The organism is Stenotrophomonas sp. RIT309 (assembly GCF_000632045.1).
In the GTDB taxonomy this organism is placed as follows: Bacteria; Pseudomonadota; Gammaproteobacteria; order Xanthomonadales; family Xanthomonadaceae; genus Stenotrophomonas; species Stenotrophomonas indicatrix.
This window is the reverse complement of the sequence record NZ_JFYS01000015.1, coordinates 1-96,451: the sequence shown is the minus strand read 5'-3', so window position 1 is coordinate 96,451 and position 96,451 is coordinate 1. Positions and strand designations below refer to the sequence as shown.

83 protein-coding genes, 1 pseudogene and 1 riboswitch are annotated in these 96,451 nt (G+C 65.6%); of the genes and pseudogenes, 51 read left to right on the top strand and 33 right to left on the bottom strand.

Features of this window, described 5'->3' with window-relative positions; all coding sequences use genetic code 11:
• The first annotated feature begins 434 nt into the window (after positions 1–434).
• Positions 435–587, top strand: coding sequence for a hypothetical protein (locus BW38_RS10155; protein WP_025878408.1), 153 nt, complete (start codon positions 435–437; stop codon positions 585–587).
• 58 nt (positions 588–645) lie between these two features.
• Here BW38_RS10155 and BW38_RS10160 read toward each other — a convergent pair whose 3' ends face one another.
• Positions 646–1,125, bottom strand: a complete 480-nt coding sequence (locus BW38_RS10160; RefSeq protein ID WP_025878409.1) for an AsnC family transcriptional regulator — start codon at positions 1,123–1,125, stop codon at positions 646–648.
• Between the two features lie 149 nt (positions 1,126–1,274).
• Here BW38_RS10160 and BW38_RS10165 point away from each other — a divergent pair, with 149 nt between their 5' ends.
• A complete protein-coding gene (locus BW38_RS10165; RefSeq protein WP_032976409.1) occupies positions 1,275–2,579 on the top strand; it encodes a D-amino acid dehydrogenase in 1,305 nt (434 codons plus the stop codon).
• On the top strand, positions 2,558–3,628 hold the full coding sequence (alr, locus tag BW38_RS10170) for an alanine racemase (RefSeq protein ID WP_032976408.1): 1,071 nt from the start codon (positions 2,558–2,560) through the stop codon (positions 3,626–3,628). Before BW38_RS10165 ends, alr begins: the two co-directional genes overlap by 22 nt.
• A gap of 383 nt (positions 3,629–4,011) precedes the next feature.
• Here alr and BW38_RS10175 read toward each other — a convergent pair whose 3' ends face one another.
• Entirely contained in the window at positions 4,012–4,578 is a 567-nt protein-coding gene (locus BW38_RS10175) for a DUF3016 domain-containing protein (RefSeq protein WP_032976406.1), read from the bottom strand.
• A gap of 249 nt (positions 4,579–4,827) precedes the next feature.
• Between BW38_RS10175 and BW38_RS10180 the strand changes: the two genes are divergently transcribed.
• Both BW38_RS10180 and BW38_RS10185 read left to right on the top strand, forming a co-directional pair.
• Positions 4,828–6,813: an ATP-binding protein gene (locus BW38_RS10180; protein WP_235189957.1), complete on the top strand. Its 1,986-nt coding sequence runs from the start codon at positions 4,828–4,830 to the stop codon at positions 6,811–6,813.
• A gap of 44 nt (positions 6,814–6,857) precedes the next feature.
• Complete coding sequence (locus BW38_RS10185; RefSeq protein ID WP_032976403.1) at positions 6,858–7,148, top strand: DUF3247 family protein; 291 nt, start codon at positions 6,858–6,860, stop codon at positions 7,146–7,148.
• A 156-nt stretch (positions 7,149–7,304) separates the two neighbouring features.
• On the opposite strand, the gene BW38_RS10190 is transcribed toward BW38_RS10185, so the two are convergent.
• Complete coding sequence (locus BW38_RS10190; protein WP_025878415.1) at positions 7,305–7,568, bottom strand: hypothetical protein; 264 nt, start codon at positions 7,566–7,568, stop codon at positions 7,305–7,307.
• Positions 7,569–7,729: 161 nt separating this feature from the next.
• Between BW38_RS10190 and BW38_RS10195 the strand changes: the two genes are divergently transcribed.
• Genes BW38_RS10195 through BW38_RS10205 form a run of 3 tightly spaced genes read left to right on the top strand, consistent with a single transcriptional unit; the run spans position 7,730 to position 10,178 of the window.
• A complete protein-coding gene (locus BW38_RS10195) occupies positions 7,730–8,800 on the top strand; it encodes a class I SAM-dependent methyltransferase (RefSeq protein ID WP_025878416.1) in 1,071 nt (356 codons plus the stop codon).
• Positions 8,797–9,498 (top strand): 16S rRNA pseudouridine(516) synthase, encoded by a 702-nt coding sequence (locus BW38_RS10200; RefSeq protein WP_032976402.1) that lies wholly within the window; start codon positions 8,797–8,799, stop codon positions 9,496–9,498. Before BW38_RS10195 ends, BW38_RS10200 begins: the two co-directional genes overlap by 4 nt.
• Positions 9,495–10,178, top strand: a complete 684-nt coding sequence (locus tag BW38_RS10205; protein WP_032976401.1) for an HAD family phosphatase — start codon at positions 9,495–9,497, stop codon at positions 10,176–10,178. Before BW38_RS10200 ends, BW38_RS10205 begins: the two co-directional genes overlap by 4 nt.
• A gap of 202 nt (positions 10,179–10,380) precedes the next feature.
• Here the strand turns inward: BW38_RS10205 and fabB are convergent, their stop codons facing one another.
• On the bottom strand, positions 10,381–11,589 hold the full coding sequence (gene fabB, locus BW38_RS10210) for a beta-ketoacyl-ACP synthase I (RefSeq protein ID WP_032976400.1): 1,209 nt from the start codon (positions 11,587–11,589) through the stop codon (positions 10,381–10,383).
• Positions 11,589–12,104, bottom strand: coding sequence for a 3-hydroxyacyl-[acyl-carrier-protein] dehydratase FabA (fabA, locus tag BW38_RS10215; RefSeq protein WP_025878420.1), 516 nt, complete (start codon positions 12,102–12,104; stop codon positions 11,589–11,591). The genes fabB and fabA overlap by 1 nt, the downstream gene beginning before the upstream one ends.
• Before the next feature lie 191 nt (positions 12,105–12,295).
• On the opposite strand from fabA, the gene dinB reads away from it, so the two are divergent.
• On the top strand, positions 12,296–13,390 hold the full coding sequence (gene dinB / locus BW38_RS10220; protein ID WP_025878421.1) for a DNA polymerase IV: 1,095 nt from the start codon (positions 12,296–12,298) through the stop codon (positions 13,388–13,390).
• Between the two features lie 441 nt (positions 13,391–13,831).
• Here the strand turns inward: dinB and BW38_RS10225 are convergent, their stop codons facing one another.
• Both BW38_RS10225 and BW38_RS10230 read right to left on the bottom strand, forming a co-directional pair.
• On the bottom strand, positions 13,832–14,743 hold the full coding sequence (locus BW38_RS10225; RefSeq protein ID WP_032976399.1) for an MBL fold metallo-hydrolase: 912 nt from the start codon (positions 14,741–14,743) through the stop codon (positions 13,832–13,834).
• 173 nt (positions 14,744–14,916) lie between these two features.
• Complete coding sequence (locus BW38_RS10230; protein WP_032976398.1) at positions 14,917–15,555, bottom strand: NAD(P)H-binding protein; 639 nt, start codon at positions 15,553–15,555, stop codon at positions 14,917–14,919.
• Between the two features lie 106 nt (positions 15,556–15,661).
• Between BW38_RS10230 and BW38_RS10235 the strand changes: the two genes are divergently transcribed.
• From BW38_RS10235 to gph, 3 genes are read left to right on the top strand one after another with little or no spacing between them, the layout of a single operon-like run.
• Entirely contained in the window at positions 15,662–16,591 is a 930-nt protein-coding gene (locus tag BW38_RS10235) for a LysR family transcriptional regulator (RefSeq protein ID WP_032976396.1), read from the top strand.
• Positions 16,588–17,379, top strand: coding sequence for a class I SAM-dependent methyltransferase (locus BW38_RS10240; RefSeq protein WP_032976395.1), 792 nt, complete (start codon positions 16,588–16,590; stop codon positions 17,377–17,379). Before BW38_RS10235 ends, BW38_RS10240 begins: the two co-directional genes overlap by 4 nt.
• Before the next feature lie 50 nt (positions 17,380–17,429).
• Entirely contained in the window at positions 17,430–18,098 is a 669-nt protein-coding gene (gph, locus tag BW38_RS10245; RefSeq protein ID WP_025878426.1) for a phosphoglycolate phosphatase, read from the top strand.
• 78 nt (positions 18,099–18,176) lie between these two features.
• Here the strand turns inward: gph and btuB are convergent, their stop codons facing one another.
• Complete coding sequence (gene btuB, locus BW38_RS10250) at positions 18,177–20,018, bottom strand: TonB-dependent vitamin B12 receptor (protein ID WP_032976394.1); 1,842 nt, start codon at positions 20,016–20,018, stop codon at positions 18,177–18,179.
• A gap of 116 nt (positions 20,019–20,134) precedes the next feature.
• Positions 20,135–20,356, bottom strand: a riboswitch (cobalamin riboswitch).
• A gap of 176 nt (positions 20,357–20,532) precedes the next feature.
• On the opposite strand from btuB, the gene BW38_RS10255 reads away from it, so the two are divergent.
• Positions 20,533–21,111, top strand: a complete 579-nt coding sequence (locus BW38_RS10255; RefSeq protein ID WP_025878428.1) for a histidine phosphatase family protein — start codon at positions 20,533–20,535, stop codon at positions 21,109–21,111.
• Between the two features lie 142 nt (positions 21,112–21,253).
• Here BW38_RS10255 and BW38_RS10260 read toward each other — a convergent pair whose 3' ends face one another.
• On the bottom strand, positions 21,254–21,616 hold the full coding sequence (locus tag BW38_RS10260; RefSeq protein ID WP_025878429.1) for a TfoX/Sxy family protein: 363 nt from the start codon (positions 21,614–21,616) through the stop codon (positions 21,254–21,256).
• Positions 21,613–22,095, bottom strand: a complete 483-nt coding sequence (locus BW38_RS10265; protein ID WP_025878430.1) for a GAF domain-containing protein — start codon at positions 22,093–22,095, stop codon at positions 21,613–21,615. Before BW38_RS10265 ends, BW38_RS10260 begins: the two co-directional genes overlap by 4 nt.
• 66 nt (positions 22,096–22,161) lie before the next feature.
• Here BW38_RS10265 and bioD point away from each other — a divergent pair, with 66 nt between their 5' ends.
• A complete protein-coding gene (gene bioD / locus BW38_RS10270) occupies positions 22,162–22,854 on the top strand; it encodes a dethiobiotin synthase (protein WP_032976392.1) in 693 nt (230 codons plus the stop codon).
• A 65-nt stretch (positions 22,855–22,919) separates the two neighbouring features.
• On the opposite strand, the gene BW38_RS10275 is transcribed toward bioD, so the two are convergent.
• From BW38_RS10275 to msrB, 4 genes are all read right to left on the bottom strand, one after another.
• Positions 22,920–24,368 carry a PLP-dependent aminotransferase family protein gene (locus BW38_RS10275; protein ID WP_025878432.1) on the bottom strand — a complete coding sequence of 483 codons (1,449 nt, stop codon included), beginning with the start codon at positions 24,366–24,368 and terminating at the stop codon, positions 22,920–22,922.
• Between the two features lie 169 nt (positions 24,369–24,537).
• A complete protein-coding gene (gene msrA, locus BW38_RS10280) occupies positions 24,538–25,275 on the bottom strand; it encodes a peptide-methionine (S)-S-oxide reductase MsrA (RefSeq protein WP_032976391.1) in 738 nt (245 codons plus the stop codon).
• A 14-nt stretch (positions 25,276–25,289) separates the two neighbouring features.
• Positions 25,290–27,053, bottom strand: a complete 1,764-nt coding sequence (locus BW38_RS10285) for a cytochrome c biogenesis protein DipZ (RefSeq protein ID WP_025878434.1) — start codon at positions 27,051–27,053, stop codon at positions 25,290–25,292.
• 2 nt (positions 27,054–27,055) lie between these two features.
• Positions 27,056–27,631 (bottom strand): peptide-methionine (R)-S-oxide reductase MsrB, encoded by a 576-nt coding sequence (gene msrB / locus BW38_RS10290; RefSeq protein WP_025878435.1) that lies wholly within the window; start codon positions 27,629–27,631, stop codon positions 27,056–27,058.
• Positions 27,632–27,775: 144 nt separating this feature from the next.
• Here msrB and BW38_RS10295 point away from each other — a divergent pair, with 144 nt between their 5' ends.
• A complete protein-coding gene (locus BW38_RS10295; protein ID WP_032976390.1) occupies positions 27,776–28,495 on the top strand; it encodes a response regulator transcription factor in 720 nt (239 codons plus the stop codon).
• Positions 28,492–29,964, top strand: a complete 1,473-nt coding sequence (locus BW38_RS10300) for a HAMP domain-containing sensor histidine kinase (protein ID WP_032976389.1) — start codon at positions 28,492–28,494, stop codon at positions 29,962–29,964. The genes BW38_RS10295 and BW38_RS10300 overlap by 4 nt, the downstream gene beginning before the upstream one ends.
• On the opposite strand, the gene BW38_RS10305 is transcribed toward BW38_RS10300, so the two are convergent.
• Positions 29,961–31,310: an ATP-binding protein gene (locus BW38_RS10305; protein WP_152543306.1), complete on the bottom strand. Its 1,350-nt coding sequence runs from the start codon at positions 31,308–31,310 to the stop codon at positions 29,961–29,963. The genes BW38_RS10300 and BW38_RS10305 overlap by 4 nt on opposite strands.
• Entirely contained in the window at positions 31,301–31,990 is a 690-nt protein-coding gene (locus tag BW38_RS10310; protein WP_025878439.1) for a winged helix-turn-helix domain-containing protein, read from the bottom strand. Before BW38_RS10310 ends, BW38_RS10305 begins: the two co-directional genes overlap by 10 nt.
• A gap of 345 nt (positions 31,991–32,335) precedes the next feature.
• On the opposite strand from BW38_RS10310, the gene asnB reads away from it, so the two are divergent.
• Entirely contained in the window at positions 32,336–34,237 is a 1,902-nt protein-coding gene (gene asnB / locus BW38_RS10315; protein ID WP_032976387.1) for an asparagine synthase (glutamine-hydrolyzing), read from the top strand.
• 595 nt (positions 34,238–34,832) lie between these two features.
• Here the strand turns inward: asnB and queD are convergent.
• The gene (gene queD, locus BW38_RS10320) at positions 34,833–35,195 is read right to left on the bottom strand and encodes a 6-carboxytetrahydropterin synthase QueD (RefSeq protein ID WP_025878441.1); all 363 of its coding nucleotides are present in this window, start codon (positions 35,193–35,195) and stop codon (positions 34,833–34,835) included.
• A gap of 195 nt (positions 35,196–35,390) precedes the next feature.
• Here queD and BW38_RS10325 point away from each other — a divergent pair, with 195 nt between their 5' ends.
• Complete coding sequence (locus BW38_RS10325) at positions 35,391–38,030, top strand: TonB-dependent receptor (protein WP_032976385.1); 2,640 nt, start codon at positions 35,391–35,393, stop codon at positions 38,028–38,030.
• A 64-nt stretch (positions 38,031–38,094) separates the two neighbouring features.
• Positions 38,095–40,689 carry a M14 family zinc carboxypeptidase gene (locus BW38_RS10330; protein WP_032976383.1) on the top strand — a complete coding sequence of 865 codons (2,595 nt, stop codon included), beginning with the start codon at positions 38,095–38,097 and terminating at the stop codon, positions 40,687–40,689.
• 533 nt (positions 40,690–41,222) lie between these two features.
• Here BW38_RS10330 and BW38_RS10335 read toward each other — a convergent pair.
• On the bottom strand, positions 41,223–42,644 hold the full coding sequence (locus tag BW38_RS10335) for a DEAD/DEAH box helicase (protein ID WP_032976382.1): 1,422 nt from the start codon (positions 42,642–42,644) through the stop codon (positions 41,223–41,225).
• 974 nt (positions 42,645–43,618) lie between these two features.
• Here BW38_RS10335 and BW38_RS10340 point away from each other — a divergent pair.
• Both BW38_RS10340 and maiA read left to right on the top strand, forming a co-directional pair.
• On the top strand, positions 43,619–44,608 hold the full coding sequence (locus tag BW38_RS10340; protein WP_025878446.1) for a fumarylacetoacetate hydrolase family protein: 990 nt from the start codon (positions 43,619–43,621) through the stop codon (positions 44,606–44,608).
• Between the two features lie 14 nt (positions 44,609–44,622).
• Entirely contained in the window at positions 44,623–45,291 is a 669-nt protein-coding gene (maiA, locus tag BW38_RS10345) for a maleylacetoacetate isomerase (protein ID WP_032976415.1), read from the top strand.
• A gap of 33 nt (positions 45,292–45,324) precedes the next feature.
• Here the strand turns inward: maiA and BW38_RS10350 are convergent, their stop codons facing one another.
• The 3 genes from BW38_RS10350 to BW38_RS10360 all read right to left on the bottom strand — a co-directional run bounded on the left by BW38_RS10350 (position 45,325) and on the right by BW38_RS10360 (position 49,346).
• A complete protein-coding gene (locus BW38_RS10350; RefSeq protein WP_032976381.1) occupies positions 45,325–46,824 on the bottom strand; it encodes a UdgX family uracil-DNA binding protein in 1,500 nt (499 codons plus the stop codon).
• A complete protein-coding gene (locus BW38_RS10355) occupies positions 46,805–48,088 on the bottom strand; it encodes a putative DNA modification/repair radical SAM protein (protein WP_032976380.1) in 1,284 nt (427 codons plus the stop codon). Before BW38_RS10355 ends, BW38_RS10350 begins: the two co-directional genes overlap by 20 nt.
• A 130-nt stretch (positions 48,089–48,218) precedes the next feature.
• On the bottom strand, positions 48,219–49,346 hold the full coding sequence (locus tag BW38_RS10360; RefSeq protein WP_025878450.1) for a PilT/PilU family type 4a pilus ATPase: 1,128 nt from the start codon (positions 49,344–49,346) through the stop codon (positions 48,219–48,221).
• A gap of 121 nt (positions 49,347–49,467) precedes the next feature.
• Between BW38_RS10360 and BW38_RS10365 the strand changes: the two genes are divergently transcribed.
• The 16 genes from BW38_RS10365 to BW38_RS21230 all read left to right on the top strand — a co-directional run bounded on the left by BW38_RS10365 (position 49,468) and on the right by BW38_RS21230 (position 69,459).
• Positions 49,468–49,833: a DUF4398 domain-containing protein gene (locus BW38_RS10365; RefSeq protein WP_025878451.1), complete on the top strand. Its 366-nt coding sequence runs from the start codon at positions 49,468–49,470 to the stop codon at positions 49,831–49,833.
• Positions 49,830–50,714 carry an OmpA family protein gene (locus BW38_RS10370; protein ID WP_032976378.1) on the top strand — a complete coding sequence of 295 codons (885 nt, stop codon included), beginning with the start codon at positions 49,830–49,832 and terminating at the stop codon, positions 50,712–50,714. Before BW38_RS10365 ends, BW38_RS10370 begins: the two co-directional genes overlap by 4 nt.
• Before the next feature lie 323 nt (positions 50,715–51,037).
• Positions 51,038–51,274: a YdcH family protein gene (locus BW38_RS10375; RefSeq protein ID WP_025878453.1), complete on the top strand. Its 237-nt coding sequence runs from the start codon at positions 51,038–51,040 to the stop codon at positions 51,272–51,274.
• Positions 51,275–51,626: 352 nt separating this feature from the next.
• Positions 51,627–52,997 (top strand): pyridoxal-phosphate dependent enzyme, encoded by a 1,371-nt coding sequence (locus BW38_RS10380; RefSeq protein WP_025878454.1) that lies wholly within the window; start codon positions 51,627–51,629, stop codon positions 52,995–52,997.
• 123 nt (positions 52,998–53,120) lie between these two features.
• Entirely contained in the window at positions 53,121–54,293 is a 1,173-nt protein-coding gene (locus BW38_RS10385) for a cystathionine gamma-synthase (RefSeq protein WP_032976377.1), read from the top strand.
• A 62-nt stretch (positions 54,294–54,355) separates the two neighbouring features.
• Positions 54,356–55,708, top strand: a complete 1,353-nt coding sequence (locus tag BW38_RS10390) for a glycosyltransferase family 4 protein (RefSeq protein ID WP_223484575.1) — start codon at positions 54,356–54,358, stop codon at positions 55,706–55,708.
• Positions 55,701–56,495 carry an ABC transporter permease gene (locus tag BW38_RS10395; protein ID WP_099841855.1) on the top strand — a complete coding sequence of 265 codons (795 nt, stop codon included), beginning with the start codon at positions 55,701–55,703 and terminating at the stop codon, positions 56,493–56,495. Before BW38_RS10390 ends, BW38_RS10395 begins: the two co-directional genes overlap by 8 nt.
• Positions 56,492–57,784, top strand: coding sequence for an ABC transporter ATP-binding protein (locus tag BW38_RS10400; RefSeq protein ID WP_032976375.1), 1,293 nt, complete (start codon positions 56,492–56,494; stop codon positions 57,782–57,784). Before BW38_RS10395 ends, BW38_RS10400 begins: the two co-directional genes overlap by 4 nt.
• Before the next feature lie 45 nt (positions 57,785–57,829).
• The gene (locus BW38_RS0120700; protein WP_051585011.1) at positions 57,830–59,965 is read left to right on the top strand and encodes a methyltransferase domain-containing protein; all 2,136 of its coding nucleotides are present in this window, start codon (positions 57,830–57,832) and stop codon (positions 59,963–59,965) included.
• Positions 59,965–62,481: a glycosyltransferase family 1 protein gene (locus BW38_RS10405; protein ID WP_032976374.1), complete on the top strand. Its 2,517-nt coding sequence runs from the start codon at positions 59,965–59,967 to the stop codon at positions 62,479–62,481. The genes BW38_RS0120700 and BW38_RS10405 overlap by 1 nt, the downstream gene beginning before the upstream one ends.
• Positions 62,482–62,585: 104 nt before the next feature.
• A complete protein-coding gene (gene gmd / locus BW38_RS10410; protein WP_032976373.1) occupies positions 62,586–63,626 on the top strand; it encodes a GDP-mannose 4,6-dehydratase in 1,041 nt (346 codons plus the stop codon).
• Positions 63,610–64,551: a GDP-mannose 4,6-dehydratase gene (locus BW38_RS0120695; RefSeq protein ID WP_032976371.1), complete on the top strand. Its 942-nt coding sequence runs from the start codon at positions 63,610–63,612 to the stop codon at positions 64,549–64,551. The genes gmd and BW38_RS0120695 overlap by 17 nt, the downstream gene beginning before the upstream one ends.
• Positions 64,552–64,746: 195 nt before the next feature.
• Positions 64,747–66,981, top strand: a complete 2,235-nt coding sequence (locus BW38_RS10415; RefSeq protein ID WP_152543304.1) for a hypothetical protein — start codon at positions 64,747–64,749, stop codon at positions 66,979–66,981.
• 114 nt (positions 66,982–67,095) lie between these two features.
• Positions 67,096–67,446: an EamA family transporter gene (locus BW38_RS0120690; protein ID WP_051585010.1), complete on the top strand. Its 351-nt coding sequence runs from the start codon at positions 67,096–67,098 to the stop codon at positions 67,444–67,446.
• A gap of 3 nt (positions 67,447–67,449) precedes the next feature.
• Entirely contained in the window at positions 67,450–68,586 is a 1,137-nt protein-coding gene (locus tag BW38_RS10420) for a glycosyltransferase family 4 protein (RefSeq protein WP_032976368.1), read from the top strand.
• Between the two features lie 180 nt (positions 68,587–68,766).
• On the top strand, positions 68,767–69,459 hold the full coding sequence (locus BW38_RS21230) for a class I SAM-dependent methyltransferase (RefSeq protein WP_157804313.1): 693 nt from the start codon (positions 68,767–68,769) through the stop codon (positions 69,457–69,459).
• A 20-nt stretch (positions 69,460–69,479) separates the two neighbouring features.
• On the opposite strand, the gene BW38_RS10425 is transcribed toward BW38_RS21230, so the two are convergent.
• The 5 genes from BW38_RS10425 to BW38_RS10445 all read right to left on the bottom strand — a co-directional run bounded on the left by BW38_RS10425 (position 69,480) and on the right by BW38_RS10445 (position 75,527).
• Positions 69,480–70,910: a UbiA family prenyltransferase gene (locus tag BW38_RS10425; RefSeq protein WP_268844464.1), complete on the bottom strand. Its 1,431-nt coding sequence runs from the start codon at positions 70,908–70,910 to the stop codon at positions 69,480–69,482.
• 3 nt (positions 70,911–70,913) lie between these two features.
• Positions 70,914–72,323 carry a mannose-1-phosphate guanylyltransferase/mannose-6-phosphate isomerase gene (locus tag BW38_RS10430; protein WP_032976366.1) on the bottom strand — a complete coding sequence of 470 codons (1,410 nt, stop codon included), beginning with the start codon at positions 72,321–72,323 and terminating at the stop codon, positions 70,914–70,916.
• Between the two features lie 14 nt (positions 72,324–72,337).
• Positions 72,338–73,696 (bottom strand): phosphomannomutase/phosphoglucomutase, encoded by a 1,359-nt coding sequence (locus tag BW38_RS10435; protein WP_032976365.1) that lies wholly within the window; start codon positions 73,694–73,696, stop codon positions 72,338–72,340.
• Positions 73,697–73,839: 143 nt separating this feature from the next.
• Complete coding sequence (locus tag BW38_RS10440) at positions 73,840–74,781, bottom strand: electron transfer flavoprotein subunit alpha/FixB family protein (RefSeq protein ID WP_032976363.1); 942 nt, start codon at positions 74,779–74,781, stop codon at positions 73,840–73,842.
• Positions 74,781–75,527 carry an electron transfer flavoprotein subunit beta/FixA family protein gene (locus BW38_RS10445; RefSeq protein ID WP_032976362.1) on the bottom strand — a complete coding sequence of 249 codons (747 nt, stop codon included), beginning with the start codon at positions 75,525–75,527 and terminating at the stop codon, positions 74,781–74,783. Before BW38_RS10445 ends, BW38_RS10440 begins: the two co-directional genes overlap by 1 nt.
• 282 nt (positions 75,528–75,809) lie before the next feature.
• On the opposite strand from BW38_RS10445, the gene rfbB reads away from it, so the two are divergent.
• The 10 genes from rfbB to BW38_RS10495 all read left to right on the top strand — a co-directional run bounded on the left by rfbB (position 75,810) and on the right by BW38_RS10495 (position 83,930).
• Positions 75,810–76,865, top strand: a complete 1,056-nt coding sequence (gene rfbB, locus BW38_RS10450) for a dTDP-glucose 4,6-dehydratase (protein ID WP_032976361.1) — start codon at positions 75,810–75,812, stop codon at positions 76,863–76,865.
• Positions 76,866–76,879: 14 nt separating this feature from the next.
• Positions 76,880–77,767: a glucose-1-phosphate thymidylyltransferase RfbA gene (gene rfbA, locus BW38_RS10455; RefSeq protein WP_032976360.1), complete on the top strand. Its 888-nt coding sequence runs from the start codon at positions 76,880–76,882 to the stop codon at positions 77,765–77,767.
• Positions 77,764–78,321, top strand: a complete 558-nt coding sequence (gene rfbC, locus BW38_RS10460; RefSeq protein WP_032976359.1) for a dTDP-4-dehydrorhamnose 3,5-epimerase — start codon at positions 77,764–77,766, stop codon at positions 78,319–78,321. The genes rfbA and rfbC overlap by 4 nt, the downstream gene beginning before the upstream one ends.
• Positions 78,318–79,217, top strand: a complete 900-nt coding sequence (gene rfbD, locus BW38_RS10465; RefSeq protein ID WP_032976358.1) for a dTDP-4-dehydrorhamnose reductase — start codon at positions 78,318–78,320, stop codon at positions 79,215–79,217. Before rfbC ends, rfbD begins: the two co-directional genes overlap by 4 nt.
• 163 nt (positions 79,218–79,380) lie before the next feature.
• Positions 79,381–80,337: a UDP-glucuronic acid decarboxylase family protein gene (locus tag BW38_RS10470; RefSeq protein ID WP_032976357.1), complete on the top strand. Its 957-nt coding sequence runs from the start codon at positions 79,381–79,383 to the stop codon at positions 80,335–80,337.
• Positions 80,338–80,347: 10 nt separating this feature from the next.
• The gene (locus BW38_RS10475) at positions 80,348–81,292 is read left to right on the top strand and encodes a glycosyltransferase (protein ID WP_032976356.1); all 945 of its coding nucleotides are present in this window, start codon (positions 80,348–80,350) and stop codon (positions 81,290–81,292) included.
• Positions 81,270–81,671, top strand: coding sequence for a GtrA family protein (locus BW38_RS10480; protein ID WP_032976355.1), 402 nt, complete (start codon positions 81,270–81,272; stop codon positions 81,669–81,671). The genes BW38_RS10475 and BW38_RS10480 overlap by 23 nt, the downstream gene beginning before the upstream one ends.
• Positions 81,668–82,267: a hypothetical protein gene (locus BW38_RS10485; RefSeq protein ID WP_032976354.1), complete on the top strand. Its 600-nt coding sequence runs from the start codon at positions 81,668–81,670 to the stop codon at positions 82,265–82,267. The genes BW38_RS10480 and BW38_RS10485 overlap by 4 nt, the downstream gene beginning before the upstream one ends.
• A 177-nt stretch (positions 82,268–82,444) precedes the next feature.
• Positions 82,445–82,744, top strand: a complete 300-nt coding sequence (locus tag BW38_RS10490) for a hypothetical protein (RefSeq protein ID WP_235189955.1) — start codon at positions 82,445–82,447, stop codon at positions 82,742–82,744.
• Entirely contained in the window at positions 82,719–83,930 is a 1,212-nt protein-coding gene (locus BW38_RS10495; protein WP_032976352.1) for a hypothetical protein, read from the top strand. The genes BW38_RS10490 and BW38_RS10495 overlap by 26 nt, the downstream gene beginning before the upstream one ends.
• 201 nt (positions 83,931–84,131) lie before the next feature.
• Here BW38_RS10495 and BW38_RS10500 read toward each other — a convergent pair whose 3' ends face one another.
• Complete coding sequence (locus BW38_RS10500) at positions 84,132–86,750, bottom strand: DEAD/DEAH box helicase (protein WP_032976350.1); 2,619 nt, start codon at positions 86,748–86,750, stop codon at positions 84,132–84,134.
• Between the two features lie 173 nt (positions 86,751–86,923).
• Here BW38_RS10500 and BW38_RS10505 point away from each other — a divergent pair, with 173 nt between their 5' ends.
• The 3 genes from BW38_RS10505 to BW38_RS10515 are packed head-to-tail and all read left to right on the top strand — an operon-like array spanning position 86,924 to position 88,922.
• Entirely contained in the window at positions 86,924–87,655 is a 732-nt protein-coding gene (locus tag BW38_RS10505; protein WP_025878484.1) for a CoA transferase subunit A, read from the top strand.
• A gap of 1 nt (position 87,656) precedes the next feature.
• Complete coding sequence (locus BW38_RS10510; protein ID WP_032976348.1) at positions 87,657–88,289, top strand: CoA transferase subunit B; 633 nt, start codon at positions 87,657–87,659, stop codon at positions 88,287–88,289.
• Between the two features lie 45 nt (positions 88,290–88,334).
• The gene (locus BW38_RS10515; protein WP_032976347.1) at positions 88,335–88,922 is read left to right on the top strand and encodes an alpha-ketoglutarate-dependent dioxygenase AlkB; all 588 of its coding nucleotides are present in this window, start codon (positions 88,335–88,337) and stop codon (positions 88,920–88,922) included.
• Between the two features lie 85 nt (positions 88,923–89,007).
• Here BW38_RS10515 and BW38_RS10520 read toward each other — a convergent pair whose 3' ends face one another.
• Genes BW38_RS10520 through BW38_RS10535 form a run of 4 tightly spaced genes read right to left on the bottom strand, consistent with a single transcriptional unit; the run spans position 89,008 to position 92,526 of the window.
• Positions 89,008–89,649 (bottom strand): ABC-type transport auxiliary lipoprotein family protein, encoded by a 642-nt coding sequence (locus BW38_RS10520; RefSeq protein WP_032976346.1) that lies wholly within the window; start codon positions 89,647–89,649, stop codon positions 89,008–89,010.
• Positions 89,646–90,572 (bottom strand): MlaD family protein, encoded by a 927-nt coding sequence (locus BW38_RS10525; RefSeq protein WP_025878489.1) that lies wholly within the window; start codon positions 90,570–90,572, stop codon positions 89,646–89,648. Before BW38_RS10525 ends, BW38_RS10520 begins: the two co-directional genes overlap by 4 nt.
• 3 nt (positions 90,573–90,575) lie before the next feature.
• A complete protein-coding gene (locus tag BW38_RS10530) occupies positions 90,576–91,403 on the bottom strand; it encodes an ABC transporter ATP-binding protein (RefSeq protein WP_032976345.1) in 828 nt (275 codons plus the stop codon).
• A gap of 1 nt (position 91,404) precedes the next feature.
• Positions 91,405–92,526, bottom strand: a complete 1,122-nt coding sequence (locus BW38_RS10535; protein WP_200867506.1) for an ABC transporter permease — start codon at positions 92,524–92,526, stop codon at positions 91,405–91,407.
• Positions 92,527–92,618: 92 nt separating this feature from the next.
• Here BW38_RS10535 and BW38_RS10540 point away from each other — a divergent pair, with 92 nt between their 5' ends.
• Positions 92,619–93,878: a threonine/serine exporter family protein gene (locus tag BW38_RS10540; RefSeq protein WP_025878492.1), complete on the top strand. Its 1,260-nt coding sequence runs from the start codon at positions 92,619–92,621 to the stop codon at positions 93,876–93,878.
• A gap of 138 nt (positions 93,879–94,016) precedes the next feature.
• On the opposite strand, the pseudogene BW38_RS10545 reads toward BW38_RS10540, so the two are convergent.
• Positions 94,017–94,394: pseudogene (locus tag BW38_RS10545) on the bottom strand (H-NS histone family protein); the annotation flags it as partial.
• Positions 94,395–94,615: 221 nt separating this feature from the next.
• Positions 94,616–96,319, bottom strand: coding sequence for a proline--tRNA ligase (locus tag BW38_RS10550; RefSeq protein WP_032976342.1), 1,704 nt, complete (start codon positions 96,317–96,319; stop codon positions 94,616–94,618).
• Positions 96,320–96,451 lie beyond the last annotated feature (132 nt).

The following is a 96,451-nucleotide window of genomic DNA, read 5'->3' as shown; positions in this document are numbered from 1 at the left end:
AGCGCCATGGGCCCGAGGCATGCCTCGGGCGGATTGGGCAGGACGCCCAACCCCGGTCTTGCCGTGTGCGCAGGACAGCGCACACGAGCAAGGCGCGCCGAGCCTACAGGGGTGAGGGCGCTTTGCTTGCGAAGCACTGCTTCGCAAGCGCCCGAACGCACAGCCGCTAGCGGCTGGGCCGGTCTGGGGATTCACGGCGTCCCCTGCACAGCCCACCCACCCGGCCTCACCCGCAATGCTGGAAGCATGCGCAGCCACGAGGGGCTCAGCCGTTGGCAGGAAACCCGCCACCTACATGACCGCCGGAAAACAGCCCCCGCCCTGTACACCCCGCATCACCCGTTTTTCGCCTGCGATTAACCGCACCAGGACCACGGTGGACCTGCGCCGGCATCCCTGTCGTCGCGCTTCCCTCGTCCCCTTGGAATACGATCATGGCCAACCAGCAGAACCGTCATCCCGGCAAGGAACAGCAGGGCAAAACACCGCAGGAACAGCAACGCCAGCAGCAACAGCAACAGCAGCCGAACGAGCAGCAGAAGAAGAATCCGCAACAAGGTTCCATGAAGAACCCGCAGCAGCGCTGATGCAGCCAGGGGACCAGAGCCCGCGTTGCGGGGTCTGGTCCCGCTGCCGCCGGTCGGTTCAATCCGGAATCGGCAGCGCCCAGGTCTCCTTGACCTCTTCCATCACGATGTAGCTCTTCGACTCACGCACATGTGGCAGGGTCAGCAGGGTGCTGCCGAGCAGCTTGCGATAGGACGCCATCTCGCTGATCCGTGCCTTCAGCAGGTAATCGAAATCGCCCGACACCAGATGGCATTCCAGCACGTTGGGCAGCTTCAGCGCCGAACGCCGGAATTCCTCGAAGATGTCGCCGGATTTGTAGGCCAGGCTGATCTCCACGAACACCAGCAGGCTCGCTTTCAGCGCGCTGGGGTCCAGGTGCGCGTGGTAGCCGGTGATCACCGCTTCGCGCTCCAGCCGGCGCACACGCTCGGTGCACGGGGTGGTCGACAGGCCGACCCGTTCGCCCAGCTCGGTGAAGGAAATGCGGCCTTCGGCCTGCAGGATGCGCAGGATCTTGCGGTCGATCTTGTCCAGCTCGCGGGGACGGGTGGCCATGGGCGTCAAGCTCGGGGAATGAATCACAGGGAAATATCCTGACTGCATTGCTGAAATCAGGCAAATCATCTGGATACGGAAGAATATACTTCCCCGATTATGGCCCCTGCGCACGCAAATGCAGGGAATGATCGGGTTGGAGAATTCCCATGCGAGTCCTAGTCCTCGGCAGCGGCGTGATCGGCACCACCAGTGCCTGGTACCTGCGACAGGCCGGGTTTGAAGTCACGGTCGTCGACCGCCAGCCCGGTCCCGCGCTGGAAACCAGCTTCGCCAATGCCGGCCAGCTGTCATTCGGCTACACCTCGCCGTGGGCTGCCCCGGGCGTGCCGAAGAAGGCCATCGGCTGGTTGTTCGAAAAGCACGCACCGCTGGCGATCAAGCCGGGCATGGACCTGGCCCAGTACCGCTGGCTGTGGCAGATGCTGCGCAACTGCACCCACGAGCGCTACGCGATCAACAAGGCGCGCATGGTGCGCATGTCCGAGTACAGCCGCGACTGCCTGAACGAGCTGCGTGCGCAGATCGGCATCGATTTCGAAGGGCGCGACCTGGGCACCACCCAGCTGTTCCGCACCCAGCAGCAGCTGGATGCATCGGCGCAGGACATCGAGATCCTGGCCCAGTACGGTGTGCCGTACGAAGTGCTGGATCGCGCCGGCATCATCAAGGCCGAGCCAGCGCTGGCCCACGTCGATGGCCTGGTGGGTGCGCTGCGCCTGCCGCGCGACCAGACCGGCGATTGCCAGCTGTTCACCCGCCGCTTGGCGCAGATGGCGGCCGAAGCGGGGGTCGAGTTCCGTTACGACCAGGACATCACCGGCGTGGAATCCGACGGCGACCGCATCACCGGCGTGCGCATCGGCGGCAAGCTGGAAACCGCGGACCGCTTCGTGGTCGCACTGGGCAGCTATTCGCCGGGACTGGTCGCGCCGCTGGGCATGCGCCTGCCGGTGTATCCGCTGAAGGGCTACTCGCTGACCCTGCCGATCACCGACCCGGCGATGGCACCCACTTCGACCATCCTCGATGAGAGCTACAAGGTGGCGGTGACCCGCTTCGACAACCGCATCCGCGTCGGCGGCATGGCCGAGGTGGCCGGTTTCGACCTGTCGCTGTCGCCGCGCCGCCGCGAGACGCTGGAGCTGGTGGTGCGCGACCTGTACCCGAAGGGCGGTGACCTGGCCAAGGCCGAGTTCTGGACCGGCCTGCGCCCGGCCACGCCGGACGGCACGCCGGTGATCGGCGCCACGCCGTTCCGCAACCTGTTCCTCAACACCGGCCACGGCACGCTGGGTTGGACCATGGCCTGCGGCTCGGGCCGCTACCTGGCCGACCTGATGAGCGCGCGCCAGCCGCAGATCAGCACCGAAGGCCTGGATATCTTCCGCTACGGCCAGTACCGCCACGCCCCGCAACATGAGAACCGCACATGCGTCCTGCCCGCGCGCTGATCGACCTGGGCGCACTGCGCAGCAACTATCGCCTGGCCCGTGAACTGGGCGGTGGCAAGGCGCTGGCGATCCTCAAGGCCGATGCCTATGGCCACGGTGCGGTGCGCTGTGCGCAGGCACTGGAAGGCGAGGCCGACGGCTTTGGCGTGGCCACCATCGAAGAAGCGCTGGAACTGCGCCAGGCCGGCATCCGTGCGCCGATCCTGCTGCTGGAAGGCATCTTCGAGCCCAGCGAAATGGCGCTGGTGGCCGAGCATGACCTGTGGTTCTCGGTCGGTTCGCCGTGGCAGCTGGAAGCGCTGGTCGCGTTCGACAGCCCGCGGCCGCTGACGGTGTGGCTGAAGCTGGACAGCGGCATGCACCGGCTGGGCCTGGACGTTCCCGGATTCCGCGCCGCGCACGCGCGTTTGTCTGCACTGCCGCAGGTGGCGCGCATCGTGATGATGACCCACCTGGCACGCGCCGATGAACTGGACAGCGAGCGTACCCGTGAGCAGGCCGCGACCTTCGTCGAGGCCATCGATGGTCTTGAAGGCGAGACCAGCATCTGCAACTCGCCGGCGCTGCTGGGCTGGCCGGACGTGCGCAGTGACTGGGTGCGCCCGGGCCTGATGCTGTACGGCGCCAATCCGCTGCCGGACAACAGTGAACTCACCGCGCGCCTGCGCCCGGTGATGACGATGCAGTCCAAGGTGTTCGCCGAGCGCTGGATCGAAGCCGGCGAGCCGGTCGGCTACGGTGCGCGCTTCGTGGCCAAGGCGCGCACACGCGTGGGCGTGGTCGCACTGGGCTATGCCGATGGTTATCCGCAGTTCGCCCCCAATGGCACGCCGGTGCTGATCGATGGCCAACCCGGTGGACTGATCGGCCGCGTGTCGATGGACATGCTGACCGTGGACCTGACCGCGCATGCGCAGGCCGGTGTTGGCAGCGTGGTGGAACTGTGGGGTACGGCGCCGACCCTGTCCGATCTGGCGCCGCGTTGCGGTGTCAGTGCCTACCAGCTGCCGTGCGGCGTCAAGCGCGTGGCACGCATCTACCAGGACTGACCGGCTCTGGTAGCTGCCGACCTTGGTCGGCGCTGCGAATGCGTGTCGACCAAGGTCGACACCTACCGGATCGGATCAGCGCTGCACACGGCTCTGGTAGCTGCCGACCTTGGTCGGCGCTGTGAATGCGTGTCGACCAAGGTCGACACCTACCGGATCGGATCAGCGCTGCACACGGCTCTGGTAGCTGCCGACCTTGGTCGGCGCTGTGAATGCGTGTCGACCAAGGTCGACACCTACCGGATCGGATCAGCGCTGCGCACGGCTCTGGTAGCTGCCGACCTTGGTCGGCGCTGTGAATGCGTGTCGACCAAGGTCAACACCTACCGGATCGGATCAAACCCTGGTCGGCGCTGTGGCTGCGTGTCGACCAAGGTCGACACCTACCGGGCAGCGGTAACGCGTGAGGTCAGCTGGCGCTTCACCCAGTCATCGATCAGGCGCTTTTCATAGCGCAGCGGATCGGTATCGCTCTTCAGGCCGATGTTGTGCAGGTAGCCGCTGTCGCTCAGGCGGGCGTCGCCTTCATCGATGATGCGCCCGCTGGCGTCCTTCAGCGTGTACTGCAGGGTGATCCGCGGTGGGTAGATGTCGCGCATGATCCGGATGTCGCGGCCACGCGGGCCGTGCCAGGGCTCGTAGTCGCCTGCGCGCTTGACGTCCACCAGGGTCACCTCCAGCGTCTGCCCGGCCTGCAGGGGCTTGGCGGCGCTGGTCTGCACGTAGCGTGCCAGCTGCTGCACCCAGTCCCCGCGTTCGGCCTCGAAGCGGTTGGTGCTCTGGCGGATCTCGGTGAATTGCGCCGGATCATTCCACTGCACGCTGACCGGGCCATTGGCCTGTAGTGCGCGCGGCGCATCGGGCGCGGTTACCGTCCGCGGCGCGGCGGCCACGCTGCCCACGGCAAGCATGCCGGCCAGCAGCAGGGCGGTTGAAAGCGAACCTTTCATGGCGGTCTCCTGCGTCCCCGAAGCGGGGAGGATGATGATCTCGGATCGAGTGTGATCCCGCCGCCGGGCCGCAGCAATGGCCAGTAGCGTCAAATGCGTCAACAGTTGCCGCCAATTCATGGTCGTCAACCCTGACTGACGGCGCTTGACGCTGTGAATACGCACTCTGGAAGATGCTGTACCTCCATCCGGTCTTTTCCTCCCACGCCCTTGTCCACACTGCCGCCCCTCGTGGAGCGCTCACCCTTGATGGTGCCGACGCCCGAAACCGACCTGCACCATGGCGTGCTTGAGCGCATCCACGCAGGTTTCTGTGTGATCCAGGTGCTGTTCGATGGCGACGAGGCGATCGACTACCGCTTCCTCGAGGTCAACGATGCCTTCGAGCGCCACACCGGCCTGAAGGATGCCTGTGGCAAGCGCATGAGCACGCTGGAGCCCCATCACGAAGGTGACTGGTTCCGGATCTACGGCGAAGTGGCGCGGACCGGGCGACCGGCCCAGTTCGAAATGGATGCCCGTGCTCTGGGGCGCACGTTCGCCGTGGATGCCGTTCGGGTTGGCCAGCCGGGCGAGGACAAGGTCGGCATCCTGTTCTTCGACGTGACCGCGCGCAAGCAGATGGAAGTGGAACTGGGCGAGAGCGAGGCCCGTTTCAGTGCGTTGGCCGATGGCCTGCCGATGCCGGTGTGGGTGCTGGACGAGCGCGGCCACGCCCGCTTCGTCAACAGTGCCTTCAGCGAGTTCTTCGGCGGCGACGAGAACCGGGTGCCCGAAGATGTCTGGCGCGGCCTGGTGCATCCCGACGATGCGTCGGTGTTCGAATACGAACTGCAGGAAGCGCTTAAGGCACAGCGTTCGATGCATGCGTTGGTGCGTGCACGTCGTGCCGATGGGCAGTGGCGCTGGCTGGAAATGAACGCACGTCCGCGCTTCTCGCGGATGGGCCGTTTCATCGGCCTGGCCGGCAGCAGCCCGGATGTCACCGAGCGCCGCGAGATCGAACTGGCGCGCGAGGAACTGCTGCAGTCCGAGCGTGCCGCGCGCAGTGCGGCCGAAAACATGGCGCGGCTGAAGGATGAGTTCCTGGCCACGCTGTCGCACGAGCTGCGCACGCCGCTGACCACGATCCTGGGCTGGAGTGAACTGCTGCTGCAGCGCGTCGATTCCACCAGCCCGCTGTACAAGGGCCTGGGCGTGATCGCCAACAGCGCGACCGCGCAGAAGCGGTTGATCTCGGACATGCTCGACCTCAGCAGCATGCTGCTGGGCAAGGTGCAGCTGGAAGTGGAAGTGCTGGACCTGCGCGACCAGTTGAACGAAGCGATGGGCGCACAGGAGCTGGTGGCCGAGGGCAAGGCGCTGGACGTCACCCTGCAGCTGCCGGCACAGCCCTGCCAGGTGCTGGGCGATGCCACCCGGCTGCAGCAGGTGTTCTGGAACCTGTTGTCCAACGCGATCAAGTTCACCCCGGCCGAAGGCCGCATCGACGTGCAGCTGCAGGCCGATGGCAACTATTGGACGATCACCGTGCGCGATACCGGCGACGGCATCGCGCCGGAGTTCCTGAACCATCTGTTCAGCCGCTTCCGCCAGGCCGACGGCACCACCACCCGCCGCCATGGCGGTCTGGGCCTGGGCCTGGCCATCGTGCAGCAGCTGGTCGAGTTGCACGGCGGTTCGGTCAGCGCGGCCAGCGATGGCCACGGTCACGGCTCCACCTTCACCGTGCGCCTGCCGCAGCATCTGCCGGATGCCGAACGGCGTCCGCTGCGTGAGGTCGTCAGCGGTCCTATCCTGGAACCGATGGTGGTCGAGCCGTACCCGCTGCGCGGCCTGCATGTGCTGGCGGTGGAAGACCAGCCTGAAGTGCTGGAGTACCTGCGGCGCATGCTGGAAGAGCAGGGCGCGAGCGTGTCCGCCGCCAGTTCGGCGGGCGAAGCGCTGGCGCTGCTGGCCGACAATGGCCACCTGCAGTACCAGGTGCTGCTGACCGACATCGGCATGCCGGGCATGGATGGCTATGGCCTGGTAAGCACGTTGCGGCAGGACTTGGGCGTGGATGCGGCAGCGCTGCCTGCGGTAGCGGTGACTGCGCTGGCGCGTGCCGATGACCGTCGCCGTGCGTTGGCCTCGGGCTTCCAGGAGCATGTGGCCAAGCCGTATTCGGTGGCCCAGCTGGTGGGTGTGGTGCGGCGCGTGCAGGCCACGCGCGGGGACAACCTGCTGCACTGAGCATTCACGGACGATCGGCGACCCTGCAGTTCAGGAGGTCGCCGATGTCCCGTATTGCTCCCCGTATCCATACTGATTCCGCGCAGATCGCGCGCCTGGAAGCCCTGTTGCCGCAGTTGCAGGGGGAAACCGAGGTGCAGCTGACCCTGCACGATGGCCGACGCCTGCTGGGCACGGTGGCGGTGCAGCCGACGCTGCAACAGTACCGCAACGACGCCGGCGACGAAGGCAGCAATGGCCAGCTGCGGCTGGACGATCTTGATGCGCCGGTGCAGCAGCATTACGTGTGGCTGGATGAAATCGCCAGCATCCGCAGGTTGCCGCCGAGGCTCTGACGGCAACTGCAGATGGCTGCATCCACGCATGGCGTGGATCTACTGTAGAGCCACGCCACGCGTAGCTGCGATGATCATTCGAACAGTAGAGCCACGCCATGCGTGGCTGCGATGGTCATTCGAACAGTAGAGCCACGCCATGCGTGGCTGCGGTGGTCAATGTTCGAACAGCGTTGCCGTCGCTTCGAACCTGCGCGCATACGCGCGCTCCTCGGCTACCCGGGTCACTTCATCGTCTGCCAGATCCGGCGCGCCATAGACGGCGTAGGCCACGCTGCCATCGGCGCCGTGGCCAACCTGGTGCAGGCGGTAGCGGGAATGGCCGCCGCCGGTGTCCTCCGGGTAATGCACGGGGGGATGGCTGCCTTCCAGGTCCATTTCACTGTTGTCGACGACACCTCCGACGAACAAGGCACGCATGCAGGATCTCCAAGGGTTGCGGGGGAGCTTCTACCCTGAACGCTGGCATGTTGCTGCGGCATCAAGGCAACGTTGAAGTTTCGCAAAGCGGTGGCCGGGGCCGGGCCGGGGCGGACAAGCCGGTACAATGGACGGCCCTCACGCTTCCAGTACCCGCGCCGATGGCATCCAGCGACGACGCCCCCCTGCAGACCCTGTTCCTGCCGTTCTCCAGCGGCGCCCTGCGCTGGCCGGAGGGCCCGGTGGCCTTCCTGCGCGCCCGTGACGGCTGGCCACTGCGCGAGCAGGCCGGCGGCCGCGAAGTCGACTGCGAACAGAGCTTCGCCCCGTTCGCGCAGCCGCTGCAGCAGGCCGCTGGCTGGACCGTCAGCGGGCAGCTGGATGATGTTGCCGGCCGCGGCCGTTACCCGCTGGTGCTGGTGCTGCCGCCGCGCCAGCGCGAGGAAGCCCGCGCGCTGTTCGCCCGCGCCCTGGCGCTGGTCGCCGAGGGTGGCCGCATCGTGGCCTGCCAGCACAACAACGAAGGTGCCCGCTCCGGCGAAGGCGACCTCAAGCAGCTGGCTGGCCTCGGCGGCAGCCTGACCAAGAACCACTGCCGCGTGTTCTGGACCGCTCCGCTGCAGGGCCAGCACGATGTGGACGTAGCCAAGCGCTGGGGCGCGCTGGACGCAGTGCGGCCGATCGTCGGCGGCCGTTTCCTCAGCCGTCCGGGCGTGTTCGCCTGGGACCGCATCGACCCGGCGTCGGCCCTGCTGGCCGAGCATCTGCCGGCCGACCTGGCCGGGCGTGCAGCTGACCTCGGTGCCGGTTACGGCTACCTGTCGCGTGAACTGCTGGAGCGCTGCCCGAAGATCACCGCGCTGGACCTGTACGAGGCCGAGAAGCGCGCGCTGGACCTGGCCGAACTCAATCTGGCACCGCCACCGCGCCCCGTGCCGCTGCGCTTCCTGTGGCGCGACGTCACCGCCGGTATCGAGCCGGACTACGACGTCATCATCAGCAACCCGCCGTTCCACACGCCCTCGCGTGCGGATCGCCCGGACATCGGCCAGCGCTTCATCGCCGTGGCCGCGCAGGCGCTGCGCCCGGGTGGGCGCCTGTACGTGGTGGCCAACCGCCACCTGCCCTACGAGTACACGCTCAACGAGAGCTTCGGCGCGGTGCGCGTGGTTGCCGAGCGCGATGGCTTCAAGCTGGTCGAAGCGGTGAAGGGCAAGGGGAAGGGCCGGTGAAGCTGGTCAAGCACATCGCCAACCTCGGCTACGGCAGCCGCAAGCAGGTGCAGTGGATGTTCCGCGAAGGCCGCGTCACCGACGCCGACGGCGAGGTGCTGTACGCCGACGACCAGGTGCCGCATGAAGCGGTGCGGGTCGACGGCGAGCCACTGGACCCGCCGGTGGGCCTGTCGCTGGCGATGTACAAGCCGGCTGGCTACACCTGTTCGACCAAGGACAAGGGCCGCCTGATCTACGACCTGCTGCCGCCGCGCTTCCGCGACCGCGACCCGGTGCTGTCCACTGTCGGCCGTCTGGACCGTGAGACCAGCGGCCTGTTGCTGCTGACCGACGACGGCAACCTGCTGCATCGGATCATTTCGCCGAAGTCGAAGCTGCCCAAGGTCTACGAAGTGGAGCTGGCCGAAGACCTGCGTGGTGACGAGGTGGCGCTGTTTGCCAGCGGCACGCTGATGCTGGAAGCGGAGAAGACGCCCCTGCTGCCGGCTGAACTGCAGGTGCTCGGGCCGCGCAAGGCGCGCCTGGTACTGCACGAAGGCCGCTACCATCAGGTACGCCGCATGTTCGCTGCCGCAGGCAACCATGTGCAGGCACTGCATCGCAGCCGTGTTGGTGGCCTGGACCTGCAGGGACTGGCCGAAGGGCAATGGCGGCTGCTGACCTCCACCGATCTGGATACGTTGTTCGCTCCATGACCTCCATCGCTGCGCTGCCGTTCCTGCCCGACGCCGTCATCTTCGACATGGACGGCTTGATGATCGACAGCGAGCGTGTGTCGCTTGCATGCTGGAGCGAGGCGGCGGAGGAATTCGGCCTGCCCCTGGATGCCAGCTTCTTCGTGCGCATGGTCGGCCTTGGCGACCGCGACAGCCAGGCGCTGCTGCGCCAGCAGGGCATCGAAGACAGCATGATCGAGGCCATGGCCGCGCGTTGCCATGATCTGTACGAGGAGCGCACGCAGACCGGGCTGCCGCTGCGGCCGGGCATCCTGGAACTGCTGGAGCTGCTGAAGGCGCATGCGGTGCCGCGCGCGGTGGCGACCACTACGCGGCAGCCGCGGGCCAACCGCAAGCTGGCTGCAGCCGGGCTGCTGCCATACTTCGATGCGGTGATCACCAGTGGCGATGTGGCGCGGCCGAAGCCGGCGCCGGACATCTACCTGCTGGCCGCGCAGCGGCTGGGACAGGCGCCGGAACGTTGCCTGGCGCTGGAGGATTCGCCGGCGGGAACCCGTGCCGCGCTGGCCGCCGGCATGACCGTGATCCAGGTACCGGATCTGGTGCATCCCGATGAAGAACTGCGCGCGCTCGGCCACCGCATCGTCGGCTCGCTGGTGGACGCGCACGCCTTGCTGCTGCCGCTGCTGCCGAGGTAACGGTGGGGGATGGTGGGTGTCGACCGTTGGCCGGCACGCTTCACCGCTCTCGCCGGGCATGGCCCGGCGCTACCGCTCTGGTGGGTGTCACCTTGAAGCTGGTGGGTGCCGACCGTTGGTCGGCACGCTTCACCGTTCTCGCCGGGCATGGCCCGGCGCTACCGCCCTGGTAGGTGCCAACCTTGGTTGGCACGCTTTCAGATCACACCCTGCCGAACACCAGCGCCGCGTTGGTGCCACCGAAGCCGAAGCTGTTGGACATCACCGTATCCAGCCTCTGCTCGCGGCTTTCGCGCAGGATCGGGAAGCCTTCCACCCTCGGGTCCAGCTCGCCGATGTTGGCCGAGCCGGTCACGAAGCCATCGCGCATCATCAGCAGGCAGTAGATCGCTTCATGCACGCTGGCGGCGCCCAGCGAATGGCCCGACAGCGCCTTGGTCGAGGACAGCGGCGGAATCGCATCGCCGAACACTTCGCGGATCGCACCCAGCTCGGTCACATCGCCCAGCGGGGTCGAGGTGCCGTGGGTGTTGAGGTAATCCAGCGGACGGTCGACGTTCTGCAGCGCCATCTTCATGCAGCGCACGGCGCCTTCGCCGGACGGCGCGACCATGTCGGCGCCATCGGAGGTCACGCCATAGCCGATCAGCTCGGCATGGATGTGCGCGCCACGTGCCACCGCGTGGTCGTAGTCCTCCAGCACCAGCATGCCGCCACCGCCGGCGATGACGAAGCCATCGCGGTCCTTGTCATACGGGCGCGAGGCGCTGGCGGGGGTGTCGTTGAAGCTGGTGGACAGCGCGCCCATCGCATCGAACATCACGCTCATCGACCAGTGCAGGTCTTCACCGCCGCCAGCGAACATGATGTCCTGCGCGCCGTGGCGGATGAGGTCGGCAGCCGCACCGATGCAGTGCGCCGAGGTCGCGCAGGCGGCCGACAGCGAGTAGCTGACGCCCTTGATCTGGAATGCGGTGGCCAGGCAGGCCGACACGGTCGAGCACATCGTGCGCGGCACCATGTACGGACCCACTTTGCGCACGCCACGGCTGCGCAGCAGATCCACCGCACCGACTTGCCATTCGCTGGAGCCACCGCCGGAACCGGCGATCAGGCCGGTGCGCAGGCCGCTGACCTGTTCCGGGGTCAGGCCCGCATCGGTGATGGCATCGGCCATCGCCAGGTAGGCGAAGGCAGCGGCATCGCTCATGAAGCGCTTCTGCTTGCGGTCGATCAGCGCATCCAGGTCGAGGTCGACGCGACCGCCGACCTGGCTGCGCAGGCCGGCTTCGGCGTGGTCGGCCAGCGCGGTGATGCCGGCGCGGCTTTCACGCAGGGCGGCCGAAACGGTATCCAGATCATTGCCGAGGCAGGACGTGATGCCCATGCCGGTGATGACGACGCGACGCATCAGAAGCTCCCGGTTTCGGTGAACAGGCCCACGCGCAGGTCGCGGGCGTTGTAGATCTCGCGGTCGTCCACGTACATGCGTGCGTCGGACTGGGCCATCACCAGCTTGCGGTTGATGACGCGGCTGATGTCGATCTCGTAGCGCACCAGCTTGGCATCAGGCAGCACCTGGCCGGTGAACTTCACTTCGCCGCAGCCCAGGGCGCGGCCCTTGCCGGGGGCACCCAGCCAGGTCAGGAAGAAGCCGGTCAGCTGCCACATGGCATCCAGGCCCAGGCAGCCGGGCATCACCGGGTCGCCGATGAAGTGGCAGCCGAAGAACCACAGGTCCGGGCGGATATCCAGTTCGGCGCGTACCATGCCCTTGCCATGCGGTCCGCCGTCCTCGCGGATTTCGGTGATGCGGTCGAACATCAGCATCGGGTCGTTGGGCAACCGGCCGGCGGCAGCGCCGAACAGTTCACCGCGTGCGCTGGCCAGCAGCTGGTCGCGGTTGAACGCGTGGAGACGAGTCATGGAAAGCGCAATCCTGGAAGCGAAAACAAGGCAACGAGTTCCCGAGGATGCACGACGGATCAGGCGGATATCAAACCGCGTCTCCGTACGCGTGCGTAGTGTTTTCAGCTGAAACCACGCATCCCGTTGATGCACAACGACCATACTTCGGCGTCTGGACCGGTACGGTGCGGGTATCATGTGGGCCAACCATGAACGCACTGCGCAAGATCATCCACGTCGACATGGACGCCTTCTACGCGTCGGTGGAGCAGCGTGACGATCCGTCACTGCGCGGCAAGCCGGTGGTGGTGGCATGGCGCGGTGCGCGTTCAGTGGTGTGTGCCGCTTCGTACGAGGCGCGCGTGTTCGGCGTGCGTTCGGCGATGCCGGCACTGCGCGCCGAGCGCCTGTGCCCGGACGCGGTCTTCGTGCCACCGGACTTCGCGCGTTACAAAGCGGTGTCGCGCCACGTGCGCGAGATCTTCCTGCGCCATACCGACCTGGTCGAGCCGCTGTCCTTGGACGAGGCCTACCTGGACGTAACCGAGCCGAAGAGTGGCATCGAACTGGCCACCGACATCGCCCGCACCATCCGCGCGCAGATCCGCGAGGAAACCAACCTGACCGCTTCGGCCGGGATCGCGCCGAACAAGTTCCTGGCCAAGATCGCCTCGGACTGGCGCAAGCCCGACGGCCAGTTCGTGATTCCGCCGCAGCGGGTGGACGCATTCCTGCTGCCGCTGCCGGTGAACCGCGTGCCCGGCGTGGGCAAGGTGATGGAAGGCAAGCTGGCGGCGCGCGGCATCGTCACCTGCGGCGACCTGCGGCAATGGACGCTGCCGGACCTGGAAGACGCCTTCGGCAGCTTCGGCCGCAGCCTGTACAACCGCGCACGCGGTGTCGACGAGCGGCCGGTCGAACCGGACCAGCAGGTGCAGTCGATCTCTTCGGAGGACACCTTCGCCGAGGACCTGCTGCTGGAAGACCTGAGCGAGGCGATCGTGCAGCTGGCCGGGAAGACCTGGCAGGCCACGCGCAAGACCGAACGCATCGGCCACACCGTGGTGCTGAAACTGAAGACCGCGCAGTTCCGCATCCTCACCCGCAGCTTCACCCCCGAACGCCCGCCCGAGTCGATGGAAGAACTGCGCGACATCGCACTTTCATTGCGCGCCCGCGTCGACCTGCCCGCCGACACCCGCTATCGGCTGGTCGGCGTCGGCCTCGGCGGTTTCCGCGAAAAGGAAGCCGTGGTGCAGGGCGAATTGTTCGAGCACGCAACGAACGATTCCCCACGGACCTGATACATGTGTCGACCAAGGTCGACACCTACCAACAGCCGCGTGCCGACCAACGGTCAGCACCTACCAACAGCCGCGTGCCGACCAACGGTCAGCACCTACCAACAGCCGCGTGCCGACCAACGGTCAGCACCCACCAACAGCAGCGGGAACCTGTCGAAGGCGGGGCGGGTCCGGTTGCGGGGGTGTCCGCGGCATGGATGCCGCGGCCAAGCCCCCAAGGGTGAGGGCGCTTTGCTTGCGAAGCACTGCTTCGCAAGCGCCCGAACGCACAGCCGCCAGCGGCTGGGCCGGTCTGGGGGTTTACGGCGTCCCCCGCAACCGGACCCACCCCGCCTACCCACGGAATGCCTGCTGTTGCTTTGGCTTTGAGGTTGCCGGCCAGCGGCCGGCACTACCGTTTCGGCGGGTGCAGGGCGCAGCCCTGCAAAAGAACCCCCTACCTTACGGCCACTGCATCTCGCCCTTGGCCACCTTCGCACTCAACTCCAGCGACGCCACACCCGCCAGCTGCGGATAGCGCGCCTGCATCGCCTTCACCAACGCAGCGCTGTCCTTGGCCTTGGCGGTTTCAACATCGAAGGCACGGATGTAATCCGCGGTGAAGCGCAACGCACTGGCATCCAGTACCGCACCCTCCGCGTAATGGCCGGGCACCACCACCTTCGGCTTCAGCGCCTGCAGCTGCTGCAGCGTGCGCAGCCAATCGGCATGCGACTGCGGCGTCTGCGTATCGGCCATCCACACGTGCTCGCCGGCCACTACCGGAATGCCACCGACGATCGCGCGCAGCGACGGCACCCACAGCACGCTGCGGTCCGGCGTCGGGCCATCCAGGCCGATCAACGGCAGGCGCTGGCCTTCCAGCTGCAGTGCATCGCCTTCCAGCACCGCGGGCACCACGATGCGTGCGGGAGCGTCGGCGCCCATCTTCGGCCCCCAGTACGCCAGCTTGCCGGCCTGGGATTCACGGATGTGCGCCACGGTCTGCGCGGTCGCGACGATGCGCGCCTGCGGGAACGCATCCTGCACGGTGGCCAGGCCGAAGTAATAGTCCGGATCGCCATGGCTGATGTAGATGGTGGTCAGCCGCTTGCCGCTGGCACGGATCTGCTCGACCAGCCGGCGTGCATCGCCGGCAGCAAACTGCGCGTTGACCAGGATCGCGTCGTTGCGCCCTTCGATCAGCACCGAGGACACCGAGAACATTGCCTGCGGGCCGGGATGGAAGGTCTGCAGGCGCAGCTGGGATTTGGCAGCGCTGGCGGGTGCAGGCGTGGCCGGTGCGGCCAGCAGCGGGGCGCTGGTGAAGCTGGCAGCCAGCGCGAGAGGAAGCAGCAGGGCAGCAGTACGCATGGGAGGTGTCCTTGGAGTGTCGAGCCGAGCGTTGGCTATGCCGGGCGTCCTTGCCCGGCCCCCTACGGGCCGTCGCAAGCGACGTTGGCAACGGCTCCTGCCGTTGCCTTCGGCTTTACAGGTGGGTAGCGCCGGGCCATGCCCGGCAGGCGGTCAGGCCGGCGAGTGCGCGATCAGTACGCCGCCGTGATGATCTGCCTGGGGTGCTTGTGCGCTTCCAGTTCGGCGACGAACGCGGCGCCGTAGTCGGCGTAGCTGATGCGGCTGTGGCCGCTGGCATCGGCGAGGAAGGCCTTGGGCTGCACGCGGTACTGCCCACGCTCTTCACCTGGGCCGATTTCGGCGGCCGGCGAGAAGAAGGTCCAGTCCAGGTCATCCACCGCCTGCAAGCGGTTGAACGCTTCACGGTGGGCCAGCGCGTAGGGCTTGTAGGCCTCCGGGAAGGTGGGGGTGTCGACCAGCTGCACGCCGGGGGCGACTTCCAGGCTGCCGGCGCCGCCGACCACGACCAGGCGCGGCACGTTGGCCTTGCGGGCGGCATTGGCCAGCTGTGCGGCAACCTCGCCGACGCGACCGATGTCGTCGCCCGGGCGCGGGCCGTAGGCGCTGGCCAGCACATCGTGGCCGGCGATGGCGGCGACCAGGGCGTCCTGGTCATCCAGCGAGGCGATGACCGGATGGGCCCCGGCCAGCTCGGCCGGCAGGTCCTGCGCGCTGCGCACGATGACGGTCAGTTGATGGCCGTTGGCCAGCGCGTGGCGGGCGATCTGGCGGCCGATGTTGCCGGTGGCACCGACGAGGGCGATCTTCATGGCAGGACTCCGTGGGGGTGGTGGTTGGGAATGGGGCCACTGTAGGCCGCTGCAGTCGATCGAAAAACAGCGTATAACGCGCTTGTTTGTTGCATGGATCGAGCAGATGGACCGATTGACCGCCATGACCGTATTCGTCGAAGTTGCCGAGCGCGGCAGCCTGACCGCCGCCGCCGAGGTGCTGGACATGTCGCGGGCGATGGTCAGCCGCTACCTGGCCGAGGTGGAGGGCTGGCTGGGCGCGCGGCTGCTGCACCGGACCACGCGGCGGGTCAGCCTGACCGGGGCCGGTGAAGCCGCGCTGGCGCGTTTCCGGCAGATGCTGGCGATCGGCGAAGAACTGCAGGGTGAGCTGGCCAGCGACGATCCCGAGCCACACGGCACGCTGCGCATCACCGCCAGCGTGTCGTTCGGGCAGAGCCATCTGGCGCGTGCGGTGGCCGCCTTCGTGCAGCGCCATCCGGCCGCACGCATCGAACTGCTGCTGGTCGACCGCATGGTCAACCTGGTGGAGGAGCGCGTCGACCTGGCCGTGCGCATCGCGCGGCAGATCGATCCCAGCCTGATCGCGCGTCGTTTGGCGATCTGCCGTTCGGTGCTGTGCGCGACGCCGGCCTACCTGCAGGCGCGTGGCACGCCGACCGCGCCCGAACACCTCGCCGTGCACAACTGCCTGACCCATCACTACGTCGGCAAAAGCCTGTGGCAGCTGCATCGCGAAGGGCGCTCGTTGTCGGTGGCGGTGGGCGGCAACATCAGTGCCAATGAAGCATCGCTGTTGCTGGAGGCGGTGCGCGCCAATGCAGGTATTGCCATGTTGCCGACCTACCAGGTCGCACCGTTGCTGCGCAGTGGTGAGCTGATCGAACTGCTGCCCGAGTACAGCCTGGACGAGCTGGGCATTCATGCCGTGTACGCCTCGCGCCGGCAACAGCCCGTTATCATGCGGCGATTCCTGGATTTCCTCGCCGAGTGCTTCGCCAGCCCGGCCTTCCAGGATCTGGACTGGCGCCCTTCGCGCAAGGAGAACACATGAACCATGGACAGGCGTTGATCGACCACAACCGTGCTGCCTGGGACCGCCAGGCCAGCGAGGTGCGCGAGTGGTCGCGACCGGTGGATGCCGAAACGATTGCCGCCGCACGCGAGGGACGCTGGCAGGTACACCTGACGCCGCGTGCGTTGCCGCTGGATTGGCTGGGCGATGTGCGTGGCAGGCGCATCCTGTGCCTGGCCTCGGCCGGTGGCCAACAGGCACCCGTGCTTGCCGCGGCAGGCGCTGAGGTGACCGTGTTCGATCTTTCCGACGGGCAGCTGGCGCAGGACCGCGCCGTCGCCGACCGCGACGGTCTGTCGCTGCGCACCGTGCAGGGTGACATGCGTGATCTGCAGGCCTTTGCCAGCGACAGCTTCGACGTGGTGTTCCATCCCATATCGAACCTGTACGTGCCCGACGTGCGTCCGGTGTGGGCCGAGTGCCGCCGGGTGCTGGCACGCGATGGCCTGCTGATGGCCAGCTTCTACAATCCGGTGGTGTTCGTTGCCGCGCCTGATGCACAGCTGAGCGAGCAGGGCCTGATCCGCCCGCAGTACGCGATTCCCTATTCCGACCTGGAAGACCTGGAGCCCGCCGCGCGCGAGGCCAAGCTGGCCCGTGGCGAAGCGCTGACATTCGGTCACAGCCTGGGGGATCTGATCGCCGGGCAGCTGGATGCCGGGTTCGTCATCGACCGCTTCATGGAAGACTGGCAGCCGCAGCCGCGCTTCCTGATCGACCGTTACCTGCCGACCTTCCTGGCCACCCGCGCACGCCGGATCGGCTGAAGACGCGGGCGTACAATGGACGGCCCCACGTTGCACGAGTGAGCCGTCCCTTGTCGTATCCCTATCCGCTGGTCGTGTTCGACCTCGATGGCACGCTGGTCGACAGCGCCGCCGATATCGCCGAAGCACTGAACCGCACGCTGGAAGACATCGGCCTGGCGCGCGTACCCGAAGCCACCGTGCTGGGCTGGATCGGCGACGGCGTGCGCCGGCTGGTCGAACAGGCCGTGCAGGCCGCCGGGCGTCAGATCGATCTGGCAGCGGTGATGCCGACCTTCATGGTCCATTACCGCGAATGCCTGCTGCGCAGCCCGCAGCTGTTCGCTGGCGTAGTGGACGCGCTGGCGCAGTTGCGGGCGTTGAACGTGCCGCTGGCCATCTGCACCAACAAGCCGGCCGCGCTGGTGCCGCCGTTGCTGCAGCACTTGGGCATCGCCGATGCCTTTGCGCTGGTGCTGGGTGGTGATTCGCTGCCGCAGCGCAAGCCCAGTGGTGAGCCGCTGCGGCATATCGCCGCGCACTTCGAACTGCCCGTCGATGCGTGCCTGATGGTTGGCGATTCGCTCACCGACTATCGTGCTGCCGAGGACGCCGGCATGCCGATCGCGCTGGTGCGCTACGGCTATCCGCGAGGACTGGACCTGGAAAACGCGCAGGCCGTCGCGGTAATCGACGACCTGCGTGAACTGCCGGGATTGGCTGCGGTATCGGCGATCTGACCTGCCGGTAGCGCCGGGCCATGCCCGGCGGCCCTTCGATCTGGCGCCCCGACGCCGGGCATGGCCCGGCGCTACCACTTACCTGGGCTGGTAACGCACGCTCAGCTGATACTCGCGGCCTGGCTGGTTGAACCACGCCACGGTTTCGTACTCGCGGTCGAACACATTGGCCACCCGCGCCAGCACCGACCATGCCGGGGTAAGCGCGTATTCGGCGCGCAGGTCCAGCGTGCCGTAGCCGCCGACCTTCACCGCGTTGGCGGCATCGTCGTAGCGCTTGCCCGCGCCCTGTACGGTCAGGCCGGTGCGGAAGTCGCCGAAGCGGCGGTCGATGTCCAGGCGCGCGGTCTGCTGCGCACGGCGTGCCAGCCAGTTGTCGAACTGCGCGCTGCCGTTGGTGCGGTTGCGCGGGTCGGTGAAACTCAGCTGCGCGTTGATGTCGAAGCCGGCCACGGTGGCGCCGCCGGTCAGTTCGGCACCGCGGATGCATGCCTTTTCGACCTGCTGCATGCGGAAGGTGGCCGCGTCGTAGGTGATCAGGTCATCGATGCGGGTTTCGTACACGTCCAGGCCCCAGCGCCAGCCCTGGCCCTGCTGCGAGATGCCGAGGTTGGCACTCTTGGACTTCTCCGGGTCCAGCGTCGGCACGCCGCTCCACGGGTCGTACAGGTCGCTGAAGGTCGGTGCCTTGAACGCGGTGCCGTAGCTGGCGTTGACGCGCAGGCCGTGGCCCAGCTCCATCGCCCAGCCGAGGCTGCCGGTGGCATGGTTGCCGAACTGCTGGTTGTCATCATTGCGTGCGCTGGCCTGCAGCTGGTGACGGCCGAAGCGCGCCTGGTACTGCAGGAACACGCCGGTGTTGCGACGGCTGTCGACCAGGTAACCGGCGCTGCTGCCATCCAGGTTGTCCTCGCTCCAGTCCACGCCGGCGCTGAGCAGCTGGCCTTCGGCAATACCGATGTCGGCCTGCAGCGAAGCGCTGTCGCGGTGCGTCTGTGCGCTGCCGCGTGCACCGAAATCACCGAAGTTGTCGGACTCGTTGTCGCTGCGGCCGACGTTGGCGGTCAGCGTCAACTGCTCCGACGGGGTGTAGCGCACCTTGCCGGCCAGTACCTGCTGGCGGGTCTCGGAGTAGTTGTAGTATCCGTCGTAGTGGTTCTTGCCGTCGGCACGCAGCGCGCTGCCTTCCACGGTCCACTGGTCGCTCAGGTTGTAACTACCGCGCAGGCTCTTGGACAGGTTGCGGTAGCCATCGCGGTCGGGTTCATCGGCAAAGCAGCCGGTGAACAGCGTGGCCGAACCGCGGCAGGCATCGATGCCATCCGAATGCTGGTAGGCGATGTCGGCGCCGAACCAGCCGCGTTCGGTGCCGCCACCGATGCCGCCGCTGGCTTCACGCAGGCCATTGCTGCCGCCGCCCAGCTGGAAGTGCGGAGCGAAATCACCCTGGTTGCGGCGGGTGAAGATCTGGATCACGCCGCCGATGGCGTCGGCACCGTACAGGCTGGACTGCGGGCCGCGCACGATTTCCACGCGCTCGATCTGTGCCAGCGGCAGATCCTGGTACATCGCCAGGCCGAGGTCGGCGCTGTTGATGCGCACGCCATCGACCAGCACCACGGTATGCGAGGAATTGGTGCCACGCAGGAACAGCGAGCTCTGCTTGCCCAGGCCACCGGCATTTGTCAGGTTGATGCCGGCGCGGCCCTGCAGCAGTTCCTGCAGGGAGGTGGCCTGGCTGGATTCGATCTGCGCGCGGTCGATCACCTGCGCAGGCGCAATGCTGTCCTGCAGGGCGATCGGAGTACGGGTAGCGGTGACCAGCACCTGGTCGAGGTCGGCGGCGCCATCATCGGCCAGGGCCAATGCAGGAAGTGCGGCCAGCACGGCCAGGGACAGCATTCGGGACTGCAGTTTCATCGGGGGACTCCAGGTGCCGCGCACGCCCGCGCAGCGAAGGGGAGGAGTCACAACAGGCAGGCACGCGCCGATGCCGCGGCCATCGCCACAGACATCCAGCGCCATGCCCACCGCATCGCGACCTGAGGCTTCCGGGCCGGTCTCCGGGCTCGCCGCCGGGTGGCCCGAGGCCACCGTCCAGGCGCCTTCCCATGCCTGCGGCACAGTGGCGGGTTGCCTGGAATTGACGTGCTTACCGTTGCGGGGGCAGCGCCGGCATGGCGTGTTGTCACGCGTCACCGGCTTCCCGTTTCAACCTGCCGGCAGGGCCGCAGGTCACCTGGAAGTGCGCGCAGTCTACGGCATCGCGGCCGGCCCGTAGCGTCGAACCCGCACGACTGAGCAGGCGCTGATGCACCTGCACGGTGCAGCAGACCTGCGCCAGCGCCTAGAATGCAGCTCGAATTATCGTGGTGCCGTTGCCGATGTCCGTCTGTTTTCCGCTGTTCCCGCGCCGCCCTGACTGGGCACGCGCATGATCCTCGACCTAGTCCGCCATGCCGGCAACGGTCGCGATGAGTTCCTCGATGGCCGCAGCGATCCGCCGCAGCTGGCCCGCCTGCCGCAGGAACTGGTCGATGCCTATGCCGGGCAATCGTGGGAACGGGTGATCAGTTCGCCGCGCCTGCGCTCGCTGCATACGGCGATGGCACTGGCCACACCGCGCGCGCTGGATGTTGAGGCCGACGAGGAGTGGGAAGAGCTGGATTTCGGTGATTGGGATGGCCAGTCATTGTTCGATCTGCCGGAAGAGGCGTTGGCCGCGTTCCACGCCGATCCGCACGCGTTTCCGCCGCCGCATGGCGAAAGCTGGGGCCACTTCGAACGGCGCATCGCACGCGCGCTGGATCGCCTGCTGGATGACGACGACCCGCCGCCGACGGTCGTGGTCAGCCACGGCGGCCCGCTGCGCATGGTGCTGTCGCTGGTGTGCGGCCTGCCGATGTCGCTGTGCTGGGCGCTGCGCATCGACCACGGCACGCGCCTGCGCGTGTGGGTCGAGCGCGGAGAAGTGGGGCTGGTGGGCGAGCTGCTGGAGCTGCAGCAACCCTGACGAATCCGGTAGCGCCGGGCCATGCCCGGCGGATTCCACATCACCCGCGCTACGCGCTCGCCGGGCATGGCCCGGCGCTACCGATCGCGCATCACAGTGGTGGTGCCGGCCGGTGGCCGGCATTCCCAGCAACGCGGAGGCCTCAATCCTCGTCGGCGCTTTCGGCCGTGCTTTCTTCGCCGTCGTCCTCGGCGTCGAAGCGCTGCTCATGCACCGGGCCCGAGGCCGGACCTGCCGCCTTCAGCGGATGCACGGCAATCCGCGCTTCGTAGTCCTGCACCAGCGCCGTACGCTGCGGCTCGCTCAGTTCCTGCCAGTGGCAGTCCAGCAGCGCACCTTCCAGCGAATACAGCAGGTTGAGGCTGGGCTTGAAGCCGGCACGCTTGACCTTGACGAAGGCACCGACGGCACCGATGGCAACCAGGTCCTCACGGCTGCGCAGGCCCACCTGGCGCAGCCATGCCGCACTCTTCGGGCCGATGTTGCGCAGCTTGACCGCGCTCACGCCAACGCCCCGACGAACACCTCGGCGATGGCTTCCAGGCCGGCCTGGTCCTCGGCATCGAAGCGGCCGACGACCGGGCTGTCGATATCGAACACGCCGATCAGCTCCCCACCACGGAGCAACGGCACCACCAGTTCCGAGCGCGATGCGGCGTCGCAGGCGATATGGCCGGGGAAGGCGTCCACATCTTCGATCCGCTGGGTGACGCGCTGGCTGGCGGCCGCACCGCACACGCCCTTGTCCAGCGGAATGCGTACGCAGGCCGGCAGGCCCTGGAACGGACCGACCACCAGTTCCTTGCCGTCATACAGGTAGAAGCCCACCCAGTTCAGGTCGGGCAGGGCGTGGTAGACCAGTGCAGCGAGGTTGGCCGCATTGGCGATGCGGTCGGACTCGCCGTAGACCAGGCCACGGGCCTGTTCCAGCAGCTGGGCGTATTGTTCCGGCTTGCTGCCGGTGAGCGAGGCGTTGGCGAACATGGCCGCAGTCTAGCAAGCGCGCCGGGCCAGCGATAATGGGGCTCTGTTGCCCCGCTGGAGCCTGTGATGTCCCTGCCTGCCACGTTGCCGACGGCCCTGTTCGTCACCGGCACCGATACCGAGATCGGCAAGACCGCCGCCAGTACCGCGCTGCTGCACGCGCTGCGCCGGCGCGGCCTGCGCGCGGTGGGCATGAAGCCGGTGGCCAGCGGCAGCCATGACGCGGGGCAGGGGCTGCGCAACGACGACGCGCTGGCATTGCAGGCCGCCAGCCTGCCGGTGCCTGACTACGCCGATCTGAACCCCTACGCATTGCGCCAGCCGTTGGCGCCCGAACTGGCGGCCGCAGAAGATGGCGTGCGCATCGAACTGGCCCCGATCGTGGCGGCCTTTGAACGCCTGCGCGCACAGGCCGACGTGGTGGTGGTCGAAGGCGTGGGCGGCTGGCTGGCGCCGTTGTCGGCGCAGCTGGACCAGCTTGACCTGGTACGTGCGCTGCGGCTGCCGGTGGTGCTGGTGGTCGGCATGCGTCTGGGCTGCGTCAACCATGCGCGGTTGACCGCACACGCGCTGCAGGCCAGTGGCGTGGAGTGCCTGGGCTGGATCGGCAACCACATCGATCCGTCGATGCAGCGCCAGGATGAGAATTTCGCGACCTTGCAGCAGCGTCTGCCGATGCCCTGCTGGGGCCGGCTGCCGCATCTGCCGGGCGCCGATGGAGAAGCGTTGAGCGCGTATCTGCACAGCGACCACAGGTAGTGCCGGCCGCTGGCCGGCAACTGCACGCGTTTCACCACCTCGAGGTTGCCGGCCAGCGGCCGGCACTACCGTGTTGCCGCCACCAGCTCCCGTGCGATCGCACCCAGGCGTTCCACCGCAGCGATGAAGCGCGCGTCCAGGGTCTGGCAGCACGACAACCGCAGGCAATGCCGGTAGCGCGCGCCACGCGAATACACCTGGCCCGGCATGAACACGATGTCCTCTGCCAATGCGCGCTCGAACAGCTCCCGGGTGTCTACGCCAGGCAGCTCCAGCCACAGCAGGAATCCTCCCTGCGGCTCGGTAGCGCAGGTGCCGGCCGGGAAATGTTCGGCCACCAGCTGCCGCAGGCGACCGACCTGTTCGCGGTACAACCGGCGCATGCGATGCAGGTGGTGCTCGTAGCTGCCTGCTTCCAGGTAGGCCGCCACCGCATCACCGAGCAGCTGCGGTTCGCCGCCGGTGGACTGGAATTTGAGCAGCGCGATGCGTTCGGCGAAGCGGCCGCCATCGAGCCAGCCGATGCGGTAGTCCGGTGCCAGCGTCTTCGAGAATCCACCGACCACCATCACCCAACCGTCGCGGTCGAACGCCTTCAGCAAGGGCGCCGGCGGCTCGCTGAACTGCAGTTCGGCATACACCGCGTCTTCGATCAGCGGCAGCTGGCGTGCGTTGACCAGTTCGGCCAGGCGCTGCTTGTCGGCGATCGGCATCGTGCAGCCCAGCGGGTTGTGCACGGTCGGCATCACCACCAGCGCCGCAAGAGGGGTGTGCTCCAGCAGCGCTTCCAGCGCATCCACGTCCAGGCCGCGCTGCGGATGAGTGGGCAGTTCGATCGGCTGCAGGCCCAGCGTGGTCAGCAGGGGATACAGGTTGAAGTACGAGGGTGCTTCGATGCCGACTGCATCGCCGGGTTGGGTGACCGCGCGCAGTGCCAGTTGCAGTGCTTCCATCGCACCATGGGTCAGCAGCAGGCGTTCGGGGTGGGTATGCAGGCCCATCCGCGGGCCACGCCGCACGATCTGCGCCAGCAGGCGTGGCGAACCATTGGGACGGGCGTAGGTCTCCACGGTCTGCTGGCCATGGCGAAGTACCTGCGCGGTGTGCCGGGCCAGCTGCGCACCCGGGTAGAACTGGCGCCCACGCGGGCCGGCAAAGGCGAGGTCGATCACGCCGGGGCGCCGCTGCGCTTCCAGCACCCGCGCCATCAGCACCTGCTGCAGCGGGGCGGTGGGCGCGGACGGCGCATCACGCAGCGAGCGCTGCGGAACCGACAGTCGCGGCGCGACTTCGAAGCCGGCCTTGGGCCGCGGAATGACCAGGCCGGCGTCTTCCAGCTGACGGTAGGCCGCGATCACCGTGTTCAGGCTGAGCTGGCGCTGCGATGCCATCTGCCGCAGCGATGGCAACCGGCTGCCGACCGGCAGGCGCCCGCCGTGGATGGCTTCAGCCAGCTCGTCCGACAGCCGCTGGTAGCGGGGAGGAATCATCGTGGTGGCGTCTTCTGTATCCATCGACCCGGCCCGCATCTGGTTCTGTACCCATGATGCTGACGAGCCTAGCATGTCGTTGTCGGCCGGGCCTGATCGGGGCCGGGTCGATACTTCCCAAGCGCACGGCCCTGTGGCCGTGCGTCTTTTTCATGCCGTGGTGGCGGCCAGCGGCCGGCCCCACCATGGGGTGTCAGCGCATCGGCACCAACGCGGGATCGCGGCGGTACAACGCCGGGAACTGCTTGCCCAGCGCGGTCAGCTTGGGCGCGTCGTAGTAGCGGATGTACGCGGCCTGCGGGTAGTTGCTCATGTAGTTCTGGTGGTAACTCTCGGCCGGGTAGAAGCGCTGGCCGCTGCTCACCTGGGTCACGATCGGCGCGCGGTAGCTCCCCGCCTGGCCGAGCTGGCCGATGTACGCACGGCTTGCTGCCTGCTGGCGCGCGTCTTCGGCGAAGATCGCCGAGCGGTACTGGCTGCCATGATCGGGCCCCTGGCGGTTGAGCTGGGTCGGGTCGTGCACCACCGAGAAGAACACCTGCATCAACTGTCCATAGCTGACCTGGCGCGGGTCGTAGTCCACCTTCACCGCTTCGGCGTGGCCGGTGCGGCCACCGCTGACGCGTTCATAGCGGGCGTCGGCGGCACTGCCTCCGATGTAACCGGACACCGCGTTGCTCACCCCTTTGACGTGCTGGAACACGCCCTGCACGCCCCAGAAACAACCGCCGGCGAAGACCACGCTGGCGTGGCTTGCTTCATCGCGGAACGCCGCATCACCGCTGGGCGCAGGCAGTGCCTGCAGCTGTGCGGTGGGCTCGGCCGGGGCGGCGATCGCGCTGTGGTCCACCAGCAGCACACCCGCGACCAGCGCGGTGGCGACCAGGCCGGCGACGCCGGCGGCAATGCCCTGTTCGAAGGAGAGTTTCATCGTGTGCTCCCGGTTCAACCGAAGGTGAAGGCGTAGGCCTGCACGCCTGCGTCGAGGAATTCGATCTCGAAACGATGCGGACCGATCGTGCCGCGCTGGCGGATCAGCTGGTACAGGCGGTGCTCGTTGACGGTGCCGGTGCCATCGGCGGCCACGTCGGCGCCGGCATCGGCCGCGGGCAGTGGCTTGCCATCGAGCAGCACGCGGAAGCGCACCGGCTTGCCGTCCTCGCCCGGTGCCAGCACCAGATGCAGGTCGCGGGCGTGGAACTGGAACGCGATGCGGCCGCCGGCCTGCTGCAGTTGTGCAGCCTCATCGTTGACCCGCCACTGTCCGGACAGGCCCCATTGGTTCAGCGCCAGGGTGGACGGCAGCGTGTAGCCGAATGCTGCGTCGGCGCGCTGCCCGCCCGGCGAGGCGAACTGCTCGGCTCGTGCGTGGCCCAGGTAGGTTTCCGGCGAGCGCAGGTTGCCCATGTCGGCCTGCGTGGCCACGCCCTGCAGGTCAGCCGCGGCCGGATCAGCAGGCGGCGGCAGCTCGGTCTGCCCGGCTTCCACCAGCAGGCGGCGGATCACCTGTTCGGAGTGCGCGTAGTTGCCCTCGCCGAACTGATGCCCGCGGATGTTGCCCTGCGCATCGACGAAGTAGTGCGCCGGCCAGTAGCGGTTGTTGAACGCGCGCCAGATCGCATACTGGTTGTCGAGTGCGACCGGGTACTCGACCTTCAGCTGCTGCACGGCCTTCATCACGTTGCGCGGGTCGCGCTCGAACGCGAATTCCGGGGTGTGCACGCCGATCACCACCAGGCCATGGTCGCGGTAGCGCTGCGCCCATTCGTGCACGAACGGCATCGCACGCAGGCAGTTGATGCAGGAATAGGTCCAGAAGTCGATCAGCACGACCTTGCCATGCAGCTGCTCGCGGCTCAGCGGCGGGCTGTTGAGCCACCCGGTGGCGCCGTCCAGCGTGGGCAGCGTTCCTTCCACCGGCAGCGGCGCGCCTGCCTGGCCGGCTGCCATCATCATCATCGGTGGTGCTGCTGGCTGCGTGCCGGGCACGGCATCGAGCAGGCCCTGTTCGATGCGTGCGGTACTGACCGCGGACAGGCGGGTCAGCAGGCCGGTGTCCCAGCCCAGGCCGATCGCCACCACCGCCAGCAGCGCGGCCACGCCGAGCACCCGGCGCACCACATTGCCCAGGCCTAGCCGGGCCTGCAGGGCGCGGAACACACGGCCGCCCACCCACACCGCCAGCGCCAGTGCGGTGACGGCGCCCAGCGCGTAGGCCAGCAACAGCGAACTGGTGCCGACACTGGCGCCGTTCAGGGCGGCACCGGTCAGCACCAGGCCGAGAATCGGACCGGCGCAGGGGGCCCACAGCAGGCCAGTGGCGATGCCGATCAGCAGCGAGGTCCAGGCGCCGCCACGGCCAGCCGCATCCGCGGCGTCGGCACGTGCGCTCAGGCGCGCGCCGATGCGCTGGAACGGCGCCAGCAGGTGGTCGGCCAGGGTCGGCCACAGCAGCGCGATGGCGAACACCGCCATCAGTACCAGTGCCACCCAGCGGCCGACCTGGTTGGCCTGCGCCACCCACTGGCTGCCGACCGCCGCCAGACTGGCGACCACGGTGAAGGTCAGTGCCATGCCCAGGAGCAGCGGCAGGGTGCTGCGCAGGAAAGGACGATCAGCGCGTGCGAAAACGAACGGCAGCACCGGCAGGATGCACGGGCTGAGCAGGGTCAGCACGCCGCCGAGATAGGCAAGCAGCAACAGCAGCATCATCAGGCTCCAGAAGCAGGGGAAGAACCGACCGGCACGCGCCAGCCGCCAGCGGCGTCCTGTTGCGCAGTCCCGGGCATGAACGCCATCGCGGCGCCGTTCATGCAGTAGCGCAGTCCGGTCGGCCGCGGGCCGTCGTTGAACACATGGCCGAGATGGCCGCCACAGCGGCGGCAATGTGCTTCCACCCGCAACATGCCGAAGGTGGTGTCACGGTCCTCGCCGATGGCGTTGTGCAGCGGCGCCCAGAAGCTGGGCCAGCCGGTGTGGCTTTCGAACTTGGTGGACGAAGAGAACAGCGGCAACGCACAGCCGGCACAGGCGAACGTGCCCTGCCGATGTTCCTTGTTCAGCGGGCTGCTCCAGGGGCGCTCGGTGGCCTGCTGGCGCAGCACGGCGTACTGCGCCGGGCTCAGCAGCCGGCGCCACTCGGCATCGCTGCGGACCACCTCGAACTGTCGCGCAGGCCGTGCCTCGGCAGCGGCCGGGGCCGCGCGGCTGCACGCGCCCAGGCCCAGCAGGCCGGCGGCGGTGACAGCACCGCCCAGGCCCAGCAGATGGCGGCGGGTGAGGGACATGGTGGACTCCGGGAAGGGGCGACGGGGCCATGCTGCGCCCCCTCCGGTCAACGAATCCTCACGCAGGATTCAATTTTTCGTGAGGTATCCACGCCGTTCCCGCGCCACAATGCGGGCAGCCTCCCCACTGGCCCGAAGCTGCCGATGTCCGCCAAACGTGTCCTGATCGTTGAAGACGATGCCCACATCGCCGACCTGCTGCGCATGCACCTGGGGGATGAGGGCTATGAAGTCGCACACGCCGCCAGCGGCGATGCCGGCCTGCGCCTGATCGAACAGGAAGGTCCGTGGGATGCACTGGTACTGGACGTGATGCTGCCGGGCGTGGACGGCCTGCAGGTCTGCCAGCGTGCACGCGCGATGGCGCGCTACGTGCCGATCATCATCATCAGCGCACGTGGCAGCGAAACCCAGCGCATCGTCGGCCTGGAACTGGGCGCGGACGACTACCTGGCCAAGCCGTTCTCGATGCCGGAACTGGTGGCGCGCGTGCGTGCGCTGCTGCGCCGCGCCGAAGCCATGGCACAGAACGCGCGCATCGATGCCGGGGCGATCGAACTCGGGGGGCTGCGGCTGGACCCGGTCGCCCGTACTGCCGCCGTCGATGGCAATGCACTGGAACTGACCCCGCGTGAGTTCGAACTGCTGCTGTTCTTCGCCCGCCACCCGGACCAGGTGTTTGCGCGGATGGAACTGCTCAACCAGGTCTGGGGCTACCAGCACGACGGTTACGAGCACACGGTCAACACCCACATCAACCGCCTGCGCAGCAAGATCGAGACCGACCCGGGCAACCCGCGGCGCCTGCTGACGGTGTGGGGGCGCGGTTACAAACTGGTCGACCCGGCCGGGGCGGCCACATGATCAAGCCGAACCTGTGGCAGAAGCTGGCGCTGGTGATGTCGGCGCTGATGCTGACGTGCTGCATGGCGCTGCTGGCCTGGCAGATGCGCACCAATACCCGGCATGAGCAGGAAGTGGTGCAGCGCCTGTCGCTTGGGTTGGCCGAGCACATCGCCCAGCGCAGCGAACTGATGGACACCAGCGGCATGCGCGATGCAGCGGTGCGCGCATTGTTCGGCCAGCTGATGGCGGTCAACCCCAGTGTCGAGGTGTACCTGCTGGATGAGCAGGGTCGCATCCTCGGCCACGATGCGCCCAGCGGCCACCTGGTGCGCAGCCGGGTGGACGTGGCACCGCTGCGGCGCCTGCTGTCCGGTGCGCCGCTGCCGATCCTCGGTGACGATCCGCGCAGCACGGATGGTCGCAAGGTGTTCAGTGTCGCGCCGCTGGTGGTGCAGGGGCGGCAGGCGGGTTACGTGTACGTGGTACTGGTGGGCGAACACCGGCAGATGCTGGCCGACGATCTGGCCGCCGGCAGCCAATGGCACACCACGCTCTGGTCGGTGCTGTTGATCGGCGGGCTGGGCCTGCTTGCCGGCCTGGTGGCCTTCTACTGGGTGACCCGGCCCCTGCGCCAGGTCACCCGGCGCATACAGGCCTTCGACATCGACGCTCCGACACCACTGCCAGCGCCGGTACCGCTGCGCGCGGGCGAGCGCGATGAACTGAAGATCCTCGAACATGCCCATTCGCAGATGGCACAGCGGCTGGGCGAGCAGTGGCAGCAGCTTCGCCAGCAGGACCTGCAGCGCCGCGAACTGGTGGCCAACATCTCGCACGACCTGCGCACGCCGTTGTCCTCGCTGCACGGTTACCTGGAAACGCTGGCGCTGAAAGAAGCCACGCTGTCGACGCAGGAGCGTCGTCGCTATCTCGGTATCGCGCTGGCGCAGAGCGCCAAGGTCGGCCGTCTGGCCCGGGCGTTGTTTGAACTGGCGCGGCTGGAGCACGGTGAAGTGCGGCTGGAGTGGGAAGTGTTCGCGCTGCCGGAACTGCTGCAGGACGTACTGCAGAAGTTCGAGCTGGCCGCGCAGGCACGTGGGCAGCGCCTGCACGCTGATTTCCCGCCGGGCCTGCCGCTGGTGCGCGCCGACCTGGGTCTTGTGGAGCGCGTGCTGACCAATCTGCTCGACAACGCGCTGCGGCATGCGCCGGACGGGGGCCGCGTGCAGGTGCAGCTGTCGGCGCTGCCCGACAGTGTGCAGGTGGCGGTACAGGACGATGGCCCTGGGGTGGCGCCAGCACTGCGTGGGCAACTGTTCCAGGCGCCGGCGGCACTGGGCGCGCGGCGTGGCGAGAACGGCGGGCTCGGCCTGCTGATCGTGCAGCGCATCGTGCAGTTGCATGGCCGCCGTATCGAACTGCGCGACAGCGAACAGGGCGCGCTGTTCGTGTTCGCCTTGCCGCGTGCCGATGCCGAGGCGAACTAGACGTTGTCTGCCGGTGGCGGGACACCGCTTTCCATCGGCAGCAGCAGCCGGATGCAGGCACCGCCGAGCACCGAATCGGCCACTTCCACCTGGCCGCGATGCTTGTCCGCCACCACCTGCACCAGCGCCAGGCCCAGCCCGAAACCCGGGCTGGCCAGGTCCAGCCGCACGTAGGGCTGCAGCACCTGGCTGCGCAGTTCGACGGCGATACCGGGGCCGTCGTCCTCCACCTGCAGGCACAGCCATCCCTCGTTGAGCGTGCTGACGATGCGGATCTGCCGGCGCGCATAGCGCAGCGCGTTGCCCAGCAGGTTGCGCAGCGCCAGTTCCAGCATGTGCCGGTTGACGTTGACCAGCCCTGCCGGTGACAGGTCCTGCTGCACCGGTATCGTCAGTGGTGCGAACTGCTCGACCACACCGCGTACCAGCGCGGCCAGTTGCAGGCGCTGGCGGGTGACCTGATGGCAGCGGCCGAGCGCGGCATACTCGACACCCGCATCGGTCAGGTGCTGCAACCGGTCGATGTCGATGCGCAGGCCGGACAGCGCATCGCGCTGGGCGTCGTCCAGTCCGGTGTCTTCCAGGTCGGCCAGGCCGAAGCGCATGCGTGCCAGCGGTGTGCGGACTTCGTGCGCCACCGCCTGGGCCAGCACGCGCTGGCTGTCCAGCAGCAGCTGCAGCTGTTCGGCCATGTGGTTGAACGCCTTGGCCAATGGCCGCACCAGCGCGGTACCGGCGCGTGGCGCCCGGCTGTCGAGCTGGCCATCGCGCATCCGTCGCGCGGTCTGCGCCAGCTGCGAGACATCGCGCCATAACCGGTAGACCATCACGTACATCGGCAATGCCACCGCCACCATCAGGATCAGCAGGATGATGGCCACGCCGGAGGCTTCGCTGTCCTGCCAGCCTTCTTCGGGCAGGGCCTGGTCCAGCGGCCCCAGGATCAGCGCACTGCCGCTGTTGCCGACGCGCTGCAGGCTGCGCATGCTGTCCAGCTCGATCTGCACGTGTCCGTTGAGCAAGCCCTTGCGCTGTTTCGCCGGCAGTATCGCGGCAGCTTCGGTCAGCGGCATCAGCTGCAGCGGATAGGCGAAATCGCTGTCCAACTGTTGTGCCAGGGCTGGCCACTGCGCCGGCGGCGTTTCGGCGAAGCGATGTTGCAGCATGGCGTGCGGGCCGCGCATTTCCGCCTGCAGGCTGGCCTCGGTGCGGTCTTCCAGCAGCGCATCCCAGGCCCACAGCCCGAGCACGATCAGCAGCAGATGGGCGGTGAGGAAACCGATGCCGTAGCGCAGGAAGTGGAAGGCATGGCCACGCATGGGCGACGACGGATGCTTCATCCCCATGCTGATCGGCTGAACAGGTAACCACGGCCGCGCACGGTCTTGATCCGCTCGGGCTGCTCCGGGTTGTCGCCGAGCTTGCGCCGCAGGCGCGAGATGCGTGCGTCGATCGACCGATCCAGGCCATCGAAGGCGATGCCGCGCAGGCCACGCAGCAGCGCATCGCGGTCGAGGATCTGGCCCGCGTTGCCGGCCAGCAGGAACAGCAGGTCGAACTCGGCGGTGGTCAGCTCCAGCAGGCGGCCCTGCAGGTGCACGTTGCGGGTGGACGGGTCGATGCTCAGTTCACCGAAACGCAGGGCGCCATCGCGTGGCTCGACCCGGCGGTGGCGGCGCAGGTGGGCGCGCAGCCGGGCCAGCAGCACCCGTGGTTCGATCGGCTTGCCGATGTAGTCGTCGGCGCCCAGCTCCAGCCCCAGCACCTGGTCGATGTTGTCCGTGCGGGCGCTCAGCACGCAGATGATCCCGTCATAGTGGGGCCGGATCTGCCGACACACTTCGAAACCATCCTGGCCCGGCAGACCGATGTCGAGCAGGACCAGCGCCGGCTTCTCGCTGAGGATCCGGGCGATCGCGCGCTGGCCGCAGCGTTCGTGGGCGACCTGGTAACCGTGGCGCTTCAGGTAGTCGCTGACCATCGTGCCCAGCCGAGCGTCGTCTTCAACCAGTACGATATCCAGCATCTACAAGGCCTCCGGGGTGCTTCCGTACCGCCGTGGCACGAGCGCGGCGATGCTATCCCAGCTGCCGGGCCGCTCGGGTCCAGGGAGCGGGCGCCATTCAGCCGGGGTTGATGGCGCGCGGGCCGGGCCTCAGGCCGGGCAACGAATTGGCCGCACGGTAGCAATCGTGTTGTTACAAAACGTTACGCAAGCCGCGCCTGCGGTGACGGTCGCTGACAGCGCTACGACTGACGTGGCGCTCGGCGGGGCCGAGCATGGCAGCTCTCCCCATCCGCGTGCCGCCCTCATGCCGTCCGCCTCCTGCCCCGCGCTTTTCCTTGAATGCCGCTGCCATGGAGGCCAGCGATGAGCGGCGTGGTCGGGGCCTGGCTGCCGCCTGCCGACGATGAGCAGCTGCTGCAGCAGCTGGCGCCGATGCTGCGGGCGCTGCAGCAGCGCGGCCGCGGTCGCATCGGGTACTGGACCGATGCCGACGCAGGGCTGGCCCTCGGTCATTGCCGTGCGCCGACCGACATGCCGTTGCAGCCGCTCAGCTCCAGCTGCGGGCGCTACGTGCTGTGCCTGGATGGCCGCATCTACAACCGCTCGGCCCTGCAGTCGCAGCTGCGCGACCTGCCACGCAACTGCACCGATGCACGCCTGTTGCTGCAGGCCGTCGTCGAGTGGGGCGTGCAGCGTGCGCTGTCGCGCATCGAAGGGGCATTTGCGTTCAGCGTCTGGGACCGCCACGCACATGAGCTCTGGCTGGCGCGCGACCCGGTCGGCGAACGGCCGTTGTATTACGGCTGGTACCAGGGCCAGTTCCTGTTCGCTTCGGAGTTGAAGGCGCTGCAGGCCTTTGCCGGATTCGCTCCCAGCATCGACCAGGATGCATTGAGCCTGCTGCTGCGCCATGACTATGTGCCGGCGCCGCACACCATCTATCGCGGCATCCACAAGCTGGTGGCCGGGGCGATGCTGCGCGTGGACCTCAACGATCATGCCGCCGGCGGATCAACGCAGGCCGCGCAGGGCGGCCATCGCTACTGGTGCGCGCGCGATGCGATGCAATCCGCGCTGCAGCAGCCGTTGCAGCCGGCGCCCAGCCTGGAGCAGGCCACCGACCAGTTGGAGGTGGTGCTGCAGCAGGCGATCGCCACGCGCGTGCATTCACCCGTGGCCTGCGGTGCATTCCTGTCCGGTGGCACCGATTCGTCGCTGGTGGTGGCGATGATGCAGGCGCAGTCGGCGTTGCCGGTGGAAGCATGGACGGTGGGTTTCGACGACCCCGGTCACGACGAGAGCGACTGGGCCTCGCAGGTGGCCCGGCACCTGGGCGTGCATCACCACCTGCACAGGATGGACAGCCGGCAGGGCCTGGAACTGCTGCAACGCTTGCCGCAGGTCTGGTGCGAACCGTTCGCCGATGCCTCGCAGCTGCCCACCCTGCTGGCCAGCGAGCTGCTCGGCGCGCGCAAGCCGGTGGCGCTGACCGGCGACGGCGGCGATGAGCTGTTCTTCGGCCACCCCAGCTATGGCCGCGCGCTGCGCAATGCGCGCCTGTGCGGTGGCCTGCCGGAATGGGTACGTGATCTTGCACGGCGTGGCAGCAGCCGCTTGAACGTCGAGCGTGGTCGGCTGGGCGGTTGGCGGGCACTGGTGGCCGAGGTGGCCGCCAACGACGTGGAGGGGCATTACCTGCAGCGCGTCACCCGCTGGCGGCAGCCGACCCAGGTGGTACTGGGGGCGCGCGAGCCGGCGACGATCTTCCACCAGCAGGACACCGCACTGCCGGCGGAAGCGCGCATCCAGCTGCTGGATTTCCGCATGGACCTGGCCGAGGGGATCCTTGCCAAGGTCGACCGTGCCGGCATGGCGGCCGGCGTGGAGACACGCTCGCCGTTGCTGGACATGGAGGTCATACGCCTGGCCTGGCGCCTGCCGCAGCACTTGAAGTACCACGACGGCGAGCACAAGCGGATCCTCAAGCATCTGCTGGCGCGCTACCTGCCCGCGCCGCTGGTCTATCGCCCCAAGCGCGGTTTCGGCCCACCGATGGCACGCTGGCTGGCCGGCCCGCTGCGCGACTGGGCGGAAGCGTTGCTCGACCCGCAGCTGCTGTGCAACCAGGGGTGCTTCGATGCAGTACGCGTGCGCGCGATCTGGGAGGCGTTCCTGCGCGGCGAGCGCAAATGGCATACGCACCTGTGGAACGTGTTGATGTTCCAGGCGTGGTACCAGCACTGGCACGGCAATCGCGGGCGTTGAGCGCTCCTTGCGTGGCCGATCCATTCTGCGCGGCACATCTGCGCGGCGCAGGGCGGAGGCCCTTGCGTGCGAATGTCCTCCGGTGCCGGCCCTTGGCCGTCACCTCCCCCTTTACTTCGCACGCAAGGGCCTCCGCCCTGCGTGGGGAGATCTTCGGTGTCTCACTGAAAGGCCGTCCTGAGCGCTGCATCTGGGTGCCGCAAGCCGAGCCTCGTTGGGGCGGGTAGGGGTTTGGGCAAAGTAAAGGAGGAGGTGACGGCCAACGGCCGGCGCCGGGGGACATTTGGCCAGACCCCTACCTGCCCCGGCGGGGCCCATCAGTTCGCAGAGCTTCCAGACGAAGGAGCGCTCTGGAATCCAGACGCCAGGCAAAAAAAGACCCGGCAGAGGGAGGGATCTGCCGGGTCCGGATTGCATGGGGGGAGGGACCCATGCAATGAGCGTGGGCGTCGCGCCGGTGGCTGTTGCCTGCCAGTCGCATCCGCCGTGCATTTGTATTGATGCAATGCAGCATACGCCGATCATGCGGCAATGCAACAAAAATCACGAAGGCGCCATCTCTGGCGCCTTGAGGCCTTTCAGATCAATGGGTTGATCAGGCGGCGGGGCCGCGGTAACGGCAGCCCGAGGTGCACGTTTCGTGCACGGTGATCTCGCTCAATGCCGGCAGGGTGGGCTTGAGCTCGTTCCAGATCCACACGGCCAGGTTTTCGCTGGTCGGGTTCTCCAGGCCGGGGATGTCATTGAGGTAATGGTGGTCCAGGCGGTCGTAGATCGGCTGGAAAGCCGCCTTCACGTCACCGAAATCCATGATCCAGCCGGTCTGCGCGCCCGGCTCGCCCTCGACTTTCAGTTCCACCCGGAAGGAGTGGCCGTGCAGGCGCGCGCACTTGTGCCCCGGCGGCACGTTGGGGAGGCGGTGCGCCGCCTCGAGCATGAAGACTTTGAAGATTTCCATGGCGCGATTGTACGCCGCGGGCGGCCGATCAGCCCGGCTTTGCGTTGCCTTCCCGTGAAGAAATTATTTCCATCCGGATGAAGAGATGATAGTTTCTCTTATATCCGTATGAAGAGATGTTATTGGCCGCACCCCGGCCAGGCATGGATTACTGCGGAACTTACCTCGTCCTTCCACTACCTCCCCCACATCGTCATGCCCCAGCACACCCTGCTCGTGGCGGCCCTGGCCGTCGCTCTGGCCGCGCCTTTGTCTGCCGCCGCCGAAACCCCCGCCGACGCCAGCGGCGAAGCCAGCACCCTGGCTGCCGTGCGCGTCACCGGTTCCAACATCAAACGCGCCGATACCGAAGCCTCCAACCCGGTGCAGGTGATCGGCCGCCAGCAGCTGGAACAGACCGGCAAGGCCACCGTGGCCGATGTGCTGCGTTCGATCTCGGCCAACACCGGCAACGCCAGCAACGAGACCACCAACAACGGTTGGGCCTCGGGCTCGGCCGGCATCGGCCTGCGCGGTCTTTCGCAGAAGAACACGCTGGTGCTGCTCAACGGCCGCCGCCTGGCCAACTACGGCTTCCCGGCCGGCGGCCTGTCGGACACTTTCGTCGATCTCAATGCGCTGCCGCTGGTGGCGGTCGAACGCATCGAAGTGCTCAAGGACGGTGCGTCGGCGGTGTACGGCAGCGATGCGGTGGCCGGCGTGGTCAACATCATCACCCGGCAGAACTTCGAAGGCGCCCTGGTCGGCGGCAGCTTCGGCGGCGCCGACCAGGGCGGCCTGCACGAGCAGAACCTGAAGTTCGTCGGTGGCCTGGGCGACATCGACAAGGACGGCTACAACATCCTTTTCAGCCTGCAGGGCTACAACCGCGAGCGACTGGACCAGGATGAGCGCAACCTGACCAAGAGCGGCATCTACAGCGACCAGCCCGGCGGCCGCTGGAACGGCTGGTCGGCCAAGGGTGCACGCTATCTGGTCAATGGCACCTCCGTGCCGATGCTCGATGCCAACGGCAACTGCCCCACCGGCACCACCCGCGTGGCCAGCGCGCCGATCGACGGCCTGGCCGGTGATACCTGCGGCTTCAACCAGGCCCCGTACACCACCCTGATTCCCTCCACCAAGCGCTACCAGGCCTACGCCAACGGCACGTTCCGCCTGGGCGACAACGTCGAAGCGTTCGGCGAAGTGCTGTACAGCCAGATCAAGAGTGCTGCCTGGTTCGGCAGCAGCCCGTTCTTCACCCTGGAAAGCGGTCGCTTCGCACTGAACGCGCAGACCGGCCTGGCCGAGCCGGTGTCGTCCAACCTGCCGGCCAGCAACCCGTACAACCCGTACGGCCGCGCGATCCCGATCGAATACACCTTCTTCGACCTCGGCGGCACCATCAAGACCAACCGGTCCACCGCCTATCGCGGTGTGTTCGGGCTGCGTGGCAAGACCGAGAAGTGGGACTGGGAAGTGGCCGCGTTCGGCGCGCGCAGCAGCGAGCGCGAAACCGTCTCCGGCGGCTTCGCCAACCGCTGGGCACTGGCCAATGCACTGGCCACCGGCAGCTACAACCTGCTGAACCCTGCCGCGACGCCGCAGTCGGTGCGCGATTCGATCAACATCGCCACCCTGCGTCCGGCCGAGTCGGTGCTGCAGGGCATCGATGCGAAGATCTCCGGCAGTCTCGGCCACACCTGGGCCGGCGACATCGGGTTTGCCGCCGGTGCCGAATGGCGCCGCGAGAAGCTTGATTCGAACAACCCGTGGCAGATCGATGCCGGCCTGCAGGTGCGCCCGGCAATCGCCGAAGTGCATGGCGAGCGCAAGGTCAGCGCCGCCTACGCCGAGGTCAACGTGCCGCTGGCCTCGACCCTGGAGCTGTCCGCCGCCGCCCGCGCCGATCATTACGATGATTTCGGCGACGCGTTCTCGCCCAAGCTCGGCCTGCGCTGGCAGCCGCTGGATTTCCTGCTGGTGCGTGCCTCGGCGTCGAAGGGCTTCCGTGCACCGTCGCTGTCGGAGAACTCCAACAGCACCAGCATCGCCTACGGCAGCGTGGTCGATCCGCGTGATCCGGACGTGCCGGGCTCGCGGCAGAACCCGACCTTCTTCACCGTCGGCAACAGCGACCTGAAGCCGGAGCGCACCAAGAGTGTGAACTTCGGCGTGGTGCTGTCGCCATGGGCGAACACCAACCTGAGCATCGACTATTACCGTATCCAACTGGACAACCTGGTCGGTACCAACAACACCCAGACCCTGGTCAACGACAACGTCGCCGGTGCCGTGCAGCGCGATGAGCGCGGCAAGCTGCAGGCGGTCTACAACCGCTACCAGAACCTGAGCGAGCTGAAGACCTCGGGCATCGACGTCGAGCTGCGCCAGCGCATCCCGACCACCGCCTTCGGTGACTTCACCGTGACCTCGGCCTACACCCACGTGCGCGACTACCGGCGCCCGACCGTGGTCGGTGGCCCGCTGGTGGACTATGCCGGCAGCAATCTCGGCGCCACCCTGCCGAAGAACAAGGCCACCACCACCCTGGACTGGAAGTACAGCGACTACACCGCCGCGGTGACCTGGTACTACACCAGTGGCTACGACCAGAAGGCCAGCACCGCGGCCGCTGCGGTGCAGAGCCGCGTCGACGCCTACAACCAGTTCGATCTCTACCTGGGCTACACCGGCATCGAGAACCTGACCGTGTACGCCAAGGTGCAGAACCTGGGTGACAAGACGCCGCCGTACGACGCCTCGTTCCCGGGCATCCGCGCGCCGTACGACTTCAGCCAGTACGACCTGCGTGGCCGCTACTTCACGCTGGGCTTCGACTACCGCTTCTGATCCACCCGCCGCGGCCGGCCACCCTGTGTGGCCGGCCGTGTTGCCATGTTCCAGGGGAGTCACCGTGTCCTTCCACCGCCGTGCCGTTTTCCCGTTGTTGCTCGCCGTCGCCACCGCCGTATCGTTGCCGCCTGCGGTACATGCGCAGAGCGCCTATTTCTTCCCGCAGACCACCGATGCCGCGGCATTCGATACCGCCATTCCCACGCCGGAGCAGTTCCTCGGCTATCCGATCGGCAGCCGCTACACCCGCCATGACCAGCTGGTGGCTTACTTCCAGGAGCTGGCCAAGCACTCGGACAAGATCAGCGTGCGCGAGATCGGCCGCAGCTATGAGGGCCGACCGCTGTTGATCGCCACGGTCACTGCTGCAGGCAACCACGCGCGGCTGGAACAGATCCGCCAGCAGCACGCGACCCTGGCCGATCCGGCGCAGCCGCGCAGCGCTGCCGGTGACAGCCCGGTGGTGGTGTGGCTGGGCTACAGCGTGCACGGCAACGAGACTTCCAGCGGCGAAGCGGCGATGCTGACCGCCTATTACCTGGTGGCCAACCGCAGCGCGGAAACGCAGCAGTGGCTGCAGCAGGCGGTGGTGCTGTTCGACCCGGCGCAGAATCCCGACGGCCGCGATCGCGCCGCCAACTGGCACAACGCCTGGGCGTCCGACCCGGCCTCGGCCGATCCGGCCGACAAGGAACACGTCGAGCCGTTCCCGCAGGGCCGTACCAACCACTACTTCACCGATCTCAACCGCGATTGGCTGGCACTGACGCAGCAGGATTCGCGGCCGAAGGTGGCGCAGTTCCACCAGTGGTACCCGAACGTGCAGATCGACTTCCACGAAATGGGCAAGGACAGCACGTACTACTTCGAGCCATCGCCGAAGAGCATGCATAGTCCGTTGATCCCGGCAGCGTCGTACGAGTTCAACAAGACCCTGGCCAAGTACCACGCCCAGGCGCTCGATGCGCTGGGTTCGCTGTACTACACCGGTGAGAACTTCGACAATTTCTCGCCCGTGTACGGCTCGACCTATCCGGATTTCCACGGCGCGGTCGGCGTCACCGTGGAGCAGGCCAGCTCGCGCGGTCGCGTGCAGGAATCGGTGAATGGCCTGCTGACGTTCCCGTTCACCATCCGCAACCAGGTTGCCACCGGATTGGGCACGGTGCGCGGTGCGGTGACCGAGCGCAGCGCCCTGTTCGAGCTGCAGAAGAGTTTCTTCCAGAGCGCGCTGAAGCAGGCCGCACAACAGCCGGTGAAGAGCTTCGTGTTCGGCGACGCGCATGATCCGGCATTGACCCGACGCCTGCTGGAACTGCTGTTGCTGCACAGGATTGAAGTGCATGCACTGGACCGCGCTGTCAGCGTAGATGGCCAGCGTTTCGAAGCGGGCAGCGCCTACGTGGTGCCGGTGCAGCAGGCGCAGTTCCGCCTGGTCCATTCGATCTTCGCGGAGACCCCGCCGATCAGGGGCGACGTGTTCTACGGCAGCACCAGTTACGCGATCGCCCCGGCCTACGGCGCGGCCTTTGCTGGCAGCCGCAGCCGCATCGATGGCGGCGCCCGCGTGGTCGAGGTTCCCACAGTGCAGGGCGGGCTGACCGGCGGTGAAGCGGGCTTCGCCTACGTGATCGACTGGCGCGACTACAACGCGGGCCGCGCACTGGCCGGCCTGCAGGCCAAGGGCTTGTCCACGCGTGCCACCTTCCAGCCGTTCACCGCGGCCACCGCACAAGGTGAGGTGGCCTTTGCCGGGGGCAGCATCGTGGTACCGGTGGCCGGGCAGCCGCTGCAGGGTGTGGCGTTGCAGGAGGCGGTCGCCGCCGCCGCGCGGGCCGCCGGTGTGCAGGTGCATGCGCTGGCCAGCGGTCGCAGCCGCGACGGCATCGACCTTGGCAGTGACGGCGTCAAGGCACTGCGCAAGCCCGCCGTCGCGCTGGTGATGGGCGAGGGCGTGGCAGCCACCGAAATCGGTTCGGCCTGGTTCCTGCTCGACCAGCAGCTGCGCCTGCCGGCCAGCAAGCTGGACCCGCAGCAGCTGGGCAAGGTGTCGCTGGACCGCTACACCACGATCGTGCTGTCCGGCGGCACCTATGCCGGCATCGACGCGACCGCGGTAGCGGCATTGAAGCGCTGGATCCAGGCCGGCGGGTCACTGGTCACCTATGGCAGCGCGTCGAAGTGGGCGATCGAACAGAAACTTGCCGACGGCGAGAAGCTGGGCAAGGACGAGGAAGCAACAGACAACGCGCGCCGCGCCTTCGGTGACCAGCGCGATATCGCCGCGATCGAGCGTGTCAGCGGCAACATCCTCAGCGCCGACGTCGACCCCAGTCATCCTTTGGCGTTCGGCGTGCCGCGCCGGCAACTGGCGATCAACAAGGAGAACACGGTCATCCTGCAGCCGAGCACGAACGGGTTTTCCACGGTGGTGCGGATCGACGACACACCGCGGGTGAACGGTTATCTGTCCGAGCGCAACCGCAGTCGCGTGGCCGGCAGCGCATGGCTGCTGGTGTCAGCGCAGGGGCAGGGCAACGTGATCCTGTTTGCTGATGATCCGGCGCATCGCAAGTACTGGCATGGCACTGATCGGATGCTGATCAACGCGATCTTCTTCGGGAATCTGGTGAACCCGGCGAAAGCGCGGGGTTGAGGCGTTTGGCGCCTTGATTGATACGTGTGTGGGGAGGCCGGGCGGGCTGCGCAGGACACGCCGTAAACCCGTCCTTGGGGGCTCGATGGCGCCATCCATGGCGCCAACGGTCCTGCGCACCCCGCCCGGCCTCCCCTCGACAGTTTCCTGCGGGCGCGGACGCATCAAACCCAAGGCGGGAGCAAGGGCGAAAGCAAAAGCAAAAGCTGGAATTCCGGCTTTTGCTTTTGTCTTTGAATTTGATCCTTCTTCTCCTGGCTGCCCGGCGGGACAAGAAGGCGCTGGTGATGATTGAAGCGGATGGGCGTAGGGGCAGCGCAAAACCGTGAGGTGCATGGATGCGCCGATCGAGCCCCCATGGATGGGTTTACGGCGTGTTTTGCGCTGCCCCTACGCCCATCCGCCCTCGACGCAACCCACCGCCCGCTTTCAAACCACCCGGCAGCCAGCAACAAAAAAGGGACGACGCGTAAGCGTCGTCCCCCGATAAGCAGCCCCCGCGCAGCGGGAGACGCCATCCCTGTCAGCTGGGATCAGCTGGCGCGACCGCCGCCGCTACCCTGGCCGCGGCCACGGCCGCCACCGCTGTTGTTGCCGCCACCGCGACGCTGGCCCTGACCGGCACCTGCGCCTGCGCGCTGCTGGCCGTTGCCGGCGCCCTCGCGGCGGCCACCGCCGGCCTTCTTCGGGCCTGCATGGGCATGACGCGGCGCATCGCCGTGCGGACGGCGCGCGTGGGTCTTGCGCGGCACGCGCTCGCCGGTATCGGCCTCGGCCTTGCCCGGAGCACTGTTGCCCCAGCGGATCGGCGTCTGCAGCTCGAAGCCCGGCACATCGCGGATGTCCATGTCACGGCCGAGCAGGCGCACGATCGCGCGCAGCAGCTTCACTTCATCCTGCGCCACCAGCGAAATCGCTTCACCGGTCGCACCGTTGCGGCCGGTACGGCCAATGCGGTGCACGTAGTCTTCGGCCACCATCGGCAGATCGAAGTTGATCACCTTCGGCAGCTCGTTGATGTCGATGCCGCGCGCGGCGATGTCGGTGGCCACCAGCACGGTGACACGGCCAGCCTTGAAGTCGCCGAGCGCACGCAGGCGCTGGCCCTGGCTCTTGTTGCCGTGGATCGCCGCGGTCTTGATGCCGGACTTTTCCAGGAACGCGGCCAGCTTGTCGCTGCCGTGCTTGGTGCGGGCAAACACCAGGGTCTGCTCGCGGCTGTCCTGCGCCAGCAGGTGCAGCAGCAGGTCGCGCTTGCGGCTGCCATCGACCGGATGCACCTTGTGGGTGATGGTCTCGGCGACGGTGTTCTTCGGCGTGACCTGGATCTGTTCCGGGTTGCGCATGAATTCCAGCGCCAACTGGCGGATGTTGTCCTCGAAGGTGGCCGAGAACAGCAGGGTCTGGCGGTTCTGCTTGGGCAGCTTGGCCAGGATGCGCTTGATCGAGGGCAGGAAGCCCATGTCCAGCATGCGGTCGGCTTCGTCCAGCACCAGCAGTTCAATGCCGGACAGGTCGATGCTGCGACGCTCCAGGTGGTCGATCAGGCGGCCCGGGCACGCAACCAGCAGATCCACGCCGCGACGCAGGATGTCCAGCTGGTTGCCCATGCCGACACCGCCGTAGATGCAGGCGCTGGGGATGCGCAGGTACTTGCTGTAACCGCGCAGGCTGTCATGCACCTGGGTGGCCAGTTCGCGGGTCGGTGCCAGGATCAGCGCGCGCGGCTTGCGCGGGCCGGTGCGCACTTCCTGCGAAGCGGTGCCCAGGTGCTGCAGCAGCGGCAGGCCGAACGCGGCGGTCTTGCCGGTGCCGGTCTGTGCGCCGGCCAGCAGGTCGCGACCGGCCAGCACCAGCGGGATCGCCTGCTGCTGGATCGGGGTCGGGGTTTCGTAGCCCTGCTCGGCGAGCGCACGCAGCAGGAAGGGCGCAAGGCCCAGGGATTCAAAAGACATCGAGATTGCTCCAAGTACAGTTAACGCCTGTCCGAACGGACAGACGGGGGCAGATCAAACTGATCGGCTGACTCGGAGCGTTCCCGTGAACCGCGCTGCGAGAATTGGGTGCAGCCAACGCGAAGCGCAGGCTGGAATGCGTGACGAACGGCGTCGGAGTGGGGGCGGGCGATGGGGCGAACCCCGGTCGCCGGCGATCCCGGAGGGAAACGGACGGCCGCTGCAGACCCGCATAGTCTAACGGAAGGATGAGACCTGACGCAAAACAGGCTGTTCAGGTTGGGGGTTCGGCAGGGCTGCGCCCTGCACCCGCCGAATCGACGGCAATGGCAACAGCAACAGCAACAGCAACAGCAACAGCAACAGCGGGCATACCGTGGGATGGCGGGGTGGGTCCGGTTGCGGGGGACGCCGTAAACCCATCCCTGGGGGCTTGGCCGCGGCATCCATGCCGCGGACACCCCCGCAACCGGACCCACCCCGCCTTCGACAGTTTTCCGCGATCTGTCGAAATGGCAGGGCCTGCTCCTGGTGGGTGTCACCTTGGTCGACACGGTAGATCCACGCCATGCGTGGATGCTCTTCGTTCAATTGTCGAAATATTCGATTTCGTTGGAAATTCATCCACGCATGGCGTGGATCTACCACCGTCATCGGGAAACTGTCGAGGGCGGGGCGGTATGGGGCTGCAGGACCGTTGGCGCCATGGATGGCGCCATCGAGCCCCCATGGATGGGTTTACGGCGTGTCCTGCAGCCCCATACCGCCCCGCCCAACCCACAGAAAACCCAGAGCCGGCTGTTGCAGTTGCTTTCGCGGCTGCCTTGGCCTTGGCCGTTGCCTCTGCACGTGCAGGGTGCAACCCTGCCGCCCCCCTCCTGCGGTAGGGTGAGGCGATGCCGCGCTGCAGCTTGGCTACGCTGCTTATTTGATTACACTTGAAACTTGTTTGCCCACGACTCCGGACACCCACCATGAAGCTTGGTTCCTTGAAGGAAGGCGGCCGCGACGGCACCCTCATCGTCGTCTCGCGTGACCTGCGCCACGGCGTGCGCGCCACCGGCATCGCCGCCACCCTGCAGTTGGCCCTGGAGGACTGGAGCCATCTGGCCCCGCGTCTGAATGCGCTGTATGAGTCGCTCAATGCCGGTGACGCCGATGGCGTGTTCGACTTGGACCCGCAGGCCCTGGCTGCGCCGATGCCGCGCGCCTATGAATTCGTTGATGGCAGCGCCTACCTGCCACACGTCGAGCGCGTACGTCGCGCCCGCGGCGCCGAGGTGCCGGAGAGCTTCTACAGTGATCCGCTGATGTACCAGGCCACCAGCGCCGGTTTCCATGGCCCGCGCGATGCGGTCAAGGTGGTCAGCGAGGACTACGGCATCGACCTGGAAGCGGAGATCGTGGTGATCACCGACGACGTGCCGATGGCCGCCACGCCGGAGCAGGCCGCCGGCCACATCCAGCTGATCGGCCTGGTCAACGACGTCTCGCTGCGCAACCTGATCCCGGGCGAACTGGCCAAGGGCTTCGGCTTCCTGCAGTCCAAGCCGCGCTCGGCGTTGTCGCCGGTGTTCGTCACTCCCGACGAGCTGGGCGCTGCCTGGCAGGACAGCAAGGTGCACCTGCCGCTGCTGACCCACATCAACGGGACGTGGTTCGGTGCGCCGGAAGCGGGTGTCGACATGCAGTTCAACTTCGCCCAGCTGGTCGCGCACGCGGCGAAGACGCGGCCGCTCAGTGCCGGCACCATCGTCGGCTCGGGCACCATCGCCAACGAAGACACCAGCAAGGGGGCTTCGTGCTTCGCCGAACAGCGCGTGGTGGAAACCCTGCGCGACGGCAAGCCGAGCACGCCGTTCATGTCCTTCGGCGACGTGGTGCGCATCGAGATGCTCGATGCCGCCGGCAACAGCATCTTCGGTGCGATCGAGCAGCGCATCGAACAGGCGGCCAAGCCCTGAGCATGGAGGCGGCGATGGAGATTCCGGTCGACGACGGCATCATGCTGTACACCTACTGGCGATCCAGCGCCGCCTACCGCGTGCGCATCGGCCTGGCCTTGAAAGGCCTGGCCTTCGAAGCACGACCGGTGCATCTGGTGCGCGAGGGCGGCGAGCAGCACCATGACGCCTATCGCGGGCTCAACCCGCAGCAGCTGGTGCCCACGCTGCTGCATGACGGCCACGTGCTGACCCAGTCGCTGGCGATCCTGGAGTATCTGGAAGAGCGGTTCCCGCAGGTGCCGCTGCTGCCGGCCGACGCCGCTGGCCGCGCACGGGTGCGGGCAGCGGCGCAGCTGGTAGCCTGCGACATCCACCCGATCAACAACCTGCGGGTGATGCAGTACCTCGAGCGCGATCTGCAGCTGCCCGCCGATGCACGCACGCAGTGGACCCTGCACTGGATGGCCGAGGGCTTCGCCGCGATGGAAACGATGCTGGCCGACAGTGCTGACACCGGTACGTTCTGCCACGGTGACCGTCCGGGTCTGGCCGACATCTGCCTGTTGCCGCAGCTGTACAACGCCCATCGCTTCGGCCTGGACCTGGCGGCATACCCCACACTGCGCCGCATTGAAGCGGCCTGCCAGCAGCTGGATGCCTTCATCGCTGCACGCCCCGAAAACCAGGTCGACGCCGCCTGACGTCCCGCTGTGCTCGCCGGGCATGGCCTGGCGCTACCGGTCTCCGGCGCGCGGTAGCGCCGGGCCATGCCCGGTGGGCGCGGAGTTGGCCGCCAGCAGTTGCTGCAGGTCGTCGCGGAACAGCCGGTAGGCGTCCTCGCGCCGCGTATCATCCTTCTGCCGCAGTACCCAGGCAGGATGCACGGTGGCGTATCCCCGGGTGCCATCCTCAAGCGTGAGCCAGCGGCCACGGTCGCGCGTCAGGTTGAAATCGCGACCGAATACGGACGAGGCCGCCGTGGCGCCGAGACAGACGATCACCTGCGGCTTCACCCGTGCGATCTCGCCCTGCAGCCACGGCCGGCAGGCATGCACATGGCGGCTCTCAGGGCGCTTATGCAGGCGCACCTTGCCTCGGCGCTCGTGATGGAAGTGCTTCACCGCGTTGGTCAGGTACAGGGCGCTGCGTTCGATGCCCAGCTCCTGCAGCGCACGGTCCAGCAGCTTGCCCGCCGGCCCGGCGAAGGGGCGACCACTCAGGTCCTCGACATCACCGGGCTGTTCGCCCACCAGCATGATGCGTGCATCGGCACGACCGTCGCCGAACACGGTCTGGGTCGACGCTTCCCACAGCGGGCACTGCCGGCAGACGGCGGCCTGCTGGTGCAGCGCCTGCAGGCTGCCATTGTCCGCAGCGGCATCGGTTGCATCATTCGGCCGTGCGGGAATACGTCGCTGCGGTGCCTGTGCCGGTCGATCATGCATCTCCTGCACGCGGCCGGCTGCGTCGCGCACAAGACCCGGCAACAGGTGCGCTTCGGGAAGATGCTTCCAGTAACGGGCGGGCATTTCCTGCTGCATCATCCGCGTGTTGAGCCGGGCCGGATTGAAGATGCTGGCGTAATAGGTCTGCCACAGCGTCTCACGGGCGTCTTCGGCGGGTGCATCGCGACGGCTGCCGCCATCACCGAACGAGAGCGCGCTGCCATCCCAGCGGACACTGCGCGCGGGTGTCAGGATCGCCCAGCGCATGCAGGCAAAACGGCGGGCGAAAAACGGCGCGACCCGGTCGACGATGTTGTGATCGGGCTCGAACCAGGCGATGAACGCGTCGGTCTCGCCGGGCACCTCCCGGAAGCGCACGAAAGCCTTCATCTTGTGCGTGTCGCGGCGCACCGCCTGCGCCAGCGCCATCAACCGCAGCACATCGGCGTCGGCCGGATTGGACAGCACCGTGCGTTCGCCATGCGCGATGCGCCACAGCAGGCGGTACAGCAGCGGCAGGCGCTGCGGATCGCGATGGCACAGGCAGGTAGCGGCCAGTTCGACGAAGTCGCGCGGCACGTTCGGGACGGTGGCGCCGTCGGGCAGTGGCGCCTGCTGCACCGCCGGCGCGTCCAGCAGCGACGCTTCGGTACCCGTGATCCAGTCCAGCTGTTCCGGCAGCACGCGGCGCAGCAAGGCCTCACGCGCCGCACCGCGCCAGGCATCCAGCGACCACGGCGGGTCTACGCGCAGCGACCAGCGCTGCAGCTCAGGCAGCGGGCGTGGCATCGAACAGCGAGCCCTGGCGGGGTGGTGGCGCCAGCTTCGCGCGCAGCGCCGCCGGATCATCCAGCGCACTGCGCGGATGGTGGTCGGCCAGCTGCACGAACGGCAGCAGTTTGCCCATCGGCGCCTTCAGTCGTGCAACGTCGGCCACCCGCAGGCGACCGTGGCGGCGTGCCATCAATACGCGCTTGACGTTGCGCACTCCCAGGCCTGGCACCCGCAGCAGCAGCTCCTTCGGCGCAAGGTTCAGGTCCACCGGGAAGCGTTCGGGATGGCGGATCGCCCAGGCCATCTTCGGATCGATGTCCAGATCCAGCATGCCGCCCTGGGTGGTGTCGGTGATCTCCTCCACGCCGTAGCCGTAGAAACGCAGCAGCCAGTCGGCCTGGTACAGACGGTGCTCGCGCTGCAGCGGAGGTGGCTGCAGCGGCAGCTGGCGGCTCGCATCGGGAATCGGGCTGAAGGCGGAGTAGTACACCCGGCGCATGCGGTAGTTGCCGTAGAGGCTGTCGGCACTGGTCAGGATCTGCTGGTCGCTGGCACCGTCGGCGCCGACGATCATCTGCGTGCTCTGCCCGGCGGGTGCAAAGCGGGGAGGGCGAGGACGCGCGCCGCGGCTGGAAACCGGTGCGATCACTGCCGGCGCCTTGCGGGCCTCCTTGGCTTCTTCGATGCGCCAGCGCAGTTCACCCATCGCGCCGCGGATCGATGTGCTGGTCTTTTCCGGGGCGAGGGTGGCCAGGCCCGCCTCGGTGGGCAGTTCGACATTGATCGACAGGCGATCGGCGTAACGACCCGCAGCGGCCAGAAGTTCTGGCGATGCCTCGGGGATCGTCTTCAGGTGGATGTAGCCGGCGTATCGGTGCTCCTCGCGCAGCCGGCGTGCCACCTCCACCATGCGCTCCATCGTGTAGTCCGCGTTGCGGATGATGCCGCTGGAAAGAAACAGCCCTTCGATGTAATTGCGCTTGTAGAAGTCCAGGGTGAGCGTGACCACCTCGTCCACGCTGAAACGCGCGCGCGGCACGTTGCTGGACACCCGGTTCACGCAATAGGCGCAGTCGTACACGCAGAAGTTGGTCAGCAGGATCTTCAGCAGCGACACGCAGCGGCCATCGGGCGTGTAGCTGTGGCAGATGCCCATGCCCTCGGTACTGCCGATGCCGCCGGAGGCGCGCGAATCGCGCTTGCCCGCACCACTGGAGGCGCAGGAGGCATCGTACTTGGCGGCATCTGCAAGGATGGCCAGCTTGCGTATGGTTTCCATTGAAGAAACCTACGCACGAGGGGTCTCATTGGATGAGACCGCCCCTTAACCCTTCAGGATTCCGCCGGGCATGGACCGGCTCTACCACCACGCGTCCGGTAGCGCCGGGCCATGCCCGGCGGGCGCGCCGTCAGAACCCGTGGGTAATGCTCGGCGCGCCGGCCGAGAAGTCCGCATACGGATCATGCTCGCCGCTGCCTCCTTCGGACAGGCGGAACTTCAGCGCCAGGCCATCGCGCGAGTCGGCCGCGCGCAGGGCTTCTTCCTGATCGATGGTGCCGTTCTTGGCCAACCGGAACAGGCACTGGTCGAAGCTCTCCATGCCTTCTTCCAGCGAAGCCTCCATCGCCGCCTTGATCTCGTGTACCTGGCCGCGACGCAGCAGGTCGCGGATCATCGGCGTGTTGATCAGTACTTCGGTGGCCGGCAGGCGGCGCCCCTCCTTGTTCTTCACCAGGCGCTGGCTGATCACCGCACGCAGGTTCAGCGCCAGGTTCATCAGCACGTTCTTGTGCGCGCTTTCTGGGAAGAAGTTGAGGATGCGCTCGATGGTCTGGTCGGCGTTGTTGGAGTGCAGGGTGGCCAGGCACAGGTGCCCGGTTTCGGCGAAGGCGATCGCCGCCTCCATCGTTTCGGCATCCAGGATCTCGCCGATCAGGATCACGTCCGGCGCTTCACGCATCGCGTTCTTCAGCGCATTGTGGAAGGCATGGGTATCGAGCCCGACCTCGCGCTGGTTGACGATGGACATCTTGTGCTTGTGCAGGTACTCGATCGGGTCCTCGATGGTGAGGATGTGACCGGTGGTGGTGCTGTTGCGATGGTCGATCATCGACGCCAGCGAGGTGGACTTGCCCGAGCCGGTGGACCCCACCACCAGCACCAGCCCACGCGGGGTCATGATGACGTCTTTCAGCACCTGCGGCAGGTTGAGCTCTTCGATGCTCGGAATCCGGCTGCGGATGGCGCGGATGACCATGCCCACTTCACCGCGCTGCTTGAACACGTTGACGCGGAAACGCCCGGCATCGGCCAGGGCGATGGCCATGTTGAGTTCCAGCTCGCGCTCGAACTGCGGCACCTGGCCCTCGTCCATCAGCGAGTAGGCGATCTTCTTCACCATTCCCGGCGGCAGGCCGGTATTGCCGAGCGGATACAGCTTGCCCTCGATCTTGATGTACACCGGCGCGCCGGTGGTCAAGAACATGTCCGAAGCGTTCTTTTCGGTCATCAGCTTCAGGAAGTAGCCGATATCCATTGCGAATTTTCCCCAACGAAACTGCCGGTGCCCGTTGCAAGCACGGTACCGGCTTGACGACAATGGCCGCGAACCGACAACCGGTACGGCCTCCCCAATGAAACGACTTAGCTTCGCACGAATGCGCCACAGCCTGTATGTGATGGCGTTTGCATTCGCACTCTCTGCTCCCGCCTGGGCGCAGGATGGCGCGTTGGAACTGGCCCAGGCCCGGCAGGCGGTGGACAAGGCCACCCAGGCCGACGCCGACCAGTACGCCCCGGACCTGATCGGGTTGGCCCGCCAGGGGCTGGAGCAGGCCCAGCGTGCCGCCGGCGACCGCCGCGAGCGCAAGAACGCACCGGCGCTGGCCCTGCGTGCCACCGTTGACGCCGATCTGGCCCGTGCCCGCAGCGAGGAAGCCACGGCGACCGCACAGCTGCAGCTGCGCCGCAACGAGGTCAACCAGCTGCAGCGCCAGTTGTCGACCGGGGAGGACCGCCGATGAAGACGATTTCCGCGCTGACCCTGGCTACGCTGCTGGCCCTGCCGACGCTGGCACTGGCCGCTGACAACCCGATGGTGGGCCAGCTGAGCCAGCGCCTGATGGCGATCCAGGCCAATCCGGACACCGCCGAACTGGGCGCCTTCGAGCGCATGCAGGCGCAGCAGGCCATCGCCACCCTGGAAAAGGCCAAGCGCCGTGACCAGGAGCTGACCACCTACCTGGCCGAGCGCCGGGTCGAGATCGCCGAGACCGCCGTGCGGGCTGCGCTGGCCGCGCGCGAGGTCGACCGCCTGGAGCGCACCCGCGGCGACCTGCTGATCGAGGCCAGCCGCCGCGATGCCGCCCGCGCCCGCCAGGAGGCCGAACAGCTGCGCATGCAGGCGCAGATGCAGGCAGAAGAGGCCGAACGCCTGCGCCAGGCGGCCGAGGCCGAGACCCTGGCCCGCCAGGATGCCGAGAACGCCCTGACCAGCGTGGCCGGCAAGCAGCAGCAGCGCCTCAGCTCGGCCCAGCAGAACGCGGCCAAGCTGGCCCGTGAGGAAGCCGAGCTGGTGTCCGGGCAGAAACTGCCGGGCTCGAAGTTCGATGGCCGCGGCGAGGTCTTCACCTTTGCCGGTGACGCGTTTGCGGCCGGGGCCTCGAGCCTGTCCGGTGGCGCCCGCAACCAGGCCAAGGCCCTGGCCGAGTACGTGAACATCGGCAAGAAGGGCAGGATCCGCATCGAAGCCTATGACAGCGCCAATGGCGTCGGCCAGAAGCGCGCCGAGGCACTGCGCGACGCGCTGGTGTCGGCCGGTGTCGCCAGCAGCCGTATCCAGGTTGCTGGGAAGAAGGCCGCCTCCACCCGGGCCCGCTCGGCCGAGGTCGTCATCGCGCCGTAATTGATTGATATTGTTTGTTTTTCGTTGTGTTGAGTATTCAGCCTGAACCCCGCCTCGGCGGGGTTCGGTCTTTTTGCCGCAGGGGCTTGAACCCCGTCCAGAGCAAGCGTAGGGTCAATTGTCCGGGACGCAATAACGCGGACCGGACGATGGGAGGGCCGGGCCGATGCAAGCAGGGCGCGAACCGCAGCAGATCGAAGTGCGCAGGCCAGTGCCGCACGTCGTTGTGGGCACCCATGTGGGCATCGACCGGCACTCCTCCATGAACAACGCCCCGTGCCTTGCGGCCGGGGCGTTCGTGTATCTGTCGAAGGAGGTCCATCATGTTTGAAGATCAGCCCCAGAGCGAGATCGACGCCCGTCGCGCGCGCGATCCGGAGTTCCGGGCACTCCATGACCAGCACCGCAAGTTGAACAAGAAGTGCATGGATGCGGAGTTGGGTGTACTCCCGATCGATGATGTCACCCTGGGTCGAATGAAGCGCGAGAAGCTGCTGGCCAAGCAACGCCTTCTGCGAATGTACGAAACACCGCTCGCAACCTCGTCCCCCACGCATTGACGCACCCCTGTCGTGCCCGGAATGGCATGACCTGGCCATCGATGGCCCTGCCAGGCTCTCCTGACCTGGCAACGCGGCGCCGCTGAACGCAGGCGTCGCGCCAAGGCACCACACGCGGTGGTGCCTTGGCCCGCAGGCACGTCCCCCGATGCGGGCGGTACCGGTCTCCTCGTCGATCCGGGGCCGTCCGCATCCCCTTGGGCTGCCAGCCGAGCTGGTGGGTGCCGACCGTGGGTCAGCACGCCTCCCGCCGGGCATGGCCCGGCGCTATAGAAACGGCTCCTGACTTTCGTCGCCATCCATCGGATAATCATCGGTCCGGCCCTGTGTGGCGCGAACCGAAGTCCCCCGAATGCCCATCCATTCTTCCGTCCTCGAACTCATCGGCCAGACCCCTATCGTCAAGGCCCAGCGCCTGGATGCTGGCGTCTGCGAGCTCTACCTGAAGCTCGAAAGCGCCAACCCGGGCGGATCGATCAAGGATCGCATCGGCCTGTCGATGATCGAAGCGGCAGAGAAGCGCGGCGACCTGAAGCCCGGCGCCACCCTGGTGGAAGGCACCGCCGGCAATACCGGCCTGGGCCTGGCGCTGGTGGCCCAGCAGAAGGGCTACAAGCTGATCCTGGTGGTCCCGGACAAGATGAGCCGGGAAAAGATCTTCAACCTGAAGGCGATGGGTGCCGAAGTGCGCCTGACCCGCTCGGACGTGGCCAAGGGCCACCCGGAGTACTACCAAGACCTGGCCAAGACCATCGCCGAGCAGACCCCAGGCGCCTACTTCGTCAACCAGTTCGGCAACCCGGACAACCCGGCCGCGCATGAATTCGGCACCGGCCCGGAGATCCTCGAGCAGATGGATGGCGATCTGGATGCCATCGTGTTCGGCTGCGGCAGCTCCGGCACCATGACCGGCCTCTCGCGCGCCTTCGCCACGCTGTCGCCGAAGACCGAGCTGGTGCTGGCCGACCCGGTCGGCTCCATCCTGGCCGAGTACATCAACGACGGCGTGCTCAACGACAAGTCGGGCAGCTGGCTGGTGGAAGGCATCGGCGAGGATTTCCTGCCCTCGATCTCCGATTTCAGCCGTGTGAAGAAGGCCTACGCCATCACCGATGCGGAGAGCTTCCATACCGCGCGTGAGCTGCTGGGCAAGGAGGGCATCCTCGGTGGCTCCTCGACCGGCACCCTGCTGGCGGCGGCGCTGAAGTACTGCAAGGAGCAGACCACGCCGAAGAAGGTGCTGGTGCTGGTCTGCGACACCGGCAACAAGTACCTGTCGAAGATGTACAACGACTACTGGATGCTGGACAACGGCTTCCTTGAGCGCCCGCAGCACGGTGACCTGCGCGACCTGATCCTGCGCCCGTACGGCCAGCGCGACACCGTCGTGATCGGCCCGAACGACCTGCTGACCACCGCCTATCAGCGCATGAAGCTGTATGACGTGTCGCAGCTGCCGGTGCTGGACGGTGACCAGCTGGTCGGCATCGTCGACGAAAGCGACGTGCTGCTGCACGTCTACGGCGACGAAGCACGCTTCCGTGACCCGGTGGCCACCGCGATGGTCAGCAAGCTGGATCGCCTGGATGTGAAATCGCCGATCGAGGCGCTGCTGCCGGTGTTCGACCGCGGCCAGGTGGCCATCGTGATGGATGGTGACACCTTCCTCGGCCTGATCACCCGCATCGACCTGCTGAATTACCTGCGTCGGCGCGTTCAGTAAGGCGTTTATCGCCGCAGATCGCTGCTGAATCCCGGTTTATCCGCGTCAAAGCTCGTTAAGGCCGCGCTGATAGACTCCCGCTCCTTCGACGGCGCCGGTCATCGGCGCCAATCAGGAAACGACATGTCCAACGCTTCTTCCCCGGACCGCGCGCTGGCGCTGGCCACCCTGGCCATCCATGGCGGCCAGTCGCCCGACCCGAGCACCGGCGCGGTGATGCCGCCGATCTACGCCACCTCGACCTATGCGCAGTCCAGCCCGGGCGAGCACCAGGGCTTCGAGTACTCGCGTACCCACAACCCGACCCGCTTCGCCTACGAGCGTTGCGTGGCCTCGCTGGAAGGCGGCACCCGCGGCTTCGCCTTCGCCTCGGGCATGGCCGCCAGCTCCACCGTGATCGAGCTGCTGGATGCCGGCAGCCACGTGGTGGCGATGGACGACATCTATGGCGGCAGCTTCCGCCTGTTCGAGCGCGTGCGTCGCCGCACCGCTGCGCTGGACTTCAGCTTCGTCGACCTGACCGATCTGGCCGCCTTCGAAGCGGCGATCACGCCGAAGACCAAGATGGTCTGGATCGAGACCCCGACCAATCCGATGCTGAAGATCGTGGACATCGCCGCGGTCGCCGCCATCGCCAAGCGCCATGGCCTGATCGTAGTGGTCGACAACACCTTCGCCTCGCCGATGCTGCAGCGTCCGCTGGAGCTGGGGGCGGACCTGGTGCTGCATTCGGCCACCAAGTACCTCAACGGCCATTCGGACATGGTCGGTGGCATGGTCGTGGTCGGCGACAACGCCGAACTGGCCGAGCAGATGGCCTTCCTGCAGAACTCCATCGGTGGCGTGCAGGGCCCGTTCGACAGCTTCCTGGCCCTGCGCGGTCTGAAGACCCTGCCGCTGCGCATGAAGGCGCACTGCGCCAACGCGATGGCGCTCGCACAGTGGCTTGAAAAGCACCCGGCGGTGGAGAAGGTGATCTACCCGGGCCTGGCCTCGCACCCGCAGCATGAGCTGGCGGGCAAGCAGATGGCCGGCTACGGCGGCATCGTCTCGATCGTGCTGAAGGGCGGCTTCGAGGCGGCCAAGCGCTTCTGCGAGAAGACCGAACTGTTCACCCTGGCCGAGTCGCTGGGCGGGGTGGAAAGCCTGGTGAACCACCCGGCGGTGATGACCCATGCGTCGATCCCGGTGGCACGCCGCGAGCAGCTGGGCATCAGTGATGCACTGGTAAGGCTGAGCGTGGGCGTTGAGGATCTGGGGGATCTGCAGGTGGATCTGGAGCGGGCGCTGGGCTGAGCGCCCCGCGAACTGCCATGACACCGCCTGGCCCCCCTCAACCGAATGCTCGGGTACGCCTCATGGCGTGGCTGCGCGGGCAGTCATGGCTGCGCGGAGCGTATCGCGCGCTGCCGGGTGTGGTACGTGAGCGCGGGCTCCGACTGCTCACGAGGCGGCTGCAGGCGAAGACGCGCTTCCCGCGCACGCCGGCGTGGGATGTCGTGCCGCCGAACACGGATGCGCGGCTTACCTCATCGACTGCGCCGTCGTCGGCGTGCTCCGGCGTCAATATCATCGGATACATCCACGGGCAGTTTGGGCTGGCGGAGGCGGCGCGGAGCTATGCGCGGGCGCTCATTCGCGACGGAGTACCGGTGGCCCTGGTGGATGTGGACTTGGGCCTGCCACATACCCGCGACGATCACACCTTCGATGCCTGGCTCAACTCCGCTGCGCCGAATGCGGTGAGCATCATTTTCGTCAATCCGGACTATCTGGCGCAGGCGCTGGACAGCATCGGCGAAGCCCGGCGGCAAGGGCGGTACTTGATTGCCTGCTGGTTCTGGGAGCTGGAGAACGTTCCCGAACGCTGGCTGCCCGCGCTGGCCCTGGTGGACGAAGTGCTGGTCGCCACCACTTTCGTGGAACGGGCAGTCCGCCGGGTCAGCCCCAATCCGGTTCTGCACGTGCCCATGCCCTTGGGTGAGCTGCACGCTAGCGGCCTGCAGCGAGCGGACTTCGGGCTTCCCGACGACGCATTCGTGTTCCTGGTGTCGTTCGACTTCAGTTCGTTGATGGCGCGCAAGAATCCGGAAGCGGCGCTGCGCGCGTTCCGGCAGGCTTTCCCACCGGAGCGCAGTAACGTGCGCCTGTTGGTCAAAAGCAGCAATGGTTATCGCTTCCCGCACCTGCTACAGCACCTCTTGCAGTTGGGGCAGGGAGATGACCGGATTCTCATTCGCGACGAAGTGATTGCGCGCGAGCACCTGAATGCGTTGCACCGCTGTTGCGACGTCTATGTATCCCTGCATCGGGCCGAAGGGTTCGGCATGGGCATGGCCGAGAGCATGGCAATTGGCAAGCCGGTCATCGCCACGGCCTGGTCGGGCAACATGGAGTTCATGGACCACGATTGTGCGGCATTAGTCGACTACACCTTGGTGCCAGTGGGCGCGGGCCAGTATCCGGGGGGAGAGGGGCAGCGCTGGGCTGATGCCGACATTGAACAGGCGGCGGGCTGGATGCGCCGACTGGCGGATGATCCCGTCTTCGCCCGGGAACTGGGGCAGCGCGCCCGGAAGAAGGTGGAAATCACGTTGTCCGGCACCAGCGCTGCCCGTCGCATCGTCGCCCGAATAAAAGAAATCGAAGCTGCGCGGGACCACACGCGCGATCTCCTGAAAGAACACGAGGACGGAACACTCCGTGATTGACATGCTGCGGTCCCTGTGGGCCTATCGCTACTTCATCCTCTCCTCGATCAGGAATGATCTGAGGATGCGTTTCATTCGAAGCAAACTCGGCGCACTTTGGATGATCATTCATCCGCTGATGCAGGTACTTATTTTCGCCACCATCCTGTCGGAAGTGCTCTCCGCGAAGATGCCCGGGGTCGAAAACAAGTACGGATACGCGCTTTACCTGATGGCGGGCACGCTGTGCTGGAGCATGTTCTCCGAAACGGTGTCCAAGTGCGTGAACCTGTTCGTGGACAACGGCAATCTCATGAAGAAGATGGCGTTCCCGCGGATCTGCCTGCCCTTCATCGCGGCGGGAACCATGCTGGTCAACAACCTGCTGCTGCTTGTGGCGATCTTCGCCGTGTTCGCCGTGATGGGGCACTTCCCCGAAGGGCAGGTGCTGTGGCTGCCGGCGCTGATGCTGCTCACGCTCGGGTTCGCGATGTCGATCGGCCTGCTGCTGGGGGTGTTCAATGTCTTCATGCGCGACATCAGCCAGGTCGTGCCCGTGGTGCTGCAGGCGCTGTTCTGGCTGACCCCGATCGTCTACAACGTGAGCATCCTGCCGGAGGCAGCGCGGGAAGCATTCAAGCTCAATCCGCTCTACCCGCTGGTGACCAGCTACCAGCAGGTACTTCTCTACAACCAGCCGCCGGTCTGGGCGGATCTGTTGCCGATGGCCGTTGCCACGCTGGTGCTGCTGATTGCCTCGTTGATCGTGTTCCGCAAGGCCAGTCCTGAAATGGTGGACGCGCTATGAGTGGTCAGCTCACGCTCGAAGGCGTAGGCAAGGCCTACCGCCATTGGGGAAGCGAATGGCTGCGTGCGGCCAGTTGGTTCGGCCTGCCCGTTCGCCCCAAGGAAGAACACTGGATCGTGCGCAACGTGACCCTGACCATTGGGGCTGGTGAAGCCGTGGGCGTGGTGGGCCGCAACGGTGCAGGGAAGAGCACGTTGCTGAAGTTGATCACCGGTACGACCCAGCCCACCGAAGGCCGCATTTCCCGGGGAGGACGCATTGCGGCTATCCTCGAGCTGGGCATGGGGTTCAACCCCGACCTGACCGGGCGCCAGAACTGCTTCCATTCTGCGGGGCTGATGGGCTACACGCAGCAGCAGATCGAAGGGGTGATGCCCTCCATCGAAGCCTTCGCGGAAGTCGGTGAATACTTCGATGAGCCCGTGCGCACCTACTCCAGCGGCATGCAGGTCCGCGTGGCCTTCGCGGTCGCTACCGCATTCCGCCCGGATATCCTCATCGTCGACGAGGCGCTTTCAGTGGGCGACGCCTACTTCCAGGCCAAGTGCTTCAAACGCGTTCAGGAGTTCAAGGAGCAGGGGACCACGCTGATCCTAGTCAGTCACTCCGTGGGCGACATCGTCAAACACTGCGACCGGGTGATCTTCATCAAGGACGGGGGCGTTCACGCGGACGGACCGTCACGCGAGATTTCAAATCTCTATCTTGATGAACTGTTTGGCCGCAAGACGGGCAATGCGGTGGTCGCGGAGCCGGACGATCCCGCCTCCCCCCCGAATTCGATGGGGGCAGGTATCGAGGATCTCTTCCATACGCGACGCGGCTATAACAAGGGAGAGCATCGATGGGGGCAGGGCGGCGCGCGCATCATCGACTACGCCGTTGTCAGCTGCGGCGAAGAGCATCCTGCACGCCTAGACAGCGGTGCCCGCACGGAATTCATGATGAAGGTCGTGTTTGACCAGGACGTCGAGAGCGCGGTGCCGGGCATCCTCATCAAGACCCTGGAAGGGTTGTTCCTCTACGGCACCAACTCTTTCCTGGCCAGCAGTGGCGCGAAGGTGATCTCTGCTAAAGCGGGTGACGTGCTTGTCTGCGCGTTCCAGTTGCCGATGAACGTAAACGAAGGTCACTACATGGTGTCGCTTGGTATCTCCAGCGGTGATCCGCTCTCCGAGCTGACGCCGCTGGATCGTCGTTATGACTCCATCCTCCTGGATGTGAGTCGCCCGATGCAGTTCTGGGGCATCGTGGATCTGCACGCCGAATTCAGCGTGCGGGCTGCCTGAAGAAATGTTGCATCGTTCGTGCTACCGAGAATTGGAAATTCGTATATGACAGACGTCAACCCCAGCGCTGCAGGCTCTATCGAATTGCTGGTAGCTGCGTTGCCTGAAAAGTACCAGCCCATCTTTGGTCACCCGGAGCTGTCGGAGGGCAGCTCGCGTGGCTGTGAGGACCGCCTTGAGCTGATCCTTGCCACCGCCCAGCGCCTGCAGAAGGCGTTGGGCCGCCCGCTGCGGGTGCTGGACCTTGGCTGCGCCCAGGGCTTCTTCTCCTTGAATCTCGCAGCAGCCGGGCATTCCGTCCGCGGTGTGGATTTTCTCGATCGAAACGTGTTCGTCTGCCAGGCACTGGCGGTCGAGGCCGGGCTGACCCGGGTCACGTTCGAATGTGGCCGTATTGAAGACATCATTGAAACGCTCAATGACGGTGTCTACGACCTGGTCCTGGGCCTAAGCGTCTTCCATCATCTGGTGCATCAGCATGGGTTGTCGGCTGTCGTGGCAATCATCTCCAACATCGCCAGCAAGATCGATTGTGGTATCTACGAAGTCGCCGTGCGCGAGGAGCCGTTGTACTGGGGACCCTCGCAGCCCGAGCACCCGGCTGAACTGCTGAGCCCGTATGCGTTTCTGCGTGTCATGTCGTGGCAGCCTACCCACCTTTCCGGCGTCGAGCGTCCACTCTACTTTGCCAGTGAAAAATACTGGTTCGTCGGTAACGACTTCCGTGCCTTCGATTCCTGGCGCTTCCAGTCGCACCCCATGGATATGAGCAGCCACCGGAAATCGCGACGCTACTTCTTCAGCAAGGATGTGATGCTAAAACAGTACTCGCTCGCGAATTCGACCAGGCGTGACTTCAATCGCGATGAGTACCAGAACGAAGCTGGCTTCCTAGCGAACGCACCGCCGGCGATGGAAGCGCCCGCGCTGCTGGAGGCGTTGATGGATTGTGAGAACTGCTGGATCGTGCGGGAAGTGACACCGGGTCGTATTCTCCTGGAGATGATGAAGGAGCATGTTCCCTACGCACCAGAGCGCGTGGTGGATGGGCTGATCCGCCAGTTGGTGGTACTGGAAGAGCAGAATCTCTTCCATAACGACGTGCGCTGTTGGAACCTGCTGGTCGACGTGGATTCTCAGGCGCACCTCATCGACTTTGGCGCCATTTCACCGGAGCGCGCGGACTGCGTCTGGCCACACGACCTGCTGCTGTCGCTGCTGATCACGGTGCGGGAAATCTTCATGGGCCACGTGGGACCAGTGCTACCGGTACGTCGCGGGCTGCTGGATGTATGCATGCTGCCGATGCGCTATCAGGCCGCGTTCGCGCACGCACTATCGCTGCCTCAGGGTGCGTGGACGTTCAAGGAACTCGCTGCGCGGATCAATAGCTGGCCCGGCGAATCGACCGAAGTTACCGGTTACATCGCCGCGTTGGTCGCCGTTGAGCGTGGAATGCTGAGCTTGGAAGGCACGCTCGCTGCTGAGCAGCATGAGGGTAGGCTTGCCCGCCAGGCGCTGGATCAGTCGCGCCAGGATCTGGACCAGTCGCGGCAGGATCTGGACCAGTCGCGGCAGGAGCTGGATCGCTCACGCGAGGATGCGCACCGGGGTTCCTTGCTTGCGGAGGCGCGTGAACACGATCTTGCCAGCGTCGCTGCGTTGCAGCGTATGGTGGAAGGTCTAAAAGCACAGCTCGCAGTGCAGGAGGCCGAGACGCGCAGGTTCCATGGGGACAACGCCTCCGTGCTGGGCGCCCTGCATCATTGGCAGGGGCGCGCCAATGAGCTGGAGTCGTTGCTGGAGCGGGTTCGACAAAGCCGTTCCTGGCGGCTGACTCGGCCGCTTCGTGGTTTCCGGCAGTTGCTGCAGCAGCCCATTGCGGTGTTGCGTCGCGTCCTGCTTGCCGTGATGCGCCGCATTAAGCGCCATCCGGATCTGGCACATCAGCTCAGCGCGGTCACACGAATGGTGCCGCCACTGCATGCCAAGCTGGTCTCTGTGGCGGTCAATAATCAGATCATTGCCGAAGTTCCGGCGAGCAAGGAGCATGAAGGCATTGTTGGCGGTGTTGCCGACTTTGCCGGGCTGAATGAGAGTCAGGGCCTCGACCGCTTGTCTATCAGGGCGCGTGGGTTCTACCGAGGTATTGCAGCCGGTTCTTCCAAGGAGCATCGTTAATGCGAATCCTTCTGGATCTACAGGGTGTTCAGGGCGAAAGCCGGCGCCGGGGCATCGGGCGATACTCGTTGTCGCTCGCCCTGGCAGTTGCGCGGAACCGTCGAGGTCACGATCTGCACCTTCTGTTGAACGGCGCATTCCCTGAAAGCATCGACCAGATCCGGCGCGCTTTCGAAGGTGTCGTGACGAGGGCCAACATCCACGTCTTCCACGTGCCGCTTCCCGTCTTCCAACGTGAGCCCGGCAACGAAGCACGACGCCAGCGTGCGGAAATCATCCGCGAGGCGGCCATCGCTACACTGCGCCCCGACATAGTGCACCTTTCCAGCCTGTTCGAAGGCTTCGCCGACAATGCGGTGGGAAGCGTCAACCAGCATTGCCGGGTGCCGACGATCGTGACGCTGTACGACATGATCCCGCTGATGAATGCGAACGTGTACCTGGAGGGTAATACCCGGTATCGCGACTTCTATTATGGGAAGCTTGAGCATCTGAGCCGCGCAGACGCGCTGGTCGCAATCTCCGAGACCTCCGCAGCGGAAGCCCACGAGGTGGCGGGTTTCCCCGAGGAGCGGATCTTCAACATTTCTGCGGCCTGCGATGGTGCTTTCCAAAAGCTGGCGCCCTCTGACCCGCAGCGCGCCTCCATCCGCGCGGCGTTCGGACTGAACAAGGGTATTGTGCTGTACACCGGTGGCGCGGACCGTCGCAAGAATCTCGATCGCCTTGTCCAGGCCTATGCCGGCCTCGACGCACTCACGCGCGCCACCCATCAGTTGGTGTTCGCCGGGCATATGCCCGGCCCGCAGGTTGCCGAGCTGAAGCGCCTGGCTGCCGAAGCCAGCTTGGGCGAGCAAGAACTGGTTTTCACCGACTACATCACAGATCAGCAGCTGATCGCCCTGTACAACGAGTGCAGCCTGTTCGTCTTCTCCTCCTGGCACGAAGGCTTCGGCTTGCCGGTACTGGAGGCGATGGCCTGTGGGGCACCAGTGGTAGCATCGGACGCATCGAGCATCCGCGAGATCGCAACGGACAAGACAGCGTTGTTCGATCCGCAGGATGTGGCCTCGATCAGCGAACGCATGGCACATTTCCTCAATAGTCCCGAAGAGACCGAGCGTCTGCGGCGTTACTCGCTTGAACGAGCCAAGGCCTTCTCGTGGGGGCAGGTTGCCGAGCGCTTCCTTGACGCCTGCGAGCACGTCGCCGCTCTCGGCCTTGAGCGCATTTCGCCGACGCATGCGATGGAGCGCGCGGTCGCTCGACTGGGATCGATGCAGGGCTCGAGCGTAGGCGAAAAACTGGCAGCGGCCGACGGGCTGGACCGCAGTTGCGCGGATGATCTCCAGTTGTTGGTGGACGTTACCGAGCTTGCAGAGAAGGATCTGCGCACAGGCATTCAGCGCGTCACTCGCGCCGTGCTGGCCGAGTGGGGACGCTCACCGGTGGCAGGCTACCGACTGCAGCTGGTGCGGCTTGACCGGAATACGGGTCTCTACGTCTGCGCCAACCGCTATGCGGCCACCTTGCTGGGCATTGAGTCGCAGGCCGATGTGCCCGCGATCTGCCACGCGGGAGACGTTTTCCTGGGGTTGGACCTGGTCGGTTCAGGCGTGAAGGCCGGCAGTGAATGGTTCGCCCATCTCCGTCGCAACGGCGTCAAGGTCTCCTTCGTTGTCTATGACATTCTGCCAGTGAGGCACCCCCAGTGGTGGCCGGGTGGCGGCGGCCAGCATCATGAGGCTTGGCTGCGTGAAATCCTGGCGTGCGCCGACCAATTGATCTGCATTTCGCAGGCTGTGGCGGACGACGTTCGCGCTTGGATGCAGGAGAGCGAGGTTCAGAGCCACGCGCTGATCGAGTGGTTCCATTTGGGCGCGGATCTGGACGGGAGCATTCCCTCCAAGGGACTGCCGGATGAGGCTGGACACATTCTCACACGCCTTGCCGCCGCCCCCAGCTTCCTGATGGTGGGTACCATCGAGCCCCGAAAGGGTCATGAGGCGGTCCTGGCCGCTTTCGATGCGCTCTGGGCCAAGGGGCATGACGTCAACCTGGTCATCATCGGCCGCAAGGGCTGGCTGGTGGATACGGTCTGCAAGAAGCTGGCAGAGCACCCGCGGCGCGGACAGCAGCTGTTCTGGCTGGAGAACGCCAGTGACGAGTTCTTGGACGTGGTGTACGCCAAATCAAGCTGCCTGATGGCCGCCTCCGAAGGTGAGGGCTTCGGGCTTCCGCTGATCGAAGCCGCGCAGCGGGGGCTGCCGATCATTGCGCGCGATATTCCCGTATTCAGGGAGGTGGCCGGTCCCCATGCGCATTACTTCGGGGGCGTCGGCGATGCTCCCATCGCGGCGGCGGTTGATGAGTGGCTGGCGCTGCACGCCGAGGACACCCATCCGCGCTCGGACGGACTGCCCTGGCTTACCTGGGCCCAGAGCGCTTCACAGCTCAAGGATGTGCTGCTGCGGCCAGAGGGCGCAGGCGACACGTCTGCCCCTGGGCGCACCTGAGCTATCATCCCTATCACTATCGATGGGCGCGTTCCCATCCCCCGGCGCTGCCCGTAGGATCTGGCGGCTACCGCCATAACGGACTTTTTTGAAGAGAGATCGGAATGAGCAATAAAAAGGCGATTATCACCGGCATCACCGGTCAAGACGGCGCGTATCTGACCGAGCTGCTGCTCGCCAAGGGCTACGAGGTGCATGGCACGTATCGCCGCAGTAGTTCCGTGAACTTCTGGCGCCTTGAAGAACTGGGCGTGGCTTCACACCCCAACCTCCACTTGGTGGAGTACGACCTCACCGACCTGGGTACCACCATTTCGATGGTGCAGAAGATCCAGCCGGACGAGATCTACAACCTCGCCGCACAGAGCTTCGTCGGCGTCAGCTTCGAGCAGCCGACCACGACTGCGCAGATTACCGGTGTGGGCGCGCTGCACCTGCTGGAGGCAATCCGCCTGATCAATCCGAAGATCCGCTTCTACCAGGCCTCGACCTCGGAAATGTTCGGCAAGGTCCAGGCGATTCCGCAGATCGAGGAAACCCCGTTCTACCCGCGCAGCCCCTATGGCGTGGCCAAGCTCTATGCGCACTGGATGACGGTGAACTATCGCGAAAGCTACGGCATCTTCGGTTCCAGCGGCATCCTGTTCAACCACGAGAGCCCACTGCGCGGCCGTGAGTTCGTGACCCGCAAAATCACTGACTCCGTTGCCAAGATCAAGCTGGGCCAGCTGGACTGCCTGGAACTGGGCAACCTGGATGCCAAGCGTGACTGGGGCTTTGCCAAGGAATACGTGGAAGGAATGTGGCGCATGCTGCAGGCCGATCAGCCGGATACTTTCGTGCTGGCTACCAATCGCACCGAGACCGTGCGTGATTTCGTCAGCATGGCCTTCAAGGGCGCCGGAATCGATGTGGAGTTCAGGGGCAATGACGTCGATGAGGTTGCGATCGATACGGCCAGTGGCAAGACCGTGATGCGCATCAATGCCAAGTTCCACCGCCCTGCTGAGGTCGATCTGCTGATCGGCAATCCGGAGAAGGCCGAGCGCATTCTGGGTTGGAAGCCGCAAACCACGTTGGAGCAACTGTGCCAGATGATGGTCGAGGCCGATCTCAAGAGGAACGAGCGTGGCTTCTCGTTCTGACGGCGCGCCCAAGACTGTACTGGTCACGGGGGCCTCTGGTTTCACCGGGCGCTACATGGTGCAGGCGCTGGAAAGCCGAAATTACTCCGTAATTTCCTTGGCCAGTGCTGTCGGGCTGCCTGATGGCGCGCCACAGTCGCAGGCTGGTGTCGCGCACGTAAAACGAGCAGACCTGCGTGATCTTCGTGCTCTGACACGGGTCATGGACGAGGTGCGCCCAGACCACGTGATCCATCTCGCGGCATTGGCGTATGTTGCTCACGGTCAGGTTGACGACTTCTACCAGGTCAATCTGATGGGAACGCGCAACCTGCTGCAAGCGATGCAGGACGCTGGGCATCAGCCCAGCAGCGTGCTCCTCGCCAGCAGTGCGAATGTGTATGGGAATGCCTACGAGGGCGAGATTTCCGAGTCTTTCGCACCCAGGCCAGCAAATGACTACGCAGTCAGCAAGCTGGCGATGGAGCACGTCGCAGGTCTGTGGAGCGAAAAGCTTCCGCTGATCATTGCGCGTCCGTTCAATTACACGGGTGTCGGCCAGGAAGAGAAGTACCTTATTCCAAAGATAGTTTCCCATTTCCTGCGGCGAGACACCGAAATTGAGCTAGGCAACATCGACGTCTGGCGCGATTTCGGTGATGTGAGAGCCGTGGTCGATGCATATGCACAACTCATCGCACTGCCGCTGGCTTCCCTTACTACCGTGAACGTCTGCTCAGGACACTCACATTCCCTGAGGGAAGTCGTCGATCTCTGCCGCCAGATTACTGGGCAAGATATTTCGATAAAGATCAATCCGGCCTTTGTCCGGTCGAACGAAGTGCGCGTACTTCGAGGTAGCAATGATCGGCTGAGGCATTTGATCGGAGACTGGCAGAGCCCACCTATCCAGCAGACGCTCGAATGGATGCTGCGCACACAGTAGAAAGAGACTGCGGTCTTTCGAATCGATCAGGCGACTGGGGCGGTTAGTTGGTAACCTCGCAGGAAGGCGACTGTTCAAGGCCGCCCCCGCACGGCAGATGCCTTTCATCAGCGTTCGCTGCCGAATATTTTGTCAAGCTGTCGAGACGCTTTTGTCGACGGCGTCTACTAGGGATTGTTGGATATGCTTCCGTACATGGCGACGGTATTCAGCGTCGCCGCATGCTCCATGGTGTTGCTCACGTGCGGCTCTCTGTTCGTGCGTGCGAACAAGGGTGAGCTGTTACCCGCTGACCTGCAGGGAGCTGTGGGCGCGGCTGCCAGCTTGACGCTTGGCGTTATTGCAACAGCGCTTTTCGTGATCAACGTAAATCTCTGGTTCCCGGGCAAGTGGGTCTATCACGGGCTGGTGGCCCTGGGGGCGTGCGGCCTGCTGAGACTGGTCGTGCTGCGGCGAAGCGGCGGAGCGGAGATTCTCGTCTGGCTGTTGATCCTGACCGCTGCCGTTGCCGCTGTCGCCTACGGAGTTGGACTGCGCGTGGACGCCGCCAACTATTGGCTGGTTGAAACGTCGAACCATGACACGCTCTTTTATTTCGAGGGCGCACGCTGGGCCGTAAACCACCCGGTCTTTGTTGAGCCCGAGGTGGTCTCAGATGCCCTGCATCTAGGCGGATGCCGACTTGGTGCGGTTTACATCGGCATCGACTGTCCGGTATATCGGGGTGGCAGTTACTCGATGCTGGGCATGGCGCTCTCCTTTGGCGCGGGCCGAGCTGCCAATGACATGCTTATCGCCTCAGCATTGGGTGCCCTGTTCATGGGTGTTGGCCTGCTTCCGGTTGCGGTAATGGGAAGGGTCGGGACTGCCAAGTGGCGCTTCCTGTGGTTGCCCGTGCTGGCGCTGCTTGTGGTTGTGATCTATTTTTCGCCGAGCATGTTGGCTGCGGCCATCAACAGCAACGTCGCGACCACTATTGGCGCATCTGCGGCTGCAATGGTGTTGGCGCTTGCAACGTCCCTTGATCGGTGCGGTTGGCGCAGGGCGATGTTGCTCGGACTCGGTGCCTCGCTGGCGGCGCATTGCTACGGTGAGGCCGCCGCCGCCGCCGTGATTTTCGCCGCCTTCGGTGTGATTGCAGGTGCCCTGCTGGACCGTTCTTGGAGCACCTTCCTTAAAGGGGCACTTCTGTGTGCCGGGGCGTTTTTCATCGCATCCAACGTCCTGCTCGGCGAACTGCTGCAGTCGGCGAGCGACGTCGAAGGTATTGCCAGCGGCGGGACGTGGGAAGGAATGTACCTTCATGCCAGTCCTTGGACCTGGTTGGCCGCTCCATTCGCTGGGATGGTGGTCAACGGCAGCCCCTACGTCAGCCCGGGAATGCTCTTGGTCGGATGGTCCTTGACGCTGTTCGTCGGAGTTGGTTGTGTCTACCTGAAGTCAATGCGTCCAGCGCTGCTGGCGTTGGTGGCGGTCTCGCTTTTTCTGGTCGGGTTCGTGGAGATCCGTGACTACGCGTACGGTGAACACAAGGTCGTGCAGATGATCGGCCCTGCGGCTTGTGTGCTTGCCGCGGCGCTGCTGTTGAATTTGTTCAGAGTGTTCAGCGAAGCCGACCGAGGAAAGTGGCAGCGCTGGGGAATCTTGGTCTACGGTGTGATTGTTCTTCTGCTTATGCTGGCTGCAATCCACGAACACGCGCGTCCATCAATGCGCGTTGTGGAGGGCTGGAAAGGTGTGCATGGCCTTTCACTGGATTTCGAGCGGGATTTGCCCGGAGCTGACAACCAAGCTTGGGTGATAGACGATACCGGTGTAGAGGGAGTAGAGAGATTCCAGAAGTCGCACTACGTCGCTTATCTCGCACATGAGCGGTTGTCACGTGCTTACCTGCCCAAGCTGGATCAAGAGGGAATGCGCGGTGGCTACGCAAGGCGTGCGCTGGGAGACAGTCTGAAGTCTGCCACTGATCCACGTTGGGTCGTACAGCTGAAGTCCTTCACGGGAGTTCAATCGCCATTCAAGTACGCGCCAGAGTCGATAAAACCATCAACGGAGTACAACCTAGTTGATCTTTCCAAGGCTGGCCCGGTGGCCGCTGTATCGGGCTGGGGTTGGCTTGCGTGTCAGGCGGAGGGCTGCCCGGTCGCTTCTGGCTTTGAGATCGAAGCTCTAGTGTCGGCTGATCAGGGCGCGGACTGTCATTTGACCCTGCATGCCGATCATGCTGCTGAGTATCCTTCACTGGAAGTGATCATCGACGCGGGAAATGCGCGCTTGCAGCCACATCGTCTCGCCCCGGAAGGCATTGATATCCCATTGGTTGCGGGATGGCAGCGCATTACCTTCACCGATCCCAATGCCACCCCGGGTGCGCTCTGGGTCGTTCGCGAGGTCACCAGTTCCTGCGCTGGGGGGGCGTCAAAGTAGTTTTTTCCCGGCCGGCGATGAGATCGTGGCAGGCCGGAGGCGAATGTTCCGGGAGGACGGAATCATTGTGACCCGATGATGATTTCTCCACTCCATTCTTCAAGGTAACTGTGCATGCAATTGCTTATCGTGTTCGGGTTGGTATTGTTGGGTGCATTCGGAACTCTGCTACTCAAGATGGGTGCGGAGAGGGTTCAGTACACGCAGGGGCTGCTGCCCCTGCTCGAGTCAGCGTTGCGCAATCCGCCGCTGGTGTGTGGATTCGTGCTCCAGATGATTCCGCTGGTGTCTTGGGTGGTGTTGCTCAAGTTCATGCCTCTCACCAAATTGCAGCCAATGATCGCCCTGACCTACGTGGTGACGCCGGTTCTGGCAGTGTTGTTCCTGGGTGAGCAGGTCAGTCCCCTGCGCATGGCAGGTATCGGTCTCATTGTCGCCGGCGTTGTGCTGGTAAGCGCGAGTTGATCCATGAAGATTCTTGTCGTCCTGACGTATTACTCGCCTTACATGAGTGGCGTTACTGAGTTTGCTCGCATGCTGGCGGAGGATCTTGCTAAGCGGCATGACGTTACCGTACTCACTACCCAGCACGATGCGGAACTGCCGCTGGAGGAGGCGATGAATGGTGTGCGTGTGGTGCGTGCACCGGTATTCGCACGGATGCATAAGGGCGTATTGAGTTGGAAACTCATTACACAGTTCGTGCATTTGGCCAGACAGAGCGATGTAGTCAATCTGCACATGCCGATGTTGGAGTCCGGGCTGCTGTCAATGCTGGTTCCTAGCCGTAAGCTGGTTGTTAACTACCAATGCGATATGGCAGTGGTCGGTGGATTGATTGATCGCGTGGCGGTCAATGTGACTCGGATCTCATGCTGGCTGGCAGTGAGACGGGCACGTCAGGTTGGTGTCTTGACGCATGATTACGCCGGTTCATCTGCCTGGTTGCAAGGCATTCGGCACAAACAGCGTGAAGTTCTGGCTCCCATGAAGGCAATGCCTTGGCCTGTGGCGCAGATTGAGGACGATGAGGTCTTCCGCTTTGGCTTCGTGGGCAGGTTCGTTGCCGAGAAAGGACTGCCGGTGCTGCTGGAGGCATTTGCACAAGTCCATGAGCAGCACGCCGGACGGGTGCGTCTGGTGCTGGTCGGCGACACTCACAACATTGCCGGCGGCGGCATCATGGATGCCATCCATGGCTCAATCGCTGCTCTCGGTGATGCAGTTGAAGTACGTGGCCGGGTCACTGAAGAAGAGCTTCAAACCTTTTATTCCCAGCTCGACGTGCTGGTACTTCCCAGCATCAACCGCTATGAGGCATTCGGCATGGTGCAATTGGAGGCGATGCTCAGCGGATCTCGGGTAATCGCCTCAAACCTTCCCGGTGTTCGAACCATTGTGCAGAACACCGGTAACGGTGAAGTCGTGCCCATCGGAGATGCACCCGCGCTGGCTGAGGCAATGCTGCGCCTGATGGCCAGCCGCCATGGAGTAACCCGTAACGGGGTACGTGAACAGGCATTGCGGGCCTATCCACTCCGACGCTTCTATGACCTGCAGGAGGCGATGCTGGTTGGACGTGAGCCGACCCACCCAGCGGCCTGATCCGCCTCCCAAAGCAGCCGTCACAAACCTATAGCAGTGAACTTGCTACGGCGGCTCTCCCCAGGCACTCTGACTCCCGGGTCGGGGGGGCCTTGCGCTCGGGCGTTCTCTCCATCACCCTTCATGGCGGCAGTTCTGAAGCTGTTCTCGAGTGCGTTGGCGCGACATAGGGAGCGTATGGTGACCGAGGTATCGGAGCAGTACAACGAGCGGTATTACAGCGGTAACGGGCAGGACGGCGATCGTCCGGCGCTGAGACTCTTCACTCGTCTGGCCAAGCGTTACCTGCCGCCCGGCCGTATCCTTGACTTCGGTTGTGGTCCTGGCTTCTTCTTGGATCACCTCCGCCGTCATTTCAATGCAGTGGGTATCGAGCAAAGCCCGTGGGCCAGCGCGGAGGCGCGGCGCAGGACGGGGGTTGACGTGCATGAGTCGATGGCCGGGCTGGCTGATGCCAGCATGGATGCACTGGTGTCGGTGCATGTCGTGGAGCACATCGAAGATCCCGCTCTCGACGCCGTCCTGGCCGAGTGGCACCGCGTACTCCGTCCTGGGGCCAAGGCAATGGTGGTTACCCCTGATGCCGAGGGGTTTGCACACCGTCGCAAGGGTAAAGATTGGATCGCGTTCACCGATCCAACCCATATCAACCTGAAGTCCCATTCCCAGTGGCAGGCCGCGTTCGAAGCGGCTGGATTCAGCGTCGTGCACCGATTCGCCGACGGCCTTTGGGATTTTCCGTATGTCCTGCCTTGGTTAGGCAAGGCAGAAGTCCTTATGCTTGGTTGGCCGACGTTATTCCAGTTCATTTTCGCCCGACCACTACTCCCCGCCGGCAGCGGGGAGTCGATCATTTTCGTGCTGGAGCGTTAGTCGCTTGCCTGAACATCCGGTCAGATTGCGGCCAGCACCGATAGTCCACCCAACAGTACGGTGATCAGGCTGCCTGGGTCCTTAACCGCAAAAACAACCGGATCGTCGTGCATCTGGCCTCGGTGGGCAAGCAGCCAGGCGCGGCAGATCCAATAGAGCAGGATTGGACAGAGCAGCCACAGGAACAGCGGGTGGTTGTAGAGGTTCTGGCTTTCCGGTGCGTTGATGTACAGGCAAAGCACTAGTACGGAGGCCAAGCCGGATGCGGTCCCCAAGTTCTGCACCAAGCCAAGGTCCTCGACATGGTAGCCCCGCCCGCTGGGTTTCAGTTTGCCACTGGCCAAGGTCAGGCGTAGCTCGGTATAGCGTTTCAGCATCGCCAGGCTGAGGAAGATGAACATGGAGAAGGTCAGCAGCCAGAACGACAGGGTGACGTCGATTGCTGCCGCACCCCCGACAATGCGGATGGTATAGAGCGCGGCGAGCATTACTACATCGATCATCACTACCTGCTTCAACCGCAGCGAGTAGGCCAAGGTGAGGCAGAAGTAGATTCCCAGCACCAGCATGAATGCTGGTGCGACCGCGGCGGCGAGTAGAAAGCCGGTCAAAGTCAGCACCGGTGTGGCCAACAGCCCTGAGCGCAGTTCCAGACGGCCGCAGGCAAACGGCCGCTTACGCTTGCGGGGGTGCTGACGGTCGGCATCGAGGTCGAGCAAATCGTTGAACAGGTAGACACCGGAGGCGCACAAACCAAAGGCGATGAACGCCAGCACAGCGTTGAGTGTGGTCTCCAGTTCCAAGAAACGGTGGCTGGCCAACAGCGGCACGAACACCAGCAGATTCTTCAACCATTGGTGTACCCGCATCGCCTTGAGCCACGCCCGCAATCCGCCACCTTCGCGAGGCCAATGCTCGACCAGTTTCGAACAATCAGCGGCCGCCCGCGCAACGCCCGCGTCGGCATTGACCACCCATGCAGAGTGCGCATGCTTCCAGATCGCAAGGTCGACCCGGGCGTTGCCCACATAGTCGAAGCCGCGTTCCCCGAACTGCTTCACCAACAATTCGGCCTTGCGGTGGCCGGCCAAATTTGTCTGCCCGTCGCTGCAGAACACGTCGTCGAACACGCCAAGGTGACGCGCGATCGGGTCCACCAGCGCAGCATCGGATGCAGTGCACAACACCCGCCGACGGTCGCTGCTGGCCTGCAACAGTTGCACCACGCGCAGGTCGTAGGGAAGCAGTGCAGGATCACCAGCGCCATGTACGGCCAGTTGATGCTTGAGGTGCGCTTTCCCGCGAAGCAGCCAGAACGGCAGCAAAAACAGCATCCACGGCTGCCGTGCAAGCATCCTCAGGAAGGTCTCGTACAGCAGGTCGCTGCGTAACAAGGTGCCGTCCAGATCAACACACAACGGCCTCGATTGGCCGGCGCCAAGTGCACTCACTGATCAGACTCCCGCACGGCCATACTGATCTTCGAACCGCACAATGTCGTCCTCGCCCAGATAGCTGCCCGACTGCACTTCGATCAGTTCCAGCGGCAGCTTGCCCGGGTTCTTCAGGCGATGGGTCACACCCAGCGGGATGTAAGTGCTCTGGTTCTCCGACAACAGGATGACCTCATCGCCGCGCGTCACTTCGGCCGTGCCGCTGACCACGATCCAGTGCTCGGCACGGTGGTGGTGCATCTGCAGGCTCAGGGTCGCACCCGGTTTGACGGTGATCCGCTTGACCTGGAACCGGGCGCCATTGTCGATGGAGTCATAGGCGCCCCACGGGCGGTAGACCTTGCGGTGCGCGGCGGCTTCGCTGCGCCCATCGCGCTTGATCTGGCCAACGATCTCCTTGACGTCCTGCACGCGGTCCTTGTGACCGACAAACACGGCGTCATCGGTTTCCACCACAACCACGTCCTGCAGGCCGACCATCGCGATCAGGCGGTTTCCGTAGGCATAGCTGTCCTTGCAGTCCAGCGCGATCACGTCGCCGTGGCAGGCATTGCCGTCGGCGTCCTTGTCGGACACCTCCCACAGTGCCGACCAGGAGCCCACGTCGTTCCATCCGGCATCCAGCGGGACCACGGCGGCATCGGCGGTCTTTTCCATCACCGCATAGTCGATGGAATCGTTCGGGCTGGCGGCGAAGGCTTCCGCATCCAGGCGGATGAAATCGTTGTCGCGGGCGGCCTTGTCGAGCGCGGCGCGGCAGGCCGCCAGGATCGCCGGCTGCAGGGTCTCCAGCTCCTTCAGGTAACGCGAGGCCTTGAACAGGAACATGCCGCTGTTCCAGTAGTACTCGCCTGAGGCGACGTACTTCTCGGCAGTGGCCTGGTCGGGCTTCTCCACGAACCGGTCGACCGCGCGTACGCCTTCGCCGATGGCAGCCTTGATGTAGCCATAGCCGGTTTCCGCAGCAGTCGGCACGATGCCGAAGGTCACCAGCTTGCCGGCTTCAGCGGCAACCGCGGCCTGTTTCACGGCTGCATGGAAGGCTGCTTCGTTGCGCACGACATGGTCGGAGGGCAGCACCAGCAGCAACGCATCATTGCCACCGGCCAGCGCCTGCAGGGCGGCGATGGCAATGGCCGGAGCGGTATTGCGACCCACCGGCTCCAGGATCAGCGCCTGCGGCAGGACCTTGCACTCGCGCAGCTGTTCGGCAGCCATGAAACGGTGTTCCTGGTTGGCGACCACGATCGGCGCAGCACCGGCGATCGATGCGACGCGCTTCCAGGTGGCCTGCAGCATCGTGTCATCGCCGACCAGCGGCAGGAACTGCTTCGGGTATGCCTCGCGCGACAGCGGCCACAAGCGCGTGCCGGAGCCGCCGGAAAGAATGACGGGAACGATTGGAGTCATGGTGCGTCCTTTACTCAGTGATTTGCCGGCGTGCCGCCGATCAAGTCGGTCAGTTCACGGATGCGGTCCTGAAGCAGGGCCTCGTTTCCGCGGGTTTCGATGTTCAGGCGCAGCAGCGGCTCGGTGTTGGAGCTGCGCAGGTTGAAGCGCCATTCCGCGAAATCGGCGCTTACCCCGTCGGTACGATCCAGCAGCGGCTGCTGCGGCTCGAAATGGGCCAGTACGCGGGCCACGGTGGCCTTGGCATCCTCGACGCGGAAGTTGATTTCACCACTGCAGGGGTAGGCCTTCATGCGGTCGGCCACCAGTTCGCCCAGCGACTTGCCGCTGCTCGATACCAGCTGCGCGATCAGCAGCCACGGGATCATGCCCGAATCGCAGTAGGCGAACTCGCGGAAGTAGTGGTGGGCGCTCATCTCGCCGCCATAGACGGCGTCCTCGGCTCGCATGCGTTCCTTGATGAAGGCATGGCCGGTCTTGCTCATCACCGGTACGCCGCCTGCCTGCTCGACCATCTCCACGGTGTTCCAGGTCAGGCGCGGGTCGTGGATGATCTTGCCGCCGGGCTGGCGGACGAGCAGGGCAGTGGCCAGCAGGCCGACCAGGTAATAGCCCTCGATGAAATTGCCGTCGGCATCGAAGAAGAAGCAACGGTCGAAGTCGCCATCCCAGGCGATGCCGAAGTCCGCACCACTGGCACGCACTGCGTCGCGGCTGGCCGCGCGGTTCTCCGGCAGCAGCGGATTGGGAATGCCGTTCGGGAAGCTGCCATCGGGTTCATGCTGGATGCGGATGAACTCGAAGGGCAGGTGCGGGGCCAGTTCGTCGATGATCAGGCCGGCACCGCCGTTGCCCGGATTGGTGACGATCTTCAGCGGCTTCAGTTTGGCCACATCGACATAGCCCAGCAGGTGCTGGATATAGGCAGTCTTGTCGGTGTCGCTGGAGACCGATCCCTTGCCGTCGCCAAGCGGAGCGTCGGAAGCAGCAAAATCGCGGATATCGAACAGGCCGGTGTCGCCGCTGATCGGCTTGGCGCCGTCGCGTACCAGCTTCATCCCGTTGTAATCCATCGGATTGTGGCTGGCCGTCACCATGATGCCGCCTGCCGCCTTGCGGTGGAACGTCTGGAAATACACTTCCTCGGTGCCGCACATGCCGATGTCGATGACATCGCGACCGCTTGCGGTCAGGCCTTCGATGGCCGCCTGCAACAAGGCCGGGCTGCTCAGTCGGATGTCGTGTCCCACAACTACCGGTCCCGGGCCGAGCAACGCCGCAGTACCGGCGCCGATACGGCGAGCCAGGCGTTCGTCAAGTTCGTCCGGGACGCGGCCGCGGATGTCGTAGGCCTTGAAACACGGGAGCGTCATCAATGCAGTCCTTCACGGGTTGACCCCGGATTATAGCGACTGGCCCTGTTGGAACGAGTGATCCTGCCCAGCGTCCCTGCGGGCCCTCCAAAATGCTGGAATGCCGTGCAACCTGTTGATTGCACGGCATTCCTGCAGACGCATCAGCCCAGCGCCGCTTCCAGCTCCGGCAGGATCGTGAACAGATCCCCGACCAGGCCGATGTCGGCAATCTCGAAGATCGGCGAATCCGCGTCCTTGTTGATGGCGACAATTGTGCCGGCATCCTTGATGCCGGTCAGGTGCTGGATGGCACCGCTGATGCCCACGGCCACATACAGCTCCGGCGAGATGATCTTGCCGGTCTGGCCGACCTGCAGGTCGCTGGGCACGTAGCCGGCATCCACCGCGGCGCGCGAAGCACCCACGGCGGCGCCGAGCTTGTCGGCCAGCTGGAAGATGACCTTGAAGTTCTCTTCCGAACCAACACCACGGCCACCGGAGACCACGCGCTTGGCGCTCTGCAGGTCCGGGCGGTCGCTGGCACCGGCGGCCAGGCCGACGAAGCGGGTGTGGGTCGGCAGGGAGGCGTCGACGCTTGCGGCCTCAACCGAGGCGCTGCCGCCTTGGGCGGCTTCCGGCCACGACGCGGCACGCACGGTGGCGACCACGATCTGGTCGATTGGTGCTTCCACGGTGATGATCGCGTTGCCGGCGTAGATCGGGCGCTTGAAGGTGTGGCTGCCTTCGACGGCCATCAGGTCGGAGACCTGGTTGACGCCAAGCAGGGCGGCCACGCACGGCATCAGGTCCTTGCCGAAGGTGGTCGACGGGCCGAACACGTGGGTGTAACCCGTGGCCAGCTGTGCGATCTGCGGGGCCAGTACCTGGGCCAGCGCCTGTGCGTTGGCGGCGTTGGCCACGGTCAGGACCTTGGCGACGCCGGCGATCTTGGCCGCTTCAGCCGCAACGGCGGTCGGGTCGGCGGCCAGCACCAGCACGTCGATGCTGGCGCCGCTGATGGCGGCTGCGGCGCTGACCGTCTTGGCGGTAGCGGCGTTGAGCTTGCCGTCGTGGTGCTCGGCGATGACGAGAATCTTGCTCATTACAGCAACCCCTTCTGCTTGAGTGCGGCAACCAGTTCGGCCGCGTCCTTGACCATCACACCCTTGCTGCGCTTGGACGGTGCGGCGTACTGGGTGGTCTTGAAGGTGTCGGCAGCTTCAACACCGAGGTCGGCCAGCTGCAGGGTCTCCAGCGGCTTGGCCTTGGCCTTCATGATGTCGGGCAGCTTGATGAAGCGCGGCTCGTTCAGGCGCAGGTCGGTGGTGACCACGGCCGGCAGGTCCACTTCCAGCGTTTCCAGGCCGGCATCGACTTCACGGGTTACCGTGGCCTTGCCGTCGGCAATGTCGAGCTTGCTGGCGAAGGTGGCCTGCGGACGCCCCCAGAGCGTGGCCAGCATCTGGCCGGTCTGGTTGGCGTCGTCGTCGATGGCCTGCTTGCCCAGGATCACCAGGTCCGGCTGTTCCTTCTCAACCAGCTTGAGCAGGGTGCGGGCGGCGGTCAGCGGCTGGATGGCCTGGTCGGTAACGACGTGAATGGCACGGTTTGCGCCCATGGCCAGGCCATTGCGCAGGTGCGCCTGGGCGTCGGCCGGGGCGATGGTGGCGACAACCACCTCGGTGGCGATGCCCTTGTCGCGCAGGCGCAGGGCCTCTTCCAGGGCGATTTCATCGAAGGGATTGGGCGACAGCTTGACGCCGTCGGTGACCACGCCGGAGCCGTCCGGCTTGACCTGAATGCGGACGTTGTAGTCCACCACGCGCTTGTACGCGACGAGGATTTTCATCTGGTACGAGATCCTTGTAGTGCCGGTCGCTGGCCGGCTCACAGTAACGGGAAACGTCCGGTCCTCGCACAGCAACCGGTTCGGGGGTGGGACCCCGATTCTAACTGGCCGAAGGCGACCATGCGAATGCGTATGGTTTTGCTGCGGTGCGGCGGAAACGGGCCGCTGGGAGCCTTCGTTCACCTGCGGCGGGCAGTCGTGAAGAGGTCGCCGATGTATTCTGTCGCGCTCCCGGGGTGCTGCGAGTGCCTGGGGGCGAAACATCGAACAGGAGAACAGGTAGTGCCCACGTGGCTTGTCACCGGCGGTGCCGGATTCATTGGCGGTAACTTCGTTCTCGAGGCCGTCTCCAGCGGCATCAAGGTCGTCAATCTCGATGCGTTGACCTACGCCGGCAACCTGAAGACCCTGTCCAGCCTGGACGGTAACCCGAATCACGTGTTCGTGCAGGGCGACATCGGCGACAGTGCGCTGGTTGCCCGCCTGCTGGCCGAGCACCAGCCCGATGCCGTGCTGAACTTCGCCGCCGAAAGTCATGTCGACCGTTCGATCGATGGCCCTGGCGCCTTCATCCAGACCAATGTCGTCGGCACCCTCGGCCTGCTTGAGGCAGTGCGGGACTACTGGAAGGCGTTGCCGCCCGAGCAGAGCGCGGCGTTCCGCTTCCTGCATGTCTCCACCGACGAGGTGTACGGCACCTTGGGCGAGACCGGCAAGTTCAGCGAAACCACCCCGTATGCCCCGAACTCGCCGTACTCGGCGTCCAAGGCCGCCTCGGACCACCTGGTGCGAGCGTTCCACCATACCTACGGGCTGCCGGTGCTGACCACCAACTGCTCCAACAACTACGGTCCGTACCACTTCCCGGAGAAGCTGATCCCGCTGGTGATCGCCAAGGCGCTGGCCGGCGAGCCGCTGCCGGTGTACGGCGATGGCAAGCAGGTGCGCGATTGGCTGTTCGTGTCCGACCACTGCGAAGCGATCCGTACCGTGCTGGCCAAGGGCCAGGTCGGCGAGACCTACAACGTCGGCGGCAATTCGGAAAAGCAGAACATCGAAGTGGTGCAGGCGATCTGCGCGTTGCTGGACCAGCGCCGCCCGCGTGCCGACGGCCAGCCGCGCAGCAGCCAGATCACCTATGTTGCCGACCGCCCCGGCCATGACCGCCGCTACGCGATCGACGCTTCCAAGCTGAAGAATGACCTGGGCTGGGAACCTGCGTACACCTTTGAACAGGGCATCGGCTTCACCGTCGACTGGTACCTGGACAACCAGGAATGGGTGAACGGCGTGCTCGACGGCAGCTACCGCCTGCAGCGCATCGGCACCGCGGCCTGAACCAAGGACACGACATGATCCAACGCAAGGGCATCATTCTCGCCGGCGGCTCCGGCACCCGGCTGTATCCGATCACCAAGGGCATCAGCAAGCAGCTGCTGCCGGTCTACGACAAGCCTATGATCTATTACCCGCTCAGCGTGCTGATGCTGGCGGGCATCCGCGATGTGCTGATCATCAACACCCCGCACGAGCAGGTGTTGTTCCAGGCGCTGCTGGGCGACGGCTCGCAGTGGGGCATGAACATCGAGTACGCCGTGCAGCCCAGTCCCGATGGGCTGGCGCAGGCCTATCTGATCGGCCGTGATTTCATCGACGGCAAGCCGAGCTGCCTGGTGCTGGGTGACAACATCTTCCACGGCCATGGCCTGACCGGCATGCTGCGGCGCGCCGACGCACGCGACGCGGGCGCCACCGTTTTCGGCTACTGGGTGAATGAGCCCGAGCGCTACGGTGTGGCCGAGTTCGACAAAGATGGCATGGTCGTCGGTCTGGTGGAGAAACCGCAGAATCCGCGTTCCAACTACGCTGTTACCGGCCTGTACTTTTACGACGGCAATGCCAGTGACCATGCCGCCGAACTGAAGCCCTCACCCCGTGGCGAGCTGGAGATCACCGATCTCAACAAGCGCTACCTGGCAGAGGGCAACCTGCATCTGGAACAACTGGGCCGTGGCTATGCCTGGCTTGATACCGGCACCCACCAGTCACTGCTGGAAGCCTCCAACTTCATCGAGACCATCCAGACCCGGCAGGGCCTGCAAGTCTGCTGCCCGGAAGAAATCGCGTTCGGTCAGGGCTGGATAAGCGCCGAGCAGCTGGAAGCACTGGCTGCACCGCTGATCAAGAATGGCTATGGCCAGTACCTGCACAAGCTCGCCCTGCGTGGAGTCGTTCCGTGAAAGTGATTGAAACCCAGTTGCCCGGCTGCATGGTGATCGAGCCGGCGGTGTTCGGCGATGCGCGCGGCTATTTCTTCGAAACCTGGAACGCCGAGCGCTTTGCCGCGCTGGGCCTGCCGGAGCGCTTCGTGCAGAGCAACGTATCGACTTCCGCGCGGGGCGTTCTGCGTGGCCTGCATTACCAGTGGCCGCGCCCACAGGGCAAGCTGGTCTCTGTACTGGAAGGCGAGGTGTACGACGTCGCGGTAGATATCCGTCGCGGCTCACCGACGTTCGGCCAGTGGGAAGCGGTGGTGCTGAGTGCAGAGAACAAGAAGCAGTTCTGGATTCCGGAAGGCTTCGCGCACGGCTTTGCAGTGCTGTCCGAAACGGCCCTGTTCAATTATCTGTGCACCGATGTCTACGTGGCCGAAGCCGATGCCGGCATCCGCTGGAACGACGCCGATATCGCGGTGGACTGGCCGGTAGGGGCTCCGATTCTTTCGGCCAAGGACCAGAAGGCGCCTTTCCTGGATCAGTTGGCCGAAGATCGGCTGCCGGTCTACGCGCCATGACGATCCTGGTGTTCGGCGGCAATGGCCAGGTAGGCCAGGAGCTGCTGCGCGCTCTGGCGCCGCTGGGTACCGTGGTGGCAACCACGCGCAGCGGCCAGTTGCCCGACGGAGGATGCTGCGAAGTGGCCGATTTCGATCAGCCCGACAGCCTGCCGGCGTTGTTGGATCGGCTGCAGCCGTCGATCGTGGTCAATGCCGCGGCCTATACCGCAGTCGACCGCGCCGAGCAGGATGTTGCAGCAGCATTTCGTGCCAATGCCGAAGCGCCCGGGGTCATCGCGCGCTGGTGCGCAGCCCACGATGTCCCGCTCGTGCACTACTCCACCGACTACGTGTTCGATGGACAGGGCAACACGCCCTACCGCGAAGACGAGCCGACCGCGCCGCTGGGTGTGTACGGCAGCAGCAAGCGTGGTGGTGAAGAGGCCGTGCGCGCGGCGGGCGGGCGCCATCTGATTTTCCGCACGGCGTGGGTGTATGCCGCACATGGCACCAATTTCCTGCGGACCATGCTGCGCGTTGGCGCTGCTCGCAGCGAGCTGCGGGTAGTGGCAGACCAGGTTGGTACGCCTACCCCGGCGGCCTTGATCGCCGATGTCACTGCGCATGCGCTGCAGCACCCGGGCCGCTTGTCCGGCACCTGGCACCTGACAGCGAATGGGCAAACCAGCTGGCATGGTTTCGCCGAGGCGATTTTTGCCGAGGCACTGGCCACCGGCATGATGGTGGAAGTGCCGAGGGTGCAGGCCATAACCAGCGCCGAGTACCCGACGCCAGCCCGCAGGCCGGCGTGGTCGGTGCTGGACAACCGCAGGCTGCAACGTGATTTCAGCCTGCAGCTGCCCGCATGGCAGGACGGCTTGAAGCGTGTGATGGCGGAAATCGCCGGTTCCTGACCGGGCCGGGTCCTGCTGGCCGCCGTGCGGTGTGCCCGCATCCAGCCAATGGCGCAGGGTGAGTTCGCATACAATTCTCCCACTCTCGACAATGGAAGCGGCATGACGCTGGGCTCGCCCCAGGACCGCTATCCCGTCGCGCCCAAGACTGCAGGGGACCGCTTTGAAATACGCTCACGATCAGAAACGCGTGCTGGTAACCGGCGGCGCCGGCTTCCTCGGCTCCCATCTCTGCGACCGCTTGGTCGAAGCTGGTCACGACGTGCTGTGCGTGGACAATTTCTACACCGGCAACAAGGCCAACGTCGAAGGTCTGCTCGGCCACCCGCGCTTCGAACTGATGCGCCACGACGTGACCTTCCCGCTGTACGTGGAAGTGGACCGGATCTTCAACCTGGCCTGCCCGGCATCGCCGATCCACTACCAGCACGATCCGGTGCAGACCACCAAGACCAGCGTGCATGGCGCCATCAACATGCTGGGCCTGGCCAAGCGCGTGCGTGCCCGCATCCTGCAGGCCAGCACCAGCGAGGTCTACGGCGATCCGGAGATCCATCCGCAGGTGGAGGGCTACTGGGGCCGGGTCAACCCGATCGGCATCCGCAGCTGCTACGACGAAGGCAAGCGCTGCGCCGAGACGCTGTTCTTCGATTACTGGCGCCAGCACCAGCTGGAGATCAAGGTCATGCGCATCTTCAATACGTATGGCCCACGCATGCACCCCAACGACGGCCGCGTGGTCAGCAACTTCATCGTGCAGGCGCTGCAAGGCGAGCCGATCACCATCTATGGTGATGGCCAGCAGACGCGCAGCTTCTGCTATGTGGACGATCTGATCGAAGGCATGTTGCGCCTGATGGACTCGCCGGCCGATTTCACCGGTCCGGTCAACATCGGCAATCCGTCCGAGTACACCATGCTGGAACTGGCCGAAACGGTGGTGCGCCTGGTCGGCGGCACGTCCAGGATCGAGTACCGACCGCTGCCATCCGATGACCCGCGCCAGCGCCAACCGGATATCAGCCTGGCCAAGGCCACGTTCGACTGGGAGCCCAAGGTGGCCCTGGAAGATGGTCTGAAAGAGACCATCAGCTACTTCCGCCATCGCCTGCAGGCTTGAGGAAACCACGATGCGCAAGATTGTCGTGATGCCGGTGTACGAAGACCTGGAAGCTTCTTCCCGGCTTTTCCTTGAGCTTGCGCGTACGCAGGGTGGCGATACCTACGTCGTTGCCGTCGACGACGGCTCGGTGCGCCAACCACTGCCGATCTCGGCGATCGAGGCCTCCGGGCTGGAGGGCGTGGTGATCAAGCTGCGCCGCAATGTCGGCCACCAGCGTGCCATCGCCATCGGCCTGAGCTACGTGGCCGAGCACTTCGGCAACGATGTCATCGTGGTGGCGATGGACTCCGACGGCGAAGACACGCCGGAGAGCATCACCGAGCTGGTTGCCGGGCTGGAGTCTGTCGATGTGGATGTGGTCGTTGCGACCCGCCGCAGCCGGGTGGAGTCACTGAAATTCAAGACCTTCTACCTCTTCTACAAGCTGCTTTTCACACTGCTCAGTGGGCGTCGGATCAGCTTTGGCAATTTCATGGCGGCAAAAATGCCTGCGGTGCGCCGGCTGGCATCAATGCAGGAACTGTGGACCCACGTGGCCGCCAGCGTGCTCAGTTCCAAGTTGCGGGTGCAGACCTGTTCACTGGACCGCGGTCCGCGCTACGCAGGCCGCAGCAAGATGAACTTCGTCGGGCTGGCCCTGCATGGGTTCCGTGCGCTGATGGTGTTCGCCGAGGACGTGCTGGTGCGTGTGGGTATCGCCTGCACGATTGTCGCGGCGCTGTCGGTGACCGGTGGGGTGATCGCAACGCTGCTGAAGATGCTGGGGTTCGCAACGCCCGGCTGGTTCTCGCTTGCCTTCGGTATTCTGTTGCTGGTGTTCCTGCAGACGGCTGCATTGACCCTGATCATCCTTATGCTGTCGGGCATGATCCGCAGCGGTGGCGTGCTGGGCATCGGCAGCTATCGGGAGTTCGTTGATGAGGTCCAGCATGCCGCCCGCCGCAGCGCATGATGCGTTGGGTGGCCAGTTCCTGCGCTACCTGATCAACGGCCTGGTGGCCACGGCGGTGCACTACGGGGTGTTGCGCTTCAACATCGAAGTGCTGCACATGTCATTGGCCGCTGCGGCCAATGCGCTGGCCGCTGTGTTTGGCATTGCCACCTCGTTTCTGGGCAGCCGCTACTTCGTGTTCCGTGGCCGGCAGGGCAGCGTGGCCCGCCAGGGGGCGCTGTTCCTGCTGGTATACGCCGCCATTGCGATGCTGCATGCACTGGTGATGTACGTCTGGGCCGACCGTTTCGGCCTGGACTACCGCATCGGCTTCCTGCTGGCGACCGGCATGCAGATGGCTTTCAGTTTTCTCGCCAACAAATTCGTGGTGTTCCGATGAACAAATACCTGCGCGCACTGCTGGCAACGATGGCCTTCATCGTCGTTCTGCTGCTGGTCTACTACGTGCACGTCCGCCATTTCAGGGTAAATGTGGTGCTGTATGCCAGCATCGTCGATGCGGTCATCGCATTGGTGGTGGTTTTTGCGGGCCTGTACGCGCTGAAGTGGTTCGTCGGCTTCAACCGCCTGGAGCTGATCCAGCTGGCCGCGATCTGGCTGCTGGGAGGCTACATCTTTGCCATCTCGGTGCCGACGGTCATCGACCGCTCGCTGTCGTTCTACATCCTTGAAAAACTGCAGCAGCGGGGGGGTGGCATCCGCGAGGATGCATTCCGCCAGGTGTTTACCGAAGAGTACGTGCGTGAGCACCACCTGGTGGAGGTGCGGCTGACCGAACAGCTGCAATCAGGCACCATCGAGATCCACGATGGTTGTGTGAAACTCACCGGCCGCGGTGAACGGTTGGCGTCCTTCAGCCGCTTCTATCGGCAGAACCTGCTGCCCACCCATCGCCTGCTGATGGGGCAGTACTCCGATGCGCTGACCGATCCTTTCCGCGACAGTCATATGTCGAGCGACTACCGCTGCCGATAGGCCTTCCCGTTCGATGCTGCTTTTCATCAACCTCCATTCCATTCGTTGCCAGACGTCGAGATGACACCCAGTCCTTCCACCGCGAGCTCTGCACGCTGGCGCCTCCCCAGCGCCATCCTGCTGACGATCCTGATCCTTGTGTCCCTTGCCTTGACGGCAAGGAAGTCCGATTTCCAGATGTCGCTGCTCGGCCAGGCGTTCGTCGCCGACGCTGGTTTTGAGGTGTCCGTTCCCAAGGAGGTCGTCGATGCCCGCGCACTGGTGATGCGGCAGCCGCACGATCTGTCGCCGCTGTCGCTGGGGCAGGGGCTGAAGGACGATGAACTGATCCGCCAGCGCATGTGGGAAGCCTTGTATCCGCAGCGCTTCAGCGATGCCGATACGCCACACCGGATCCTGCGCGCCACCGACCCGGTACTGAACGCATGCCAGCTGATCGACAGGAGGGGAGATGTCGTTCTTGCCGACTGCCGCTGACCGCGGGCGCCGCGCGGCGCTGGTCATGCTTGTTGCGCTGCTGCTCTGCTACGGCCTGGCCGCCGTGGGCGTGATGGGGTGGCCGATGCTGGCACTGTTTGCCGTATTCCTCGCCGGCGCAGCACTTTCGCTTCTGGGACTGCGCGAAATGCGCGTGGCGATTCCGGTGCTGGTGGTGCTGGCGCTGGTGGGGATTTCGCTCGGCAGCCCAGGCGATGCCTGGGACCCGCGTTCGATCTGGTTGTTCCATGCCAAGCGCATCTATCTGGACGGCACGTTGTACGCCCAGCTGGATGATTACGCGCCTTGGAGCCATAACGATTACCCCGCGCTGGTACCGCTGCTGATGGCCGCAGCTGCCGGCCTGCTGGGACACTGGAATGAACTGCTGCCCAAGGCAGTGGCACCACTGCTGCTGTTGCCCGCCCTGCTGCTGATCGCGCCGGGCCTGCGCTCGCGCTGGTGGGTGGCACTTCTGGCATTGCTGCTGCTGCGGGTGGGCAGGGAAATGCTGGTCAACGGCTACATGGACACGCTGGTGGCGTTGTACGCGCTGACCGCGCTGGTACTGGCGATGCGCCTGCGCGGTACCAATGACAGCCGTCGGCCTGGCGACATCGTGGCGCTGGCACTGGTGGTGGCGGTGCTGTCGCTGCTGAAGAACGAGGGCGCAGTTCTGGCGGCGGTGGTGGTCGGCAGTGTGGTGCTGGAAGGGGCGCTGCGCGAACGCCGGATGTGCTGGCGCGTGCTGTTGGCCTTTGTCGTTGCGCTGCTGCCGCTGCTGGCGTGGAAGACGTCGGTCGCTGCAGCGCATATAAGCAACGATCTTGCCGGGTCCGACCTGCAGTCGCAGCTGCTGGTACGGCTGACGACCGACGGCGGGTCCGCCATTATCCTCAAGCGCCTGTTGCTGGACGAGTGGATGCTGGCGCCGCTGCTGGTGCTGGCCGTGCTGTGGCGTCGGGTTCTGCAACGGCCGCTGGCCGCGGTGGCGCTGCTGGCCGCGCTGGGCTACATCGCCGTGCTCTTCCTGGTCTACCTGAGTACGCCGCAGGATCTGGCCTGGCATCTGCAGACCAGCGCCGTCCGGGTCCGTCAGCCCGTCGTGCTGCTGCTGTTCCTGGCGGCCACGGTTGCAGTCTGGCGGGCTGACCCGGCAGCACCTGCCACGCCAGATCCACGGTGAATCCGGCGGCGTTGCAGGCTCCTGGTGCGGCGCACTCCAGCGGATCGGATGGCAAGCTGCTCGCTGCCGCACAGGCCAGGGTCGATCACTTGGCTTCCGGTGCTGCACAGGTTTGTCGCCCGCTGTACGCCAATGCGGAGGGCCAGGTCTGCGCTCACATCTTCCGGTACGCGGCCCGGTTGTTGCCTGGCCAGCCGGGGATCAGGCGCGGGTAGTCCTGCGTTTCCCAGCAGGGCGTCTGGGCGCACCGGGTAGCGGTGCCAGCAGCGCCTCCAGGTCGGCAGCGTCGAAGCGCGGTGCTGCGCTGCCGCTCCCTTCCAGTATGGAGTCGGCCAGGTCGGCCTTGCGCTGCTGCAGCTCGGCGATCCGTTCCTCGACGCTGCCGGCGGTGATCAGCTTGTAGACGAACACCGGCTGGTCCTGGCCGATGCGATGGGCACGGTCGGTGGCCTGGTTCTCGGCGGCCGGATTCCACCAGGGATCGAAGTGGATGACGGTGTCGGCAGCGGTCAGGTTCAGGCCCACGCCACCGGCCTTCAGGCTGATCAGGAACACGGGAACCTCGCCCTGCATGAAGCGCTGCACGGGCGTGACCCGGTCCTGGGTATCGCCGGTGAGCTGCACGTAGGGCAGGCTGAGTTCCCGCAGGGCCTGGCCGATCAACGCCAGCATGCCGGTGAACTGCGAGAACAGCAGGATGCGCCGCCCTTCCTCGACCATGGCAGGCAACATCTCGCGCAGCAGGTCCAGCTTGGCCGAACCGGCAGCGCGCGCGGGTGTCTCGCCTGGCAGCAGGCGCGGATCGCAGCAGACCTGGCGCAGCTTCAGCAACGCGTCCAGTACCACGATGTGATTGCGCGCCAGCCCGCTGCCGTTGATCGCATCGCGGACCTGCTTTTCCATCGCCGCACGCACGGCTTCGTACAGATCACGCTGGGCGCCTTCCATTGCCACGGTGCGGGTGATGACCGTCTTCGGTGGAAGCTCGGAAGCGACCTGGTCCTTGCGCCGGCGCAGGATGAAAGGTCGCAGCCGCTGGGCCAGCAGCTGAGCACGCCGCTGGTCGCTGCCGCGTTCGATGGGATGGCGCCAGTGCTGGTTGAACTGTTTTTCGCTGCCGAGCAGGCCGGGCAGCAGGAAGTCGAACTGCGTCCACAGCTCGCCCAGATGGTTCTCCAGCGGGGTGCCGGTCAGGCACAGGCGATGACGCGCCTGCAGCGTGCGCAGCGTGGCCGCCGCGCGCGACCTGGGATTCTTCACCTGCTGTGCCTCGTCGAGGATCAGCAGGTGATAGGAATGCGCCTGCAGCGCCGGTTCGTCGCGCCACAGCAGGGGATAGGTGGTGAGTATCAGATCATGGGCGGCAATGGCGTCGAACTGCGTGTCACGTGCGGGGCCGTGCAGGGTCAGTACACGCAGATCCGGGGTGAAGCGCGCCGCCTCGCTCTGCCAGTTGTGCAGCAATGAGGTTGGCACGACCACCAGCGCCGGTTTGTCCAGGCGGCCACTCTGCTTTTCAAGCAGCAGATGGGCCAGGGTCTGCAGTGTCTTGCCCAGGCCCATGTCATCGGCCAGCACGCCGCCCAGGCCCTGCTGGCGCAGGTACTGCAGCCAGGACAGGCCTTCAAGCTGGTAGCTGCGCAGCGTCGCGCGCAAACCCTGGGGCGCTGGGACAGCGCTCATCGCCGGGGCGTCCAGCAGGCGCTGCACGCGTGCACGGGTATCGTTGCTGCTGTGCAGCCGTAACTGCGCAGCGTCCTGCAGGGCCTGCAGGCGGCCGCGATCATGCGCCTGCAGGCGCAGCGGTTGCCCACGGTCGCCGAACAGGTCCGCAAGCAGCGCGATCACCGGCTTCAGCCGCGCTGCCCGCAGCGCAAGACGTTCATTGTCTGCCGTCGTCAGCAATACGTTCTCGTCATCGCCAATCGCGTCCAGCTGGCCGCGCAGCCAGCGCGGATCGGACTGCAGTACGCCCTGCAGCAGCGGAACCAGCGCAATGCTGCGGCCATCGACGTCGATGGTCAGGGCCAGGTCGAGCTCGTTGCTGTCGGCGGACACCGACCGGACATCTAGGTCGATGTCCTCCACCCGGGTGATGCGGTGGCGGAAGGCGTCGTCAGTCTCGATCTTCCAGCCCAGCGCTTCCAGCCGCAGCACGTCCTCCAGCAGGAAGCGGGTCCAGTCGAAACTGCGCAGCTCGAACAACGGGCCGCCGCCGTCCAGCACGATGCGCGGTTGCCGCTCGCGGTGCAGGTGGACGCTGTGCAGTTCAGCCTCGCGCCGTGCCTCCCCGGCCAGGTCACGCGGCAGCAGGTAGAGCTGGCCCTCGGCGTCGTGCACGAACAGCGAGGGGTCGTCGAGAAAACGCACGTGTTCGTCGTACTCGAACGCGACGGTGGCGACGTCGAGCCATTGCGAGGGGTCACGTTCGGTGAGCCAGGCAGGTCGGTATTCCATGCTGTGCAGATGCAGGATCGGTGTCATCGCCTGGATCTGCAGGGTAGGCAGTATCGGATCGGCGGCCGCACGCAGCGAACCCGGTTCACCCTCCAGTGAGTTCTGCAGTGCGGCCAGCAACACCGCGGCGACATGCTCGCAGTGCGTGCCAGCCGGGCAGGTGCAGCGACTCTGCAGGGGGCTGTGCGGGGTGCGGGCGCTGGCATCCAGGTCGATCGCCACCTGCCAGCCCTCGACCTGGGCGGTCAGCAGCGGTGACCGGTAGCGCAGCTCGCGCACTGCCGACACCTGGTGGTTGCCCTTTTCCAGCGTCCCGGCATCCAGCCAGCGGGACAGTTCCCCTCCGGTGAATACTTCGGCCATGCGTCGTCCTGTCCTCTCCATCTACAGCACGCGTTGCCAAGGGCACCGCAAGCGGGAAAGGGAACATTCTACGGATTGGCAGCCCGGCATGCCGGTTCATGCTGCGGCGCATCCCAGCCGGTAACGGGTGTGCCGCTAGAATGGCGGCATTCTCACCGGGTAGGGCAGTAGAGATGCAGCAATCAACTTCCAGCGGCACGCGCAGCAAGCGTTTCGCCTCTGCGGCGCAAGCCCTGCAGGGTGTGGTCGCCGATGGCCAGACCCTGGCCGTGGGGGGCTTCGGCCTGTGCGGCATTCCCGAGGCACTGATCGCCGCGTTGCGCGACAGTGGCGCCAAGGGCCTGACCGTGATCTCCAACAACGCCGGCGTCGATGGCTTCGGACTGGGCCAGCTGCTGGAAACCCGGCAGATCAGCAAGATGATTTCGTCGTACGTGGGCGAGAACAAGGAATTCGAACGGCAGTTCCTGGCCGGCGAGCTGGAGCTGGAATTCAATCCGCAGGGCACCCTGGCCGAGCGCCTGCGTGCCGGCGGGGCGGGTATCCCGGCGTTCTTCACCGCCACCGGTTACGGCACCGTGGTCGCCGAGGGCAAGGAAACCCGCGAGTTCGATGGCAAGCACTATGTGATGGAAACCGCGCTGCGCGCCGACGTTGCCCTGGTCAAGGCCTGGAAAGCCGACGAGGCCGGCAACCTGGTGTTCCGCAAGACCGCGCGCAACTTCAACCCGGCCTGTGCAATGGCCGGCAAGGTCTGCATCGTGGAAGTGGAGGAGGTGGTGCCGGTCGGCAGCATCGATCCGGACCAGGTGCACCTGCCGGGCATCTACGTGCACCGCATCGTGCACAACCCCACCCCTGAAAAACGTATCGAACAGCGCACCATCCGTGCGGAGGGCAACTGACATGGCATGGACCCGCGATGAGATGGCGGCGCGCGCTGCGCGTGAGCTGACCGATGGCGCCTACGTGAACCTGGGCATCGGCCTGCCGACGCTGGTGGCCAACCACATTCCCGAAGGCGTGGACGTGTGGCTGCAGTCGGAAAACGGCCTGCTGGGCATCGGTCCGTTCCCCACCGAGGCCGAGGTGGACGCCGACCTGATCAATGCCGGCAAGCAGACCGTCACCGCACGTGCGGGCGCCAGCTACTTCGGCAGCCATGACAGCTTTGCGATGATCCGCGGTGGCCACGTCAACCTGGCCATCCTCGGTGCGATGCAGGTGACCGACAAAGGCGACCTGGCCAACTGGATGGTGCCCGGCAAGATGGTCAAGGGCATGGGCGGTGCGATGGACCTGGTGGCCGGCGTGCAGCGCGTGGTGGTGCTGATGGAGCACACCGCCAGGAACGGCGAACACAAGATCCTGGCCGAATGCACGCTGCCGCTGACCGGTGTGGGCGTGGTCGACCGCATCATCACCGACCTGGCGGTATTCGATGTGACCGATGACGGTCTGGTGCTGGTGGAGACTGCGGCGGGTGTGGGCGAGGATGAGTTGAAGGAAAAGACCGGCGTCGCGTTCAAGCGCCGCTGAGCATCCACGGGGCGGCGTGTCGCTGCCCCATCTCCTGAATCTCCCATGCTATTCCCCCACGATCTGCCTGATGCTGACGTCCGACATCTGCCGGGCTGGTTGCCAGCGGCCGACGCCGATGCACTGCAGCGTGTATTGACGCAGGCAATCCCCTGGGAAACCCACCGCATCCGCATGTTCGGCAACTGGGTGGATTCACCGCGGTTGAGCTGCTGGATCGGCGATCCGCAGGCGCGTTACCGCTATTCAGGCGCCGAATTCATCCCGCATCCGTGGCCACCGTTGCTGCAGGAACTGCGCATCCGTCTGCAAGAACAGAGCGTCGGTCGATTCAACAGCGTACTGCTCAACCGCTATCGCGGCGGCAGCGACTACATGGGCTGGCACAGCGATGACGAGCCCGAGCTGGGGCCGGCGCCGCTGATCGCTTCGTTGAGCCTCGGCGCAGCGCGGCGGTTCCTGCTGCGCCGCCGCGATGACACCACGCGCAAGGCGGAATTCCTGCTCGGTCATGGCGACCTGCTGCTGATGGGCGGCGCCACCCAGCGCCACTACCAGCACGCGCTGCCGAAGATGGCGCGGGTGCAGGGCGAACGCATCAACCTGACGTTCCGCTGGATCCATCCGCGTTGACCGGGGTTCGCCGGGCATGGCCCGGCGCTACCAGGAACAGGTGGCGGTAGCGCCGGGCCATGCCCGGCGTGCGAAACGGGCAACCTCAGCGCTTCAGCGCCTGCTTGTCATTCTGCCCGCTGGTCAGCGTCCAGCCCACCACGTCCTGCGCCACCTGCTGCAGGCCACGCTCGAACGCCGCTGCCACTGCCGACACATCGGTGCTGCCCACCGGCTGCAACTGGCGGAAGGTGCGGTCGGCGACCACGCGCTGGTTGGTGACGTCGATCAGCTTGGCGTTGATCTCGATGACGACCGTCGGCGTTACCTGGCCCTGGTAATCCGATTCGAAGCGACGGATGTCGGTGGACAGCTTGTAGTCGGCGCGGATGCCGGCGGCAACGCGGGCCACGCCGTGGATGCGGCCGGAATCCTCGAAGCCACGCAGCAGGGTGTCTTCGATCATGTCGGTGGCCGGCTGCGCCCAGCTGGCGCCCTTGTAGATCTCCAGCTCCGAGGGCGTCGGCCGCACGTTGATGCGCGGGCTGTCGACCATGCGCGCGGCGCTGGGCTTGGCCAGCACCAGCTGCCAGTCGGCCTGCGGCCAGCTGGGGTCGACCTTGACCTGCACGGCCGGCGAATACAGGGTGACGGGGTTCTTGTCGCCGCTGCCGAGGATCGAGCAGCCACCCAGCAGGGTGGCCAGCGACGCTGCCAGCAACAGGCGCGGAAGGGTGGTCGGGCTCATTTGGGTTCGAACTCCTTCGGGGCGTCGCGGCCGAGCAGGTAGCGTGCGGGATTGTTCTCGAGGCGGTCGCTGACCCGGCGCAGGTCGCGGATCAGGCCACGCAGTTCACCCAGGGTCGGGCCGAGCTGGCCCAGGCCGTCATTGGCGAAGCTGTTGATGGCGGCGCGGTTTTCGCCAAGGATCGAATCGGCATTGCCGGCCGCCGAATCAAGCTTGGCCAAGGTGGCGTCGAGCTTGTCGATGATGCCCGGCAGCTGCTGCACCAGGTTCTTGTCCAGGCGCTCGATGGTGCCGTTGGTGGTCTTCAGGGTGGCGTCAAGGCTGCGCGCGGCATCGCGCGCGCTGAGCAGCAGCGACTGCGTGCCCTGGTCACGGTCGGCCAGGCCGCCACTGATGGTTTCCAGGTTGGCCAGGGTAGCGTTGATCGAGGCGACGTTGCGGTCGCTGAGGATCTGGTCCATGCGCTCGACGATGCGGTTGGCCACGTCGGTGATGTTCTGCAGCGCCGACGGCGTGGTCGGGATGATCGGTGCCGGGTCCTTGTTGACCGTGGTCAGCGCCGGCGACTGCGGCGTGCCGCCGCTGAGCTGGATGATCGACGGGCCGGTCAGGCTGGTGATCGCCAGCTTGGCGCGGGTATCGGTCTTGACCGGCGTGGTCGAGTTCAGGCGGATGCGCGCGACCACCTGGCGCGGGTCATCCGGTACCAGGTTCAGTTCGGTGATCGAGCCCACCGCGATGCCGTTGTACTGCACCGGGCTGCCGACCGACAGGCCGGTCACCGCTTCGCGGAACACCACCCGGTATTCCTGCCAGGTGCGGTCGGAGGAGTACTTGGCGGCCCACAGGCCGAAGGCCAGCAGGGCAAGGCCGGTGATCAGGGTGAACGCGCCGATCAGCACGTAGTTGGCTTTTGTTTCCATGGCTCAGGCACTCTCGATCTGTTCGCCACGCGCAGCGCGCGCGCGGGGTCCGTGGAAGTATTCCTGGATCCACGGATGATCCAGTCTCTCGATTTCCGGCAGCGGCGCATTGGCCACCACCTTGCGGTCGGCGATGACCGCCACCCGGTCGCAGATCGCATACAGCGTGTCCAGGTCGTGGGTGATCAGGAACACGGTCAGCCCCAGCGCCTCCTGCAGCGTCTTGATCAGGCGATCGAACGCCGCCGCACCGATCGGGTCCAGGCCGGCGGTGGGCTCATCCAGGAACAGCAGCGGTGGATCCAGCGCCAGCGCACGTGCCAGGCCGGCGCGCTTGCGCATGCCGCCGGACAGCTGCGAGGGCAGCTTGTTGATGGCATCGGCGGGCAGGCCGGCCAGTTTCACCTTCAGCAGTGCCAGTTCGTAATGCCAGCGCTCGGGCAGTTCGCGGTGGTGTTCCTTCAGTGGCACCTGCACGTTCTCGCCGACGGTCAGCGACGAGAACAGGGCGCCGTCCTGGAACAGCACGCCGGTGTTGCGCTCGATATGCAGGCGGCTCTCGGGATCGTCGGCGCGCGCATCGCGGCCGAGCACCTCGATCTGCCCTTCATCCGGCACGCGCAGCCCGAGGATCGAGCGCATCAGCACCGATTTGCCGGTACCCGAGCCGCCCACCACGCCAAGGATCTCGCCACGGCGCACGTCCAGGTCCAGCCCTTCATGCACGGTCTGGCTGCCAAAGCGGTTGACCAGCCCGCGCACGCGTATGGCCAGGTCGTGGCCGTCGTCGTCCTGCATGGGCACGTCTTCGGGGGTCGGATGCGTGCTCATGTCACCAGTCCATGTGCATGAACCACAACGCCGCGAAGGCGTCGATGATGATCACCAGCGAGATCGTCTGCACCACGCTGGAGGTGGTGCGTTCGCCGACCGACTGCGCGGTGCCTTCCACCTTCAGGCCTTCCAGGCAGCCGATCAGGCCGATCACCAGCGCGAACACCGGCGCCTTGGACAGGCCCACCAGCATGTGCCGCACTTCCATCGTTTCGTGCATGCGCGCGATGTACATCTGCGGCGGGATGTCCAGGTCGAACGCGCCGACGGTGATGCCGCCGGCCAGGCCTGCGACCATCGCGATGAAGGTCAGCAGCGGCAGGGTCAACAGCAGCGCGACCAGGCGCGGCAGTACCAGCAGATCGATGGGATCGAGCCCCAGGGTGCGCATCGCATCGATTTCCTCCCGTGCCTTCATCGCACCGATCTGCGCGGTGAAGGCACTGGCGGTGCGGCCGGCGAGCACGATCGCGGTCAGCAGCACGGCGAATTCGCGCAGGAAGGCGATGTTCACCAGTTCGACCACATAGATCTCCGCGCCGAAGTCGCGCAGGATGGTCGAGCCGAGGAAGGCGATCACCGCGCCGACCAGATAGGACAGCAGCGCCACCAGCGGCACCGCATCCAGCCCGACCTGTTCCATCTGGTGCACGGTCGCGGTCAGGCGGAAACGTCGAGGTTCCTTGACCAGGCGCGCACCCTTGACTAGGTTCTCGCCGAGGAAGCTGCACAGTGCCTTGATGTTGTGGCCAGTGGCATGGACGCTGACACCCAGCCGCTCCAGTGCCGCCAGTACGCCGAAGTCACGCTTCGGCTTCGGGCGGTCGTCGGCTACTTCCTCAATGGTGCACACCAGCGCCTGGTGGTCCGGGCGGAACTGCAACGCGTCTTCGCTGAGGTCAGCGCGATGGGCGACGCGCAGTACCTGCAGCACGCCGGCCGAGTCGAGCAGCTCGATGCCTGTGGCGTCGATGCCGGTCAGCGTGTCCGGAACGCCACGCAGCACTTCGGCCGCGGCCAGCGCGGTCTTCAGGGTCCAGTGGCCGGACAGCCGGATCAATCCCGGATCCTGAGCGTCCTGTTCGAGCTGGGGGGCGTGGGTCGGGGTCATGGGGGCCATTCGGGTCGCAGCATAACCGTTCTGAATTGCACGTCGCGTCGAACCAGGATGAATTTCTCCAGCAGAGCCTGACGTAGGTAATACTACGGCGCATGTCCGCAGACGCTCACACGATCCCCACGCCCCAGGCCACCTACGCGCAGCGCGTGGCCTTCGTTTCCGAGATCGCCGGCCGCCTGCACAGCTACGGCACAACGGCCCAGCGCCTGGAAGCGGCGGTGGTTGCCTTGGCCCGGCAGCTCGATCTGGATTGTGAACCGTGGTCGAACCCCACCGGCATCATCCTCAGTTTCAGCGATCCGGCGCAGGCCATTGGCTCCAGCGACATCACCCGGGTGATCCGCTTGGCGCCCGGCGAGAACGACCTGCACAAGCTCAGCGTGGCTGACGGGATCGCCGAAGAAGTGGCCAATGGCCGCATGAGCATTGCCCAGGGCCACACCGCGCTGCGCCAGCTGGACAAGGATCCGGGCCGGCGCGGCAAGCTGCGCACCATCCTGTCCTTCACCCTCGGTGCGGCCGGCGTGGCGGGCATGTGGAAGCTGCCGTGGCTGGACATCGCCACCGCCGGCGTCATCGGCCTGTTGATCGGCCTGCTCGGCATGGTCACCGACAAGCGCCCGGCCAGCCGGGAAGCGGCCGAAGCACTGGCGGCGCTGCTGGCCGGCCTGGTCGCCACCGTGGTTGCCACGTTCGTGGGTGCCCTGAATCTCAACACGGTGATCATCGCCTCGCTGGTGGTGCTGCTGCCGGGCATGTCACTGACCAATGCGGTCAATGAACTGGCCAGCCAGCACTGGGTGTCCGGCACCGCGCGCTTTGCCGGCGCGTTGACCACGATCATGAAGCTCAGTGTCGGCGCGATGATCGCGGTGACCCTGGCCGATGTGCTGGGGCTGGACCCGATGATCCGTGCCTCGCGGCCACAGGGGCCGTGGGTGGAGTGGGGCTCGCTGCTGACGGCGGCGTTCGCCTTTGCGATGTTGTTCAAGGCCAACCGCCGCGACTATCCGTGGGTGATCGCCGCCTCGGTGGCCGGCTACGCGATCTCCAAATTTGGTGGTCATGCCTGGGGTACGCCCGCCGGCATCTTCCTGTCTGCGATGCTGCTGACCGCCGGCGGCAACCTGTTCGGGCGCGTGGTCGGCCGCCCCGGTGCGATCATCCGCCTGCCGGGCATCATCATGATGGTGCCCGGCAGCACCAGCCTGCGCGGCGTGCTGACCCTGGTCCAGCAACAGGACGTGGGCGCCGGCCAGAGCGTGTTCCTGACCGTGTTGAACGTGGTGATGGCGCTGGTCGCCGGCCTGCTGTTCGGCAACCTGTTGATGCCGGCGCGCAAGACGCTGTGACCAGGCAGTAGCGCCGGGCCATGCCCGGCGGATCGGGAAACCAACCGCTGCGCTCTCCGGGCATGGCCCGGCGCTACCCCCAAAAAAAACGCCGGCTTTCGCCGGCGTTTTTCATTCCTGCTGCAGCTGGCCTCAGGCCTTCTTGATCAGGAAATCTTCCGGCTTCTTGCTGCCCTTGGCGGTCAGCTCGGCCATCCAGCGCGGCTGCTTGCCACGACCGGTCCAGGTTTCCTTCGGGTTGGCCGGGTTGCGGTACTTCGGCGCAACCTTGCCCAGCTTGCGGCCGGCAGCCTTGGACGGGGCCTTGGTGGTCTTGGCGACCTTGCGCGCGCGCGGTGCGGGTTCACCACCGAACAGTTCCTCGATGGTGTAACCCTCGGTCTTGGCCAGCTTGCTCAGCTGGGCACGCACCTTGGTGATCGGGCGACGCTTGGCGACGATGGTCTGCTGCTTCTTGGCTGTGCGGATCAATGCGCCCAGCTCACGTGCAGACAGGCCGGTCAGGTCGATGCTCATCAACGATTACTCCAGAAACTAATTTAGGGACAGGGACGAGCCGGTCCGTGGCGTCGCAGGACAGAGTAATGATGAATTAATCCCAGCACAAACAGTTGCGGTCACCGTCTGTCGGCTGGCTGGCCCGGTTGCGACCATTTTGACCGGATTATGTCCGTTGCGGTTTTCCCGGGTCGGCCAGCCGCTAAAAAAAGACCGGGGTATACCCCGGTCTTTTCCGATCAGCCCTGCAGGCGCTGCAGCAGGGTGGCCTCGTCCAGGCTCTCCGCTTCGGCCGCCCGACGCGAGCGGTACTCGAAGGTGCCTGCGGCCAGGCCGCGCTCGCTGACCACCACGCGGTGCGGGATGCCGATCAGTTCCATGTCGGCAAACATCGCGCCCGGGCGCAGGCCGCGGTCGTCCAGTGCGGCATCCAGGCCGGCATCGCGCAGCTCCTGCAGCAGAGCTGCAGCTGCATCGGCCACGCCTGCGTCGCCCTTCGGATTGATCACGCAGACCACCACCTGCCACGGCGCCATCGCGTCGGGCCAGATGATGCCGGCGTCATCGTGGTTCTGCTCGATGGCTGCGGCGACCACACGCGAAATACCGATGCCGTAGCAGCCCATCGTCATTACCGCGGCCTTGCCATTCTCGTCCAGCACGGTGGCATCGAGCGCCTTCGCATAGGTGCGGCCCAGCTGGAACACGTGGCCGACTTCGATGCCGCGGGCGATTTTCAGTTCGCCGCCGTCCAGCGCACGATCACCGGCGCGCACGTTGCGGATATCGGCCACTTCCGGTTCGGCCAGGTCGCGGCCCCAGTTGACGCCGGCCAGATGGAAACCGGCCTCATTGGCACCGACGACGAAGTCGGACATCGCCGCCACTTCGCGATCGGCGACCACGCGGATCGGCTTGGCCGGGGCGACCGGACCAAGGAAGCCCGGCACGCTGCCGAGGTATTCGGCGATCTCTGCTTCGCTGGCAAAACGCTGCTCGTCCAGGCCAGCAACCTTGCCCAGCTTGATTTCGTTGACCTCGTGGTCGCCACGTACCAGCGCCAGCACGAACTGCTGTGCCTCGCCTTCGCCGGCGATCAGCGCCACCGACTTCACCGTACGCTGCAGATCGATGCCCAGCAGCGCGGCGACGTCTTCGCAGGTCTTCTGGGTCGGGGTCTCGACCTTGCGCAGCGCTTCGCTGGCCGCAGCACGCGCGGCCGGATCGGCGGCGATGGCCGCTTCCATGTTGGCCGCGTAGTCCGAACCGGTGGAGAACACCAGCGCGTCCTCACCGGAGTCGGCGATCACGTGGAATTCCTGCGAGGCGTCACCGCCGATCGCGCCGGAATCGGCCTGCACCATGCGGAAGTCCAGGCCCAGGCGGGTGAAGATGCGGCTGTAGGCCACCTTCATGTTTTCGTACTCACGCACGAGGTCTTCGTCGTGCAGGTGGAACGAGTAGGCGTCCTTCATCAGGAACTCGCGCGCACGCATGACACCGAAGCGCGGACGGATCTCGTCGCGGAACTTGGTCTGGATCTGGTAGAAGTTCACCGGCAGCTGCTTGTAGCTGGACAGTTCGCTGCGCGCGAAATCGCAGGCCGCTTCCTCGGCGGTGGGGCTGTAGCAGAAGGTCTGTTCCTTGCGGTCCTTGATCTTCAGCAGCTGCGGGCCGAATTTCTGCCAGCGGCCGGTCTGCTCCCACAGTTCCTTCGGCTGGATGGTCGGGATCTGGAATTCCACGGCACCGGCTCGGTCCATTTCCTCGCGGACGATGCGTTCGACCTTGCGCAGCACGCGCAGGCCCAGCGGCGACCAGGTGTACAGGCCGGATGCGAGCTTGCGGATCATGCCCGCGCGCAGCATCAGCCGGTGGCTGGTCAGCTCGGCGTCGCTGGGGGTTTCCTTGGTGGTGTGCAGGTGGAACTGGGAGAGGCGCATCGTCGGCTTCGGATTACGGCAGAGATACCTATTCTGCCAGCCCGGCCGGGGGAGGGGTATCGGCCTTGCCATCGCCATCGGTGTCCTGCATCACCGGGCCGGTGCCTTCCAGCAGCGTCACGTTGGCGCGGG

What these genes read in the sequence shown, in the direction of transcription:
- BW38_RS10405 (WP_032976374.1), top strand. Translation starts at nt 59,965, where the DNA reads ATGCGAATCCTTCTGGATCTACAGGGTGTTCAGGGCGAAAGCCGGCGC.
- BW38_RS10510 (WP_032976348.1), top strand. Translation starts at nt 87,657, where the DNA reads ATGGCATGGACCCGCGATGAGATGGCGGCGCGCGCTGCGCGTGAGCTG.
- BW38_RS10500 (WP_032976350.1), bottom strand. Translation starts at nt 86,750, where the DNA reads ATGGCCGAAGTATTCACCGGAGGGGAACTGTCCCGCTGGCTGGATGCC.
- BW38_RS10490 (WP_235189955.1), top strand. Translation starts at nt 82,445, where the DNA reads ATGTCGCTGCTCGGCCAGGCGTTCGTCGCCGACGCTGGTTTTGAGGTG.
- queD (WP_025878441.1), bottom strand. Translation starts at nt 35,195, where the DNA reads ATGGAAATCTTCAAAGTCTTCATGCTCGAGGCGGCGCACCGCCTCCCC.
- BW38_RS10520 (WP_032976346.1), bottom strand. Translation starts at nt 89,649, where the DNA reads ATGAGCCCGACCACCCTTCCGCGCCTGTTGCTGGCAGCGTCGCTGGCC.
- BW38_RS10535 (WP_200867506.1), bottom strand. Translation starts at nt 92,526, where the DNA reads ATGGCCCCCATGACCCCGACCCACGCCCCCCAGCTCGAACAGGACGCT.
- BW38_RS10435 (WP_032976365.1), bottom strand. Translation starts at nt 73,696, where the DNA reads ATGACGCTCCCGTGTTTCAAGGCCTACGACATCCGCGGCCGCGTCCCG.
- BW38_RS10540 (WP_025878492.1), top strand. Translation starts at nt 92,619, where the DNA reads ATGTCCGCAGACGCTCACACGATCCCCACGCCCCAGGCCACCTACGCG.
- alr (WP_032976408.1), top strand. Translation starts at nt 2,558, where the DNA reads ATGCGTCCTGCCCGCGCGCTGATCGACCTGGGCGCACTGCGCAGCAAC.
- BW38_RS10445 (WP_032976362.1), bottom strand. Translation starts at nt 75,527, where the DNA reads ATGAAAATCCTCGTCGCGTACAAGCGCGTGGTGGACTACAACGTCCGC.
- BW38_RS10190 (WP_025878415.1), bottom strand. Translation starts at nt 7,568, where the DNA reads ATGCGTGCCTTGTTCGTCGGAGGTGTCGTCGACAACAGTGAAATGGAC.
- BW38_RS10485 (WP_032976354.1), top strand. Translation starts at nt 81,668, where the DNA reads ATGAACAAATACCTGCGCGCACTGCTGGCAACGATGGCCTTCATCGTC.
- BW38_RS10300 (WP_032976389.1), top strand. Translation starts at nt 28,492, where the DNA reads ATGATCAAGCCGAACCTGTGGCAGAAGCTGGCGCTGGTGATGTCGGCG.
- maiA (WP_032976415.1), top strand. Translation starts at nt 44,623, where the DNA reads ATGGAGATTCCGGTCGACGACGGCATCATGCTGTACACCTACTGGCGA.
- BW38_RS0120700 (WP_051585011.1), top strand. Translation starts at nt 57,830, where the DNA reads ATGACAGACGTCAACCCCAGCGCTGCAGGCTCTATCGAATTGCTGGTA.
- BW38_RS10325 (WP_032976385.1), top strand. Translation starts at nt 35,391, where the DNA reads ATGCCCCAGCACACCCTGCTCGTGGCGGCCCTGGCCGTCGCTCTGGCC.
- BW38_RS10415 (WP_152543304.1), top strand. Translation starts at nt 64,747, where the DNA reads ATGGCGACGGTATTCAGCGTCGCCGCATGCTCCATGGTGTTGCTCACG.
- BW38_RS10370 (WP_032976378.1), top strand. Translation starts at nt 49,830, where the DNA reads ATGAAGACGATTTCCGCGCTGACCCTGGCTACGCTGCTGGCCCTGCCG.
- fabB (WP_032976400.1), bottom strand. Translation starts at nt 11,589, where the DNA reads ATGCGTCGCGTCGTCATCACCGGCATGGGCATCACGTCCTGCCTCGGC.
- BW38_RS10350 (WP_032976381.1), bottom strand. Translation starts at nt 46,824, where the DNA reads ATGCCACGCCCGCTGCCTGAGCTGCAGCGCTGGTCGCTGCGCGTAGAC.
- BW38_RS10230 (WP_032976398.1), bottom strand. Translation starts at nt 15,555, where the DNA reads ATGAAGATCGCCCTCGTCGGTGCCACCGGCAACATCGGCCGCCAGATC.
- fabA (WP_025878420.1), bottom strand. Translation starts at nt 12,104, where the DNA reads ATGACTCGTCTCCACGCGTTCAACCGCGACCAGCTGCTGGCCAGCGCA.
- BW38_RS10235 (WP_032976396.1), top strand. Translation starts at nt 15,662, where the DNA reads ATGGACCGATTGACCGCCATGACCGTATTCGTCGAAGTTGCCGAGCGC.
- BW38_RS10340 (WP_025878446.1), top strand. Translation starts at nt 43,619, where the DNA reads ATGAAGCTTGGTTCCTTGAAGGAAGGCGGCCGCGACGGCACCCTCATC.
- rfbD (WP_032976358.1), top strand. Translation starts at nt 78,318, where the DNA reads ATGACGATCCTGGTGTTCGGCGGCAATGGCCAGGTAGGCCAGGAGCTG.
- BW38_RS10475 (WP_032976356.1), top strand. Translation starts at nt 80,348, where the DNA reads ATGCGCAAGATTGTCGTGATGCCGGTGTACGAAGACCTGGAAGCTTCT.
- BW38_RS10185 (WP_032976403.1), top strand. Translation starts at nt 6,858, where the DNA reads ATGTCCCGTATTGCTCCCCGTATCCATACTGATTCCGCGCAGATCGCG.
- BW38_RS10365 (WP_025878451.1), top strand. Translation starts at nt 49,468, where the DNA reads ATGCGCCACAGCCTGTATGTGATGGCGTTTGCATTCGCACTCTCTGCT.
- btuB (WP_032976394.1), bottom strand. Translation starts at nt 20,018, where the DNA reads ATGAAACTGCAGTCCCGAATGCTGTCCCTGGCCGTGCTGGCCGCACTT.
- BW38_RS10335 (WP_032976382.1), bottom strand. Translation starts at nt 42,644, where the DNA reads ATGTCTTTTGAATCCCTGGGCCTTGCGCCCTTCCTGCTGCGTGCGCTC.
- BW38_RS10355 (WP_032976380.1), bottom strand. Translation starts at nt 48,088, where the DNA reads ATGGAAACCATACGCAAGCTGGCCATCCTTGCAGATGCCGCCAAGTAC.
- BW38_RS10240 (WP_032976395.1), top strand. Translation starts at nt 16,588, where the DNA reads ATGAACCATGGACAGGCGTTGATCGACCACAACCGTGCTGCCTGGGAC.
- dinB (WP_025878421.1), top strand. Translation starts at nt 12,296, where the DNA reads ATGAACGCACTGCGCAAGATCATCCACGTCGACATGGACGCCTTCTAC.
- msrA (WP_032976391.1), bottom strand. Translation starts at nt 25,275, where the DNA reads ATGAAACTCTCCTTCGAACAGGGCATTGCCGCCGGCGTCGCCGGCCTG.
- BW38_RS10495 (WP_032976352.1), top strand. Translation starts at nt 82,719, where the DNA reads ATGTCGTTCTTGCCGACTGCCGCTGACCGCGGGCGCCGCGCGGCGCTG.
- bioD (WP_032976392.1), top strand. Translation starts at nt 22,162, where the DNA reads ATGTCCCTGCCTGCCACGTTGCCGACGGCCCTGTTCGTCACCGGCACC.
- BW38_RS10255 (WP_025878428.1), top strand. Translation starts at nt 20,533, where the DNA reads ATGATCCTCGACCTAGTCCGCCATGCCGGCAACGGTCGCGATGAGTTC.
- BW38_RS10390 (WP_223484575.1), top strand. Translation starts at nt 54,356, where the DNA reads ATGGCGTGGCTGCGCGGGCAGTCATGGCTGCGCGGAGCGTATCGCGCG.
- BW38_RS10400 (WP_032976375.1), top strand. Translation starts at nt 56,492, where the DNA reads ATGAGTGGTCAGCTCACGCTCGAAGGCGTAGGCAAGGCCTACCGCCAT.
- BW38_RS10160 (WP_025878409.1), bottom strand. Translation starts at nt 1,125, where the DNA reads ATGGCCACCCGTCCCCGCGAGCTGGACAAGATCGACCGCAAGATCCTG.
- BW38_RS10275 (WP_025878432.1), bottom strand. Translation starts at nt 24,368, where the DNA reads ATGGATACAGAAGACGCCACCACGATGATTCCTCCCCGCTACCAGCGG.
- BW38_RS10285 (WP_025878434.1), bottom strand. Translation starts at nt 27,053, where the DNA reads ATGCTGCTGTTGCTGCTTGCCTATCTCGGCGGCGTGCTGACCCTGCTC.
- BW38_RS0120690 (WP_051585010.1), top strand. Translation starts at nt 67,096, where the DNA reads ATGCAATTGCTTATCGTGTTCGGGTTGGTATTGTTGGGTGCATTCGGA.
- BW38_RS10180 (WP_235189957.1), top strand. Translation starts at nt 4,828, where the DNA reads ATGGTGCCGACGCCCGAAACCGACCTGCACCATGGCGTGCTTGAGCGC.
- rfbA (WP_032976360.1), top strand. Translation starts at nt 76,880, where the DNA reads ATGATCCAACGCAAGGGCATCATTCTCGCCGGCGGCTCCGGCACCCGG.
- BW38_RS10530 (WP_032976345.1), bottom strand. Translation starts at nt 91,403, where the DNA reads ATGAGCACGCATCCGACCCCCGAAGACGTGCCCATGCAGGACGACGAC.
- gmd (WP_032976373.1), top strand. Translation starts at nt 62,586, where the DNA reads ATGAGCAATAAAAAGGCGATTATCACCGGCATCACCGGTCAAGACGGC.
- BW38_RS10205 (WP_032976401.1), top strand. Translation starts at nt 9,495, where the DNA reads ATGACCTCCATCGCTGCGCTGCCGTTCCTGCCCGACGCCGTCATCTTC.
- BW38_RS10550 (WP_032976342.1), bottom strand. Translation starts at nt 96,319, where the DNA reads ATGCGCCTCTCCCAGTTCCACCTGCACACCACCAAGGAAACCCCCAGC.
- BW38_RS10440 (WP_032976363.1), bottom strand. Translation starts at nt 74,781, where the DNA reads ATGAGCAAGATTCTCGTCATCGCCGAGCACCACGACGGCAAGCTCAAC.
- BW38_RS10310 (WP_025878439.1), bottom strand. Translation starts at nt 31,990, where the DNA reads ATGCTGGATATCGTACTGGTTGAAGACGACGCTCGGCTGGGCACGATG.
- BW38_RS10295 (WP_032976390.1), top strand. Translation starts at nt 27,776, where the DNA reads ATGTCCGCCAAACGTGTCCTGATCGTTGAAGACGATGCCCACATCGCC.
- BW38_RS10385 (WP_032976377.1), top strand. Translation starts at nt 53,121, where the DNA reads ATGTCCAACGCTTCTTCCCCGGACCGCGCGCTGGCGCTGGCCACCCTG.
- BW38_RS10375 (WP_025878453.1), top strand. Translation starts at nt 51,038, where the DNA reads ATGTTTGAAGATCAGCCCCAGAGCGAGATCGACGCCCGTCGCGCGCGC.
- BW38_RS10225 (WP_032976399.1), bottom strand. Translation starts at nt 14,743, where the DNA reads ATGCGTACTGCTGCCCTGCTGCTTCCTCTCGCGCTGGCTGCCAGCTTC.
- BW38_RS10380 (WP_025878454.1), top strand. Translation starts at nt 51,627, where the DNA reads ATGCCCATCCATTCTTCCGTCCTCGAACTCATCGGCCAGACCCCTATC.
- BW38_RS10515 (WP_032976347.1), top strand. Translation starts at nt 88,335, where the DNA reads ATGCTATTCCCCCACGATCTGCCTGATGCTGACGTCCGACATCTGCCG.
- BW38_RS10525 (WP_025878489.1), bottom strand. Translation starts at nt 90,572, where the DNA reads ATGGAAACAAAAGCCAACTACGTGCTGATCGGCGCGTTCACCCTGATC.
- asnB (WP_032976387.1), top strand. Translation starts at nt 32,336, where the DNA reads ATGAGCGGCGTGGTCGGGGCCTGGCTGCCGCCTGCCGACGATGAGCAG.
- msrB (WP_025878435.1), bottom strand. Translation starts at nt 27,631, where the DNA reads ATGTCCCTCACCCGCCGCCATCTGCTGGGCCTGGGCGGTGCTGTCACC.
- BW38_RS10480 (WP_032976355.1), top strand. Translation starts at nt 81,270, where the DNA reads ATGCCGCCCGCCGCAGCGCATGATGCGTTGGGTGGCCAGTTCCTGCGC.
- BW38_RS10175 (WP_032976406.1), bottom strand. Translation starts at nt 4,578, where the DNA reads ATGAAAGGTTCGCTTTCAACCGCCCTGCTGCTGGCCGGCATGCTTGCC.
- BW38_RS10195 (WP_025878416.1), top strand. Translation starts at nt 7,730, where the DNA reads ATGGCATCCAGCGACGACGCCCCCCTGCAGACCCTGTTCCTGCCGTTC.
- BW38_RS10265 (WP_025878430.1), bottom strand. Translation starts at nt 22,095, where the DNA reads ATGTTCGCCAACGCCTCGCTCACCGGCAGCAAGCCGGAACAATACGCC.
- BW38_RS10165 (WP_032976409.1), top strand. Translation starts at nt 1,275, where the DNA reads ATGCGAGTCCTAGTCCTCGGCAGCGGCGTGATCGGCACCACCAGTGCC.
- BW38_RS10505 (WP_025878484.1), top strand. Translation starts at nt 86,924, where the DNA reads ATGCAGCAATCAACTTCCAGCGGCACGCGCAGCAAGCGTTTCGCCTCT.
- BW38_RS10420 (WP_032976368.1), top strand. Translation starts at nt 67,450, where the DNA reads ATGAAGATTCTTGTCGTCCTGACGTATTACTCGCCTTACATGAGTGGC.
- BW38_RS10305 (WP_152543306.1), bottom strand. Translation starts at nt 31,310, where the DNA reads ATGGGGATGAAGCATCCGTCGTCGCCCATGCGTGGCCATGCCTTCCAC.
- BW38_RS10430 (WP_032976366.1), bottom strand. Translation starts at nt 72,323, where the DNA reads ATGACTCCAATCGTTCCCGTCATTCTTTCCGGCGGCTCCGGCACGCGC.
- BW38_RS10360 (WP_025878450.1), bottom strand. Translation starts at nt 49,346, where the DNA reads ATGGATATCGGCTACTTCCTGAAGCTGATGACCGAAAAGAACGCTTCG.
- BW38_RS10155 (WP_025878408.1), top strand. Translation starts at nt 435, where the DNA reads ATGGCCAACCAGCAGAACCGTCATCCCGGCAAGGAACAGCAGGGCAAA.